Below are 113052 nucleotides of genomic sequence, written 5' to 3'. Positions count from 1 at the left end.
GACGATGGGGACGTCGGCGTTGGCGGCGAAAATCCGTTCGCCGGTGGCCGCGTCAAGCACCACCGCGCCCACATGAGAGCCGAGCGCTTCGTCACCCAGGGCACTGGTGAGCTGGCGCGTCAAAGTACCCTTAGTCGGGAGAGGTCCGCCCCCTGACTTCACCGAAAGCTGGGCCAGCACAGGCCCTGAGGTGACCACGGGGACGGAGGAAGACCCTTCCGGCGGGGACGCCGTCGGCTTGGTCGGTGGAGACTGCCTCGTCAACGCGCCCAGGCTGAAGTCGGTGGTCATCGCGTAAACGCCGATGACGATCGTCAGGGCCTGCAGCACGGCGAGAGTGGTCAACATCACCCACCGGTCGTGCCGCGCCACGTCGTCTGCCTCTCTCCTGTGTTCGCCTACGAGACATTAACGCCCAACCGGGGGTCCCCGGGGGCTTGAGTGCGGGAGACGAAGCCGAACCAGGCACTGCCCGGTGAAGCGGAATCGGCCCATGAGAAAGGACCGCGGTGGAGTTCGACGTCGTCGTTGAGATTCCGAAGGGGAATCGGAACAAGTACGAAGTGGACCACGAGACCGGGAAGATCAGGCTCGACAGGCTCCTGTTCACCTCCACGCAGTACCCCGCCGACTACGGCTTCATCGAGAACACCCTCGGCGAGGACGGCGACCCGCTGGACGCGCTGGTGCTGCTGCAGGAGCCGACCTTCCCCGGGTGCTACATCACCTGCCGGGCGGTGGGCATGTTCAGGATGACGGACGAGAAGGGCGGAGACGACAAGGTTCTCTGCGTCCCCTCGACCGACCCGCGGATGCACCACATCCAGGACATCCATCACGTGTCGGAGTTCGACCGCCTGGAGATCCAGCACTTCTTCGAGGTCTACAAGGACCTGGAGCCGGGCAAGTCCGTCGAGGGCGCCAACTGGGTCGGCCGCATCGAGGCCGAGGCCGAGATCGAGCGTTCCTTCCGCCGGGCCAAGGAGGAGGGTCACCACTGACCCCCTCAGCGGGGCCTGGTGGCGCCCACCAGGTCCCCGCGCCAGATCGAGGCGACCCGTACGACGTCGCCGGTCTGCGGCGCGTGCACCATCTGACCGTTGCCGACGTAGATCCCGACGTGGTGGATGGTGCCCGGGTCGCTGCTGACGTAGCCGAAGAACAGCAGGTCGCCCCGTCTGAGCTGGTCCAGCGGCACGTGCGGGCCCGACGTCCACTGGGTGCCCGTCCAGTGGTCCAGCTGTATGCCCACCTTCTCCCAGGCCCGCATCACGAGCCCTGAGCAGTCGTACGTGTCCGGGCCCGCGGCCGCCCACACGTACGCCTTGCCCAGCTGGGTCAGCGCCCAGTCGGCCGCCACGTCCCCCATGGCCGAGCCCCCGGTGGCCATGCTCTGCAGCGCCGCGGCCCGCTGCCTGGCCAGCAGCTCCGCGCGGGTGCGCGCCGCGTCCACCCGGCGCTGGAGGACCACCGTACGGGCCCGCAGCTCCGTCGTCTCCTGCCGCTGCCGGGCCACGGCCTGCTCGGCCACGGTCTTGGCCAGCGCGACCCGCTCCGAGAGGACCCGGTGGGCGGCGTAGGCGTTCGCGGCCTGCGTACGCAGGATGGCGGCCACCTCCTGCGCGTCGCGCATGCTGCCGAGGGTCGCCGACTGTTCGCTCCTCATCTGCGCCAGCAGGCCCGCTCTGCGCAGGACGCCCTCTCGGTCGCCCTGATCGACGATCATGCTGACGACCGGGGTCATCAGCCCCAGCCCGCCGTAGCTCTGCGCCGCAAGCAGCCCGACGGCCTGCCTGGCCCGCTCGACCTCCGCGTCCGCCGACGCCAGCCGCGCCCTGGCCTGCGCGTAGGTCTGGTCGGCCTGCTGGAGCCTGACCAGCTCGCCGTTGTACGCCTCCACCAGCCGCTCCACCGCGGCCGCCATCCCGTCCAACCGCGCCTGCGCGGTGGCCAGGTGGGCGCTGGCCGCCCCCAGCTCCCGCGAACGGTCCTGCGCGGCCTGCCGGGCCTTGCGCACCTCCCGCGAGGAGGGGACGGGGTCGGCCACGACGGGCGGGCACAGAGCGACGACCAGGCAGCACACGAGGAGCCCGGCCCGGAATGCGCGCATTGGTCCCCCCGGAAACACATGGTTACTCTATGCACACAGTTCCCGGCAATCCACTCACGTAACGTGATCGCGGCTCGCAGATTCAGGCGAGGGCGGCATCAAGCCCTCAGTGGACCGGTCAGCCGGTGGTGGTGGGTGAGGGCGCTTCGGTGGGGGTGGTCGTGGCGGGTGGGGTGGGGGTCTGGGTGGGGGTTTGAACCGGGGTGGGGGTCGGGGTGGGGCAGGGGGTGCGGGTGCCGGGGGCGGAGGGTGGCGGGTCGTCCTCATGGGGTGGGCCGCCCGCCGGTGGCCGGTGCGTCGGCTGGGACGGTGGAAGCTGGGGGACGTACGTCGGGGGTTGCCAGTCCGAGGGCTCAGGAGGGTCGGAGGGGTCGTGGGAGGCGGGCACCTCGGCCTCCGGCGAGGAGCGTACGGAGTCGCGGACCGGCGCGACGGACGGCACCAGCATCGGGACGCCGGTGACGCCGATCGGACGGGTGGTCCTGCTGTCCAGGACGGGATCGCCCGTCACCACCACGTCCGGGGAGTCGGAGCGCCAGGGCAGGCGGATGGCGGGCGGTTCGCCCGTGGCCGGGAACGCGGCCGTCGCCACCCCCGACACCCCGCCCTCCTCGGTCTCGAACTGATGGAAGATCAGCGCTATCGCCACCACGGCCGCGACCGCCGCCAGCGCGCCTGCCAGCGCCTTAGGCCACCCTCGAACGTTCCTGTCCGCGGGAACGGGAAATCCGGCGGCGCCCAGGTTGCCCGTACGCCTGGCGACGTAACGGCGGTACGGCAGGAGTTCGGGGTCGACGAAGCAGCTCATCACCCGCAGGCGGAGCGTGTCGGGCAGGGTCTGCTGGGGCAGCAGGCCGAGGACCTTGGCGGGCGACACCTCGCGAGTGCGGTGCGGCGCGCAGGTCTCGCAGCGCCGCAGGTGCCGGACCAGGCGCTCGCGCATCTCCTGGGTCAGCTCGCCGGAGAACCCGGCCAGGATCGCGGCCCGCTGCGGGCAGTCGTACGGGCCCTTCAAGGCGAGGATCTCGGCGGTGATCGCGTCGCGCAGCCGCTCGCGCGCCCCCTCCAGGACCTGCTCGACCTGCCGCGTCCCCAGCACCTGGGCCAGCTCCGGCGCGGGCAGCGAGTGCCGGTACGCGAGCTCCAGGGCCTCGCGGTCGGCGACGGGCAGGCTCTGGACGGCGTTCCAGGCCATGACCCGCAGGTCGGCGTCGGCCGCGTCGTGCGGCGGCGGCGCCTTGGCCAGGGCCTCGGCGGACCCCGGCGGCGCGGCGGCCCGGCGGCGCAGGCACTCGGCGCGGGCCAGCGCGTACAGCCAGGTGCGCAGCCTGTCCGGGTCGGCCAGCGCGCCCGCGTGCGCCTCCGCCGCGATGAGGGTGTCGCGGAGCGCCACCTGGGCGCTGTCCGCGTTCAGCAGGAGGGACCAGCAGTAGCGGTAGACGCTCTCCGCGTACGTGTCATAGAGCGCGGCGAGCGCGCCCGGGTCACGGGCGCGGAGTGCTTCGACCAGGACGCGGTCATTCATATGACCGAAGGTAATTGATTGGTAACTAGTAGTTCTACCGCTTTCGGGGTGTCGGTATAACAACGCCTTTGGATTTTACCCAATTCATTGTTTATGCTCCGACACGACCTGTGTGCTCCGGTCTACCGAGAACGGTTCGGTCACCGGCTTGACGGTATGGACCGGTGCGGCTCCGGCGAGCGCCAGCTCCTCGTAGGGACGGCCGGTCGAGCCCCAGGTCCGGGCCGTGATGTCGGTCCTCGCGACCTTTGTCCCTTGGGGCAGCCCTGACACGGTGAGGATGAATCGCGGCGGGCTTCCGGTTTTGACGTCGTCCACGAATGTGCTCCCGCCGCCGAGGAGTTTGCCCGCTTTGTCGCGCAGCAGCGCGTTCACGACGAGACTGCTGGCCGACATTTGATAGGGATTGCCGACATATCCAGTAATAAGGTATGAGCCGTCTTTCTGGGGCAATGTCTGGACTCGGCTCACAGGGAACCGCTGGAACGCGGAGGGAATCCGCGCCGCCGCCCGCCAGCGCGCGGGACGGTACTGGATCGTCACCCTCGCCGGCTTCTCGGATGCGGTGGCCTGGCCGGTGAAGGCCAGCGAACCGCCCGGCGGCACGGCGTCGAGCGGCTGGTCCATCCTGACCACCTCGGTGCCCTTGGCGTCGTGTCCGACGATCGTGGCCACCACGTGCTCGCCGAAGTGCCACGGGTTGGCGTTGCTGAGCACACCCGCCCAGGTGACGGCGTACCCGTCGGCGGATTTGACGATATTGGAGACCTGCTCCTTGAGCGCAAGGGGCTTGAGCTCTTGCACGGGTCGCTTCTCGCTCGCGCACCCGGAGAGGCAGATCGCCCCGAGTGCGCAGAGTGCGAGCAGGCTGACGGTTCGGCTGCGCGGGATCACTTTGCCGTGATAACCCGTGCATGGGCACGGCTGGCAGAGGACACGCGCCAGGCGTACCAACTCTTTAACGGGGACGTACGACCCTGGCCTCGTCCCAAACGGGCTCGGACGACTCGTAGACCGTGCCGTCGGAGCCGAAGACCAGGTAGCGGTCGAAGTCGGCGGCGAACCAGCGGTCGTGGGTGACCGCCAGGACCGTGCCGTCGAACGCGTCGAGGCCGGCCTGCAGCGCCTCCGCACTGGCCAGGTCGAGGTTGTCGGTCGGCTCGTCGAGCAGCAGCAACGTGGCCCCGGACAGTTCGAGCAGCAGGATCTGCAGCCGGGCCTGCTGCCCGCCGGAGAGCGTGTCGAACCGCTGCTCGGCGATCAGCCCCGCCAGCTCGTAGCGGGCCAACGTCTTCATGGCCTCGTTCTTGAGCTTGGCGTGCTCGGTCATGACGATCTCGACCGGGGTGCGGCCGAGCAGGTCGGGCCTGGCGTGCGTCTGGGCGAAGTGGCCGGGGACCACGCGGGCGCCGAGCTTGGCGACCCCCTCGTGGTTGACCGGCTCTCCGGCCAGCAGGCGCAGGAAGTGGGACTTGCCCGAGCCGTTGGAGCCGAGGACCGCGACGCGCTCGCCGTACCAGACCTCCAGGTCGAACGGGCTCATGAGACCGGTGAGCTCGAGCACCTCGCAGGTGATCGCGCGCTTGCCGGTGCGGCCGCCCCTGAGGCGCATCTTGATGTTCTGGTCGTTCGGGGGCGTCTCGGGCGGGCCCGCCTCCACGAACTTGCGCAGCCGGGTCTGGGCGGCGTGGTAGGGGGCGGCCATGCCGTCGTTGTATCTCGCCTTGTTCTTGAGCATGTTGACCAGGGCCTTGAGCTTGGCGTGCTCTTCGTCCCAGCGCCTGCGCAGCTCGTCGAGGCGTTCGTTGCGGGCCTTGCGGGCCTCGGCGTACGTGCCGAACCCGCCGCCGTGGATCCAGATGTTGCCGGACTCGACGGTCACGATGCGGTCGGCCGCGTTCGCCAGGAGCTGGCGGTCGTGGCTGACCAGCAGCACGGTCTTGGGCGTCTCCCTGAGCTGCTGCTCCAGCCACTCCTTGCCGGGGACGTCGAGGTAGTTGTCGGGCTCGTCGAGCAGCAGCGTCTGGTCGGGGCCGCGCAGCAGCGCCTCCAGGACGAGCCGCTTCTGCTCGCCGCCGGACAGCGTGGACACGTCCCGATATTTCACCCTTTCGTACGGGACGCCGAGCGCGGCCACCGTACACGTGTCCCACAACACCTCGATGTCGTAGCCACCCGCGTCGGTGTAGTCGCTGATGGCCTGCGCGTAACGCATCTGCGTCTTCTCGTCGTCGCGCTCCATCATGACCAGCTCGGCCGCGTCGAGCCGCTCGGCCGCCTTGCGCACCGCCGGTGGGGCGACGCCGAGCAGCAGGTCGCGCACGCTGCTCCCGTCGCGCACGCTGCCGATGAACTGCCGCATCACGCCCAGCCCGCCGGAGCTCGCCACGCTGCCGTCGACCGGCTGGAGGTCACCGGCGATCAGCCGCATGAGCGTGGTCTTGCCCGCGCCGTTGGGCCCGACGAGCGCCGCTTTCACACCTTCGCCGATCCGGAAGGACACGTCGTTGAGCAGGGGCCGCCCGTCGGGCAGCACGTACGTGAGATGTCCTACTTCGACGTGGCCCATCCCGGCAGGCTACCGGGCCCCTTCCGGCGCGGTCACCACATTTTCCGCCCTCAGCCGGCCGCGACGCCGCGCAGAATGGTCGTCTCCACCACGCCCAGCATGCGAGGGGTGAACCACGCTGCGAGATCCGCCGCCCGTTCCAGCACGTCGGCGTCCACTGCGTGGACCTTCACCCCGAATTCGTCGATCAGGCGCACGGCCGCCACGAATTCCTCGGGTGTGAGCCGACCGGAGAGCAGTCCCTTTTTCGAAGAACCCCAGCTACCTCGATTCACGCGAAATCCGCCGTCTCCAACGCGACCTGTCCGCGGAGAAATGCGTCCTGAATCTCGCGGGCATGCTCGTAGCCAGGCTGATCGACGAACCAGCGCAGGAACACGCCCGTGTCGACGAGGTAGGCGTCAGCCACGAGACCCTTCCCGGAGCTGGTCCAGTTCTTCGTCGACACCTGTCACACCGCGCATCCTGTCCCGGATCCGCTCCAAGGCCGCGGCCGCCTGAATCCGGCGGCTCGCCAGAAGATTTTCACGGACGAGCGCGATCATCGGCTGCACCCGATCATCGGGAAGCTGATCGACCAGCGAGTGAAGTTCTTCACGCATCGCGCTCATACACGCAGTGTATGAGCGCCTGCTGTCGCGCCATTCGATTTCCGTCGCCGCGGACGCGGTCTGTTCCTCAGACGAGGGTGGACTTGTAGAAGATGCTGGCCTTGCGGGCTCCCGCGGTGCCCGAGGCGAGGCCGAGGCACAGCCTGGGCCGTCCCGAGACGATCTGGATCGCCATGCCCTCCGGCTCGCGGTAGTCCAGGGACTTGCCCGCCTGGCTGAGCGAGCGCTGGACCTTGGCGCCCGTGCGCAGGTCGACGCAGGTGATGTACGTGTTGCCCGGCGCGGGGTTGGAGGAGCCGTAGGCCGTGCCGTCGAGCAGGTAGAGGTAGTTGCCGTAAGCCGTGTAGCCCTGGAAGACGCCCAGGCCGGACGGCTGCGCGACGTCGTACAGCTTCTTGGCCGTGCCCGCCTTGACCGCCGCCAGCGAGTACGCCACGAACCGCGCCTGGCCGCCGACCCGGCAGCGCATGATCAGCCGGTTGGTGGACGGGTCGATGGCGCAGGTGGTGCTGGTCGCGCCCGAGATCAGGGTGTACTTGGTGAGCGCCGAGGACGACGGCGTGAGCGTCTGGCCGTTGACGAACTTGAACCTCGCCAGCCGCCGCCCCCACGCGTTCCCCGAGCCGTCGGCGACCGCGTCGGTCTCCGTCCACAGGTAGGCGGAGCTGCCCGACGGCTCCACGCCGATCTGCACGCCGTGGCCGAAGCCCTTGAGGTACATGTGGCCGAGCACCGATCCGGACAGGCTCAGCTTGGTCACGCAGAGATCCCCGGCCGCCGCCGAGCCCGAGCCGTTCTTCAGCTGGGCCAGGTAGATGTGCCCGTGGGTGTTGTCGAAGGCGAACGACTGCAGCACGGTCTCGTCGTACAGCGCCTTCTTCCAGATCAGCTGGCCGGCGGGCGCCGCCAGGTCGAACCGGCCCGCTGCGGAGGCGGCGGCCGCCGCCGTCTCCGTGCCTGCCAGAGCCGCCGCCGCGGCTCCGGCGCCGACCTTGAGCAGATCTCGGCGAGTGACCGGCATACAACCTCCATAACGGATATTTACGGATATTTCAGGAAGTCACTCACCCTAGTGCAGCTCTCTGAGGATCACCTCCGAACTCCAACGATCTGATTCAGCCGAGTGTGAGAGGGCCCTAGACAGTAAGTGATCTAATGACTAGAACTGTAGGGAACTTCCCTCCCCCAAGGACGAGTGATGACGCGATTCCGCTCCGCCTTAGCACCCCTCGCCATCGCGTTGGCCGGCCTGACGGCCGTACCGCAGCAAGCCTGGGCCGCCCCGCCCAAACCCGTCCCCTCGGTGGCCCAGCAACAGCAGCCGCCGGCCGCACCGAAGGCCGCGTGTGGCCCGACTGTCAAGGCAACCACCACCGACGCCCGTCTGACCAGCCTTTTCACCAACTACGGCAACGACAACAGCCGGTTGGACGACTGGACGGGTGCCGACGGCACCTACTCGGTCAAGCTGCCGAACGGCAAGGAGCTGTGGATCTTCTCCGACACGTTCCTCGGCCGGGTGAACAGCGACGGCTCGCGCCCGCCCGTGGTCGGGGAGGGCGGGGACACGGTCTTCCTGAACAACTCCTTCGCCGTCGAGCGCGACGGCAGGCTGTCCACGATCCACGACGGCACCGCCGCCGCGCCGACCGCCGTCATGCCTCCGCGCGACCAGAACCACTGGTACTGGGCCGGCGACGCCACGGTGGCCGGCGGGCTCGTGGAGGTCACCTACCAGGAGTACGAGCGCTACGGCACCGGCGCGTGGGACTGGCGCTGGCACCGGAACGTGGTGGCCAGGTTCGCCCCGGGCCGGCTGAACGCGCCCGTCAGCGTCACCGACCTGCCGTCCGGGCACGGCGTGGCGTGGGCCTCCGCGATCCTGAAGGACGGCGGATACACCTACGTGTACGGCGTCGAGGACCTCGGCTCGCCCAAGTACATGCACGTCGCCAGGGTCAGCGGGCAGAGCCTGCTGGGCACGTGGGAGTTCCTGAAGGCGGACGGCACCTGGTCCCCGAACGAGGCCGACTCGGCGCGCGTCATGAGCGGCGTCGCGAACGAGTACAGCGTCACCAAGGTCGGATCCGGATATGTCCTGATCACACATGACACGACCGAAGTGCTGAGCCCCAACATCGTGGCCTACACCTCGTGCTCCCCGTTCGGCCCGTTCACCGGCAAGCAGCACGTCTACACGACCCCCGAGACCAAGGGGAACATCTTCACCTACAACGCCCACGCTCATCCCGAGGTCGCGGGCAACGGTCTCGTGATCTCCTATAACGTCAACAGCTTCGTGAACACCGACCACTACCGGGACGTGACCATCTACCGGCCGAGATTCCTGGATGTGACCTTCCAGTGAGGCGTAACTGGGCGGCCCGCCTGCGGCCCGTCACGATCGACGGGCTGCGGGCGGTCGTGCTGGAGAACGAGCGGCTGCGCGTGACCGTCCTGCCGGACAAAGGCGGCGATGTGCTGGAATTTCTGCACAAGCCCACCGACACGGACTTCGTCTGGCTCTCCCCGCAGGGCCTGCGCAACCCGCACGACCACCTCCAGGGCGCGGCCGACGACGTCGCCCAGTTCATCGACCACTACGAGGGCGGCTGGCAGGAGATCTTCCCGAACGGCGGCGCGCCCAGCGAGTATCGGGGCGCGCGGCTGGCGCAGCACGGGGAGGTCTCCGGGCTGCCGTGGCGCTGCGAGGTCGTGGCCGACTCCGAGGAGGAGGTCGCGGTACGGCTCAGCGTACGGACGCGGCGGCTGCCGTACCGGATGGAGAAGGTCTTCAGGCTCAGGTCGGGCACGGCGGCGCTGGAGATCGAGGGCCGGGCCACCAACGAGGCCGATCTCCCGCTGCATGCCATGTGGGGGCAGCACATCGTGTACGGCCTGCCGTTCCTGCGTCCCGGCGCCCGGATCAGGCTGCCGGAAGGCGTCAAGGTGATCCCCCACGAAAGCGCGATAAATCCGGCGGGCCGCCGGGTCCGGGCGGGCGGGCCGTGGGAGTGGCCCGTCGTCCCGGCCGACGGCGGCGGCGAGACCGACCTGAGCGTGGTGCAGGAGCCGGGGTCGCCGAGCGACATCGTCTACCTGACGGGCTTCGACGAGGGTTGGTACGAAATTTCGGGGGATATCGGTATGCGGGTGGAGTGGGATGCGACTCTCCTGCCGTACCTGTGGATGTGGCAGGAGCTCGGCGCGTCCACCGGCTATCCCTGGTGGGGACGGGCGTACACGCTGGGGCTCGAACCGTTCTCCAGCATGCCGACCGACGGCCTGGCCGCCGCGGTGGACAACGGCACGGCCCTCGTCCTGGGCCCGCACGAGACGAAGGTGTTGAGAATGCGCGCGGAGGTTCTGGCGTGAGTGAGCGTAGCGAACGAACAATTAGACGCAGTAGTGAATCACTCATGCGCCCGACGAAGGAGGGCGCATGAGTGAGTTCAGCGGGAAAGTGGCGCTGGTCACGGGTGGTTCGATGGGCATCGGGCGGGCCGTGGTGGACCGGCTGGCCGACGGCGGGGCGTCCGTGGTGTTCTGCGGGGTCGACAAGGACGCGGCGCTCGACACCGATCGCGTCACCGGCGTGGTTGCCGACGTGCGCCGGGCCGGCGACATGCGCGACCTGGTGGACCTGGCCGTGACCAGGTACGGCGGGCTCGACGTCGTCGTCACCTGCGCGGGCGTGCAGCGCTACGGCACGGTCGAGGACACCCCGGAGGAGGTCTGGGACGAGGTGCTCGACATCAACCTCAAGGGCGTCTACCTCACCTGCAAGGCGGCCGTCCCCAAGCTGAGGGCCCGCGGCGGCGGCTCGATCGTGATCATGTCATCGGTGCAGGCGTTCTCCTCGCAGGCGCAGGTGGCCGCCTACACCGCGAGCAAGGCCGCGCTCAACGGCCTGACCAGGGCCATGGCGCTCGACCACGCCGCCGACGGCATCCGGGTGAACGTGGTCTGCCCGGGCTCGGTGGACACCCCGATGCTGCGCTGGGCGGCGGACCTGTGGCGGGGCGACCTGTCGCAGGAGGAGCAGGTCGCGCAGTGGGGCCGCTCCCACCCGCTGGGCCGGGTGGGCCGCCCTGAGGAGGTGGCCGAGCTGGTGGCGTTCCTGGCGGGGCCGCGCTCGTCGTTCATCACCGGGGCCGAGCACCGGGTGGACGGCGGCCTGCTCGCGCAGAATCCGGCCGCCCTTCCCGAATAGGCCACAGGTTCCCCTGGGGGCGTACCAAAGCTGGCAAGTGTTGTGTCAACGCGACGAACTTGCAGGTCGTACCACTGATACCAGTGGTCCTCGGCGTGCCGGGCACGCGACCCGATCCACGGGCGCGCAGCCCTTGATCGTGCGGCGAGTCATAGCGACTCGTGATCGATCTTGCACGCTAGGTTACGAGGTCGAAACGACTCACCGAGGAGAGACCTGTGAGGCTATCGAGAAAGGCCGCCGGCATCGTCGCCGCGGCCGCGCTGTTGACCGCGGTCGTGCCGGCCACCGCAGCGGTGGCCAGCCCCCGCTCGACCTGCTACGGCGGTCGAGTCTGCCTGTACGCCAGCTTCGACTACAACCGCGGTCAGGTCGACCACTGGCGTGACTTCATCGAGGACGACTCGGACTTCGCCGACAACAACTGGCTGAACTGGGACTTCAGCAACTCCTGGGAGACCATGGACAACGAGACCAGCTCTGTCAGGAACCGCATCGGCTGCAGCGCCACCCTCTGGCAGCACCCGGGGTACACGGGAGCCCACAGCACGTTCATGCACAACTCGAACGACGGCTTCCTGGCGAACAACGCCATCGGCAACAACCGCGCCAGCGCGCTCGACATCTGGTGCCGCTGAGCAGTAACGGGAGTGCCGGTTTCCGGGCTTGGCCGCCGGAAACCGGCTGTCGCGGACTCCTCGCGGGCGCACTGCTGCTGACCACGGTCACGGCCTGCGCCGCCGACGAGCCCGCGCCGCGAGCGCCGGTGAAAGGCGTCTCCTCGGTGTCGGAGTTGGTGCTGCCGTTCGACACCTACAAGACCACTCCCGAGCAGCGGGCCGTCCTGGGCAACGCCCACAACCAACTCGTCGTGCAGTGCATGCGCAAGCAGGGCATCACGATCGACCCACCCGCGGAGGACGCCGCCGCCCTCGCCGCGGTGGACCCCGGCAACTCCCGCCGTTACGGCGTGGCCGACATCGAGGCGGCCAAGACCTACGGCTATCACCTCGCCCGGCCGCCCTCGCCCGACACCACGGGCGCCTGGGCCGGCAAGCTCCCCAAACCCGCCCGGCACCGCCTGTACGGCACCGCCGCCGACCGCGGCTGCCTGGACCGGGCCACGCTCACCCTGGACAAGGGCTCGACGAAGGCCGACTGGCCGTGGCTGGCCCTCCAGGACTCGCTCACGCTGGAGCAGGCCGCCAAGGATCCGTCCGTGACGGCGGCCGCCAAGCGCTGGGAGACGTGCATGGGCCAGGCGGGCGAGTCCTACCCGGCTCCCGAGGCCGCCATCGCCGACAGCCGCTGGGACCTGGACAAGCCTGCGGTCAGCGAGGACGAGAAGCAGACCGCGACCGCCGACACGACCTGCAAGTGGTCGTCGGGCCTGGTGGCGGCCTGGTTCACGGCCGACGCGGAGCTCCAGCGGGCGGTCGTCCGGGACAACGCCGACCGCTTCGCCGCGCTCCGCGACAACCTCAAACAGCGCCTGGCCCGGGCCTCAGCCCTGCTGACCGAGCACGAAGGCGGCCAGGTCGGCTGACTGCCGGAGCCTGCTCGGCTCGTGGACGTACATCATGTGGCCGGCCTCGTAGTACCGGAACTCGACGTTGGCGGCCAGCTCCGCGGGCACGGGCAGGTGCGCGAACGCGTGCTCGGCGGCGTAGTACGGCGTCGCGCCGTCGTGGTAGCCGCAGGCCACGTGCACGCGCAGGTGCGGGTTGGCCCGCATCGCGTCGGCCAGCTTGTCGACCACCGCGACGTGGGCGCCCTCGAACTCCTTGAACGACCACGGGTGCACCCGCGACGTGAGCACCTCGTACGGCAGGTCGTTGGCGTAGCCCAGCTCGGCGCGCAGGTAGTGGTTGAGCGCGGCGCTGTAGGGGCCCATGATCGCGTTCATGCTCGGGTCGGCGGAGAAGTGCTCGCGCCCCGAGTCGGGGTCCCAGCCGGTGAACCGGCCGTCGAGGCGGCCGACCACCTGGCGGCGCGAGCGCAGCACCTCGGTGAAGAACCTGATGTGCTCGATCCGCAGGTCCACGCGGTCGACGTAGTCCTCGCTCAGCCCGGTCAGCGCGGCGACCGTGGAGACGGCGGCCGAGCGCTCCTCGCCGGTGAGGCGGTTGCCGCGGGCCAGCGCCCACGGGTAGTCGCGCTCGGCGTACGCCTCGGCCTCGCGCAGCACGTCGGGCAGCGGCCGGTCACCGTGTAGCCCGTGATAGTGCGCAATAGCGGCATAAGTCGGCAAATAGAGGGCGTAGGACAGGTCGTTGCCCTGGTTGAAATCCCCGGTGATGAAGTCGAGCACCGAGGAGATCAGCATCACGCCGTTGAGGTACATGCCGTACCGCGACTGCAGGTGGTCCGCCAGCCCGGCCGCCCTGACCGTCCCGTACGACTCCCCCGCCAGGAACTTCGGCGACATCCACCGCCCGTTCCTGGTGGTCCACAACCGGATGATCTCCCCGACGGACTCGATGTCGCCGGTGAAGCCGTGGTACGGCTCCGGCTTCTCGCCCTCGGCCGCCCGCGAGAAGCCCGTCGAGACCGGGTCGATGAAGACCAGGTCGCTCACGCTCAGCAGGCTCTCCTCGTTGTCGGCCAGCCCGTAAGGGGGAGGCAGGAGCGCGCCCGCGTCCCCCATCACGACCCGGCGCGGCCCGAGCACGCCCAGGTGCAGCCACACGCTCGACGATCCCGGGCCGCCGTTGAACGCGAACGTGACCGGCCTGCTCAGCGGCTCGGCCCCGTCGAGCGTGTACGAGGTGACGAACATCTCGGCCTTGGGCCGCAGGCCCCCGAACTTGCCGTCGTCGATCACCTCCTCGCGCAGCACCATGGTGCCGGTGGTGGCGGTGTACGCCTGCCCGGACGGCAGCGTGTGCGAGGTGGTGACGAGATTGTCAGCCGGCGGGGCCGGCTGGGTTTCTTCCGACATATCGCCCAATTATGGAGCTATATCGAGGGACACGGTGGGGTCGGCGAACCGTTCGTTCGGCACAGTGGCGTACCAGCCGGGCCGCCCGGGGTCCCGGTCGTACGGATAGCCGCCCGTCTCCCGGTAGAACTCGGCGTACTGGGCGACCCGCTCGGGATCCAGGCGCACCCCCAGCCCGGGGCCGGACGGCACCGCGATGGAGCCCTCCGAGTACGCCAGCTTCCCACCCTCGATCACGTCGTCCCTGAGCTGGTGGTAGTGCGCGTCGGCGGCATAGGTGAGGTTCGGCAGCACGGCGCCGAGGTGCAGCATGGTCGCCAGCTGGATGCCCAGCTCGCCCGAGGAGTGCACGGCCACCCCGAGCTGGAACGTCTCGCACACCCCCGCCGCCTTCACGCACGGCCTGATGCCGCCCCAGAACGTCGTGTCCAGCAGCACCACGTCGGCAGCCCTGCGCATGACGTTGGAGGCGAGCTGCTCGAAGTTGACGACGACGGTGTTCGTCGCCAGCGGCACCCTGACCTGCTCGCGGATGGCCCTGAGCCCTTCGAGCCCCCAGACCGGGTCCTCCAGGTAGTCGTTGTTCAGCCCCTCGATGGCCCGGCCGAAGCGCAGCCCCTCGGCCACCGACAGCACGGCGTTCGGGTCGTACCTGAGCCGGTCGTCGGGGAACGCCTCGGCCAGCGCCCGGTAGCACTCCAGCTCGTGGTCCGGCGGGAACACGCCGCCCTTGAGCTTGTGCACGGTGAACCCGTGGTCGGCCTTGAGCTGCTTGGTGTGCTCGACGAGCTGGTCGGGCGTGCGGATCTCGCCGTACCCCTTGGCCGCGTACCGGAAGAACAGGTACGAGGCGAACGGCACGGCGTCGCGGATCCGCCCGCCGAGCAGGTCGTACGCGGGCACGCCCAGGTGCTGCCCGATGAGGTCGATGCAGGCGAACTCGATGGCCGCGAGAAGCTGCGTCCTGTTGTTGTAGAGCGAGGCCGTCGGGTTGGCGATCTTGAAGCGCAGCGCCTCCAGCTGGAAGGGATCATGGTCCTTCAGGTACGGCACGAGCGCCCGGAACGCCGCTTCCGCGCTCTCGCCCCCGCCGCCCATCTCGCCCAGCCCGACCAGCCCGTTGTCGGCCTCGACCTCGACGATCGTGCGCACGAACCGGCCCCAGTGGGCGCCGTTGCTGTGCCGCAGCGGCGCCTCCAGCGGGACCGCGACCGTCGTGGCCCGGATGTCAACGATCTTCACGAACACGTCCCCCAAACAACGGCCACCCCGCACGCGGGCAGCCGTACCTTGACCGTCTCGTCCACGACATCGAGCCCGCGGGCCGAGCGCAGGCCCGGCAGGCCGACCGTCACCTCGACCGGCTCGGCGGCCAGCGACTGCAGCCGCACCACGCGCTCCTCACCCGTCCGACCGAGGGACGTGACGAGCACGTCGGGGTGGTCGACGGACACGTAGGTCTCGGTGACGTCGGGGCTGTCGGTGACGAGCGCGCCGACGAACGGCTCGGTCAGCCCCGAGGCCACCGCCGCGCCGAGCCGCCTGCCCTGGGCCCCGGCCTCCGAGGTCACGGCGTAGCGGAACGTGGTCTCGCCCTGCTGCTGGGCCGGGAAGTTGGTGTCCCAGATGTTGTTGAGCGCCCACGAATAGACCGTGCCGTCCTCCTGGTCGAGGGTCGGCGGGAACGGCGCGTACGGCATGTGGATGGTGCCGAGCTGCACCAGCGGCGCCTCCAGCGTGGCCCAGGCGACGGTCAGCTCGGGGTCCTCGAACGCGATCCAGTGCCTGATCGGCAGCATGTACTCGGCCGAGCCGGGCACGCGCGGCACGCCAGGACCGCCGACGCCGCCGGTCAGCTCCCAGGCGGTGGCCGGCCCGGTGGCGAACGGGAAGGCCAGGAAGACGGCCTCCTTGGCGGGGGTGCCCTGCTTGGCGAGCTGGTAGGTCAGGTCGACCCTGGGCACGCCGGCGTGCAGCTCGATCGTCGTGCGGATCCAGTCGACGCCCTTGCCGTGCAGCTCGACGACCAGCTTCTCGCCGACGGCCGTGCGCTGGACCTTGGTGATCGTGGCGCCCTTGCCGATGGCGCGGTCGCCGAGGAGCGTGCGGTCGTGCGCTCCGACGTGTCCCGACAAATGGTTGAAATGCGGGGCGGTGGCGTACTGGTCGTAGACGTACTGGCCGAAGCCGGCCGCCGCGTCGCCGTTGACCAGCTCGCGACCGGCCCGCTTGTCGAAGATCGATCCGACGTAGCCCTCGCGGACGTCGTACGCCACGCGGTAGAACTCGTTCTCGATCACCCCGCTCAGATCCAGCTCGACCGGCTCGGGGGCCTGGTTCACGCCGGGCACGACGTCGAGGCGGGCGTAGCTGTAGCCGGGCACGCCGGGGACGACCGCGTGGACGTGCCGCCCGATGGGCCGGGTCGGCCAGTCGTCCGGGTGCACCAGCTCCTCGTGGTGCGGGAGCGTCTCCCCGGTCCGCGAGTCCACCAGCGCGATCGGCACGTCCACGCCCACCACGTCCCTCGGCAGGAACGCGCGGACCACGTCGGTCCGCGTCCACGTGCCGGGGTTGAAGACGGCGAACGAGGCCAGCGCGCCGCCCTCGGTGCCCGCCTCCGACAGCGCGGCGCCGAACCTGCGGACCGCGGCGTGCAGCAGGTCGGCCGCGTCGTCCTGGGCGTCGTAGGCGCCGGACGACTTGCGCGTCCACTGCAGGCCGCCCGAGTCGCCCGCCTCCTCGGCGTCCTCCCACGGGTTGGCCGCGCCCCAGGTGTGCTCGTTGAACAGGGCGACCTTGTCGTAGGCCGCGTCCACCTGCTCGGTCGCGTCCACCCCGGCCAGCGTGTGCAGCGTCTCGGCGACCCGCAGGGCCGACTGCGCCCGGCGCACGTAGCCGAGCGGGCGCGCGCCCGAGCCGAGCCCGTCGGCCCACCAGTCGGTCCAGTCACCCTCGTGCACCGACAGCCGGTCGTGGTAGCGCTCCTCGACGTGCTCGAAGAAGTCGCTGTTCACGGCCGAGCGCAGGCGCGGGTAGGCCCACTCCTCGTTCCACCGGCGCGCGATCGACGCGGGGACGATCGACGGCCCCGCGTTGTCGGCATGCGCTCCCTGCACCCGCAGGTGCAGCACGTCCAGCTCGTACGGCTCCTTCGGCGCGTCCGGCCCCTGCCAGCCGAACGTGCCCGGCCCGTACGGGTAGCCGCGCGTGGCCAGCGCCGACAGATAACGCGGCAGCAGGTCGTCGGCCAGCTCGTAGGAGTCGGTCAGCCCGACCGTGTTGCCCTCCATGTACGCCATGCCGTGCGGCGTGTCCGTGAACCAGACGATGATCTCGTTGCCGCTCGGCGCCCGCCAGCGGAACGGCCTGGTCAGCTTGTCGCCGCCGTGCAGGTAGGGCACGGAGCGACCGGCCCAGTTGTGCGCCGCGGCCAGGTATCGCACGCCGTGCGAGTGCAGCGCGTCCACCAGGCCGACGACCGCGCCCGGCACGTCGGTGTGCATGGCGGACTTCGTGGCGAAGCCGTACTTCTGCTCCAGCTGGGTGGTGAAGCGGAGCTGGCGGTGCAGCTCCTCGGTCGAGCACGCCTCCGTGTGGAGCTGGAACGGCAGCGCGGTCACCTCGATCACGCCCTCGCGGGCCTTCTGCGCGAAGGACTCCACCATCTCGGCGGGCCGCGCGGCCAGCCACTTCAGCGCCGGCATCGACGACTCGACCGACCAGCGGAACTTCGCGTCGTCCGGCCAGGACGCGGTCTCCTCGGCCAGCCGCAGCGCCGCGTCCAGGTAGTCGAGGTGGTGGCGGAGCACGGTGCCCTGCGGGTCGGTGTAGCCGATGTCCAGGTGCGAGTGGTGGACGACGAACACGCTCCACTTGCGCTGCGGGGTCACCGTGACCTGCGCGGTGCCGACCACCCCCGCGTCGTCGCGGCACTCCAGCGTGAACGCGCGCGGCGCGTCCACCTCGGGCACCAGCAGCGTCACGTCGCTGCCCGACGCGCTGTCCACGCCCACCAGCACGTGGGTCAGCGGCTCGGTGCTCGACACCCTGACCGCCTGCCGGCCGTCATGGGTGAACAGCGGCAGCACCGCGACCCGAACCTCCAGCCCGCGCACGCTGATCACCGGTGTCGAGGTGTCGTCGCGCAGCGCCTGCCTGATCCCGTCATAGTCGGGACTGCCCAGGCTCCGCTGGAGCAACCGGCTCGTCATCAAACACTCCCTAGAGACAGGCCCCTGGCGAAGAGGCGCTGGGTGGCGAGGAACAGCACGACGGTCGGCAGCGAGACCACGAGGCCCGCGGCCAGGCCGACGGGCACGGGCGTCCCGGCGTACACGTCGGTCATGAGGCCGGCGATGGCGGTCATCACCGGCCGCACGTCCTCGGTCTGGGACAGGGTCAGACCGAAGATGAGGTCGTTCCAGACGAAGGTGAACTCCAGGATGAACACCGCCGTCAGCGCGCTGAGCGAGATCGGCAGGTAGATGCCCCAGAAGATGCGCCAGGTGGAGGCGCCGTCCATCCTGGCCGCTTCGAAGATCGAGAACGCTACGCCAGTGTAGAAGTTGCGCAGCACGAAGGCGGCGAGCGGCACGCTGATCGCCGTGTAGATGAGGATCATGCCGAGGCAGCTGTCGTACAGGCCGGCGTCGCTGTAGCCGACGAACAGCGGCACCAGCAGCATCTGCGAGGGGAAGACCGTGCCGCCGAAGATCAGGATGAACCAGAAGAACCCGTGCCGGAGCCGCAGCACCACGATCGTGTACCCGGCCAGCGCCCCGATGAGCACGCCGAGCAGCGGTGAGACGACGGCGTAGAGCGCGGTGCTGGCCAGGCTCTGCGTCAGGTTGGCGCTGTCGAGCGCCCGCGCGAAGTTCTCGAACAGCGCGAAGTCGGACGAGGGTGCCCACGCCCGGCCCGGATCGTACGAGGCGGCCGGGCGCGAGGCGTTCACGAGCAGCAGGTACGTCGGCCCGAGCCAGACCAGCCCGAGCACGACCAGGACGGCACGCCGGATCACTGGGACACCTGCCGCTTGAGATAGAGGTAGGACGCCAGCCCCGTGACGACGGTCAGCATCACCGCCACGGCCGAGCCGTAACCGTAGTCGCTGGCCACGAACGTCTCCTTGTACATGGTCACCGCCAGCGTCTCCGAGTTGCGCCCCGGCCCGCCCTGCGTCAGCACCCACACGATGTCGAACGTCTTCAGGCTCGCCACCAGCGCGAGCCCGACCACGACCGCGGTCAGCGGCCTCATGAGCGGCCAGATGACGTACCTGAACAGCCGCCACCCGCCGGCCCCGTCGAGCCGGGCGGCCTCGATCGGCTCCTTCGGGATCGACTGCAGTCCCACCACGAACAGCAGCATGTTGACGCCGAGCTGCTGCCACGTCCAGACCAGCAGCATCGCCAGCGTGTTGACCGGCGCGTCCTGCAGGAACGCGGTGTCCACGCCGAGCAGCTTGTTGGCGATGCCGTCGTGCGACAGGATCGGGCTCCACACCATGGCCAGGCCGGCGCCGCTCAGCGCGTACGGCAGCAGGAACGGCACCCGGAACCACACGCCGCCCTTGATGTCGTACGACAGCACCGCGACCAGCAGGCCGAGCCCGACGGGCAGCACCATGGTGCCGATGACCCAGAGCAGCGTGTTGCGGATCGAGGTGAGCAGGGCCGGGTCGTCGAGCAGCTTGCCGAAGTTGTGCACGCCGATCCACTGGGCCGGCTCCAGGCCGTCATAGCGGGTGAAGCTGAGGTAGGCCGTCCACAGGAACGGCGCGTAGAGCAGCCCCGCGACCAGCAGGACCGCAGGCGCCACATATCCGAACCCGAACCGCCCGAGTATGGGTGCCCGCGTGTTCATGGCCTCCACTCCGCGGAGGCGGGCTCGGTCGCTCCGGAGCCGCCGCCTTCCCTCGTCGCTCTGGTCGCTTCGCTCCCGCCGCTCCTCAGTCCAGGCGGCGGCGCTCCCTCGCTCACTGATGGGTGCTCCAGTACTCGTCAGCAGCCTTCTGGATGGTCTCCAGGACCTCCTTGTAGCTGCCGGGCTCCGTCACGAACTTGCCGAACCCGTCCAGCGCGGCCGTCAGGACCGGCGGCGGCGTGGCCTCGAAGTACCGGTTGACCAGGCGGTACTGGCCGCTGCCCGCGTCCTTCGTGACGGTGCCGAGCGCCTTGTCCGAGATGCTCACCTTGGGGTTGGCGCTCACGTCTCCCCTGCTGCTCGCCCACTTCTCCTGCGCCTCCGACGTGGTCCACCACTTGAGGTACTTCTGGTTGGCGGCGGGGTCGGCGCCCTTGGTCAGCGAGCAGAGCGGGCCGCTCTCGAAGATCATCGAGGTCTTGGGCAGCGAGGGGTTGACGTTGGGGATGACGAAGAAGTCGTAGTCCTCGCCGGCCTTCATGTTGCGCTGGGTCATGCTGGTGTTGAACCAGGTGCCGAAGGAGACCATCGCCGCCTTGCCGTTCTTCAGCACGTCACCCGGGTCCGTTTTATCGCCAGGGTTGATGAAATATCCGGCGTCGATGAGGGACTTCCACTTCTCCATCACCTGGACCACGCCCGGGTCGGTGTACTTGGCCTTGCCGGTGGACAGGCGGTCGTACAGGTCGGGGTCGGAGCCGGCCATGAGCTGCTCGAACCAGACGAAGGAGAACAGCACGCTGGTGTGGTAGAAGGCCTTGACACCGTTCTTCTTCAGCGTGTCGGCCACCTTGACCAGGTCGTCCCACGTCTTCGGCGCGGTGAGCCCGTACTTGTCGAAGATCTTTTTGTTGTAGAACATGCCCCAGTACGCGACGTTCATCGGCACGCAGTACTGCTTGCCGTCGATCGTGTAGTACGGCGCGAGGTCCTTCGACAGGTCGCCGGCCTGGATCGCCTGCTGCCAGATGTCCGTGGTGTCGGCCACCTGCTTCTGCTTGACGATCTCTTCGAGCATCCCCCCGGTCTGCCAGGTGAACAGGTCAGGCTTGACGTTCGTGCGGAACGACGCCTTGATGAACGCCTGGTATTGGGCCGAGTCCGTGTATCCCGTCGGCTTCATGCCCAGGCCGATGCTCTGCTTGGACAGGGCGCCCATCTGGTCGAAGTACTTCGTCCAGGCGCCCTTGTCGTTGTACAGGGTCAGCTCGCTCTTCTTCTGCGTCTCGGCGCCGTTTCCGCCGCAGGCGGTCAGGACGAGCGCCGCCACGCCGAGCGTGACCACACGTGACCGGAACATGGACCGGCCTCCTTGTTTCTTCAGGGGGATTGCAACCTGTGCTCTATAACCGTCTTGACGTCCACCAGGTGGGCCCGCATCCGCTCCTCGGCCTGCGCCGCGTCGCGTGCTTCGATGGCCTCCAGGATCGCCAGGTGCTCGTCGTAGTCGCGGCGCCGGTCGTCGAAGATCTGCAGGATCTCCTGCTGCTCGGGTCCGTGGACGGTGAGCAGCGAGTCGACGACCTCGTGCAGCACGCTGTTGCCGGCCAGCCGGGCCGTCGCCCGGTGGAAGGACATGTTCGCGTCGTGCAGGAGGGCGTCGTGGCCGCGCAGGTGCCTGCCCGCCTCTTCGAGCACCCGCTTGAGCGGGGCCAGCTCCTCGGAGTCCGCGTTGTGCGCGGCCATCGCGGCGAGCGGCGGCTCGATCACGATCCGCGCGCCGAGCAACTCCAGGAGCTGGGCGGCGTGCATCTCGCGCATGTTGGGGTTGGGCAGGACGACCCGCTCGATGTCGGTTCCGACGTAGATGCCGGAGCCGTGCCGCATCTCGATGGCCCCGGTGGCCTCGAGCCTGCGCAGCGCCTCGCGCAGTGTCGGGGTGGTGACGGCGAAACGCTGGGAGAGCTCCCTGGTCGAGGGCAGCCTGTCGCCCGGCCGGTGCCCTCCCGTACGGATGAGCTCCAGCATGCGCTCGGTCAGAGCGTCGGACAGCGTCGGCCGCGATACCTCGGACATATCAAGTGATCTAATCACTTATTCGTGTGGGCGTCTATGATTTCGTCATGAGACGTGTGCTGGCGTGGATCGCGGCCGTCTTGGCGGTCCTGGCGCTGGTGGGGCTGGGTGGCGCGGGCTGGTATTACTCCGGGCTGGTGATCGACCCCTCGCACGGGGGATCGTACCCGCTGGAGGTGGTGGCCTTCGACGGCTCGAAGGTCACGCTGAAGGGCGGCTCCGACACCGCGGCGCCCGGCACGTACGGGCTGACCTGGCGCGACGGCAACGCCACGCTGGGGCCGGTGGTCTCCGTCGCCGGCTCCACGGTCGTCAGGCAGGTGACCCGCGTGCGGCGGGGCACGCTCGCGCCGGGCGTCCACGCGTACGTCGACCGCTGGATCTGGGGTCACGAGGACCCGCGCTCGGCGCTCGACCTGCCGTACGAGAGGGTGTCGATCCGCGGCGAGTTAGGCGACTTCCCCGCCTGGCGAACCCCCGGCACCTCCAAGACCTGGGTGATCGCCGTGCACGGCCGCAACGCGAACGCCTCCGAGACCCTGCGCTTCCTGCCCGTCCTCCACTCGCTGGGGATCCCGGTGCTGGCGATCAGCTACCGCAACGACGAGGGCGCGCCGGCGAGCGAGGACGGCAAGTTCCACCTCGGCGCCACCGAGTGGCGCGAGGTCGCCGCGGCCATCTCCTACGCCCGCGGCCAGGGGGCGACCGGGGTGGTGCTGTACGGGTTCTCGATGGGCGGGGGCATCGCCCCGATGGCGGCCAGGATGTTACCCGGCGAGCCGATCAAGGGCCTGATCCTGGACAGCCCGGTCATGGACTGGAACGCGCCCATCGACCTGGGGGCGCGGCAGCGGGGGGTGCCGGGCTGGCTGGCCTCGGTGGGCAAGTTCGTGGTGGAGCGGCGTACGGGGATCTCGCTCGACGACCTCGACCACGTGCGGCACGCGAAGGAGTTCAGGCAGCCGATCCTGCTCTTCGTGGACGACGACGACACCAGCGTGCCCGTCGAGCCCTCGCTGCGGTTCGCGAAGCTCAGGCCGGACCTGGTGACGCTCGTACGCACGAAGGGCGGCGGCCACGTGGGCTCCTGGAACGTCGACCGGGCTCGCTACGAGCGGGCCCTCCGGGACTTCCTCACCGCTTCAGCAGCTTCATCATGATCTCGATCTGCCCCTTGCGCGAGGTCCGCACCTGCCCCGCCCACTGCTGAACGGCCGGGTTGGCCCCGCCGGCCACCTCGGCGGCGGCCAGCTGCACGGCGTCGTCCTGATGCGCGATGAGCAGGTTGAGCAGGTCATGCTCGAAGCTCTTGGACTTCCGCAGCGCCTGGATCCGCTTGACGTCGGTCTCGGGCATGCCTCCGTGGTGATCGTGCGCGCCGCTCGGGGGCGTGAGCGGCTGGTCCCAGGAGTGCAGCCAGCGCAGCATCCGCTCGACCTCGCTCTGCTGCGTGCTGGCGATGGCCGCGACCAGCGTCCTGAGCTCCGGCGTGGTGGCGCGTTCCGCCCCCACCTTGGCGATCTCGATGCCCTGCCGGTGGTGCGGCACCATCATCTGCACGAACATCACGTCCTCGGCGTTGACCGGGGCCTCCTGGGTCGGGGCCGGGCCGCAGGCCGTGATCAGCAGCAGGGCCGCTAAGGCGGGCAGCGCGCGCATAATCGATAGGAAACCTTCCTAAGGGTTTCCTGTCAGGCTACGTGACTTCGTAGCGAAGGTAAACGATCCCCGAGGGGAACGCCCGGGTTTCCAGCAGCCGGGTCCTGATGGAGGCGTCGAGCTGGGGGAAGAACGGCTTGCCCGCGCCCAGCACGAGCGGGTGGACGAAGATGCGGAACTCGTCCACCAGCCCGAGCCGCAGCACGCTCCACGCCAGCGTGGCCCCGCCCAGGTCGAGGTCGCCGCCGTCCTGCCGCTTGAGCCTGGTCACCTCCTCCTCGAGGTCGCCTGTGACGAGCGTGCTGTTCCAGCCGACCTGGTCGAGAGTCTTGGAGAAGACGTACTTGGGCATGGCCCGCCAGATCCTGGCGAAGTCGACCTCGAGCGCGTGGGCGTCGGGGCTCTGGTCGGCGGTGGGCCAGTAGGCGGACATGTTCTCGTAGAGGCGCCGGCCGTACAGGGATCCGCCCATTTCGCGGGACATGTCGTTGATGAACGCGTGGACCTCTTCGTCGGGCGCGGACCAGCCGATGTCGCCGTTCGGGGACTCCACGTAGCCGTCGAGGGAGATCAGCATCGAGTAGATGATTTTCCGCATGCCCTTAAGACTGCTCCGGCCCCCGGAACTCATCGCCTTCCCGCGAGGAACTCCAGCGCCTCCCCGCTGTGGAACTTCGAGATCCCCAGCATGAACTCCCGGTCCGGGAAGTCGCCGTCGAGCAGCCGGAGCGGCCCCGCGGTGAGCGACAGATGCTGGGCCAGCTCGTACAGCCTCATCCGGCCCTCGTCCAGCCCGTCGACGCGCAGCCGTTCGTAGTGCTCGTGGAACCGGATCCGCAGGAAGACGTGCTCCCATTCGACATCGAAGAACATCGTGCCTTCGATGTCGATCAGCACCGGCGCGTCGTGGTCGTCCACCAGCACGTGGTCGGGCCCGAGCTCCCCGTGGATGAGCCCGTGATCCGCCCGCGGCCGCACGCCCGCGGCCATCTCCCGCAGCGCGTTCTCGAACTCCTCCCGGGCCACGCCGATCCGCCCGACCCGGACGGCCGCCTCGTCCAGGTCCCGCAGCGCGTGCTCCAGCACGACCTCGACCGCGGATCGCCGTCGGATCCCCTCGATCTTCCCCACCCACGGGGCCCGCTCCCGCCCCATGGCCTCAAGGCTCTCCGCCAGCCGATCCATCACGCGGCCCGCCCGCGCCGGGTCGTCGCGCAGCAACGCCTCCAGCGTCCCGCCGCGTACGTCCTCGACCACCACGACGTCGCCCGGCCGGTCCACCAGGTAGACCTCGGGCACCCGCACCCCGAGGCCGCTCAACCGCCCATGGGCGACCTCGAAGAACCGCAGCCCGGACGCATGGCCGAACGGGGTCTCCGCGTCGGCGTTCGCCGCGGCGGGCCAGAAGTCCTCCTCCTGGGACCAGACGTAGACGATCGCGCCGGGCCCGTCGTCGTCGAACGAGAGCCGGTAGACACCCTTCTTGCTCCCGCCCCTGAGCCGCTCGACCCCTGCCGGCCGGCGCCCCTTCCCGAAGGCCGCACGCGCGATCTCGGTGAACCGCTGACCATCCATCACATGCCCTTCATCGCTGTGCCGTGGATCCTCAAGCGCCCAGACTCCACACCCGGATGGTCTTGTCGAGGCCGCTCGAAATGGCGACAGGGGTGCCGTCGCTGCGTTTCCCGATCGCCAGCGCGAATATCGCGCGAGTGGGCCCGGTGAAAGGTCCGCCGATGCGATCTCCCGTGTCCAGGTCCCACACCGACAGGCTCCCGTCGCCATCGCCGGAAACGATGACCGGGGAGCCATCGCTTTGCTGCCCGACCGCGACCTCCATGGTGGTGTCGCTCCGGGCAGTGATGGATTCGCCGATGGGCTTGCCGGTGTCCAGGTTCCAGATCCGGATGGAGCTCTTGGGGGTGCCGCCTTCCTTGGTGGGGCCTGGCGGGATTTCACTGGTGACGGCCACTGGAGTGCCGTCGCCGCGCTTGCCTACGGCGAGCCCTTCCACCAGGCAGGTGCCACATCGGCTGAGAGATTTGCTGAGGGGCTTGCCCGTGTTCGTGTTCCAGATGCGCGCCCTGCCGTTGGTCGCGCCCGTGACGAACACAGGGGTGCCGTCGCTGCGATTACCGGTCACCAGTTGGGTGACCGTGAACGCGAAGGGGTTGACGGACGGCTTGCCGATGAGTTTTCCCGTGTCCAGGTTCCAGATTTCGACGTCCCTGGTCAGCGCGTCACCGCTGGAGATGATGACCGGGGTGCCATCGCTGCGCCTGCCGGTCGTCACTGCCCAGACAAGCCCGTTCCGAGCCTTGAGGGGCTTGCCGATCGGCTTGCCGGTGTCCAGGTTCCAGATCCGCACGGTCTTGTCGTAGCCGGCGGAGACGATGACCGGAGTGCCGTCACTGCGCTTGCCCACCGCCACCGCCTCCACCTGGGCTGTGTGCCCTTTGAGGGGCTTGCCGACGGGCGTGCCGAGGGGAGGGACATCGGCCCGCGACGAGGCCACGACAGCCGTACTGACCTGCTCGCCGGACGCGAAGTCACTTCCCACTGCCGGATCAGACAATCCGACGATCATCAACGCGCCCATTGCGATCGCTCTGGCCGACACCCTGCGGATTCCCCTCATGGTCCCAAAGTTGATCATCCAGATCGCCGCAACGTCAGCGACTGGAACCGGAGTTTGTCAGATCCCACGACGTGGAAATCCACCACCTCGAAAGTCTTTCGTGCGTACTCCTGGAGCTGCTCATCGCTGCGGAAAGAGAAGAACCGAGGAGGATGGTGATCGTCCCCTTCGAAGGGACCCTCACCAGTCACGCTGCCTCCGCCGTACACGCCGAGAAAGAAGAGGCCACCGGGCCGCATCAGCGTGTGGATCGTATCCAGTACCGCTGGAAGGTCGCTGTTGGGCACATGCAGCAAGCAGTTCAGCGCGTACACCGCGTCGAACGAACACGGTGCGAAATCGAGGCTCAGAAAGTCCATGACATGCGCTTCAATGCCCTTCTCCCGGCAGAGAGCCACCATGGCAGGCGACAGATCGACGGCCACGACCTCCAGGCCGTTTTCCTGAAAGTACGCGCTGTCCTGGCCCGTTCCAGCGCCGATTTCCAGCAGCCGTCCGCGACGGTCACCCTGCAGCCGGCTCAGGAACGCCTCCCGCTCCGCCAGCTTCCACGGGGCCTTGCCGCTGACCTCACGTCGCTCGGCGCCCCCGTCATATGCCGTTCGGAGGGGGCCGATCACGTCCTCGTAGCGCACGCTCACCGCGCCATGATGCCCTACGAGGGATCTTCGACGACAGGCGCCGTTTGGACTCATCCCTTCAGCTCAGTATTGGCGGCGAACAGAGTCCCCCGTTCCATGCCGCCCCTGCCAGCGCCCTACGAGGCGTCGTGGACGACCAGGGCCAGCTGAACGCGGTTGTCCAGGCCCGCCTTGGTGAGGATGCGGGAGATGTAGCCCTTGACCGTGCCCACGCTCATGTGCAGCTCGCCGGCGATGACGGCGTTGGTCTTGCCCTGCCCGACCGCGAGCGCCACCTCCCGTTCGCGCTCGCTGAGTGCCGACAGCACCCGCCGGGCGTCGGCCCGCCGCCGGTTGTCCTCCTCGGGCACCAGGTGGGCGATCAACCGCCGGGTGACGCTCGGCGACAGGCTGGGCTCACCGGCGGCGACGCGCCGGATCGCCTCGACGATCCCCTCGGGCGGCGTGTCCTTCAGCAGGAACCCGCTGGCTCCCGCGCGCAGCGCCCGGAACACGTGCTCGTCGGCGTCGAACGTGGTCAGGATGATGACCTCCGGCGCGTCCTGGCGGGCGCGCAGCCTGCGGGTCGCGTCGATGCCGTCGAGGCCGGCCATCCGGATGTCCATCAGCACCACGTCGGGAGAGTACTCGCCGACCGCAGCCTGGACCTGCGCACCGTCGGCCACCGCGCCCACCACCTGGAGGGCGGGCGCGCCCTTGAGCATCAATGTCAGCCCGGTACGGACGAGCGCGTCGTCGTCCACGATGAGCACCCGGATCGCGGCGGACGCACCCCCACCCCCGGCCGGACCCGCAGCCCCACCCCCGGCCGCACTCGCAGACCCACTCACGGGCGGATCCGTGGACCCGCTCACCGGCTCACTCATGGGGCCGCTCACGTGGCCATGGTAGCCGCGCCGCCAGCCGGAACCCGCCGCCTTCGGTGCGTCCCCGCTCCAGGCGCCCGCCCGCCAGCGAAACCCGTTCCTCCAGCCCGGCCAGCCCGGCCCCGCCCCCGGTCGTAGCCAGCTCCGCCGCCTCCCGCCCGGCGGCCAGCGGGTTGCGCACCTCGACCGTCAGCTCCCCACCGGCCGCGCCGGAGACCACGACGGTGACGGGCCGACCGGGCGCGTGCTTGCGCGCGTTGGTCAACCCCTCCTGCACGACGCGGTACGCCGTGCGCCGCGTCGTCTCCGGCAGGTCGGCGAAGCGTACGTCGTGCTCGTACAGCTCGATGCGCATCCCGGCCCGCCGCGACTCCTCCACCAGCGGCGCGAGCCCGGTCAGCGGGAGCTCGGCCGACGGGCTCTCGCGCAGCACGGAGATGACCGCGCGCAGCTCCTGCAGGGCCTGGTGGGCGCTGGTCCGGATCACCCCGGCCGCCTCGGCGACCTCGTCCGGCCTGGCACCGGCATTGAACTCCAGCGCCCCGGCGTGCACCGCCAGCAGCGACAGCCGGTGGGCGAGCACGTCGTGCATCTCGCGGGCGATGCCTAGGCGTTCGGCGCGGCGGGCCTCCTCCGCGCGCAGCCGCTGGTCGGCCTCGGCGCGGCGGGCCCGTTCCGCCAATGACGCCAGCAGCTCCCGCCGGGTCCTGGCCAGGATGCCCCAGCCGGTGATCGCCCCGCCGAACAGCACGCCGACCAGCGCCCACACCGGATACGACGCCAGCCCCGGCGGCCGCCAGGCGAACCTGACCAACGTCGCCGCCACCCACGCCACCCCCACCGCAACGGCCATGGGCGGTCGCCGGTACAGCGCCGCGACCAGTGTGGCGATCCCCGCGGCCACCGACGCGGCCGCGGCCGGGACGGACAGCGCGATGACGACCAGCGAGGCGGCCACCGGCCACCGCCGGCACAGCCACAACCCCACGCACGCCAGAGTCCCGCCGACCACATCGGCCCACAGATACCAGCCGGGCGTCCCCGGGACCAGATCCCCCCAGACCACCGCCCCGGCCCCGGCCACGGCGAGCACGATGCCACCGGCCCCGACCGCCCAGTCACGCCGCGACCGCCCCGCCCTCGGCCGCCCACCCGCCCCCGATCCCCAGCCGCCCCCGCCCTCGCCACCACTCCCGGCTGCGCGGTCCCGTCCCGAGCCGTCATCGCCTGCGGTTTCTCCATGCCTCCAGGGTTCGCCGTCGCGGCGGCCCCCGTCCTGGCCCTGTGCTGCGAACACAACCGCAGATCGTATCCGCCACCCTTACACCTGGTAAGCAACCAAGGTCACCATCGCCGCCCCGCCATGGCAACCAAAGTCACCACCCGGAAGCGACCGAAGAGGCCAAGGACCGGCCTGGCGGCAGCAGCGCCCCGCGCCCGCCGCGGGAGACCGTAGGCGCATGGTCACCTCACGAGCACGCGGCCGGTGGGCCGCGCTCCTGCTGGCCGGGCTCACCCCGGTCGTCGCCGAGCTCACGCTCGGCAATCCGCCCCTCCGCCAGGCGTGGCTGCTGCTGCTGTGGGTGCCGATCTACGGCGCCGGCACCGTACTGATCCGCGAGCTGGTACGCCGTACCGGCCGAGGCTGGCTCGCCATCCTGCTGCTCGGGGCGGCGTACGGGATCGTGGAGGAAGGGCTGGCGCTGCAAGCGCTCACCAGCCCGACCATCTACGGCGTGGCCGACTGGGCGCCCAGGATCCTCGGCCTCAACAGCGCCTACACCGAGCTGAACATCCCCTACCACGCGGTCTTCAGCGTGGCGCTACCGATCCTGTTGGTGGATCTCATCGTCCCGGATCTCCGCCATCGTCCCTATCTGGGGCGGACCGGGCTGGTCGTGGCGGGGGTGGTGTTCGTGCTGGGCGCCCTGCTGCTGCGGTGGACGACGACCTTCATCGACCCCGGCTACCAGGCGCCGCCGGCGGTGCTGGCGGCGTTCGTGCTGGCGATCGCGGTGCTCGCGGTGCTCGCACTGCGGTTCGTCCCCCGCCCGACAGACGTGCCGGCGGCCGCGCCCCGGACGCTTCCCGCTCCGCCGATCGTCGCGTGCCTGGCCGGGGTGATGGCGTTCGGATATCTCGCGCTGCTGTTCCCCTTCGGCGGCGCCCATCACCCAGCCTTCACCCAAGGCGGCTGGGTGGCGGTCCCGATGCTGGCTGCGGCGCTTCTGGCGGTGGTGGCAGCGGTACTGCTGCGCCGATGGACGGCACACGGCGGATGGCACGACCGGCACAGCCTGGCGCTGGCCGGCGGGGCGCTCGTGGCGCACACCGTGTTCGGGGTGATCGCCAACGGCGAGAACACCACCGACCGCCTGTCGCTGGCCGCGCTCGGACTCGTCATGACCATCCTGCTGGCCCTCCTAGGTCGGATCAATCGCCCTGCTTGACCAACCCAGACCGTGGCTGGGTGCGTGTGCGCGGTGGCGCGGTTGTGTCAGCGTGGGAGCGCCGCAGGTTGGTCACGAGAGGATCCCGGATGGGAGATCCGATCCTCTTCCAGATCTTGGGGATACATACTGGTGCACACCTCGCTCCCCCCTTCCGAAGGCCTCCAGGTGATGCAGCTCTCTCATGGGCGATTGCGCCCGGTCGGTGGCGTCGCGCTCTTCGCCATCGCGGCCGTGGTGTCCGATTCCCTCGTCGGGGTCGCCACAGCGGGGATCAACCTCTGGTATGCGTCGCTCATGGATCGTATGAGGAGTGATTTCGAATCCGTCTCCGAGGCGGCGATGCGAACGGGGGAGCTGCTCATCCAAGGGTCCGGGGTCGCGCGATTCTTCATCTTCCTCGTGGCCGTGGCCGGGTTCCTCGCCTGGTTGTTCCGCGTCAGAACCAACGCCGTGAGCCTCTCGCCGAACGGTCACCGGCACAGTTGGGCCTGGGTGATCGCCGGGTGGGTGATGCCGATCAGCTGGTTCTGGATTCCCAAGCAGATCGTGGACGACATCTGGCGCGCCTCCACGCCCCCAGGCTCTGCCAAGGGGCTGATCAACGCCTGGTGGGCGGCCTGGCTTGCCGCCTGGGTGATGACGAAGGCGACCTGGGGCCTGCTCAATGTCTCCGTCAACCTGGAGGGAATCGCCTTCGCCCTGCGCTTGGAGGTGGTCGGCCTCGGGCTGATGCTGATCGCGGCCGTGCTGGCGATCGGCGTCATCCGCAAGATCACCTCGGCCCAGGAGACGCTCCGCGCAACGCCTCCAGCCAACCCCGCGCCAAGCGAGCCGCCCCCGGCACCCGGCGGCGCACCCGAGCCGGCCGCGGCGTCATAGGGCATCGCGCCAGTACGGCGTCTCCGGGTCACATCCACGGACGCGGTACATGAACCGAGGATCTCCCGGCGGCCGTCGGCGTTGATGATGCGGCCGCCCTTGCGCACCTTCTGGGTCAGCGCGTCCCGCCAGACGAAGGTGTCCTTGCTGCTGGGGAACCCCAATGCCTGGAGCCGAGTCCGTGGACGTCCATGATCGAACGCCTTCGTTGTCACCCACTTCGTCACCCGGTCGGGTCGGTAAGACCTTCGAGCGCCAGGCACAAAGATGCAGCTCAGCGTGCCCAGCTTCCCAGAAGAGCGCGCCTACAGGGATGGCCCGCACGCCTGCACGCATGGGCCACCGCGAGCAAAGAGAAGCCCGTGGTCAGCAACAGTTGGCCGAGGCGCTGACCGGCTCGGTGGCCTGCTCGCCGGCCGGGGTGCAGCAGGCCGAATCGGTTTCCCTGGTCAGCGTGTCGGCGTCGCCCTTGACCACGTACACCTCCCATGGCTCGGCGCCAGGACCGTGTACCCAGACCTTGTCCTGGAGGGCGTAGCAGCAGGAGGTGTCGTTCTCCTCGAAGGTGGCCAGCCCGGCGTCCTTGAGCCGCTGGGTGGCGGCGTTGACCTGGGCGGTGTCCTCGACCTCTACACCGAGGTGGTCCATGCGGGTCGGCTCGCCCTCCTCCCCCTCGATGAGCACCAGCTTGAGCGGGGGTTCGGCGATGGCGAAGTTGGCGTAGCCGGGGCGGCGCTTGGCCGGTTCGGTGCCGAACAGCTTGGAATAGAACGTGATCGAGCTCTCCAGATCGGCGACACGGAGGGCGAGCTGGACGCGAGACATGACGATCTCCCATCGTTGTTTCGACGGATGTCTAAGTAGTGCCGAGTTTGCGCCACTGCTTAGGAATCTGTCAAATTAGAGATATGTCGAAACAGGAGCTGCCAGTGCTCGCCTCCGAGTGCTGCGCACCGTTGATCGCCGAGCCGATCACTGAGGACGAGGCCGCGGAGATGGCTCGCGTGTTCAAGGCGCTCGGCGACCCGATCCGGTTGCGGCTGCTGTCCCTGATCGGCGCGCAGGAGAGCGGCCGCCAGATCGGCGACGGGGTGTGCGTGTGCGAGTTGACCGTTGCCTTCGAGGTCACCGCGCCGACGATCTCGCATCATCTCAAAGTGCTGCGTGAGGCCGGTCTGATCGACAGTCAGCGGCGCGGCACCTGGGTCTACTACTGGATCATCCCGGCCACGCTGAAGCGCCTGACCGGCGTACTGGCCCTGCCCGAGACGCTTGTCGCGGACGCGCGGTGAACCTGGCGCGCCGGGCGCTTGCCGAGTTCGCCGGCACCGCCTCCCTGGTGGCCGTGGTGGTCGGCTCCGGCATCATGGCAACCGATCTTTCGCGTGACGTCGGCGTACAACTGCTGGCCAACAGCCTGGCCACGGCGGCAGGTCTGGCGGTGCTCATCTTGATCCTCGGACCGGTGTCCGGCGCGCACTTCAATCCGGTCGTCTCCGTGGCGGCCTGGGTACTCACCCGACGCGACGCTGCCCCGGCGATGCGCGGACGGGAAGTGGCGGCCTACCTGCCCGCCCAGGTCACCGGAGCCGTCGCGGGGGCAGTCCTGGCGAACGCCATGTTCGCGCTCCCGGCCGTTCAGATCTCGGCTCATGACCGGTCGGCCCCTCACCTGCTGCTGGGTGAGGTGGTGGCCACCGCGGGGCTCATCGTGGTCGTCTTCGCGTTGGCCCGGCAAGGCCGCGCCGCGCTCGCCCCGGTCACGGTCGGCGGCTACATCGGCGCCGCCTACTGGTTCACCAGCAGTACGAGCTTCGCCAACCCTGCTGTCACCCTGGGCCGGGCCTTCACCGACACCTTCGCCGGGATCGCCCCTGCTTCGGTGCCCGCTTTCATCGTCGCCCAGTTGGCCGGAGCCGCGCTCGGCGGCCTGCTGCTGGTCGCGCTCTACCCGAACAGCCCGCAGCCCGCTGCGGAGCCCGTCCCCGGCTCCGCCTACCAGCCTCGATAGGAGGAACCCGTGCCGGACCAGATCGACGCGCCGCCGCAGGTGTTGTTCGTGTGCGTGCACAACGCGGGCCGCTCCCAGATGGCCGCCGCCTTCCTGACCCACCTGGCCGGCGATCGGGTACGCGTGCGTTCGGCCGGCTCCGCGCCCGCCGATCAGGTGAACCCGGCCGTGGTGGAGGCGATGGCAGAGCGTGGCATCGACATCTCCGCCGAGATTCCCAAGGTGCTCACCGTCGATGCCGTCCAGGCCAGCGACGTCGTGATCACCATGGGTTGCGGCGACGCCTGCCCGATCTTTCCCGGCAAGCGCTACGAGGACTGGGTGCTGGACGACCCGGCCGGCCAGGGCGTCGAAGCCGTGCGCCCGATCCGGGACGCGATCGAGGCCCGCGTACGTGCCCTGATCTCTGACCTCACCTCCACAACCGCGGACACGACGATCAGGTGAGCGTGGACGGGGCGGCCCATGGGCCGCTCATCGAGTCCATGCGTGCCGCTCATGCCGATCAGGTTCTGGCCGTCTACCAACTCGGCATCGACGAAGGCCAGGCCACCTTCGAGACCACCGCCCCGACCTGGGCCCAGTTCGACACGTCCAAGCTGCCCGACCATCGCCACGTCGCCCTCGGCACCCTCGACGGCACGCCTGATCGGCTACTCGGCTGGATCGCCGCATCGGCCGTTTCGGCCCGCAGCGCCTACGCCGGGGTGGTCGAGCATTCGGTCTACGTGCATCCCGGTGCCCGCCGCCGTGGCGTCGGCCTGGCGCTGCTGCGGGCACTGATCGCCTCCACGGAGGCCGCGGGCATCTGGACGATCCAGTCCGGCATCTTCCCCGAAAACGCCGCCAGCCTGACCCTGCACGCTCGCGCCAGTTTCCGGGTGATCGGCGTCCGCGAACGCATCGGCCGCCACCACGGGATCTGGCGGGACGTCCTACTGATTGAACGTCGCAGCCCCATCGTCACCTGACCTCGCTACCGGGTCCGGCCGCAGTTCGAGGCTTCCCCGACGTCGGGGGTCTCATCTGGGAGCCGGAAAGGGGGGCCGACTTGGATGGGGTCGGCACTTCGCGTTTACTGCCTGAACCAGGCGCGGTCTACCGGAAGCAGATCCGTCCAGTCCTGAAGGAGGGCGCAGTGGCGATGGATCGAATCTTCGGCGATCAGTGAACCTGTGCCGTGGTTGGCCGACGTCCCTGCCTCAGTCTCCGATCTCTGATCACCGCAAGCACAAGGAGATGAGTCAACAGGCCAATACCCAGGATCAGTCCAGCGACCTGAAACGCAGGCGTCGTGAGCTCACCGGACAGGGACTTGAAGGTCAAGGCAAACCCCAGCCAGAGCTGAGACCCGCCCCCGAGGCGTGCTCGAACCCAGGGAATGCTCCGCAGAACAGCCGCCGCCGAGATGACAAAAGCAAAGATCAGGAAGAACGCGGCAAGGTCGTGGGGAGGGTTCATCAGCACTAGCGCCATCCCGCCCACGAGGCCCACCGCTGATACTGCGACCACGATCACGCGCCGCGGCACGGTCAGAGCGTCAAACCACGACCTCTTCTGATCAACTGGCTCCACGGGCTCACTGTCCCACAAGTGGCCATAAGCGACCACCCACGTCCCGACACCACCTTGCCAGGGAATCCTTAGACACCTAAAGCCCTCCGCGATCACGCGGGGGGCTTTTGGCCTGGAGCCGCCTTGGGGATTCGAACCCCAGACCCTTCATTACGAGCAAAATCAAGGACTTGCTCATCCTCCCCCGCCGAGGAGGTGACCTGCCTTTTGCCGTCCGTCAGAGTCCGTGGACGTCCATGATCGAACTTCCTCGTTGTCACCCACTTCGTCACCCAGTCGGGTTGGCAAGACCTTCGGGTGCCAGGGACAAAGACGCGGCTCAGCGCGGCTTTGCCGACCCGATCGCTCCCAGGCCGTATGCCTGGTGGGCGACAGGCGCACGGCTGGGTGACGGCGCCCTGCGCCACCGCCCCTTGATCCTATGAGATCCATTCGGCAGGGCACTGGACGCCGTTTGGCCTCATTCCTTCAGTTCGGTCTTGGCGGCGAACAGAGTTCCCCGTTCCGTGCCCTGCCCCCGGCGAATGTTCAGGCCCTCCTTGCGGAAGCTGATCCATCCTTCACCGTCAGTCAGTCCCCGCACGATTCTGGTTTTCACGATGTCGTGAGTCGCATAACCGACGTCCAGATGAGTCAGGTGACTGTCGTCCTTCCGGTGGACTTTGAGCCCCTCCACGGGGAAGGTGATCCATCCGTCGTCGGCGCTTCTTCCTTGCACCCATTCGGTGTTGATGCCGTTGAGATCGGCCTTGTCGGCGTGCACGGTTCCCCAGGCGTGCCCGGCTCCCTTACGCACGTCCAGCCCGTCCTTGGAGAAGCCGATCCATCCGTCGTCGGTGCTTCTTCCCTGCACCCACCCGGTGTTCACACCGTTGAGATCGGCCCTGTCTGCAGTCACGGTCCCCCGCCCGCCAGAGTTGTCCGAGATCTCCACCCCTGTACCTGTGAAGGTGACGCGCCCCTTCTTTCCGTCCGCCGCCCCCTGGACCCAGGGCGTGTCAATGCCGGTGGTGGCGGTGAGCGTTTCCAGGACGGGGAAGCGCACTTGGACGGTGGCGGTGAGGAAGTGCTGCTTCTGGGTGACGGGGTCGGTGGCGACGAGCGTGTAGGTGGTGGCCCGCTTCGGCGCGTCGGGCGGGGTCCAGGTACGCCTGTCCGAGGAAATGTCCTTCTGCCCGCCAGGGAACAGGATCTTGTAGTCGAATTCGGGGGACCCCTCCCAGCTCAGCGTGAGGTTTTCGCCGACGCCCACCATGCCCTTGTCCGGGTGGAAGTCACGCGGCGCCGGAATCTCCTTCGGAGCGGACTTGACCAGTGCCACCGACGTGTAGCGGGTGTGCTCCCCGTCATCGTCTTCGGTCTTCTCTCGCACCGTCAGCACGGCCGGCCCGGCGGTGGCGGCAATGGTGACGTTCTCCATCGTCAGCACCAGGTAGTCGCCGGGTTTGAAAGAAGCCACGCCCCCGCTCTTGGGGGTGACTTCAAAGACGTTGGTGTCCCGCTGCGGGTCGACCTTCACCTCCTGGGTTATCGCCTGGGTTCCCCACCGGTTGTCGGTGTACTTGCCCTTCATCTCCGGGAGGTTCGGGGTGAGGTCGCCAATGCCGTCGCCGACGGGCACCCTCACCTCGATCCTGGACCAATCCGTCCTCCTTGCGGTGTTGGTGATGACCAGGTACACCGTCCCTGTGGATTTGGACCTCCGTCCGGCCGCTGACGCCTCCACGGACGCCGGGTCGGTGAAGACGGTGTAGGTCAATGCGGTCATGATCACGACTCCTTTTTTGGAGGACGGCACAGGCCGATGAGCCGCCCGCCCCGAGAGCACCGGGGGCAGGACAGGCGGCGACGCTGGGACACATTCGAAACCCCCCGCTTGGAGATACGCCCCAGAAGATCGCCCTTTAGATCCAAACGTGCGCATTGGAGCGCGACAATAGAATGCGAGGCGGCATAGCAGGGCGATTCAGCAATACCTTCAGCGTCTTGACAAGCATTCGGTCCATGCGCCACTGGCGCGCCGCGAATGCCTGCCAAGCCGTGCGCCTGCGCGAGTGTCCCGGTAGCCGTCAGGATGGACGGCGTAAAGCCGGAACCCCGCCTCTCTTACGAAATACGGGCCGTCCTCGATGCTCAGGCCATGCGGCTGTGGATCCCCGAGAAGCCGCTCATGCGCAGGCCTCTGGTCTTTCCCGAGGACTGGGGCACGCTCTTCCCGCCGGCCAGGCCGCCAGCCCGTTCACCGCGGCACTCGCCGAGCTGCTCGCCCTTCAGTCAACCAGTTACACATACGATTAGCGACGGCGGCCCGGCCACCAACGCCAAGCTGCACAGCCCTGAGGGTGGCATTGATAGGCAGGGTTCGGGTCTGGCCCACCAGCCTGAGAACGCTGGATAAGCACAGGTGAGGGGCGTATCCGTTGGATCCTGCGCCATTACTACCGGGACCCTTAGAAGCTCACGTAGGTGGGCACCCCGGCGATTGCCGGTCTAGTCGTTGTCCTGGGCGATGAACTCGGCGTAACCGTCCGCGTCCCAATTGAAATCGGACTTGGGCTTGTGGTCATGGATCTCCATCTCAAACAGCCAGCCCTCGCCGTAGGGGTCCCTGATGAGTAGCTCCGGAGTGTTGGCGAGCTCGGTGTTGACGGCGACGACTTTCGCCTCGACTGGTGCGCAGAAATCGCTCCAATCCTCGTCAGGAGCAGCATCCCCGTCCTCCCACTCCTCGTCAGGATCAGCATCCCCCTCCTGACTCCAACTGACCCGACCGAAGTAGTCACCCAACTCGACGTAGCTACCTACCTCAGGCAACTTCACCCGCAGCCCTCTGTCGGGGATCTGACCTATGAAGAAGGTGGTGAAGCCGATCCTCACCCGGTCGCCAGGCGTGTCCAGCTTCCTGTTGCGCTTGAACCACTCCCCGTTGCCCCACATGTGCAGCTCACCGGCGTACAGGCGATCCTGGGGATACTCGCTCACTTCTTCCTCCCGTAGAAAGGCAAACCGAACTCTTCTGATCTTCACCGGCGGCGGCCGTAGTGTCGAGGCCTCCGGACGGAGCGGTGCTGGACGACCGCCTTGGCGACCCTGTAGCGGAAGTTAGGTCGCCCACCCGCGTAACATCCGGTTCAGACTCGTGATCGCTCGCCTGGCGGGCCGTCCCTTCCGAGTGGCCCGCCAGCGCCAAAACCTGCTGCAACACCGGGGCCCCTAGGGTGTTACAGCCTGCCTTCCGCGCGACAGCGCGCTCAGAAAGGCGTGCTAAGCACCATCGACTGGTCGGAGCATAGTTCGCTTGCCTGGTATCGCAGCTTGAGAGCGGCTGTTGAGGTCGTCACCGTCTCATAGAGACAACAGGAACAGCCATCCAAAAGGCCTGTCCCTGTCTTGGACTGCGTTAGTGCTGGTCGCAGCACGTTCAGGGACGGCAGGGACACTGACGGCCAGCGTGCGCGGGTGGTACCGGGGTGCGTCCCATGGAACGAAGACGTTGTGCGCGGTCGGGATCGGTTCACGGAAGATCCCCGGTCGATAGAGGTCAGCCAGCACACCGACGGTCTCGACTGCCCTAACGGTGTACAGGGTGAAGTCCGCCCGGAGCATGGGGCACTGCTCCAGCACGTCGGCGGGGCGTTGGTCCGGCCGCTGTCCAGGCCGGTGCGCTCGAACACCGTCTTGGTCAGTAGCCTGGGGATCAGGCGCGACTCCGGGTCCGCCGCCGGACCGCCGCATACCTGACATAGCAGCTTGTTCATGCACCGCCACTGTCGCCGCGTGTTGAGCTTCCTCATGTGCTCGGAACCGCGCAGGCGGGGCTTGTCCAGCAGGTCGCGCACCCTGGCGCGCAGGACGCCCGGCTCCCAGGACTTGGCGGCGGGAGGCTTGATCCAGTCGCCAGGGTGAGACGGCTGGTAGGCCAGGCGCAGTCGGCCCGCGTAGGGCTCGAAGGCGATCGGCGCTGTCACTAGTTCGTTGGCGAAGGCGATCGTGTACGGGATGGTCGTGTACCCGGTCATGGGTGGTGGACCTCTGCTCAGTCCCGCGCGGCAAGGAGGGCCGTCCGTCCAAGGCGCTCACGCTGGCTCAGGAAGAAGCCGTGCTCAGGGCCGCCGAAGGAACCCGCATGCATGGGTATCTGGTGCTGGCCCTGCTCACCGGCGCACGCACCGAGGAGCTTCGGGCGCTGACATGGGACCACGTGGACCTGGAGGGCGCCCCCGACGCTGATCCGGCCGTGCCGCCGTACGTGGCACGGCTGGCGGTCCGTCCGGACTGGCGGGGACACCAAGACCCGGAAGTCCCGGCGCACTCTGGCGCTCCCACAGCGCTGCGTGGAAGCGCTCAAAGCACAGAGGGCTCAGCAGGAGGCGGGCAAGGAAGCCGCGGGCAAGCGGTGGATGGAACATGGGCTCGTGTTCGCCTCGACCGTGGGCACACCTCTCGACTCCCACAACGTGCGGCGGGCCTTCCGCGCGGTCATCGCCAAGACCGACCTCGACCCCGACAAGTGGACGCCCCGAGAGCTGCGGCACAGCTTCGTGTCCCTGCTGTCAGACCAAGGCATCCCCTTGGAGGAGATCTCCCGGCTGGTCGGCCACAGCAGCACGGCGGTAACCGAGCTGGTCTACAGGAAGCAGATCCGCCCCGTGCTCCAGGAAGGCGCGGTGGCCATGGATCGGATCTTCATGACATGAGATCGGGAAGCTTAGACACCCAGAAGCCCCCCGCGATCACGCGGAGGGCTTCTGACCTGGAGCCGCCTTGGGGATTCGAACCCCAGACCCCTTCATTACGAGTGAAGTGCTCTGGCCGACTGAGCTAAGGCGGCGTGCTCTGCGACTTGCAAGAGTCTACAGGAGCCGGAGGGGTCCTCGCTCCCCTCGATCACGCCTCGGCCGGATCCCCGTACGTCGAGTCGTACGCCTTGCGCGGCGCGCACACACTGGCCTTCGAGCAGGCGCAGCGCCGCCCCCCGTCGTTGAGGCGCACCACCACGGAGTCCGACGGGACGTTGTGGCCGACCACGACACCAGGCCCCTGCGGGGTCTCCACGTTCGCCCCCGCCCGCGGGGCAGAGGCGCGGAACTCCTGGTAGAGCGGGTGTTCGTACTTCAGGCAGCACATGAGCCGGCCGCACGCCCCAGCGATCCGCAGTGGATTGACCGGAAGGTCCTGGTCCTTGGCCATGCGTACCGAGACCGGTTCGAAGTCCTTCAGGAACGTGGCACAACACAGGTCACGGCCGCAGGGCCCGATGCCGCCCTGCAGCCGCGCCTCGTCCCTCGGTCCGATCTGCCGCAGCTCGACCCTGGCCCGCAGGTTGCGGGCCAGGTCGCGGACCAGGGCGCGGAAGTCGACCCGGTGCGGCGCCGAGAAGTAGACCGTGTAGACGTTGTCCTCGTCGAGGTAGTCGATCCCGACCACCTTCATCGGCAGCGTGTGCCGCTTGATCAGCCGCTTCGACACGCTGCGGGCCTCGGCCCTGCGGCGCTTGTTGGTCTCGTCGCGAGCCAGGTGCTCCTCGCCCGCCAGGCCCGCGCACAGGGGGAGGCCGTCGACGTCTTCGCTCGTGTACTGCGGCGCCCAGACGCACTCCGCCACCTCGGGGCCCGAGTCGGTCGGCACGAGCACCTTGTCGCCCACCTTCGGGCTGTGCTCGCCGGGATCGAGGTAGTAGAGCCTTCCGTAACGGGTGAAGCTCACGGCCATGATCATTCCCATGGGCTCGAGCTCGCCTCCTGACGCCTAGGGGTCGTACGACCTTCCCTGCCACATTACGTGTGCCGCGCCCGGAGGGTGAGGGGGGAGCCGGATCACTTGTCCGTCGGGCACACCTTGCTCTCGGGCAGGGTCAACCCGTAGGAGTACTTCAGCCGACTGCCGTCATTCATGCATCGGTGCAGAACCTGGCTCACCCCTGGTTCCCGCCTCAACCTGCTGGCGGCCTTGCTCCAGTCGGCGTCAGGCAGCAGCACGATCCTGAACGATTGGGGCATGTCACTGACTTTCGTGGCGTCGATCAGCGTCTTGTTGGCTTTGTACATGCGGCGGAAGTTCTCGTAAGCCGCCGTCTGATCCTCGAAGAACACCTCTTTGGCACCGGGCATCGAGATGATCAGCTTCCGGATGGCCTCCCTCTGCGCGGGCGTGGCTCCCTTCCCCTCCCTCGTGACGATGGGGCTGACTTTGCGGTCGGACTTATGCTCGGCGCCGCAGGACGGCATGCTCGACGAGGGGGTGCAGAGGAAGACAGTCACATCCCATTTATCCGCCGGAGTGGACTCATAGGGCGTCACTTCCTGAACGGTCAAGATCCCGGGCACCCCACGCAGCGCCTCCTGCACACGGCGCGGATCGGTGCCCTTCGTGAGGGTCAACCCGAACGAAGCGGGGAGGTCATCGACGTCGACGGCGGCCAGCAGGGCCTTGTTGCGCTCGAAATCGCGCCGGAAGTTCTCGTACGCCGCGGTCTGATGCGTGTAGCTCACCTCTGTGACCCCCGGCGCCTGCCGCACCGCCGCCGCGATCTTCTGCGTCTCCTCCTCGCTGACAGCGCCCTTGCACGCCGTCTGCTCCCGGTCCGACGACTTCGCGCACAGGAAGACGTTCATCTTCCGCCCGTCGCCCGCCGGATCGGCCGCCACCGCCCGGTCCTCGTCACCCGGACCGCTCAGCAGCCCGACAGTGGTCGCCGCCCCCGCGAGCACCACGGTCGCCGCCACCGCCACCAGCCGGAAATCCACCCTGAACCGCCGCCGCTCCGACGCCCGCAACGGCCTGAGCGTGCCGGCGTCCACCGTCGCCCCAGCCTCGGCGAGGGCCTCCCGCAGCCTGTCTTCCATGGCGCTGTTCATGAATCCTCCCCAAGTGCCCGGCCGAGGGCGGCCAGCCCCCGCGCGATCGTGGACCTGACCGTGCTGGCGCCGATCCCCATGGTGTCGGCGATCTCCTGGTCGGACAGGTCGAGGTAGTAGCGGAGTGTGAGCGCCTCCCGCTGCCTGCGCGGCAGCTCACGCAGGGCGAGCAGCACCCCGCGCCGCTCCTCGCCCATGAGCGCGGCGCTCTCCGCCGACCAGACGGGCGGTTCGTACGGCACCGCCCGCCGGAACACGGTCGCCCGCCTGCGCAGCACCGACCGGCACCCGTTGAGCACCGCGGAGCGGACATAGGCCAGCGCCTTGTCGGCGTCGCGCAACCGGCCGCGCCCGGCATGGGTGCGCGCGAACGCCTCCTGTACGACGTCTTCCGCGGTCGCCTGATCGCCGACCATGATCAGGGCAAGCCGCACGAGGCCCACGTGGTGCTCGGCGAAGATCGACGCCACGTCTATTCGCTGCCGCGCCCGGGCCTCTTGTTGGGTGAGTAGTTCGACTTCCACGTATCAGAGACGCCCGTCAGCCCCATCTGCTGCTCGCGTCACCCGACGGGTTCACTGACGCGGCGCGCAGACCTTGCTGTTGGGCAGGTCACGACGCCCGTACTCCACGATCAGCTTGAGCTGGGCGCCCACACATCTGTCATTGAGCACCTGGCTCACCCCTGGCAGCCGCGCCAGCCTGCGGCCCGCGGCGTTCCAGTCGGCCTCGGGCCGCATTCTCAGCCGGTACGACTCGGACATGTCCGACACCTTGGTGGCGTTCACGAGCGCCTGGTTGCCGGCGTAGGCCTCGGCGAAGTTCCGGTAGGCCGTCGCCTGGTCCTCGAAGACGTACTCCTCGACCCCCGGTGTCCGCTCGATCTCCGCGACGATGGCCTTCTTCTCCTTGAGCGTCGCGGCCATCCCCTTCGCCTTGCCGCGACCGGACAGGCAGGGCGACATGAGGGAGTCCTTCCCGCAGAGGAAGACGGACATGTTCCAGGCCGGCGACCCGGCCTCCTGCTCATCGGCAGAGAGCTCGGCCTGGTCGATGGCGTCGCTCACGCCGGGCCGACGCACAGCCGCGTCTCGTACGCGATCCCGGTCGGCCCCCTTCTTCACCCGCAGGCGGAACGACTCCGGCAGGTCCTTCGCCCGTACGGCCTTCAGCAGCGCCTTGTTGCCGGCGAAGTCCCGCCGGAAACTCTCGTACGCGCTCGCCCGATCGACGAACCGGACCCCGCTCAGCTCCGGCCTGGACTCCAGGAACGTCCTGAGCGCCTGCTTCTGCTTCGCCGTGGCACCGCGCCTGTGGCACCCGTACGTGGTCGGAGTGCACAGGAAGACGGCGATCTCCCACTCGTCGCTCGTGCTGACCTCCGGGGCGGTCACCGGTCCGCCGCGGCCGGCGTGCCCACGAGGACCGACATCCCGGCCAGCAGCACGGCGATCAGCGACCGTAAGCCCGAGGGCGCCTCGTCAGCCACTGCCGCTCCTCATCTCCGCCCAACGCCCCATGATCACGAGTCAGGAACGCAGCGACAGCATCATCGCCTCTACGGCCATCTGCGGGTTGACGTTCGCCGCCAGCCGCTCCCTGCACTGCATGATCGCATCGATCCGGCGCAGCGTCTCCTCCGGCGTGGCCACCTTGGCCAGCTGGTCGAGGTCGAAGCGGAGATCGTCGTTGGCCAGCTCGACCCCGGCCCCGAACTGCATGGCCAGCACGTCCCGGTAGAACGACACCAGCTCCAGCAGCGCCGCGTCCAGCGAGTCGCGCTTGATCCGCGTGGCCCGCGACTTCTGCCGGTCCTCCAGCTCCTTCAGTGCTCCGGCCCCGCCGCGTACGAGCCCTCGGTTGAGCCCCTTGCCCGTGGATCCCTCGCCGTAGAGCTTGCGCAGCTCGGCGGTCTCGTTCTCGTTGAGCGCGGCCGTGGCCGCGGCGGCCTCCTCCTCCGCCGTCTTGACCAGCCGCTCGGCGGCCGACACGCACTCCCCCACCCCGGTCAGCGAGCGCGGGATGCCCAGAACGGCCTCACGACGCCGCCTGACGCCCTCGTCGAGCGCCAGCGCCCGCGCCCTGCCGATGTGCCCCTGGGCGGCCTTGGCGGCGAACCTGGCCACGTCCGGCGGCACGCTGTCGCGCGTGGCCAGCACATGGGCGACGGCCTCCGTGGCCGGGGTGGTCAGGTTGACCACCCGGCAGCGCGACCTGATGGTGATCATGAGGTCGTCGGGAGCGGGCGCGCACAGCAGCCAGACCGTACGTGGCGGGGGCTCCTCGATGGCCTTGAGCAGGGCGTTGGCGGCGGACTCCGTGGCCCGGTCGGCGTCCTCGAACAGGATGACCCGCCAGCGCCCCTGCGTCGGCGCCCCGGCCGCCCGCAGGATGAGCTCGCGGGTCTGCTTGACGCTGTAGGACAGGCCCTGGGGGCGTACGGACTCCAGGTCGGGGTGGGAGCCGATGAACACCTGGTGGCACTGGTCGCAGTGGCCGCACCCGCCGTCGGGGCAGAGCAGCGCGGCGGCGAAAGCGCGGGCGGCGTCCTCCCGGCCCGAGCCCGGCGGCCCGGTGAACAGCCACGCGTGCGTCATGCCCGCGCCGCGCCCGCCCCTGACGACCTCCCCGGCCGCCGCCGCGGCCCGCGACAGCACGGCCACCGCCTGGTCCTGCCCGACGAGGTCATCGAAAACTGCCACGACGTAAGGCTAACCGCCGACGGCAGTCCCCACGCCCGTACGCGACGTCTCGCCGACGCGCCCGCCCGAAAGAAGACCCCGAACGAACCCGGGCGACATCCGCCATCTCCCGGGGCTCCGCCCACGCGAAGAGGTCTAGTCGCGGATGGTGGGCATCGTCCAGTCGCCGCGGATGGCGGGCATCGTGCCCGTGGCGTCCTCGGACTCCTGCGGCACCGGGTCCGGCAGGATGTCGCGGATCCGGTCCTGGATCTGGCGGGTGATCACCTCGGGCTCCAGCGTGCCGTCCACCACCAGGTAACGCTCGGGCGCCGCCGCGGCCAGCGCCCGGAACTCCTTGCGTACCCGCTCGTGGAAGTCCAGCGGCTCCGACTCGATCCGGTCGGCGGCCCCGCCCAGCCGGGTCAGCCCCACCTGCGGCGGGGTGTCGATGAGCACCGTCAGGTGCGGCACCAGCCCGCCGGTGGCCCAAGCGTTGATCTTGGACACGTCCTTCGGGTCGAGGGCCCGCCCGGCCCCCTGGTAGGCCAGCGAGGAGTCCACGTAGCGGTCGGTGATCACGAGCGAGCCCCGGTAGAGCGCGGGACGGATCACCTTCTCCACGTGCTCGGCCCGGTCGGCGGCGTAGAGCAGGGCCTCGGAACGCGCCGACAGCCCGCGCTCGGCCGCGTCGAGCAGGATCGCCCGCAGCCGCATGCCGACCTTGGTCGAGCCCGGCTCGCGCGTCTGCACCACGTCGTAGCCCTGGTCACGCAGCCAGATGGCGATCAGCCGCGACTGGGTCGTCTTGCCCGACCCCTCGCCGCCCTCGAACGCCACGAACAGCCCGGGCACCGCCTCGGCCGCCTCGGCCGGGAACCGCTCGCCGCGCACCGCCGCGATGAGGTCGCCGGCCAGCGAGACGCCCTTCCTGTCGTCCATGTGCCGCAGCGCGAGGACGCCCACGACCATGGCGAGCACCCCGCCGATGACCAGCACCAGGTTGGAGCCGTCGAACCGGTAGGCGATCGTGCCGAACCGCAGCCAGTGGACGTCGAAGATCGCCGCCAGCGGGTTGGCCACGGCGACCACCAGCAGCAGGGTCACCCGCGCCGTGGACTGCAGGAACGAGAACGTACGGCCCCGCAGCCCGTCCTCGACCTCGAGCCCGATCAGCGTGTAGCCGATGATCCACGCGATGCCCGCGCACGCCCCCAGCAGCACGGTCAGCATGACCACGATCACCAGGTTGTGCACCAGCGCGGTGGCCACCAGCACGAGCCCCGCCACGGTGATGGCCAGGCCGAACAGCCGCCGCCGCGACAGCTCGCGCAGCAGCCTGAGGCCGAAGAACATGCCCAGCGCCATGCCGACGAAGACCGCGCCGAACACGACGCCGTAGGCCGCGTCGCCGCCGCCGAGCGCCTGGACGTAGATCTTGGCGACGCCGACCACGGCCCCGCCCGCGGCGAAGGCGCCCAGCATGCCGATGATCAGCCCGCGCACCAGTCGGTTGCCGCCCACGAACCGCCAGCCCTCGACGATCTGCTTGAGCACGGAGGGCGTGGAGATGGCGCCGTCGCGCTTGGGGATGTCGCGCAGCGTGAAGATCAGGACGGCCGAGACGAGGTAGGCGCAGGCGTTGACGACCAGCGCGAGCGACGTGGCGTCCTGGCCGGCCATGGACGGCACCATGCTCGTGATCACACCGCCCACCACGGACAGCGCCGCGAACAGCATGGCCGCGACCGGCGCGGTGCCGTACGTGACCAGCAGGTTGAGCCGGTTGGCCGACTCGAGCTGATCCTTGCGCACCAGGTTGGGCACCGTGGCGTCCTTGGCGGGAACCCAGAACAGGTTGACGCACTCGACCAGGACGGTCGCGACGATCACCCACTGGTAGCTGCGGACGAACGGGATCGACAGCACCACGGCGAACCTGAGCAGGTCGGCCACGACCATCATCAGCCGCCGGTCGAACCGGTCGGCGAACACCCCCGCGAGCGGCCCGAGCAGCACGGCGGGCAGCATCTTGGCGATGAACACCCCGCCGACCGCCAGCGACTGCAGACGGTAGTCGTTCTGCGTGAGATTACCGGCCAGGGCGGTCAGCGCCAGGATGTTGAGCCAGTCGCCCAGGCTGCACACCGACATGGCCATCCAAAGCCGTCGAAACGGCGCATTGGCCAGCACGTGGGCCGGGCGGCTTCGACCAGGGGCAGTCATGATTTCAGCGTATCCAGGAAGTGGGCGGACAACAGACCAGCCGGATATTCCCGGCCGACTCGGGGCTGAGGGTATTACGTTCGCGGGCCAGCGTGCAGGGTGCAGACCTCGAATAGGCCCCCAAAAGCATCATCAATTCATAACTCCGGCCTCAAGTCGGGCCTCTTCCACCAAGGGCCCCCACTCCGCGCGGATCTCCTCGGGCAGCTCCAGCTCGCCCCACAGCTCGACGAGCAGCACCCCGTCCACGTGATCGAGCAGCTCCTGAGGCTCGCCCTCGCACAGCAGCACGGTGTACGCGGCCCGGCGGGCCTGCCGGTCGGCCAGGTCGTAGACCCGCTCCCGCAGCCGCACCACGCCCAGCGCCGCCCCGACCGGCAGCCGCCGCAACCGGCTCGGCACGTGGAACGTCCGACCGTCGCCCGCGCGGGCCGCGAACTCGACCTTGGCCTCGAGCGCCAGCCGGAAGCCGGCCGCGTCGAGAATGCGCCCCGCGGTCTCCAGCGTCGGTGACTTCCTGCCGTGCTCGTAGGCCGACAGCGTGGTCCTCGACGTGCCGCTCACGCTGGCCAGGACGCGCTGGTTCATGCTCGCCGCATGGCGGGCCTGCTTGAACAGCTGCCCGCCGCGCTTGGCCCAGAAGGCGGCGTGCGCCGCCTCCATAGGCGAGGAGACCATCCCCCACCTCCGATCAGTATCCGGTTGGATACTCTACGCCATCATGACCGCAGGTGACCAGTAGATCGCGGAAGGTCAGCGCAACTCCAGCAGCGTGATCTCGGGCGGCGCCCCGACGCGCACCGGCGGGCCCCAGAACCCGGCGCCCCTGGTGACGTACACCTGCACCCCGTCGACCGTGGCCAGGCCGGAGACCACGGGCTGCTGCAGGCCCACCACCAGGTTGAACGGCGCGATCTGCCCGCCGTGCGTGTGGCCGGACAACTGCAGGTCGACGCCGTGGCGAGCGGCCTGGCCGACCTGGACCGGCTGGTGCGCCAGCAGCACCGTGGACCGGCCGGCGTCCCGGCCGCCCAGCGCCTTGTCGAAGTCGGGCCCGTCGCCCGCCGAGGCGCCGTTGAGGTCGTTGACCCCGGCGAGGTCCAGCACGGCACCCTGGTGCCTGATCTCCACGCGCTCGTTCCGCAGCGAGCGTACGCCGAGCTGATCGAGCTCCTCGATCCACTCCAGGGGCCCGCTGGGAGCGAAGTATTCGTGGTTGCCGGTCACGAAATATGCCCCGTAACGGGACTCCAGGCTCTTCAGCGGCTGCGCCAGCGGCCCCAGCTGGGCCACCGACCCGTCCACCAGGTCGCCCACGATCGCCACCACGTCGGCCTCCAGGCCGTTGATCATGCGGACGATCCGCTCGGTGTGCCCCCTGCCCGTGAGCGGCCCCAGGTGGATGTCGCTCACCACGGCGAACCGCAGGCCGCTGAGCCGTGAGTCCAGCTTCGGCAGGGCCACCTTCACGCGTTCGATCACGGGGTCGCCCAGGGCGCTCGTCATGCCGTACCCGACCGTGCCCAGCGCTCCCACGCCCGCGATGGCGGCGGTGGTCCGCCCCAGGAAGAGCCTCCTGCTGATGGGGGCCACCACGGGAGCGGGCTCGGGGGGCGCCGGGGCTCCCGCCATGGCGGGCACGGGCACCGGCGCCGCCTCGCGCGTCACGGCCTTCCGCGAGGCCCTGCGCAGGACGAGCGCGGCCACCGCCCGCGGCACCTCCAGCACCACCAGGAAGACGATCAGGTAGAACATCAGCGCCAGCCAGACGTAGCCCGGCCAGGCCAGCCAGTGCCCGAAGTCCATCCGCGTGGCCGCGAACGTGGCCACGACGAGCACCGTCAGCCCCACCACACCCCACGTCAACGCCTTGCGCAGCCGCCCGGGGGCCGTGGTGGAACGGACCATCCGCTGCCACAGATAAAGGTGTGCCAGCAGGATCAGGCCCGCGAAGAACAAGACGATCACAGCGTCGATGCTACTTGCGGGGCCGCGTCCTGCGGCCCCGCCAACCTCGCGGCTCGCCTTACGACTTGGCCGCCGGCTTCTTCGCGGGAGCCTTCTTCGCCGGCGCCTTCCTCGTGGTGGTCTTCTTGGCCGCCGGCGCCCGCTCGCGCCGCTCGGCCAGCAGCTCGGCCGCCCGCTCGGTCGTGATGTCCTCGACCGTGTCGTCCTTGCGCAGCGACGCGTTCGTCTCGCCGTCGGTCACGTAGGGCCCGAACCTCCCCTCCTTCACCACAATGGGCTTCTTGGAGTGGGGGTCGGCGCCCAGCTCGCGCAGCGGCGCCGCCGCCGCGGCCCGCCGGCCGCGCTGCTTCGGCTGCGCGAACAGCTCCTTGGCCTGCTCGATCGTGACCGTCAGCAGGTCTTCTTCCGAGGCCAGCGAGCGCGAGTCGGTGCCCTTCTTCAGGTACGGGCCGAACTTGCCGTTGGAGGCCACGACCTCCTCGCCCTCCAGCTCGCCCACGAGCCTGGGGATCGACAGCAGCTTGAGCGCGTCCTCGAACGTGATCGTGTCCAGCGACATCGTCTTGAACAGCGACGACGTGCGCGGCTTGGGCGCGTCGGCCTTCTTCGTCCGTCTCTTGGGCGCCTCGTCCTCGGGCGGCTCGGGCAGGACCTCGGTCACGTACGGGCCGTAGCGGCCGTCCTTGGCCACGATCATGTTCCCGGACACCGGGTCGCGCCCGAGCTCCCGGTCGCCCGTCGGCCTGGAGAACAGCTCCTCGGCCTTCTCCGCCGTCAGCTCGTCGGGCGTCATGTCCTCGGGCACGTTGACCCGCGCGCCGTCCCTGTCGAGGTAGGGCCCGTAGCGCCCGACCCGCAGCACGATGTCCGTGCCCTTGATCGGGAACGAGCTGATCTCCTTGGCGTCGATGTCACCGAGGTCGGTGACCATCTCCTTCAGGCCCTCGTCGCCGTCGGAGCCGTAGTAGAAGCGCTGCAGCTCCGGCACCCGCTCGGCCCGGTCGTTGGCGATGTCGTCGAGGACCTTCTCCATCTCGGCCGTGAAGTCGTAGTCGACCAGGTTGCCGAAATGCTGCTCCAGCAGGTTGACCACGGCGAACGCCAGGAACGACGGCACCAGCGCCGTGCCCTTCTTGAACACGTAGCCGCGGTCGAGGATGGTCCCGATGATCGAGGCGTACGTCGAAGGCCGCCCGATCTCGCGGTCCTCCAGCTCCTTGACCAGCGACGCCTCGGTGTAACGCGCGGGCGGCTTGGTCGAGTGGCCCGCCACGTCGAGCCTGCTGACGCTGAGCGCGTCGCCCTCCGCCAGGTTCGGCAGCCGCTTCTCGGAGTCGTCGCGGTCGGTCGAGGGGTCGTCTGCCCCCTCCACGTACGCCTTGAGGAACCCGTAGAACGTGATCGTCCGCCCGGACGCGCTGAACTCGACGTCCTCGCCCGACGACGACCTGCCGCCCACCTTGACCGTGACCGACTCGCCGACCGCGTCCTTCATCTGCGAGGACACCGTGCGCTGCCAGATCAGCTCGTACAGCCGGAACATGTCGCCCGACAGCCCGGTCTCGCCCGGCGTGCGGAACTCCTCGCCCGAGGGCCGGATCGCCTCGTGCGCCTCCTGCGCGCTCTTCACCTTGCTGCTGTAGACGCGCGGCTTGTCGGGCACGTACGCGGCCCCGTACAGCTTGATCGCCTGGGACCTGGCGGCCGCCACGGCGGTCTCCGACAGCGTGATGCTGTCGGTACGCATGTAGGTGATGAAGCCGTTCTCGTAGAGCCGCTGCGCCACCTGCATCGTGTACTTCGCGGAGAACCCCAGCTTCCGGCTGGCCTCCTGCTGCAGCGTGGTCGTCCGGAACGGCGCGTACGGCTTGCGCGTGTACGGCTTGCGCTCCACGGACTTGACCGCGAACGACGCGCCCGTCAGCCGCCCGGCCAGCTCGCCCGCGGCCTCCTCGGACAGGTGGAGCACGTCGACGTTCTTGAGCCGCCCGGTGCTGGCGAAGTCGCGGCCCTGCGCCACCCGCTTGCCGTCGACCCCCGTGAGGGTCGCGGTGAAGTCGCGCGGCCGCTCCTCGGGCTTGTTCGTGTCGAAGAGCGCCTGCAGGTCCCAGTAGTGGGCGGGCGTGAACGCCATGCGCTCCCGCTCGCGCTCCACAACGAGCCTCGTCGCCACCGACTGCACGCGGCCGGCCGACAGGCGGGGCTTGACCTTCTTCCACAGGACCGGGCTGACCTCGTAGCCGTAGAGGCGGTCGAGGATGCGCCGGGTCTCCTGGGCGTCGACCAGGCGCAGGTTGAGGTCGCGCGGGTTGGCCACGGCGTCCTGGATGGCCTGCGGGGTGATCTCGTGGAACACCATGCGGTGGACCGGGACCTTGGGCTTGAGGACCTCTCGCAGGTGCCAGGCGATGGCCTCGCCCTCGCGGTCCTCGTCAGTGGCCAGATAGAGCTCGTCGGCGTCCTTCAGCAGCTGCCGCAGCTTGTTGACCTGCGACCGCTTGTCCGGGTTGACGACGTACAGCGGCTCGAACTCGTGCTCGACATTGACCCCGAGGCGGGCCCATGGGGCTCCCTTGTACTTCTCGGGGATGTCGTCGGCCCTCTCCGGAAGGTCACGGATGTGGCCGATGCTCGATTCGACGATGTAGCCGCGCCCGAGGTACCCGGCGATCGTCTTCGCCTTCGCGGGCGACTCGACGATCACCAGGCGTGTTCCGCCGGCGCTGCCGTTCTTGGCTGGCACGCTGCTTCCTACCTCGCTGTTCGCTTTGCAAATCCCCCTGCCGGGAGTCGGTACAGACTGAAAGGTAACCCGACTCGCGGAAATTTCCTTCCCCCGGGCTACCCACTAGCTTCCGGGTCCACCCACAAGCACGCAGAATAAGCCCCATCGAGCGGCATGGCGCCCTGACTCACCCTGGAGACTAATCGTTGTGCTCGACTACTCCTACATGGATATCTTCATTCCACGCGATCTCACTCGTGAAGCAGCACGTCAGCTGCTGACCGAACACGCAGAGTACGGGCAGTGGGAGCTGGCCCGCGTACGCGTCTACCCCGACGGTAGCCGCCACGTACGGCTGCGTCGCAAGGTCATGCGGGTACGCAGCACACTGTGAACCCCGGACATGGCTTTGCCCGCCCCGGGCCGCGCCCCCGGAACGGGCAAAGCGTCTAACGCTGGCCGCTCACAGGCTGTGAGCGGTAGCCGTCCTTGTTACGTGCTGCCTGATTCCCTTACTTCCGGCCGATCCGGAACCGGCGAGCGGTCCCGAACAGCGTCGCCGAGGCGGCGAACATCGCGCCGATCATGAGGGCGAGCAGGGAGCTGGAGTTCATCCCCCCGAGGCCGGCGGGCTGCTCGGCGCTCATCAGGCCGCTGACCGGAAGGCCGCGGGTGGCCGAGGTGACGGCGCCGCCGACCGGGGTGCCGGCCACGAGACCGGTCGCCGGGTCGAGCACGGACACGGCGCCGCTCGAGGAGGCGGGGCGCCCGGCGCCGTCGACCTGGCCGGCCGCGTGCTTCTTCTTCGGCTGGGCCGGGGTCTGGGCCTGGCCGGGCAGGCCGGGCAGCTCGGGCAGGCTCGGCAGGCCGAACGTCTGGGCGGCGTCCTCGACCAGCGGCACCGAGGTCAGGCCCGTACCCGTGACCTCCTGCAGCTTGCCGGTCACGCCCAGCTGCTGGGGAACCCCGGCCAGGTCGTTGCCCTTCTGGGTGACGCCGGCGAGGTCCTGCACGCCGCCGCCCAGGACCGGGACGGCGGGCAGCATGGGCAGCAGCCCGCCCTTGGAGCCCTTGCCGGCCGTCCGCTCGACGCCGCCGCGGACGAATCCGTGCCCGTACTCGGGCCTGCCGACGTTCGCGCCACCGAGGCACCCGGCCGCGGCGTCGCCGAGGACGGCCGCAGCGTTGCCGCAGACGTTGATGGGAGCGGCGATCGGCGCGATGATCTGGTTGCCCGCGAGCACCCCGGCGCGGCCGGAGGTGTGGTTGCCGCCGCCGCCGGTGCGGTCGACCTTGGCCCCGCCCTTGCAGTGGGCCCTGGAGGCGCCGAGCACGGCGGCCGCGTTGCCGCAGATGTTGATCGGGGCGGTGATCGGCGCGATGACCTGGTTGCCGCTCAGCACGCCGGCCCGGCCGGAGGTGTGGTTGCCACCGGCGCCGGTGCCGCCGTTCTTCACGCGGGCGCCGCCCTTGCAGCCGGCGAACGCGTGCCCGACCAGGGCCACCGCGTTCCCGCAGACGTTGACGGGCGCGCTGATCGGCGCCACCACCTGGTTGCCGCTGAGGACGCCCGCCTGGCCGGAGGTGACGTTGCCGCCCGCCCCGGACCCGCGGCGGGTGTTCTCGACCTTGGAGCCGCCCTCGCACCTGGCGGCGGCGTTGCCCACGGCGTTGCCGCAGACGTTGACGGGCACGCTGATCGGGGCGATCACCTGGTTGCCGCTGCCGACCCCGAAGCGCCCGTCGGTGTCGTTGCCCGAGGAGCCCACGGGGCCGCGGGGGCCGTGGTAGCCGTTCCGGTGGCCGCCGCCGTTGGTGACGGTCGAGCCGCCCTTGCAGCCCGCGAACGCCCGGCCGACGACGGCGACGGCGTTGCCGCAGATGTTCACCGGCGCGGAGATCGGCGCGACGACCTGGTTGCCGCCCAGCACGCTGGCGTTGCCCGAGGTGCGGTTGCCGCCCGCGCCCACTCCGGTGTTGTGGACGCTGGAGCCGCCCTTGCAGCCCGCCGTCGCGCTGCCGAAGATCGCGACCGCGTTGCCGCAGACGTTGATCGGCGCGGAGATCGGCGCGGTGATCTGGTTTCCGCCGAGCACGCTGGCGTCGCCGGAGGTACGGTTACCGCCCGCGCCGCCCTTGCCCTGGTTGCGAACGGTGGCGCCGCCCTTGCAGCCCGCGTCGGACCTGCCGACCAGCGAGACGGCGTTGCCACAGGCGTTGACCGGGGCGCTGATGGGCGCGTTCACCTGGTTGCCGCCGAGCACGCTCGCGTTGCCCGAGGTGCGGTTGCCCGGGATGCCGCCCTTGTTGACGACCTCGGCGCCGCCCTGCGAGGAGGCAGAGGAGCTGCCGACCGCGCCGACGGAGTTGCCGCTGATGTCGATGGGCAGGGAGATCGGCAGGTCGACCTGGTTGCCGCCGCCGACGGACGCGTCGCCCGAGGTGTCGGCGAGGGCGGTGCCGCCGCCGAACGACATGACGGCAACGGCGAGCAGAGCCGCGGGAGTAGATGCCTTTGCCCACGTACGCATGATGAATGCTCCTAGTGGTTCTTCTTGGGGGGATAACTTCTTGGGGGATAACGGAACGGTTCGCGGGCAGCCCGAGGCCGTGCGAGGTTTCGCGCACAGCGGAGACCTCGGGTTCGCGAACAGCTGAACTGACGTGTTTGTGCACCCGCCGGCGGAGAGGCGTCTCAGACCGCGCTCAACCGCGTTACTTCGGAAAGGGGCCGGTCAACGAAAGGACCGGCAGCTGCAAGGCGGGTCAGTCAGGCGAGAAGGAGGGGTCGTCCGCCGCTGTGCGGACGACGGGGGCAGGCACCCGCGCCAGGAGGGCGCGCAGCACCTGCAGCCGCGGGTCGAACACAGACCTCGCGACGTCCCCCGCAGCGGCCCCGAACGAGCCGCTGCCACCGCCGTTGGGCACCAAGCCATTGGTGTCCAGGATCTTTCCGGCGGTGGATGGCGATGGCAGGCCAGGATCCTGCTGGCTGTTGAGCCCGTCGACCGTACGCCCGGCCATGGCCTCGGCGTTGTCATCGGGGCTGGTGAGGGAGTGAGATACCTGAGCGGACGCGGCTCCGTCCACGGTCTGCGCGGCCGTGGTCTTCGCTTGCGCGTCCGCCGTAGGAGTCGCCACTTCGGCCGCCGCCGGGGCGGCGGTGAGCATGCCGAAGATGACGGCGAACAGCCATCCGGCGGCTACCAGGGCGCCGACAGTGACTGCCCGCACGACGAGCCGCCGGGCACCGGCCGCGAACCGCGCCATCCGGTCAACCTGAACGGTGGTCACGTCATGCGCCGGGAGGGTCACGGGCAGGCGATGCACACCGAGGGCCACAGCCCTCCGCCGCACCACCATGCGCGCCACGTGACCTCCCGCACTCCAGAACCGGCCTCATTTGTCGTGAGGCCGGTCCATGGACTCACCCCTCAACGGTCCGTAACCGTAGCAGCACCCAACGTTGCCGCAAGAGCTTTTCAACGGAGACCCAGAAATTCGCCAACTCCCCATGGGCCAAACCGCCACCAACTGCCTCAACACCCTCTGGCGTACGTCAGCAAGGCCCCATCAGGAGCTCCCGCCCGCCCCATATCCGGGCCCGCGGAGACACCTCGGAGGGGCGAGCTGATTCTTGGTATGACGCACCCCTCAGAGTTTGCTAACCTTACTGAGCCGACGCGAGATGACGGTCTCACGTGCAGGCACCAAGTCCGGGTGGCGGAATAGGCAGACGCGCTAGCTTGAGGTGCTAGTGCCCAGTGATGGGCATGGGGGTTCAAGTCCCCCCTCGGACACTTCATATCGAAGCGGGAGAAGTGATGACTTCTCCCGCTTTGCATTTCAACGCCTGTGGAGCGTGTCCTCACCCCCGGCGAGATCGACGCCATGGTCGAGTGTGTACGAACTTTCTTGGCGGCAGCCGAACCGAGAACGCTCGTTCGTACTCGCCGGCCACGATCGCGTCCCAGCCCCGGTCCGAATCGGCCTGAGCCGCCGGCAGCCGCCGCGAGTCAGCCGTCCGAAGTCCCCTACCGGACTATGGCCTTGAGGGCCACCTCGATGTTCCCCCTGGTGGCGTTGGAGTACGGGCACACCTGGTGTGTGGCCTTCACCAGCTCGTCGGCGGTGGGCTGCTCCAGGCCGGGCAGGAGTGCTGTCAGCGACACGGCGAGGGCGAAACCGCCGGTCCCCGTCGGGAGCAGGCTCACCTTCGACCGCACGCTCGACCCGGGCAGTTCGACTCCCATCTCCTTCGCAATCAGGCGGAGTCCGTTGTGGAAGCACGCGGCGTATCCGGCGGCGAAGAGCTGCTCCGGGTTGGTCCTGTCGCCGCCGGGGCCGCCCAGGTCCTTCGGGATCGCGAGGGCTTCGTCCAGGACTCCGTCGAGGGACCGTACGTGGCCGTTGCGGCCGTCACCGGTCGACAGGGCCTCGGTGGCGTACAGCGCAGACATGTTGTTTCCTTTCGCGGGTGCCAGGGATGACGGTGTGGTGCGGAAGGTCGGGCCGGTGCTTCTTCGGAACCGGCCCGGGGAGAGAGGCGGGCCCGAACGGTGGTGCGGGTCAGCGCACGTTGACCGGGCGCAGCGTGAAGCCGTCGTTCGGCTTGCCGGCCAGCAGGGCTGCCAGACCGCCGCTGAGCGCGTAGGTCGTCCCTCGAGGGCCGGCCGTGACGGCGCTGCTGACCGGGTCGGCGACGGTGTCGGTGACCGAGACGGTGGCGGACTTCCAGTGGCGGCCGGGGCGAACCCGTTGCACGACGGCGGCCTTCCCGCTGAGCAGTCCACTGCTGATCGCGACGATCGACCCGTCCGGCAGGGCCCGGATGCCCGCGGTGAGGGCCTTGAGGCTCTTGGAGAGCCTGACCTTGGCGGCCTGTTCGGGGTGGGCGACCGGTACCCGCACCAGGCTGCCGTCGGCCTTCGCGACGATGAGGAGGTTGCCTGGCATCCATGCGACGGCGCTCATGCCCACGTTGTCCAGGAAGTCCGGGATCTTCAGATCACCGGCCAGGAGGTCGTCGCGCAGGAGGACGGAGGCCCGTCCGGCGCGGTCGATGCGGAAGATCGTCGGGGAGAGCTCGTCGACGGCGTACGCCGTGCCGTCCGGAGCGATCGTCACGTCGGACACGAGATGCTGCTTGCCGTCGTCCGCGACCTTGTTCAGGTCGGCGTACCAGAGTCGGCGTCCGCTGTCGGCGTCGTAGCCGGCGACACCCGCGACCTTGAACTTGGTGGCGGGCGTGGAGCGGTCGGCCGTTCCGTAGTCCACGTTGCTGCCCAGGATCCGGTTCCGCCTGGAGTCCACCCGTACGGCCTGCACGGACACCAGCTTCTTGTCGTCAACGAGGGTGCGCACGTTGCCCTTCTGGTCGACGGAGGAGATGGTGCTGTGCGCCAGCGAACCCGTCACGAACTTCCGGGAGTCCGGGTCGTAGTCCGCGGAGTGAGGGAAGACCCCCGGCCCCTTGGCGTCTACGGTGGGCGCCGCCGGACGGGATTGGTCGGAGATGGTGACGGCGTACCGGTCGGGAGTGGCGAGGGCGCCGGTGGTGCCGGCCAGCACGATGCCGGGGACCGTCATGGCGGAGAGGGCCAAGGCGATCGCGGACTGCTTCAGCTTCATGGGGTGTTCTTCCTTCCGAAGACGCGGTCCGGCCCGGCGTGCCGGGCGGCGCGTGGATACCGTTTCCAAGTGAGTCAGGCCGAGCAGCTGCCGTACCGGGCGTCGGCCCTGCGTCCTGCTCGTGGCGTCGAGTCTGCTGCCGCCGGCCGTTCACAGCCTGTCCCTGGCGGGGTCAGGCTGCCTGGCGCCCCGGTGCTCGATACTCGGCGCATGAACAAGAAGTCGGGGTTGGGGGAGTTCCTCAGGATGCGCCGGTCGCAATTGCAGCCGGCGGATGTGGGACTCCGGGACTTCGGAGAGCGCCGTCGTGTGCCGGGGCTGCGCCGTGACGAGCTGGCACAGCTCGCCGGGGTGGGCCTGTCCTACTACACGCGCCTGGAGCAGGGGCTCTCGCTCAACGCGTCACCGGAGGTGCTGGACGCGCTGGCCCGTGCCCTCGGTCTTGACGAGGTGGAGCGGGCCCACCTGCACGACCTGGCCCGCGCCTCGCGCCGCACCGGCACCCGGCGCAGGCCCGCGCCGGAGCGAGCGGGAGACACGACCCGGCAACTGCTCGCCGCGTTCGGCGACGCGCCCGCGATCGTCCTGGGGCGCCGCAGCGACGTACTGGCCTGGAACCGCACGGGACACGCACTGTTCGCCGGACATCTGGACCCGCACATCCCCGATCAGCCCGACCAGCGTCCGAACACGGCCCGGCTGGTCTTCCTGGACGCGCACACACGGGACCTGTACGTCGACTGGCCGAAGAAGGCCAGGGACGTGGTCGGGAAACTGCGGCTCGCCGCCGGGCAGCATCCGGACGATCCTCGGCTGGCCGCACTGATCGGTGAACTGACCATGAAGAGCCCGGAGTTCGCCGGCATGTGGTCCGAGCACCGGGTCAGGAAGTGGGACCTCGCGACCTACCGCATGCACCATCCGGTCGTCGGCCGCATGCAGCTCAACCTCCAGACCCTGAACGTCCCGCAGGAGGAAGGTCAGCGGATAGTCGTGGTGACCGCCGAGACCGGCACCGGGTCAGCGGCGGCGCTGAGCCTTCTCGCCCGGGCCGGTGGTCCGAGCGGTGTTCGGTCTGTGCGCCGGACGGGGCGAACCGAGGCTGCGGGATCCCCGAGGCATGGGGCGGACGGCCAGGCCGGGGAGAGCGTTGATTCCCACCATGATCGCGATGTGTCACTGGAGCGCTAGGCGAGGTCGACGACTTCGTGCATGCGCAGCCGGCGGTTGAACTCGCCGGTGATCCGCGCGACGACGGTGCGCGGCAGCAGGCGCGCGGGCCAGGTCAGGGCGCGGTTCACGGCCCGCCCCGGGTAGGACACCGCGCGTCGCCGGGCGTAGTCGTCCAGCGTACGGGCCGCGACGGTGGCCGGCGCGTCGGCGACTCGGGAGTCGATCGTGGCCGAGGTGCCGTCGAAGAAGCCGGTCGCGATCGCGCCGGGGTGCGCGGCCATGACGTGGACGCCGGTGCCGCGCAGCTCCTCGGCCAGCGCCTCGGTGAAGGAGAGCACGAAAGCCTTGGTCGCGGCATAGCTGGCCTGGTAAGGCATGGGCTGGAAGGCCGCGGTGGACGAGACGTTGATGATGCCGCCGGAGCCGCGAGCGACCAGCTCGGCCCCGATCGCGTGGGTCAGCGCGATCAGACCGACGACGTTGAGCCCGACAGAGCGCAGTTGCGGCTCGAGCGGGCGGCTGAGGAACGGGCCCGCGCTGCCCGCGCCGGCGTTGTTGAGCAGCAGATCGACGGTCAGGCCGCGGTCACGCAGCTCCCGCAGGACCCGCTCAGGACCATCCGGAGCGGCGAGGTCACCGGTGATGACCTCGGCGTCCGACCTGCCGTGCCGTTCCCGAATGTGTGCGGCGAGCTCCTGCAGGCTCCCGTCCGAACGGGCCAGCAGGATCACCCGCGCTCCCCGGCGCGTCAGCTCCAGCGCGTACGCCCGCCCCAGCCCCTTGGACGCGCCCGTGACGAGCGCGGTGACGCCGCGATAGTCGTCGGCCACAAAGACCTCCATTGTTTCAAGTCTCGAAGCATTGACGCTAGCACGATCCTTCGAGACTCGAAACACCGGTAGAATGGCGGCATGACCACGCCCGAGCTCACCGCGGTGGTCGCCGCGACCCACGACATCTGGATGCGGACCAACGACCTGATCGGGCAGGCGCTGGCCAGGCACGCCCTGACACCGGCGACGTTCCAGGCGCTGTGGGCCATCGACCCGGCCGAGCCGCCACCCTCGATGAAGGTGATGACCGAGCGCCTGTACTGCAACGCCCCCAACCTGACCTTCATCACCAACCAGCTCGTCGATCGGGGGCTGGTGGAGCGCGCCGTGGACCCGGCCGACCGCCGCTCTCGCGTCCTGGTCCTGACCGCCAAGGGCCGCGAGGTTCGCGACGAACTGGTCCGGACGGCGCTGGAGAAGACCCCGCTGGCAGTGCTGAACCGCGACGAACTGCGGCAGCTCATGGTCCTGCTGAACCGCGCCGTCCGCTCCGGCTGATCTGCCCGAGGCGGCCCCAGCGTGGGACCGTCGGCGTCCGGCGGTCCCACGCTCATGCCGTTCGGTGGAACTCAACTCACCCGAGTGCGCCCAGCCGGTGCCTACGGTGCGATCGACCAGAGCTGGCAGGTGTTGTTGAGCCACATCCACAGCCGGGCCGGCGTGCCGTTCGCCGTGCCGCAGTTCTGGTCGTCGAGCACCATGCCGCTGTTCTCGACCACCAGCTCATATCGGCCGTTGCCCGCGGGGATGACCGCCCACTGCTGGCAGGTGTTGCCGAGCGGCTCCCACAGGTTGACGGCCGTGCCGAGGGCCAGCCCGCAGTTGACCGCGTCGAGCACCTTGCCGGCGTTGACGTTGGTGATCGTCCACTTGTTCGCGCCGACGCTGTTGAAGCGCCACTGCTGGCAGGTGTTGCCGAGCGCCTGCCACTGGTCGATCTGCGTGCCGTTGGCCGTGCCGCAGTTGACCGCGTCGAGCACCTTGCCGCTCGTGAGGTTCGTGAGCCGGTAGGTGGCTCCGTTCACGGGGAAGGTGACGCTCTTGCTGTAGCCGACGGAGACGACGTTGGCCTGCACGGCGTTCTCCGTGGCGTCGCTCGGGTAGCCGCTGGTCATCACGCCTTCGAAGAAGGATCCGACGGAGCCGTTGCTGTTGTCGCCGCCGATGCCGAGGATGATCGCGCCTTGCTTGGTCATCGGGTTGTAGCCCGCCTGGGTGGGCAGCGCCCCGTTGTACCGCGTCGCCAGGCTGCCGGACTGCGCGTTGCCGTCCTTGATGGCGTATGTCGAGGTGCCGTTGTTCTTCAGCATCGCCGTCACGAACGCGGAGCTGCGGCCGGTGTTCGCGGTCCAGGAGCCGTTGCCGCCGGCGAACAACCCGTTCTCGAGGTCCGCCGCGACACGCGGTCCGCCCGCGCACGGTGAGAACCAGCAAAGCGTGCCGAAGTAGATCGCGTCCATGTCGCCGTTGCCGGTGTCCATGTTGTTGGTCTCGGCGTTGCCGTAGTCGAAGCAGCACCGGTTGTTGACGTGAGTCCCCTCGGTCACCATGTACATGCCCTCGGGCTGGCTGCCGGTGGCGACACCGTTCGTCGCGTTGTTGCGGTAGCCGTTGCCCGCGGAGATGTAGACGCCGTAGACCTTGTGGCCACCTGCCGTCACGGGCAGAGCCGCCGCGTTCGCGCCTTGGTCGGCCGTGGGATTGGCGCCGCCGCCGGGAGCGATCGTGAGGTCGTTGTGGCGCGACGTCTGGTCGTAGATGCGAACGATCGTGCAGTACGTGCCCGAGCAGAAGGAGTCCTGGGTCGCGGCGTTCGCGTAACCGCCGGCGCTGAGCACGCCGATGTTGGTCGTCGCACCGTCGGACCAGCGCCGCACCTGGTAGAGCGCCCCGTTGTAGGAGCCGAAGAGCGCACGGGTGGTGCTGTGAGCGGCGACGCACGGTGTGCCGCCGCTCGCGTAGATGTCGCAGGACAACGTGCCGGCCGCCTGTGCCGTGCCTGGCACGGCGACCAGCGCGGTGACGACGAGCGCCGCGAAGGAGGCGACGGTGAGGGCCGTTCGCCGCCAGTGGCGCAGAGACCAGAAACCCATTGTGTGCCTTTCGTGTGCGGCGAGGCATTGCAGTGCCCGGCGGTGACTATTGGAGAATTGTTAGCGCTAACATCTATGTCGACAGAATTTATTTGTTAGCGCTAACATAGTTATCCCTGCGCGGTTCCTTGGTGTGGGACCGTCGGCATGGCTCTACGCACTCTGACGTGCGCCGCAGGTCAGTCGCCGGCGAGCGCTCCGCTATAACATGCAGGTTTCCGCTGCGTTTCGACCAAAGTGTCATCAACGATGCGGCGGCTGTCAATACCCGGTGAAGATCGCCTTCTATTCCGTCACAACGTGCGACAGGAGAACTCGGCAAAAAGCGTTACGCCAAAACCGAACTGCCATGGCCCCGGCGCCATGGTGAGGCGTCGGGGCCGCGTGGATGAAGGTTGAGCAGGCGTTCGGCCGATTACTCGGCCGGTCGCTCAGCGCGCGGCGCGCGAGGTGACGTGCTCGATGGCCTTGACGGCGAGCTCGGGCTGGTCGAGGTAGATGTAGTGCCCGCTGTTCTTGGCGGTGCTCAGCTTGCTCCGGCTGGACAGGCCGAGCCACTTGCGCTGGCCCGCGGTCCACGCCCGCTCCAGGCTCGGCCCGTACGTGGGGATGGCCGCCAGGTACTGCTTGCCGTGCTGGATCACCTTGACCGGGATGTTCCCGGCGGAACGGACCTTGCCGTCGGTGATGACCAGCTTCTCCGGGTTCTTTCCCTGGAATATCGCGAGGTTCTGTGCGCGCACCTCGGCCGCCGGGCCCTTGGCGGAGGCGGGGATCGTCGTGGAGATGTCGGCGACCATGGTCGAGGGTGTGGCGTCCATCAGGACCAGGCCCTTGACCCGGTCCCGGTGCTCGGGGGCGTACCTGGCAGCGATCAGCCCACCCAGCGAGTGCCCGGCCAGGACGACCGGGTTGTCACCGGCGATGCGGTCGAGCACCCCGGTCAGGACCTTGCCGGTGCTCGCGAAGTCCTGCGGCCCATCCGGCTGGTCGCTGCCGCCCGCACCCAGCCGGTCGTAGGAACACACCCGGTTCTTCGCGCTCAGCGTCTTCTGCAGGGCAGCCATTTTGTCCAGAGCGTCACCCCCGCCGTGCAGCAGGACGACGACCGGCTTGCCCTCCGCCAGGTCGCCCGAGCAGGACACGTTCACCGACCGGCCGCCGACCTCGATCTTCTTGGTGCCGGAGAACGGATCGGCCTTCCGCGGCGTGGAGGCGAAGGGGTCCCAGTCCTCCGCCTTGGTGGAGGAGAAAGGGTCCCAGTCCGCCGCCGCGGCGCTCCCGGTACCGGCGAGTCCCACACCGACCACGGTGCAGCACAGTACGGCCACAGCGGATGCCTTGAACTTGCGGAGCATGATGTCCTCCAGTCAGAGAAATGACCGAATTGCTGCGGCCATGACGTAACGCTATGGAATCGACAGCCCCGGAATCGTCACCACCTGGTGGACATTCGCCGGTAGCTCGCACGGGGGACAAGCACGCCGCACCAGACGTAAGCCAAGGCCGGCGACCCAGGTACGGCAGGGCCGTCAGGGGCTGAGAGGCGGGCGCCGCGGGAATAGCATGGCCTGGTGGGCTCGTTGTGGCCGGTGTGCTCGCCCGGCGACGGGCGCCCTTTCCGGTGATCGCCCGTTCGGCTGCTGCGGCCGTGGCCACCACGACACGACCTTTCTTGATGGAGCGCGTATGACCGACCGCCTCACCGCCGGGCTGATCAGCCAGGCGGCCGAACGGCTGCGGCCGGTGATACGCCACACCGCACTGGAGCCGAACCAGCGGCTGTCCGACCTGCTCGGTGGTCAAGTGCTGCTCAAGCGCGAGGACGCGCAGGTCTGCCGCTCGTACAAGGTGCGCGGGGCGTTCAACCTGATCGCCTCCCTCACAGATGAGGAACGGCGGCGCGGCGTGGTCTGCGCGAGCGCGGGCAACCACGGGCAGGGCGTCGCGTTCGCCTGCGCCCGTCTGGGGATCAACGGCCGGGTGTACGTACCGTCCACCACGCCACGGCAGAAGCGCGAGCGCATCGCGGCGCTCGGCGGCGACCGGGTGGAGGTCGTGGTCGGCGGCGGCACCTACGACGAGGCGAGCAGCGCCGCGCACGCCGACAGCGAGCACACCGGCGCCATCTACGTGCACCCGTTCGACGACGTCAGGACGATGGCCGGGCAGGGCACGGTCGGCCTGGAGATCCTGGCGCAGTGCGGGGAGGCGCCGCACACCGTGGTCGTCCCGGTCGGTGGAGGCGGCCTGATCAGTGGCATCGCCGTCTGGCTGCGCGAGCACTCACCCGCCACCCGCATCGTGGGGGCCGAACCCGCCGGAGCGGCCAGCATGCGCGCCGCCCTCGACCACGGCGAGCCTCTCGCCCTGCCCGAGTTGGACACCTTCGTGGACGGCGCCGCCGTCGGGAGGGTGGGAGACGCCACGTTCCCCCTGGTCAAGGACCTGGTCGACGAGGTCGTGGCGGTCGATGAGGGTGCGGTGTGCACCGAGATGCTGGATCTCTACCAGACCGACGGCATCATCGCCGAACCCGCCGGAGCTCTCGCGGGTGCCGCGGCCCGTGAGCTGCTGCCCTACACCTCCGGAGGGCCGGTGGTGTGCGTGGTGTCGGGCGGCAACAACGACGTCAGCCGGTACAACGAGGTGCTGGAGCGCTCTCTTGTGCACATCGGGCTGAGGCACTACTTCCTGGTGACCTTCCCGCAGCGCCCTGGCGCCCTGCGCCACTTCCTGGACGAGGTTCTGGGAGAGGGCGAGGACATCATCGTCTTCGAGTACGTCAAGAAGAACAACCGTGAAACCGGCCCGGCGCTCGTCGGCATCGAACTCGAGCGGGCCGGCGACCTCGACAGCCTCCTGTCCCGGATGAAGGCCAGCCCGCTCGCGGTGGAGCGCATCCCACCGGGCTCGCCGCTGTTCACGTTCCTCCTCTGACTTCCCGTGCCCGCAGGCCACGCGTGCGGTCAGGCCGAGGCCTCGGAGGCGCCGCGTGCCGCCAGCATGCGCCGCATCAGGTCGATCTCGGCCTTCTGGGCGGCCAGGATGGCGCCAGCCATGCGGCTGACCTGGGACTGCTTGCTCTGAACGGCCGCTTGGGCCATCTGCACGCCGCCCTGATGATGCGGGATCATCAGGCGCAGGAACAGCACTTCGGCGTCCTTGCCGTCGGCCTGCTCCAGCTCCTTGATCTGCGCCGCGGTGGCCATGCCGGGCATGGCCTTGTTCGTGCTGTGGTGGCTCTGGCCCATCCAGGCCATGCGCGGCTGCAGCGAGGCCTGGGACAGGCCCCACATGTCCAGCCAGGCGTACATCTGCCCGATCTGCTGCTGTTGAGTGGTCGCGATGTCGTAGGCGAGCGTCCTGACCTCGCGATCGCTGGTGCGATCCCGAACGATGAGCGCCATCTGGACGGCCTGCGCGTGATGAGCCTGCATGTCACGGGCGAACCCCGCCTCCACCGAGGTGTCCGCGGGCGGCCGGGAGTAGAGGAGTCCGAGGCTCAGGACGGCCCACCGCGAACGCCAGCACGGCGGTCGCGGGCACCAGCACGCGGCGCCGCCGCAGAACGGCCGGCAGCCTCATGCGGACGGCTCCCCGACCCCGCCGGTGCAGGTCGCCCCCGGCTCGGGCGTGCCCGGGCCGTTGATGTGGGTACGCAGGAACACCGGCAGTCGCGGATCGTCGGCGCTGTCGAGTTTGAGCTGCCTGCCCCAGGAGTTGAGCGCGACCGGGGACGACAGGCCCGGGTAGGGGGACAGGAGGACGAAGTCGCGTCCCCTGGCCTGGTCGAGCAGCATGTCGAGCTGTTCTTTGGGCAGTCCCGGACGGTAGGCCACCCAGACCGCTCCGTGCTCCTGGCTGTGGACCGCGTTCTCGTTGCGGATCGGATCGGTGTAGACGCCGCAGTTCTGCCAGGCCGGGGAGTGATCCCCGCCGACGGGCGGCGCCTGCGGATACGTGACCGGCTTGCTGGTGTGGTTGCGTTGCGTCACGTTGACCGTCTGCACCGCGTCCAGGGACGTGCGGGCACGGTCGTCGAGCCAGAACACCGTCACCGCCGCGGCCAGCGCGCCGACGCCGGTCACGGAGACGCCGATCACGGCGATCCGGCGCCGCCTCTCCTGTCGTCGCTGGTGAGCCTGCAGCGCGGAGAGCCGCTCCTTGATCGTGCCCCGCGGCTTGTCGCCCATTCGACTGCCTCTCCCTACAAGCTTCTACGTTGCGTAGAAGTTCTACCGCATGTCGAATACAGAGGCCGTAAGAGCAGCTGGTGCACTCAGTTACAGAGTCGGCGTTCGGGGAAGCGGAACGGAGTGCTCATTCCTGTCGAACAGGACACCGGAGACCGTCACCCTTGGTGATCGTCATCATCGTCTCTCTGGGGGCGGCGTGCCTTCTGGGTATCGGCTTCGTCGCCCAGCAGCATGCCGCGTACCGTGAGCCCCTGGAGGAGATGCTGCACCCGCGCCTCCTGCTCGACCTCATGCGCATGCCGTTGTGGCTGGCCGGGATCGGGCTGATGGTGTGCGGCCAGATCCTCGGCGCCATCGCGCTCCGGTATGCGGACGTGTCGCAGGTGGAGCCGCTTCTCGCGATGAACCTGCTGTTCGCCCTGACCGCGGCCCATGTCATCTACCAGGAACCGTTCGGCCGCATGCTGCAGCTGGGCGCCTTGCTGGTGAGCGGAGGGGTGGCGTTGTTCCTGTTCGCCGGAAGGCCCCAGGGTGGCCGCCTCCCCGATCCGGTCTCCATACGGTGGCTCGCGGCGCTCCCGGTGGTCGTGGTCGCGGGGGCGCTGGTCCTCTTCGGCCTGCGGCGGACCCTGAAGGTCAAGGCGATCTTGCTGGCGGCCGCCGCCGGGGTGCTGTACGGCCTGCAGGACGTACTTACCCGCGGCTCCCTGCTCACGCTGGACAACGGGCCGAACATGCTCACGACCTGGCAACTGTACGTCTTGCCGTGCGTCGCCGTGGTGGGGTTGCTGCTCAATCAGAGCGCGTTCGACGCCGCTCCGCTCCAGATCTCGCTACCGGCCACCACGGTCGCGGAGCCGATCTGCGGGATCGTGCTGGGTGTGGCGATCTTCGCCGAACGCCTGCAGGTCACCCCGGCGGCGATCGCAGGTGAGGTGGCCGGTTTGGTCGCGATGGTGACCGGCATCGTCATCCTCGGCCGATCCCCGTTCCTGGCCAAGCCCGCGCAGCCCGTGCTCCAAGGTCAGCACCGGAAGGAGCGATGATCTCCGCTTCGGCGGGGTCCTGCGCGGGCCGCGCGTCAGGCGGCTTTCGCGTTGATGGTGACCGGGATGTTGCCGCGGGTCGCCTTGGAGTAGGGGCAGATCTGGTGGGCCGCGGCGCCGAGCTCGTCGGCCGTCTGCTGGTCCACGCCTCCTAGCTCCAGGTTGAGCACGGCGCTGAGGCCGAACTCGCCGTCATCGCCGTGGTGCAGGGTCACCTCCGCCGTGATGGCCGTGCTCGTCAGCCTGATCTTGCGCTCCGCCGCCGCCCTTCTGACCGCGCCGAGGAAGCAGGAGCCCCAGCCCGCGGCCAGCAACTGCTCGGGGTTGGTGGCCCCGCCCGCGCCGCCGAGCTGCTTCGGGATGGCGAGCGTGGTGTCGAGGAGGCCGTCGTCGGCCTGGACCCGGCCTCCGTTGCGGCCTTCTCCCGTGACGGCGACGACTCCGGTGTAGCTGACAGCCATGGCTTCCCTCCAAGGTTTCCGGGGACGCACCGTGCGTCACCGGTTCAACTGGTGACGATATTGGCAAAGCTGCTCGTCACCTGTCAAGCCGGTGACGCGTCCAGGCGGCGGAACAGGCTCGGGTCCTGTTCGGTGGTCTCGCCACTCCTCCGGCGGGTCGGCCAGCCAGTCGTGGCCGAAGATCGTGTACGGATGATCCTCGCCGGACGAGTGGGCCGCCTTCTCGCGCGCGACCGTCGCGACCTCGCCGACCGAGGCGGCACACCTGATCGTGGGGTTCCTCGACCAGGTCGGCACGCCGGAGGAGGTCGCGCTCGTCCTGTCCGGCCTGCCGGAGCCCGCGCAGCGGTTCGTGCCCGCGATGCGCGACCAGGCGCGTGCCGCCCTCGCGGTCCTGGCCGGTGCCACGGAAGGCTGAGCGCACGGGACACATCGCGGCGCCCTTCGTCAACCGTTCGTATGCAGGCGGTGCCTAGGGCCGTGCCGTACGGCCGGCGCCGCGCAGCAGTGTGTCGACCACGACGTCGGCGGCCTGTGCGGCGCTCAGCTCGGGCAGGTCCTCGGCGGCGTGCACCAGCAGCGGCGGCAGGATCGTGGCCACCCAGCCGGGCGGCAGGTCGGAGCGCAGCAGGCCCTCGTCGGTGGCACGCCGCAGGAAGGCGTCGACCTCGTCGATCAGGCCGCGGCGGCGCTCGTGGAGCGTCTCCTCGCGGAGCATGCGGCTCGTTTCCACGGGCCATTTGCGGTTGACGGCGATGATGCCCTCGACGTAGCGGTGCAGCGCGACCTCGACCGGGGCCTCGCGTAGCCTGGCCGCCTCGATGGCCTTCTCGACCGCGTCGTAGCGGGCTCCGTAGACGGCGGCCATGAGGTCTTCGCGGGAGGCGAAGCGGCGGTAGACCGTGCGGCGGTCCACCCCCGCCGCCACGGCGATGGCGGCGATGGTCGCCGAGGGGTCGTCGGCGAGCATGCGGGCGCCTGTGCTCAGGACGCGTTCGAGGTTGCGGGTCGCGTCTGCTCTCACCCGCCCAAAGATACCCGTTCCGGCGATTTAGTGTCACGCTAACGCTGAGCTTAGTTTTCTAAGTGCTACATTGATGAGGCAGTTAGGCAATATCGACCAAAGGAAGCACCCATGGCCAGGACATGGCTCATCACCGGATCGTCGCGCGGCTTCGGCCGCCACCTCGCCGAAGCGGTCCTCGAAGCGGGCGACCAGGTCATCGCCACCGCGCGCAGCCCCAAGCAGCTCGACGACCTGGTGGCCCGCCACGGCGACCGGATCCGAGCGGTCGCGCTCGACGTCACCGACGCCGCCGCGGCCGCCCGGGCGGTCAAGGAGGCCACCGACGCCTTCGGCAGCCTCGACGTGGTCGTCAACAACGCCGGCTACGGCAACAGCGCGCCGATCGAGGAGATGGCCGAGGACGACTTCCGCGCCCAGATCGAAACCAACCTCTTCGGCGTGGTGAACGTCACCCGGGCCGCCCTGCCCGTCCTGCGCGCCCAGCGATCAGGAGTCTTCGTACAGTTCTCCTCCATCGGCGGCCGCGTCGGCGGCACTCCTGGGATGGGCGCCTACCAGACCGCGAAGTTCGCCGTCGAAGGCTTCTCCGAAGTGCTCGCCAACGAGGTCGCGCCCTTCGGCGTCAAGGTCGTCATCGTCGAGCCGGGCGCGTTCCGTACCGACTGGCAAGGGCCCTCCATGGAGATCCACCCCGTCGGCCCCGACTACGAGCAGACCGTGGGCGCCATCCACCGCTACCGGCGCGACACCGACGGCACCCAGCCCGGCGACCCGGTGCGCGCCGCCAGGATCATCATCGACGTCGTCGGCCACGACGACCCGCCCAGGCGGCTCCTCCTCGGCAGCGACGCCGTCGCCTCCGCCCAGAAGGCCGCCGAGCTCCGTGCCGCCGAAACCGAGAAATGGGCCGATGTCAGCCGCTCGGCCGACTACCCCGCCGACGAACGCTAGTCACCGCCCCGGCCGCGGGGCCGGTGGGGGCGGCGGGAGTGCGAGGACCGCGCGGACCGCGGCCGTCAGCCGTTCTCGGCTGTCGCCCCCGATCACGGGCCGGCCGTCCGCGGTCGGGGCCGCCAGCGCCCGCCGGAACACAGCGGTCGGCAGGTCGACCACGCACAGCGTCACCACCTCGACGCTGGCCCCGTCAGCACGATCCCACAGCGCCCGCGACAGGCGGGTCAGCAGCGCCACCAACCGCTTGTCCAGGGCGAACATCTCCTCGGCCAGCTCCTGCGGCACCTCGGGACCGAGCAGCTGGTCACGGCGCACCGCCACGAGCATCCGGGCGGCGGCGGGCCGGCGGTCGGCGAACACCGCGGGCACGCTCGCCACCGCCGCCACCGCCTCGACTGCCGCTTCGCGGTCGCCCCCTTGCACCGCGTCGGCCAGCTCGACCTGGAGATCCAGGAATTCTCCCGCCGCCCTCAGCCACAGCCGCCCGAGCAGCACCGGCAACGACCCGAACGCGTGGTAGATCACGCCGTTCGACACCCCGGCGGCCGTCGCCAGCGCTCGCACCGTGAATCGCTCCGGGCCGCCATCGGCCACCAACTGCTCGGCGACGTCCAGCAACCGGTCGAGATCATGAACTCGAGGGCGAGGCATGCCCACTATCATAACAGAGCGCACGCTCCATAATCACGCGGTGGCGTCCACGCGGGTGCGGCGGCCTTCCCAGATCTGGCCGAGCTGAATGACGCTCATGCCGAACATCAGGACGCCCAACGGGACGTGCAGGGTCTTCACGTGCGCTATGCCCAGCGCTATCTGCGCCGACGTGACCACGAAGAAGCCGGCCGCGTACCGGATGGGCCTGGGCGAGCCGCCGCCCGGCCGCCAGACCAGGATCGAGACCACCAGGTGCAGCAGGGTCACGACGAACGTCGCGTATGCTCCAGCACTGTGCAGTGCCCCACCCCCGGGCAAGGACAGAAGCAGCCCGGCGGTGATCGCCTGGACGAAGACGGCCAAGGTTTGCAGGGTGATCGCGATCCGCAGGAACCTGAGGTTCGTGGGTGTGGACATGTCGGGGCTTCCCTTCTCGATCCCGGTGTCTCGGCAGTCCGACGACACGACCGCCGGGAATGTGAGGTGCGGTGACCTCACGTTCCGGGAAGTTGTCTCGTCTGTCCGGGTGAGGGCGGAAACGACCGAGGAGCAGGCGACACCATGACCACCCCATCCGAGCCAGGGCTCGACCCGAGCCTGAGCGTGATCATGAGCGAGCGGCGCCAGCTGATCAATCTCGCCTACCGCCTCCTCGGCTCCCTTGCCGACGCGGAGGATGTCGTCCAGGAGGCCTGCGCCCGCTGGTACGCCATGACCCCGCAGCAGCAGCAGGCCATCAACTCCCCCGGTGCCTGGCTGACGAAGGTGGCTGGCCGCATCTGCCTCGATGTGCTCGGCTCGGCACGCGCGCGGCGCGAGCGCTACGTGGGCGAATGGATCCCCGAGCCGCTGCCCGACCGTACGGAGTGGATCAGCGCGCGGCCGGGCGGCGCCATGACCGACCCGGCCGACCGGATCACCCTCGACGAGTCGATCAACATGGCCTTCCTGGTCGTGCTCGAGTCGATGACCCCGGCCGAGCGCGTGGCGTTCATCCTGCACGACGTCTTCCGCTACTCCTTCGCCGAAGTGGCGGAGATCGTCGGCCGTACGCCGGTGGCGTGCCGCCAGCTGGCCTCCTCGGCCCGCCGTCGTCTTCGCGAGGCACAGGCTCCCGCGGCTCCGGCGGCCCGGCCCGGCATCGTCGGCGACTTCAAGCGGGCGTGGGAAGCCAAGGACATCAAAGCCCTCATCGGCCTCCTCGACCCCGACGCCACGGCGGTCATCGACGGCGGCGGCCTCGTCAGCGCCGGCCTCCACCCGATCGAAGGCAGCGCGCAGATCGCCCGCTACCTCCTCGCCATCGCCGGAATGTCACCCGGCCTGACGATCCTGGAACGTACGGTCAACGGTCAGCCCGGTCTGGTGGCCCAGCTAGACGGCGTGACGGTGACGGTGGCGGCGTTCGACGTCACGGGCGACCGGATCAAGCACATCTGGGCGGTACGCAACCCCGAGAAGCTCCGGCCCTGGACGGCGCAGCCACAGCCTTAGGACCGGCTCATCCGGCGTGCTCCAGGAAGGCGCGGACCTCCCCGGCCTCCGGAACGCCGAGCTCCTCGTACAGGCCGAGGGCCGCCCGCCCGTGCTCGCAGGCCTTTTCCGCCCGCCCGAGCGCGAGGTGGGCGCGGGCCAGCCCGTCGTGAGCTCGCGCCTGCTCCGGGCGGTTGCGGCCCAGGTTGGCGAGCGCGAGCGCGGCCGTGTGCTCCCCGATCGCCCAGGCCGGGTCGTCGGCCGCCTCGGCCAGCCCGTTGAGCGCGGCCGCCTCGTCGGTGGTGTTGCCGAGCTTGCGGTAGAGGGCCGCGGCCTGCTCGTGGCGGGCGCGGGCCTGGGCGAGCTCGCCCTGGTGCCGGAGGACGACGCCGAGGTGGTTGAGGATCATCGCCTCCCCTGCCGGGTTGCCGACCTTGCGGTGCAGCGCCAGTGCCAGGTCGAGATGGCGCCGGGCCTCCTCCGGGCGGCCGGCCCGGTCGAGGGCCAGGGCGAGGATGCCGAGTACGTTGGCCTCGCCCCAGGTGTCGGCGCCGATCCGGGTGAGGTCGAGTGCCTGCTCCAGGTACTGCTCCGCCTGCTCGTCCTGGCGTCGGCGCAGGGCCACGTTGCCCAGGGTGAGCAGTGCCCGAGCGCGTTCGTAGGCCTCCTCGCACGCGTTGAGCGCCTGGTGGGCGTGCTCCTCCGCGCGCTCGTACTCGTCGAGCCGCCAGTAGGTCCACGCCAGGTCGGCGAGCGCCCGCTCCTCGAACTCGCGGTGGCCGAACTTGCGGCTGCGCTGCAACGCCAGGGTGTGCAGCGTGAGCGCGTCGTCGTGGTGCGCCTGCCGGTCGAGGAAGGGGCGCATCGTCAGAGCCAGCATGCCGACGCAGATCTCGGGTCCGTGGACGGCGGTCGCGATGATGTTGGAGCGTTCGGCGTCGAGCCAGGCGATCGCCTCCGCGGCGTCCCGGATGGGCGCGATCGGGGCGGCCGGCTGGGGGATGCCCTCCCGCTGGCTGACGCTGTACGGGTAGAGCCGGTCCATCGCCGCCCGAGCGCGGTGCAGGTAGTAGGTGAGCAGTCGCAGGACCTCGCCGTCGTCCTCGGCGATCGAGCGCGCGTGCTCGCGGAGGAGGTCGTGGAAGGTGTAGCGGCCAGGTTCGAACTGCAGGAGCATGTGGGCGTCGAGGAGGCCTTCCAGGAGCTCCTCCGCCTCGTCCTCCGGGATGCCCGCCAGCGCCGCCGCCCCGCAGGCGTCGATGTCGCGCCCCGGCGCCAGCCCGAGCAGGCGGAACATACGCTGCTCGGCCTCGTCGAGCTGCTCATATGACAGGGTGAAGGCCGCCGACACCCCGTCCAGGAGCCGGCGATGGTCCCGCAGCCGGCCCGCCAGGTAGGACACGGTCCAGCGCGGACGGTGCTGGAGGCGGGCGGCCGAGATCCGGATGGCGAGCGGGAGGTGCCCGCACAGCTGCAGCACCTCGCGTACGGCCTCCGGCTCACGGCCGGCGCGTTCGCCCACGATCCGCCCGAACAGCTCGGCGGCGTCCTGCTCGCCCAGCACGTCGACCGAGAGCGCGTGGGCGCCGTCCAGGTCGACCAGCCGCCGCCGGCTGGTGATCAGGACGAGGGTGTCGGAGTGTCCCGGCAGCAGGGGGCGTACGTGCTCGGCGTCGAGAACGTTGTCCAGCACGGCGAGCGCGCGGCGATCGGCCAGCTCGGCGCGCCACAGGGCGCTCCGCTCGACCAGCGTGACCGGGATGCGGTCGGCGGGCACCCCGAGCTGGCGCAGGAGCGCTTCCAGCGCCGCGGCGGCGTCGAGCGGCTCCCGGCCCGCGGTATGGGCCTGAAGGTCGATGAAGAGCCGGCCGTCGGGATAGCGGGCGGCCAGCCGATGGGCCACGTGTACGGCGAGCGTGGTCTTGCCGATCCCGGCCATGCCATCGATCGTCACGACCGCCGGCCCGTGCCGCTCACCCACCTCGCCTATGAGCCGCTCCAGCTCGGTGGTACGTCCGGAGAAATCGGGAATGTCGTACGGCAGGAACGTGGAGCGACGCGGCGGACCCGCGACCACCGGCGCCGCGCCGGCCAGACGCAACGCCGGATCGTCCGCCAGGACCGCCCGCTCCAGCTCGATGAAGGCGTGCCCGGGATCCAGCCCCTGCTCGTCCGCCAGAGCCGTCCGGTAGGAACGCGCCGCGGCCAGGGCGTCGGCCTGCCGCCCCGCCCGGTGCAGGGCCAGGACGAGGTGGCCGTTGAGCTTCTCACGGAGCGGGTCGGCGGTCACCTGGGCGGCGAGCTCGTCGAGCAGCTCGCCGTGCCGCCCGGCGGCGAGCTCGCCCTCCACCAGGCGTTCGTAGGCAGACAGCCGCCGGTCGTTCCAGAGCTCGCGGACGCCGGTGACGTAATGCGCGTGCACGTCCTCCAGCGCCTCGCCGCCCCACAGCTCCAGGGCCTTGCGCAGCTCACCCGCGGCTGCCAGCTCGGTGAACTCCTGCGTGTCGACCTGCCCGGACTCCGGCTGCGCGACATAGCCGCCGGCACGCGTCTCAAGGAGGTTTACGGCTCCCGCTCCGCGCAGCACCTTGCGGATCGCGGTGATCGAGGCATGGATCTGCGACCGGGCGGTGTCCGGCTGGTCGTAGCCCCACATCGCGTCGATCAGCCGCTCGATGCTGATCACCCGGCCGGCGTTGAGCAGGAGGTAGGCCAGCACAGCCCGGTGACGTGGGGCGATGCCCGCCAGCGGCGCGCCGTCGACGATCATCTGGACGGGGCCGAGAAGAGTGAATCGCAACATTCGTCCCCCATCACCTTCGCATCGTGCACGCATCGCGAATGTATCAACCTGGCCAGACACTCTGATCTCACACGAACCGAGACAGAGGAGAACACGATGGAAGCCCGGATGAAGAACCCCGCCACCCTCATCCCCGCCGCGATGCAGCCGATCATGCAGGTGATGAAGGCCGCTCAGTCGCAGGGCCTCCCCCAGGAGCTCATGGAGATGATCCACCTGCGGGTCAGCCAGATCAACCGCTGCAGCTTCTGCGTCGACGCCGGCCTGAAGAACCTGCGCAAGCTCGGCGAGAGCGACGACCGCATCGGCCTGATCGCCGCCTGGCGCGAGGCTCCGTACTACACCGACGCCGAGCGGGCCGCCCTGGAGCTGGCCGAGGCCTCGACCCGGCTGGCCGACCGCGACGACGCCGTCTCCGACGAGATCTGGGACAACGCCGCCGACCACTTCGACGAGCAGCAGCTGGCCTCGATCCTGCTGATGACCGCCGTCACCAACCTCTTCAACCGCCTGAACGCCCCGATCCGGCAGGTCGCCGGCACCTGGTAAGCCCCTGCTCACGCGTACAGAAGGAGACACCGACATGTCCGCCGTCCGCTCGCACCGCTACTCCGTCCCCGAGGCCGACCTGGAGGAGTTCCTGGCCCGCCGCAGGTCGCTGATCGCGACTGTCCGGAAGGGTCACCCCGGGCTCACCCGCACCGTGCTGATCCGGCTCGACGACGACACGTACACCGACACCTGGCACTGGGAGAGCGCCGAGCAGCTGGGCGCCGCGCTCGCCGCCCTGCCCACCTTCCCGGAGGCGCCGCTGACCATGTCCCTCACCAAGGACGCCACCGCCCTGAACGGCCGGCTCGTCGACGAGCACTGAGCCGCCACTGACGAGGAGTCCACCACGTGTCCAGCTCGGCCGGCACCCCATCCACGACGACGAACCACTCGTACCGCTCGAACCGCTCGTACCGTGACGTGCTGCGCGACAAGCGCGTGGCCGGGCTGCTGCTCGGCGACCTGCTGGCCAACATCAGCACGGGCATGATCCTCGTGGCCATGCCCGTGCAGACCCTGCGCATCCACGGGGACATACCTCCGGCGATCGCCGTCGGGATGGTGGAGGCGGCCCCGTTCCTCCTGTCCACGGTCCTGGCGCTCGGCATCGGCCTGGGCCGGCTCCGGATACCGCCCCGCACCCTGCTGCTCGCCGACTGCGTGCTGCGGGCGCTGACCTTCACCGGCCTGGGCCTGGCCGCGGTGACCGACCGGCTCACCCTGCCCGTACTGGTCGGCGGGCTGCTGCTGGGCGCGGCCTTCCGGATGGCCGGTGCGAGCGGCCGCCGTCTGCTCGTCACCTCGATGGCGGGCGAGTCGGAACGGTACGGCGTCAACGGGCTGCTGGGCCTGAACAGCAACGTCGCACTCTACGTGCTGGGCCCCGTGGCCGGCGGGCTCATGGTGGCGGCCGACGGGCCGGGCGCGGTGCTGTTCGTCGACGCGTGCGGCGCACTGCTGCTGATGGCCTGCGTACTGCGCTGGGCACCACGGGCAGGGTCGAAGCCACAGTCACGCCCGCGGTCGAAGCCGCAGTCGAAATCGGAAGGGTCAGAGCCGCCGGCGCCGCCGCTGGAGTCGGAGCGGTCGGAACCGGAGCGGTCAGAACCGCGATCGGAGCCGCAGTCGCGGTCGAAGCCACAGCCGAAGCCATGGCCGGAATCGCCGCCAGAGTCGCAGTCGGAGCCGCAGTCGCGGTTGGAGTCACCGCCGGAGTCACCGTCGGAGGAGTCCACCCACACGCGGCAGGACGAGTCGGGGTGGCGCATCCTGCGCCGCCGCCCCGTGGCGGCCCGGCTGCTGGTCGTGGTGTTCTTCTTCAACTTCCTCTACATGCCGGTCGAGGTAGCACTCCCCCTGTACGTCCAGGGCACCCTGCACAGCGGCGCGTCCGGCCTCGGCCTGCTGTGGAGCGCCCTGGGCGTCGGTGCGATCGCGGGCGCCGCCCTGGTCAACCTGATGCGCGGCCTCCCCCAGCGCCATCTGCTCATCACGATCATCGGCCTGTGGGCACTCTGCCCGATCGCCCTGGCCGCCGCGGACAACCTGACCGCCGCGATGATCGTGTTCGCCCTGGGCGGCCTGGTCTGGGCCCCGTTCACCCCTGTCGCGTACAGCTTCCTGCAGTCAGACCTGCGGCCCGGCGAACAGCAGCCGGTAGTGACCCTCTGGACGACGGGGTCAACAATCGCGGCCCCACTGGGCCTCGTGGCCGGCGGCCCGCTCATCCAACTGACCGGCACCGACACGGGCCTGGTCGTCTCGGGCCTCCTCACCCTGCTCCTGGTCCCGCTCGCCGCCGCAACCGTCCTAACCCGCGACCAGACCGCTGTCGAGACCAGCCGCAGAGCTCCCGGCACCACCACCCGCCAATAACGGCATCTGGCGCGTACGCCAACCCGGCTTGCCAAGGCCGACCACAGAGACCTCACCACCACCCATCCGCCGATAACCACTTCAGGCGGGTACGCCAACCCGGCTTGCCAAGACCAACCGCAAAGACCCCGGCACACCACCCACCCATAACCACTTCAGACGCGTACGCTAACCCGGCTTGACGATGCCGGCTTCGTAGGCGGCGATGACGAGCTGGGCGCGGTCTCGGGCCTGCAGCTTGGCCAGCAAGCGGCCGATGTGCGTCTTGACGGTCCCGGGGCTCAGCTGGAGCTGGGCGCTGAGCTCGGCGTTGGACAGACCGTGGGCGATGAGCGTGAGCACCTCACGCTCCCGGTCCGTCAGATTGCCGAGCCCGTGGAAGACCCGCTGGGCCGGCCGCCGTAAGAACTCCGCGATCAATCGGGTGGTGACGCTGGGCGCAAGCAACGTCTCACCCGACGCGACCACCCGGATCGCCCTCAGGAGATCATCGGGGGGCGCGTCCTTGAGCAGGAACCCGCTGGCACCCGCACGCAGCGCCGCGTAGACGTATTCATCGAGGTCGAACGTGGTCAGGATGAGTACTCGGGTATCCCCGGCGATCTGCCGGGTCGCGGCGATGCCGTCCATCTCCGGCATCCTGACGTCCATGAGCACCACATCGGGTGACTCCGTCCGCGCGAGTGCCACCGCCTGGTGTCCGTCGGCCGCCTCCCCGACGACGATGAGATCGTCCTCCGAGTCGATCAGCAAGCGGAAGCTGCCACGCAGCAGTGCCTGATCGTCGGCGACGAGCACTCGAATCAAGAGATCCCCCACAACACACCCACCACAGCAGGTTCAGCACCAGGCTCGCAGACGCGCTACCCAGGTCTCTGCCTCGCACATTGCGCCACTCAACACGACGGACACCGGCTCCTGGGCCAGGATCTTGACATCAGACACTCCCGCATCCATCCATCCCCATCGCGCGGAACCACCGACCTCGAACGACGTCGCTGGCGTGAGTCACGTAGGTCACGGGATCTCCCATGATGCGTGTACGCCGAACCCACCCCCCGGCAGAGGTCCGGCCTCGAAGGCACCGCCGTACATCATGGCCCGTTCCCGCATCCCCGCAAGACCGTGCCCGCCCTCCTTGCCCGGCAGCACTCGCTGCCCCGGCCCGTCGTCGACCACCGAGATCTTCAACAACCCGTCGACGACCGACACGCCGGCCCGGCAATGGGCAGGAGCGGCGTGCCTGACGACGTTGGTGATCGCCTCCTGAACGATGCGATAGACGGACAGCCCCATGCTGTCGGGCACGGTTCCGCTCACCGAGAGCTCGACCTGCACACCGGCCTCCGCCGCGCGTTGTGCCAGGGACGGCAGGTCGGCGAGGCCGGGGAGCGGCGTGCTCTCAGGCGCGCTGCCGGACGAACGCAGGGCGCCGAGCAACTGGCGCATCTCCACGAGCGAGCCGCGCCCGATCTGCTCGATGGCCCGTAACGCCTCGCGCCCTTCCTCCGGATGCTTGTCCAGGACCTTGGCCGCCACCCCCGCCTTGACGGTGATCATGCTCAGCGAATGGGCGACGACGTCGTGCAGCTCGCGGGCGATCCGCAGGCGCTCGTCGACCACCGCCTTCTCGGCCTGCATCTTGGCCTCGCGCGCGGCGGACACCCGGCGGGTGCGCGCCGCCGTACCGAGACTCCAACTCGCTCCCACGACCAGCCAGGCCGCCCCGACGATGAAGAAGGGATCCGGCCAGCCGTTCACTCGCGGTACGCCCATCACCGAGGTCAGCAGAGCGCCTCCGGTGACGAGCAGGCCCAGCACGAGGGCGATCGCCGACCGCCGCGCCGGTTGGGTGGCCGACACCGGGTAGATGGTCAAGGCCACTACCCCGACCATCATCAGCCGGTTCGCCTGTAGCGTGAGCAGAAGGAGGCCGACCAGGAGCGCACCGTAGTATGCGGGCACCGGCCAGATCCGCCGCACGGCCACGGGCACCGCGAGCAGCCAGCAGATCAGCACCGACGCGGTGCTCACCGCCAGGCCCTCCGGATCCGTCGTGGACCCCAGCGCGAGCAGCACCGCGACCACGGTGTCGGCGAGAACGAGCAGCCAGTGTGGGGGCCGCCGGACGAGCAGGTTCACAGCTCGACGCTATCGAGGAACGACCGCGAGCGAATCGGAGCACGATCCGTCAGACCAGGGTCGTACTTCGCTCTCTTACGCCCGCACCGTATGACCCTGGTCCGAGCCGCAAGACCGGATCTGGCTCCGATGTGCGCACCCACCGCCGTGCAGGATCGTTTCCCGCATGGATCGACGCACACTCATCGCCCTGAGCCTCGCTGCCTGCCTCGCCCTCTCGCTCGGCGGCATCGCACTGGCGTCGGCGCAAGCGTATCGTCTCGCCTGGAAGGAATGTGGTGACGGCCTGCGATGCGCCGAGCTGGTCGTTCCCGTGGACTGGGCCGATCCGGGCGGCCCCAAGACCTCGGTGCATGTGGCCAGAATGCCCGCGACGGGCAGGAGCATGGGCCCGCTGATCGTCAACTTCGGAGGCCCGGCCACCAGCACGGTGATGCTCAGGCAGAGAGACGATCCCGACATCCCGCCGGAGCTGCCGACCCTGCTCAAGGAGTTGCGGAGCCGGTTCGACGTCATCGCCCTGGATCCGCGCGGGATGTCCGAGCCCGGCAGCGGCAAGAGAGTGAGCTGCGAGGAGCCCTCGGCCTCCATCTTCGGACTGGTCCTGGCACGGACGAAGCAGGACTGGGACGCTCACGCCGCCAAGAACGCGGCCCATCAGGCGAGCTGCCGCAAGACGGCCAGGTCGGCGTGGTACGGAATGACGGCATGGAACGTGGCGCACGACATCGACGCGCTGCGCGCCGCACTCGGCCAGGAGAAGCTCCGCTACGCGGGCAACTCGTACGGCACCGTCTACGCCCAGGCCTACCTGGAGCTGTTCCCGCAGCGGGTGGAGCGGATGTATTTCGACGGGACCGCCGATCACACCCAGCAGGAGTTCGAGCCCTGGTTGCGCAACTACGCGCGGACCCAGGAGCGACATCTCACCCGCTTCCGTGACTGGTGCGCCCGCCGTACGGACTGCGCCCTGCACGGCAGAGATGCGGGCAAGGCATGGGACGAACTGGTCGCAAGAGTGCGCCGCGCGCCACTGCCGGCGTCGGCCGGCAGGACGGTACACGAGGGACAGCTGTACGCGGGCGCGGTCAAAGGCATGAACCCGGCGTACTGGCCGCGATTCGCGACTGCCATCCGGAAGGCCCTCGACGGCGACGCCGCCGGCTTTCTCACCGAGCTCGCGCCGGATCAGGGCGGCTCGTCCGTGAGCCAGGACTCCCTGTGCAACGACTTCATGCCGAAGCTGCCGACGTACGAGGAGTTCCAAGGCATCGAGGCCAGGCTTCGTGAGATCGCGCCGCGGTTCGGCTGGATCGAGGGACGCTTCGAGCTCGGGCGGTGCTGGGGGCGCAGCGGGGGCGCGTCCTGGGCGCCGCACCCGCTGCGGGTGAAGGACGTCCCACCGATCCTCTTCGCCATCGGGGAGCTCGACAACAACACCAACTACCTCGGGCAGCAGCACGTGGCGGAGCAGGTTCCGTCCGCGCAGGTCCTGTGGCACGGAGACGGCCACGCGGCGTGGGCCGCCAACACCTGCCTGCGGCGGCATGTCCTCGCCTACCTGACTGCGGGGACGCTGCCCGCGCGGGGCACGCGCTGCCCGGCCGAGCTGATTCAACGGGTGGGGAAATGATCGAAGTCATAGATCTGACGAAGGTGTACGGTTCCACGCGGGCGGTCTCGGGGCTGACGTTCGACGTCAAGCCCGGACAGGTCACGGGCTTTCTCGGCCACAACGGGGCCGGCAAGTCCACCACCATGCGAGTGATCCTCGGCCTTCACGCGCCCAGCTCGGGCAAGGCGTTGATCAACGGCGTCCGCAAGCGCGACCTCCACGAGCCCATGCGTGAGGTCGGTGCCATGCTCGATGCCACCGAGGTGCAGGGCGGGCGCAGCGCGTTCGATCACCTCCAGGCGCTGGCACATGCCGGCGGGATCGCGCGCCACAGAGTCGTCGCGGTTCTCGAGGAGGTCGGCCTGGCCGGCGCGGCACGCAAGCGGATCGCCGGGTTCTCCCAGGGGATGCGCCAACGCCTCGGCATCGCGGCGGCACTGCTCGGCGACCCGGGAGTGCTCATTCTTGACGAGCCGGCCAACGGCCTCGACCCCGACGGCATCCGCTGGCTCAGGACGCTGCTGAGGTCTCTGGCGGCCGAGGGGCGGACCGTCCTCCTGTCGAGCCATCTGATGACCGAGATGTCCCTCACCGCCGACCGGCTCATCATCATCGGCCGCGGTCAGCTGATCGAGGACACCACGATGGCGGAGCTGCTGGCCCGCTTCCAAGGCGACGTTTCGGTCCGCTCGCCACATGCGGCCCGCTTGTCCGGGGCACTCGAAGCGGCGGGAGCAACCGTACGCCGCACCCAGACGTCCGGCGCGAGCACGCCTTCGACTTCTCCCCTCTGGGCCGAAGGAGAACTACTGGTGACCGGCTTGCCCGCAGCCGCCATAGGCGATGTCGCCCTGGCGAACGGCTGCGCCATCCACGAGTTGTCGCCCCGCCAGGCGTCGCTGGAAGAGGCCTTCATGGAGATAACCCAATGATCAACGTCGTCGCATCGGAATGGCTCAAGCTGCGCTCGCTCCGATCCACCTACTACGTCCTGGCCTCCACGCTCTCGGCCGTGGCGCTCACCGGCTTCGCCGCCCTCTCGATCTCGCGCTACTTCGACACCAAGGGTCCCGGCGGCGAACCCGTCGGCACGGGGCTCACCTTCAGCGCCGACATTCCCCCCGTGCTCTTCGGCATGCTGGGCGTGCTCGCCATCTCCGGCGAGTACAGCACCGGCATGATCAGGCTGACGTTGACCACGCTCCGACGCCCGTGGATCCTGCTCCTGGCCAAGGCCGCCGTGGTGGCCACCGTGGCCGCGATCACGGGTCAGGTGCTGGCGTTCGCCACCTACTTCACCGCACAGGCGGTGGTGGGCGGACGCCCGATCGGCGCCTCGTTCTCCGAACCGACCGCCCTGTCCGAGGTGCTGTCGACAGGCGCAGGCTCCGCCGTCGCAGCGGTGATGGGGTTGTGCCTGGCCACGATTCTGCGTTCGACACCGGGAGCACTCATCGCACTGGTCGCCTTCCTGACGGCCCCGACCGTGATCGAGCGCTTTCTCCCCGCCCCCTGGAACGACTGGACAGGCTCCCTGACGATCCCCTCACTGACGAGGCAGTTAGCCGGCGTCCCCGACTCCGGCGCCTTCGCCCCTTCGTCGGCCAGCGCCATCCTCGCCGGTTATGTCACGATTTTCCTCGTCGCAGCAGCCCTGGCAATCACCCGTCGCGACGCCTGACCACAACTGACCCACACGGACGGCGTCCCACGACGGTATGGGGGCTGCGGCCCTCGGGCACACGGGGCCCCTTGCACCTCAGCCGCTTCCGACCGCTCGCTTCCACGCCTCCGTCGCTTGCACCTCGCAGCCTCGGGCCTTTCACGTCGGGTCGACTGCGCCGCTTGTGCCTCGCCAGCCTCGGACTATTCACCTCGGACCGACTCCGCCCCCCTGCACCTCGCCAGCCTCGGACCATTCACCTCGGACCGACTCCGCCCCTTGCGCCTCGCCAGCCTCGGACCTTTCACGTCGGCTCGACTCCGTCGCTTCCGCCTCGCCAGCCTCGAGCCTTCCACCTCGGGGCGCCTCCACCCCTTTCACATCGACCGCCTCGGGGGCTCCGTAGTATGCGCCGGAGATCCAACACATTTGGCTGACCAGACTCGTCCCCCCGCACCCAGGCCGAAATTGCGCTCAGACAGGGCAATCCGTCACTGGGAGGGACCTGCGTCAACGCTCCAGCTTGGGGCTCATGGCCGTTATCCGAGCCCCGGGCCGTGATGGCGTCCTCGACCGTGGCCTGGCGCGCCATCACACAGGTCACGACGGCACACGTGCTCACCCGGCCTCCTGGGCGGCCCACCTGCGCCACACCGTGCGCTTCTCGGACGCGGCGCACGCTGCTCACCACCGGCTAACACGCGCTGCTCGAGCTGGGCCCGGGCCGTACTTCAGCAGCCTGGCCCGGCAGCACCCGCTGCACCTCAGCTATTCGGCATTGCTAACCCGCCTACGGCTACGAGATCGCGGCGTGGCTGCGGGAGCAGCTGTAAGGGCCGTGTCAGGACGGCGACGGCCCGGTATCAGAGCGGTCGGCGATCGTAAAGGCCATGAACGGTTGAACGCCTGCCCGCCCAACCGAATCCCCAACAGTTCTGAGGAGCGCACCACCATGGCCATCACCTTCACCGACCAGGACAAGCTCACCCTTCGGACCGCCGCGTGGGGCGCCGTCTCGCTGATGTCCGCCGCCGGCGCCGCCGGCTCGGCCCACAAGGTCGCCACCGAGGGCTCCATCGCCCTGACCTCCGCCACCGGCCTCGTCGGACATGTGCTCGCCAAGGCGCCCAAGGGCGTCAAGTACGGCAAGACCGTGGCTGCCCTCGCCGACCAGGTGCTGCCGGCGCTGACCGCGTCCATGAACCTGCTCAGGCAGCAGGACCCGGCCGAGGCCGACAACTTCCGCAGCACCGTCATGGTCGCCGTCGAAGCCTCCACCGGAGATCACCAGGGCCGGCCCAGCCCCACCCTGACCGACATGGCCCGCAAGATCACCGCGGCCCTCGACGCCGCCTGACGGGCTGCTGCATCCCCATCGACTCCGGGAGGAACCATGAGAACTATCTTCGGCGTACCCCACCGCAGCAAGATCTTGCGGCGAGCGGCGGTCACGGTGCTGGCGGCCGCGCTGGTGGCCGGGGCGGCCACTCCCGCCGCGGCTACCGCACAGGACCGTCCGGAGCTGCATAAAGCCATCCAGGAGTGGATCGACGACGGTTTCGCCGGAATGCAGATGCGCGTCCACGACGAGCGGGGCGACTGGGTGGGCAGCGCCGGGGTGCGCAAGCTGGGCGAGAGCGCCAAGCCGCCGACGAACGGGCGCTACTGGATCGGCAGCACCACCAAGACCTTCATGGCGACCGTGGTGCTGCAGTTGGTGGCCGAGGGCAGGGTCGGGCTGGACGCTTCGGTGGCCGGCTACCTGCCCGACCTGGGCCTGGACCCGCGGATCACCGTGCGGATGATGTTGCAGCACACCAGCGGGTTGTTCAACTACACCGGCGATGCCTACGACGACGGCGTATGGGTGCCGGGCCTGCCCTCCGTGGGCAAGGAGTGGGTGGACAACCGGTTCAAGTCCTACCAGCCGGAGGAACTGGTACGGTTCGCGCTGTCCAAGCCCGCCAAGTTCGCGCCGGGGACGAGCTGGGGCTACGCCAACACCAACTACACCCTCGCCCTGCTGCTGATCGAGAAGGTCACCGGCCGCCCGTACGCCGAGGAGATGCAGCGCCGGATCCTGGGGCCGCTACGGCTGACGGGCACCTCGGTGCCGGGCAACCGGCCGGACCTCCCCGGACCACACGCGCACGGCTACTACCGGTACGAGGACGCCGGCCAGTGGAAGGTGGTCGACGTCACCCGCCAGAATCTCTCCCTGTTGGCCGGCGCCGGCAACATGATCTCGACGACCAAGGACGTGCAGACGTTCATGTCCGCGCTGGTGAGCGGCAAGCTCCTGCCAGCCGCGCTGATGACCGAGATGAGCACGCCGGACCCGAGGAGCGCCGGCCTCTTCGGCAGCTACGGCCTGGGGCTGTACGTGCTGGACACCGGCCCGGACTGCGCCGGCATCGTCCTCAACCACGACGGCAGCCCTCCCGGGGGCTACGGATCGCTGATGTACAGCACGCCCGACGGCAGCAAGGTCCTGACCGCCTCGCTGACCTCCGGAGCCACCGCAGTCGACACGGCGACGGTGTTCCCCAAGGCGTTGAACAGGCTCATCAACGAGGTGTTCTGCGACGGCCGTCAGGCACAGTAGGCGAACCGGGCCACGCCGCGCTCACCGGGCTCGGCGTGGCCCTCCTGCATGGCCGCCCGGAACGTGGTCATCCGATGCCTGGCCGACCACCGGTGCCGCAGCACGCGGACCCGCCCCCGTCAACCGCTGCCCCCGCGCCGCACGCCGGCCTCATCCGTCCAGGTCCGCGGCAGATTTCACGCCCGCGCCGCACGCCGGCTTCGTCCGTCCAGGGCGGCGGCGGATTTCACGCCTTATGACGCGGAACCTGCAGCCGCATGATCTGGCCAGCCGTCGGTGTGGCGCAGGCCTGGTAGTCCGGGCGGCGTTGGAGATGGCGGCAGGTGTCCTCGCCGACCTCGCCAGCGGCGTACATGCGGCCGAGTTCGACGCTCTGTACGACGAGCGCCTCCCGGCCGAGTTTGGCGCTCTGTATGGCGAGCACCTCCCGGCGAAGTTGCGCGTAGTCGCCGGTAGCCAGTTCGGACTTGGCCCGCCGAGTGATTCCGAACGAGATCTGGCGGTAAGAGCTTTCCTGCCAGGTCACGATGGGTGAAGTGCTTGCCGCCGCCCGGGGGCTGGGTTTCGGTCGGGACGGCAGGGGATGAGTCCGGCACGGCCCGACTCGATAACCAGCCACGACGCGTTTCCTCAGGTCGGGTAGCTCGCTAATTGGTTTATGTCAGGCTGCCGAATGCCCTTGGTAGCTCCCCGTCACTGCCGCTGGAGTCCGTTCGGAATCACTCTGCGGGCCAGGTCCCCCGAGGCCCCGTCCCACACTCAAGATCAGCCGCTCTACCGCTGGAGCGCCTGGCCGGAGGAGAAAGCCGCAGGGCCCTCCCGCACGGAACCGTTCACCAAGGGGAGCTCCCGCTGTCAGTGCCACGCCCTCCTGCGAGGTCTCGGGCCAGACCTCGTCGTGGGTGGTGGCGTTCGTGACTCCTGGCGCATGTGGCCGCGACAACCCCTACTGACGTCGCGGGTCGCAGGCCACTGACGTCCTCAGGTCGACTGGCGACCGCGAAACGGGTCTACCTCCGTCGTTTCTGCTGGTCAGGCAAATGATGTTCGGCGGATACGGTGGCAGCCCCACCTCGGTCCCTCGCCTCAGCCGAGTCCATCTCTTCGCCTCATCCGCTTCCGTCGTTTACACCTCAACAGCCGCAGGCTTTTCGCCTCCGCCCCTTGCACCTCAGCCTGCTGACACTGGGGCGAAGTGCTGCCGGAGAAGCCGCCGGTGCCATCCGCAGAGTAAGGGAGCGTCGTTCAGTGGGGTGCTAGCGGTACTTGTTGAGGGCTGTGGCGACGAGCTTGGCGGCGCGGTCGGCGGTGCCGAATCCGGAGCGTCGGGCTCTGACGGTGATGGTCACCTCGACGTTCGACAGTCGGAAGGAGATCTTGGTCTCGTAGACTCGCCACGGCCAGTTGGGCACCTGCCGGGTGTAGCTGAACGCCTCGTCGCCGACCTTCGGCCCCGTGCGGATCTTGGTCTTTTCGTTGCGCTTCGGCTCGTCCTCCATGTACTTGACCATCTGATCATGGGTCAAGTTGGCCGCGGAGGCGCTCGGCAAGCGGAACGCCATGATGTTCAGGCTGGAAGCGTCCTTATTGGTCCAGGAGCAGGTGGTGTCGGTCAGGAACTGGCGCTTCATCGGACCGCCGAACAGCGAGCGCGTCTGGGCGCTGGTCAGCAGATCGCATGCCTCGAAGTCGCGGGAGATGACCGGGGTGGCCTCCGGCGACGAGCCGAACGTCGGCCGCGGGGAATAGGTAAAGGTGACGGGGGGCGCGAGCATGGCGCCGAGTACGCGGATGACGTTCGGGAACAGGTACGGCACGACCACCACCCCTGCCGCCAGGACCAGCACCACCGCGAGCAGGGCGCCCACGACGACCTGGACGCGGCGACGCCGGCGTGGGCGACTGCCCGGGACGGTCCGCGTCCGTGGCGAAGTCGGGACGTCCGTCGTCTCGCCCCGCGAGAGGGCCCTCAACCAGCCGGCCACCTCGTCCGGGGAGCAGCGGCGTACCGGGTCCTTCTCCAGGATCGCGGCCAGCACGGGCGCCAGCGGGCCGGCCAGCCGGAAGGGGGCGGGCTCCTGCATCAGTACGGCGGCCAGGACCGCGGCCTCGTTCGGGCGGGGGAACGGCGGGCCGCCCTCCACCGCCGTGAAGAGCGTGGCGCCGAGTGACCACAGGTCGGCGAGCGGGCCGTCGGCCTCGCCGCGCAGGCGCTCCGGGGCGATGTAGCCGGGCGAGCCGGTCAGCATCCCCGTCTGCGTGAGCCCGGTGTCCCCGGCGATCGTCGCGATGCCGAAGTCGGTGAGCAGCACCCGCCCGTCGTCGGGGAGCAGGACGTTGGCGGGTTTGACGTCCCGGTGCAGGATGCCGGACGCGTGCGCGGCACCGAGGGCATCGAGCATCTGCATGCCGATCTCGGCTACGCGGTGCGGCGGCAGCGGGCCGTCGTCGCGTACGACCCGGTCGAGGGAGCGGCCGCGCACCAGTTCCATGATGATCCACGGCCGGCCGTCGTCCAGGACCACGTCGTGCACGGTGACGATGGACGGGTGGGAGCGCAGCGTCGCCGCGGCGCGCGCTTCCCGGAGCGTGCGTTCGGCCAGTTCGGCCCGCGACGCCTCGTCGAGATCCGACGGGAGCCGGACCTCCTTGATGGCCACTTCCTGTCGGAGGAGCTCGTCCATTGCCCGCCAGACGGTGCCCATGCCGCCCTGGCCGAGCTGCGAAAGCAGCCGATAACGGCCCGCGAGCAACGTCACCGTGCCATTACCGACGTCTCGGACTCCGCGACCATTCGTCGCCTCCTGTCGATATCCGGCTCAGCACGGGCACATCAGATAGTAAGCGAACGGATCGCGAGCGTCAGGGAATGTCGATCAAAGGTCACCCGACACCTTTGGACATTTGGCTCAGGCCGATCTCAGCCTTCCTGGCGATACCTGGCTGCAGACGGTCGCGGCCGGCGCCGACATCGCGGTGTTCGCGATGCAGGCGGCGTTCGCGGCGTTCGGTGCTCTCGATGCTCGTTCGGTGCTCGCGGTGCTCCCTACCTTCACGGCGGTCGGTGCGAGCGGTGCTCACGGCGATCGGTGCTCATGGTGCTGGCAGGGTTCGCGGTGCCCGCGGGGTTGTGGGCTGCGGGGTTGCGGGTTCACAGTGCTCGCGTTCGAGGATCTCGGCGCCGTCCTCACCCCCCTGAGCTGGCCGATGTCCGAGATCTTCTCCGATGGGCTGGGCCGTCCGTTCGCTAGGTCTGCGAGTCCGATGACGACGTTCGCCGTCTGACCTCGGCTGCCTGGCGGCCCCTTGGTGTCTGGCTCGATGAGCAAGGGGGCCGCGCCGACGTGCCCGCGCTGCGGCTCGGCCCTGGTCTGCGCACCTTTCAGCATGTTTACCAGTGGTGGGCGCCGTGGAGCTGGCCGCGGACCGCGCCGTCGGGGAACTCAGAGGTGTGCAGGTTGGCGTACCAGTTCTTCGGGTTCTTCTTGATTCCGTTGAGGACACTGGTGTCCTTGACACGGACGGAGCCGGAGCTCGTGTTGCCACGGGTGGTGCCGTTGGACAGCAGGTCGATGACGACGGGGCCGTTCGTGCCGGCCTTGCCCCGGTGAATGTGGAAGGCGGTGGGCTTGGCGACCTTCTTCCACTGGACGAAGTAGTAGAGGCGGTTGCCCTTGATGCGGAACTTCGCGGCTGCCAGGCCGTTCCGGTCGTTGACCTTCTTGCCGGCCTCCGGCACCTCGTTCTTGCCGAGAAGAACTGCGGTGAAGTAGTACGTCTTGGCCGCGCTGGCCACCTTTGCGTTGGCCACCTTGGCGCTGGTGAACGTGGCGGGGGCGGCGTTGGCCGGTGCCGAGGTGACGGCCAGGGCCGCGGTCGAGGCCAGTGCCGCGATGGCCGCGCCGGCCACTGCACGCCGCCACTGGATACGCCCGTTGCTGATCTGCTCGAAAGTGTTCATGGGTACCTGCCTCCGGTTGGTCTTACGGATCTCTTCGGACAGAGCAGGACGTTAGTGAGGTGGTCTCCGACGTTCTGTGGACAAATCCGCATAAGGCGCTTGAGTGATCAGTGTCACAAAGCCCGAGGCGGACAGACCAAAACCCGGTGCCGACTTCGTGCGGGGCTCAGACGAGCGAAGGGCGGTGAGCGGCGAGTGGAAGCTGGCGACGGGCAGATGAAGGCCCGCGACGGGCGTGCCAAGGCGGTAGACGGCGGGTAAAGCCTGGCGACGGGCGGGTGACCGGCTGGGGGCGAGCGGGTGAAGGCTGGCGGCGAGCGGGTGAAGGCTGGCGGCGAGCGGGTGAAGGCTGGGGGCGGGTGTGAAGGGGTGACGGTATTTGGCTTGGCGTGGGTGGGGTGCTGAGTGGTGTGGTTTTGGGGTGGAGCTGGCTTGGGCTGGTTGACGGTTTGTATGTGGGTTACTGGGTGACGTCGAGTTCTGCGCGCATGCCCATGGCGTAGTGCCCCGGGAAGTTGCAGATCAGCTCGTACCGTCCAGGCTGCAGGGTCAGCGTCGCCCAGCCTGCGGACCCGGGTGCGATGCCTCCGCCCTCGCCTGCGGCGCAGTTGTGGGACGCCTCGCCGACGGAGCCCGTCTCGCTTACGCGGTTGTCGGCTCCGATCGGCTGCTTCCCGATGGGCTTACCCGCCGCGAGCGGCAGTACGACCACCTCGTGGGCCAGGGTGCCGGTGTTGGAGGCACGGAGAGACACGGTGCCTGCCGTGACCTTGGCCGGCTTCACGGTCAGGCGCATGGGCGCTGCGCCGGCCGTGTCGGTCAGGTCGACGTCCACCACCTTGCCCGGCAGCGGTGGAGGGGTGCATTCTTGGGCGAGCCGCGACCTGGCCACCTGCCCCGTGGCCGTCGGTGTGCCGGTGAACAGTTGGCCTGTGGCTGTTGATGTGCCGGTGGACAACTGCCCTGTGACCGTTGGTGTGTGGGTGAACAGCTGCTCTGTGGCCGTTGGTGTGCCGGTGAACAGTGCGGCTGTTATTGCGACTGCTGCGGTGCCTGCGGACCAGACGTCGTGAGGCCTCATCGGGCTCACCCCCCGAGTGCGCGTGTGCTCACCCGTCTCCCGCGTCATGGTCGAGCTCGACCGGCGAGCGTCCCTCTTCCAGACTACGCGTGGCACACCCACCAGGACTCGCGCGAGCCCATCAAGCGCCGTATGGCCTCGCGTGAGCGGCGCATCCTCGTACCCAGGCGGGCCTGACCGCGTTCGTGGCGTCGTGCGGCAGGGTGAGGAGCAGGGTGGAGGAGATCATCGTGGGAGCCGCCGTCGGCATTGCCGTGACCCTCGTCGGTGCTCCTCTTCCGGGTGAGTGCCGGGCCGGCCGGAGCCGGCTGCCTGATGAGACAGGGATCGGAAAGGGTGGGTTGAATACGTAAGCGCCGGATGTTGAAAGTTTCAGTCACCACGTGGCCGTCGTCGCAGATGGGCGGGACGCGCGGGTCGCCGTGATTGAGGTCCCGCGGTTGCGGTGCCTACGGTGCTGGGGTCCGCACACGTGATCCCGTCAAGGAGTCCGTCATGCGCGCCCGTGTCGTACCTGCCCTGATTCTGGCCCTGATCGCCCTCATCGTCAGCGCTCCCGAGGCACGCGCTCAGGTGCTCGGGGGTTTCGACTTCGCCAGGGCGGAGGTGTCCGTCACGGGGCTGCAGGTGCCGTGGGGGCTGGCGTTCCTGCCGGACGGCAGCGCGCTGGTCTCCGAGCGGAACACCGGGCGGATCCTCCAGGTACGGCCCGGCCAGACCCCCACCCAGGTCGCCACCGTGAACGGGGTGAGCGCTTCCGGTGAGAGCGGCCTGCTCGGCATCGCGGCCAGGGACGGCTGGGTGTATGCGTACTTCACCAGCACCGCCGGGGACAACCGCCTGGTCAGGTTCCAGTTGAGCGCCCCTCAGACACAGACGGTGATCTTCTCCGGCGTCCCGAGCGCCACCATCCACGACGGCGGCCGCCTGGCGTTCGGCCCGGACGGCATGCTCTACCTGAGCACCGGCGACGCCAGCAACACCAGCAACGCCCAGAACCTCAACAGCCCCGCCGGCAAGATCCTGCGCATGACGCCCACCGGTGGGGTGCCTTCGGACAATCCGTTCGCGGGATCCCGCGTCTGGAGCTACGGCCACCGCAATGTGCAGGGCCTGGCCTGGGACTCCCAAGGCAGGATGTACGCCAGCGAATTCGGCCAGAACACCTGGGACGAGATCAACCAGATCGTCGCGGGCGGCAACTACGGCTGGCCCACCTGCGAAGGCAACTGCGGCAACTCCTCCTTCCGCAACCCCATCGTCACCTGGACGACCGCCGAGGCGTCGCCGAGCGGGCTCGCGTACGCCAACAACACGCTCTTCGCCGCGGCTTTGGGCGGCCGGCGCCTCTGGACGGTGCCGCTGACCGGCAGCGGCACTCCCGGCACGCCGGTGGCCGAATTCCAGTCCGTGTACGGACGCCTCCGCGCGGTCGCGCTCGGACCCGACGGCTGGCTCTGGGTGACGACCAGCAACCGGGACGGCCGCGGCACACCGGTTGCCCAGGACGACCGCATCATCCGCATCCCGCCCGCCACGAGCGGAACCGACACCACCCCGCCGACCGCCCCCGGCAACCTGGCCGCCTCCGCGACCACCTCCACCGGCACCACGCTGACCTGGACCGCCTCGACCGACAACGTCGGCGTGACCGGCTACGACGTCCTGCGCGCGCCGGGCTCGTCCGGCGGCACCTTCACGCAGGTGGGCACCGCTGCGACCGCCTCGTTCACCGACACCGGGCTGACCGCCGCCACCACCTACCGCTACCAGGTACGTGCCCGCGACGCGGCAAGCAATTTGTCGCCGGTGTCCAACACGGTCACGGTCACCACCGGTCCGGGCGGTAGCACCGGCGGATGCACGGCCACGCCGACCACCCAGACCCAGTGGAGCACCGGCTACGTGATCCAGCCGGTCACGGTCGCCAACACCGGGACCGCCACGACCACGGGCTGGACGGTGACGTTCACGCTGCCCAGCGGGCACGCCGTCACCGGCTCATGGAACGCCACGCTGACCGTCAGCGGCCAGACCGTCACGGTCAGGAACGCCGGTCACAACGGCACGCTCGCGCCTGGCCAGAGCACGACGTTCGGCTTCCAGGCCAGCCGTCCCAACGGCGACACCCAGACTCCTTCCGCCTATCGGTGCACGAGTCCCTGACCTGGCCGCCCGTTTCGCTGGGGAGACTGAACGACGTCGCGGGGCCGCGTCATCGGCGGTTGCTGCTGATGGCAGCTTCGGGGATTGACCAAAGATGTAAGGCCGTACATCGATCGATGTACGGCTCATTTCGCCCGACGGGACGACAGGGAGCAGCCACCGCGCCACCAGGCTTGATGGTGTGACCAGACGTATCGACGCGCTTGACGTGTTACGGGGCGTGGCCATCATGGGCACGCTCGGCACGAACATCTGGATCTTCACCGCGCCCGGCGGGTCCGCCGAGTTCCTTCAGTTCGGGGGCGGCGCCGGTGTGGTGGAGACGTTCCTGCGATTCCTGTCCAACGGCAAGTTCCTCGGGCTGTTGACCCTGCTCTTCGGCGTCGGCCTGGAGCTGCAGTACCGCAGCGCGGTCCGGCGCGGGCTGACGTGGCCGGGCAGGTATCTCTGGCGCGCGACGCTGCTGTTCGTCGAGGGGGCGCTGCACTACGTGCTGGTCTTCGAGTTCGACGTGCTGATGGGGTACGCGATCACCTCGATGATCGTGGCGTACCTGGTGGGCAGGAGCCGCCGCGCGGTCACCGCCTGGATGGTCGCCGCGGGGGCGGTGCACGTCGCCATGGTGACTCTGATCACGGCAGCCCTGATGGCGGGGCCGGCGGGTGGCGGGACCCCGATCTACCCCCAGGACGGCTGGCTCGACCAGGTCGCCTTCCGTCTGCGGCATGTCGCCGTCTTCCGTGCGGAGCTGGTGTTCATCATCCCCATGGGCATCGTGCTGTTCCTGCTCGGCGCCCGCCTGTTGCGCGCCGGCGTCTTCGAGGAGGACGGCGCGGGCCTGCGGAGGAAGCTGATCGTCATCGGCCTCGGCGTCGGTGTGCCGCTGAACCTGGCCACCTCCTTCGCGGGGCCGGCCTGGTTCGCCGTCGACCGCTATCTCATGGCGCCGCTGGTCGCCCTGGGTCTGCTGGGGCTGATCACCTCGATCGTGCTCGGCATGCGTGGTGCGCCGGGCGTGCTCAGGAGGGGGATCACGGACGTGGGGCGTACGGCGCTGTCCTGCTACGTCTTCCAGAATCTGGCGGCCAGTGTCCTCTGTTACGGCTGGGGTCTGGGGCTGGCGGGTCGGTTCGATGGGCTGCGGCCGTGGTGGGTGCCGGTGGCGTGGGCCGGGATCTGCGTGCTGTTCATGGTGCTGTCGTCGTTGTGGCTGCGCCGGTTCGGTCGCGGGCCGCTGGAGCTGGCCTGGCAATGGGCCTACCAGGCACCGGCCCTGGCGCGACGTCCCTGACAACCGGCGGCCATGCGCGGGTGACCGGGCCGAAGCGGCCGGCGGCATGAGGGCAGTGGGCGGGGCGGCTGGAGGGGGTGGGGAGACCGTACGCTGGGTCGCGAGTCCGGGACAGGGAGGCGAGCGGACGATGCGCTACCGGCGAGCGGTGGAGAGGCTGCGGCAGCTCGCCCAGGCCTGCGAGCAGACCCGGCGCGTGCCGGCGGACGAACCCTTCCTGCGCGCCGCGCACGTCTTCGGCAACCTGCTCACAGGTGCCGACCCCGTCGATCACCTCGAGATCGTCCTGGTGCTGAACCTCCCGCCGGAGGAGGTGACCTGGGGCTCCCAGCCGCCCGGCACCGCGTGGCTGGTCGATTTCCTCCGGCTGGACCAGGGCGGGGTCGCGTACTGGTGGCGCTCCCATCTGGATCCGGTGGAGAACCATCGCATCCACGACCCGGTGCGGTTCTGGTCGCTGGACGGGCCCGAGCAGGACGTGCTCGACGCGCTGGCCGAGCGGCGCTTCGACCGGGTGCGTGAGGTGACGTCCCGGCCTCAGGAGGAGCCCGCCCAGGTCGCCGGGGAGTTGCGGGCGGCGCTGGACCATCTGCGTGCCGTACGCGACTCGTACTGGGACCGGCAGTGGCGCCGGCGGCACCGCAGCCTGGGGCGATACCCCGAGCACCACCTGTGGGAGGCCGTTCAGGGCTATCTGGACCTTCTCGACACGCACGAAGACGGGCACGAGCACGAGGACGGGCATGAGGAAATTCGATTGCCGCCGGAATCCGCGGAGGGCTAGGGTCGCGATCACCATCTCGTGACGGAGGAGTTGCTTTATGCGTGTCGATGAGCTGACCGACTCGGTACATCAGCCATCACACGTAAGGACTCACGATCTTGGATCTGCCACGTAGCTTCACCATCCGGGAGAGCAGCCACCGGATCATCAACGCGTTCACCCCTGAGAAGCTGGCCACGCTCGGCGCGGCGATCGGGCTGCGGCCCGGAGCCACCGTGCTCGATCTGTGCTGCGGCAAGGGTGAGATGTTGTGCACCTGGTCCCGTGATCATGGGATCACCGGCGCCGGGGTCGACATCAGCACCGTCTTCCTCGCCGCCGCCCGCGAGCGAGCCGCCGAGCTCGGCGTCGGCGAGCGGGTGACGTTCACGCACGGGGACGCCTCCACGTACGTGGCCGGCGAGCAGGTCGACGTCGCGGCGTGTGTCGGTGCGACGTGGATCGGCGGCGGGACCGCCGGCACGGTCGCGCTGCTGGAGCGCAGCCTGCGCCCGGGCGGCACGATGCTGATCGGCGAGGTGTTCTGGCGGGCCGAACCGCCCAGCCAGGAGGCCGTCGAGGCGTGCCACGCGACCTCGCGCGACGACTTCGGGACGCTGCCCGACCTCTTCGAGCTGTTCGACGGGCTCGGGTACGACGTCGTCGAGATGGTGCTCGCCGACGAGGACAGCTGGGACCGGTACGTCGCCGCCCAGTGGCGCAACCTGCGTACCTGGCTGGACGCCAACCCCGGCGACGAGCTCGCGCCCGAACTGCGCGCCGAGCTGTCGCGCGAGCCGATGCGTTACGTCCGCTTCCAGCGGCACCTGCTCGGCTGGGGCGTGTTCGCCCTCATGAAGCGCTGAGCTCCGCGGAGGTCAGGCCCGGCCTGTTCAGGCCGGGCCTGACCACCGCCAGAGCAGAAGGCCGGAGCAGAAGGCCGGGCTGGAGCCCCTTCAACGCGGCGGTCAGGTTTGAAAGAGGACGCGCGGAGAAACTTAACGGTGGGATCACTTCGCGGGCTATTGTTGTTTATATGAATAGCTCTTCAAGTGAGCGAGTCGTCTTGTCGCCGGACGGCTGCGCGGTCCGGGTCGTCGACCCCGACCGGGTCGCCGCCGTGTGCGAGCGGATGCCGGCGGCCGACGATCTGGCCGACACCGCCGACGTCTTCGGCCTGCTGTCCGATCCGAACCGGCTGCGGCTGCTCGTGGCGCTGCTGGACGGAGAGCTGTGCGTGTGCGACCTCGCGGCCGTGACCGGCCAGAGCGAGTCCGCGGTCTCCCACGCCCTGCGGCTGCTGCGCGCCCACCGCATCGTCGTCGCCCGGCGCGCCGGGCGGATGGCGTACTACCGGCTGGACGACCCCCACGTACGCATGCTGCTCGACCTGGCGCTCGCCCACACCGAGCACACCGAGGCCATCCACCCCGAACGGGGCGGGGCCGACTGATGGGCGCCGGGCACGGACACGGGCACGCCGGCGCCCAGCACCGGTGGCGGCTGGCGGTCTCCTTCGTCCTGATCGGCGCGTTCTTCGTGGTCGAGCTGGTCTACGGCCTGATCTCCGGCTCGCTGGCGCTGATGTCGGACGCCGGGCACATGGCCGCCGACGTCGTCACCCTGGGCGCCGCTCTGGTGGCCACCCGCATCGCCACCCGGCCGGACGCCACGGGAAGGCGCAGCTACGGCTCCTACCGGGCCGAGGTGTTCGCTTCCCTGCTGGCCGTGGTCATGATGCTCGGCGTCGCGCTGTACGTGGTCTTGGAGGCCATCGGGCGGATCGGCGAACCCGCGGAGGTCTCCTCCGGCCCGATGCTCGTCGTCGGCGGCATCGGCCTGGTCGTCAACCTCATCGCCCTGTTGCTGCTGCGTGCCGGGGCCGCCGAGAGCCTCAACGTCAAGGGCGCCTACCTGGAGGTCGTGGCCGACACGGCCGGGTCCGTCGGCGTCATCGTGGCGGGCTGGCTGATCGCGGCCACCGGTCAGACGTTCTGGGACACCGTCGTCGCCCTCGCCATCGGCGTCTTCGTCGCCCTGCGCGCGGTCTCCCTCGGCCGTCAGGTCTTCGCGGTGCTGGGGCAGCACGTGCCCGAGGGCATGGACGCGGCCGCGGTGGCGGCCGACCTGGCGGCGCTCGAAGGCGTACGCGACGTGCACGACCTGCACCTGTGGACCCTCACCTCCGGCATGAACGTCGCCACCGCCCACCTCGTCACCGTCGACCCGAAGGACCACCATGCCATCCTGGACAAGGCCCGCGACCTGCTGCTCCGCCGCCACGGCGTGGCGCACGCGACCCTTCAGGTGGAGCCCGCCGACCACACCGGCTGCGACGAGCTCGGCTGGTGACCGCCCCCGCCCCTGAGGGACTCTTCAGGGACGTCTCAGGGAACTCCCCGACGCCCGGGCGGGGCCTGGTGAACCACACTTGGGCGTCATGGGCATGAAGAGAGCGGGCATGATCGCAGGGCTGCTGGGGGTCGCGGCGGTGTTGACCGGGTGCGGCCTCGCCGGCCCCCTCGATGAGGACACCAAGTCCTACGACGTCACCGACAAGGTGGCCGGCATCAGGATCGGGTCCGACTCCGGCACCGTCGAGGTGGTGGAGTCGGACCGCCAGGGCATCCGCGTGACCGAGCATCTCGTCTGGCGCAAGAACAAGCCGGAGACCAGCCACGGCGTGGAGGGCGACACGCTCGCCCTGACGTACAAGTGCCCCCGCAGCTGGGGACTGGGCAACGGGGCCGTGGCCTGCGACGTGAACTACAAGGTGGAGATCCCCAAGGGGCTCCGCGTCAAGATCGACTCCGACTCCGGGGACCTGACGCTGAAGGGCCTGTCCGGCGAGGTGGACGTCCGCAGCGACTCCGGGGTGATCGAGGCCGGCGGGCTGTCGGGCAAGCGGGTCGTCACGGAGACCGACTCGGGGGACGTCGAGCTGGTCTTCACCGCGCAGCCGGACAAGGTCGTGAGCTCCTCGGACTCGGGCTCGATCACGGTTCGCGTGCCGCAGGGGCCGTACAACGTGATCGCCAAGACCGACTCCGGCAGCAAGGACGTCACGGCGGCCACCGACGCCTCGGCGCCGCGTACGATCGAGCTTTCCAGCGACTCCGGCAACCTGGAGGTCGCCACCCCCTGAACCCCCCGAACCCTTTGAGGTCACAGGTCCGGCCGAAAGTACTGTCGCGAACCCTGCTTCCGGCCGAAGCCGCCACCGGCATGAGGCCCGCAGGATGAGGCGTCATGCCACCCGAAACTCCCGATTCCCGAAGAAGGGCGCGGATCACCGCGCTCGACGTCATACGCGGCTTCGCGCTCTGCGGGATCCTCCTGGCCAACGTCCAGCCGATCTCCCACGTCGGCGACGCCCTCGTCCCCGTCCAGCACGCGGCGGAGACCCCTGGCGCGATGTGGATGGGGCTGCTGGTCGAGCAGCGGTTCTTCCCGATCTTCTCGCTGCTGTTCGGCATCGGCTTCTCGCTGCTCCTGGAGTCCGCGGCAGGGCGCACCGCCAGTCCGCGGCTGCTCCTGCTGCGCCGGCTCCTGGTGCTGCTCGCGATGGGGCTGGTGCACATGTTCGCGCTCTGGCGGGGCGACATCCTGACGATCTACGCCGTCGTCGGCCTGGTGGTGCTCCTGCCCTCGACCTGGCTGCCGCGCTGGGCCGTGGCGGGCCTCGCCGTCGCGTTCCTCGCCGCGGCGCTGGCCTTCGGCGGCGGGACCGCGCTGGTCCCCGGGCTGTTCCTGGCCGGGTCCGCGCTGACCCGGTACGGGGTGATCGACCGGATCGAGCGCTCCGCCCCCGTGGCGCTGACCGCGCTCTTCGCGGCCGGCGCGGCGGTCGCCCTGTGGCTGCAGGCCCGCGCGCAGGACGGATCGCTCGCCATCGGCGGGCTCCTGATGGCGGGCGTGTACGTGTGTGGCCTGCTGGTCCTGCTCAGGACGCCGCTCCGGCCGGTCCTGCAGGCCGTCTTCGCCCCACTGGGCCGGATGGCGCTGACCAACTACCTGTCCGCCACGATCCTCGTCCTGGTGATCTCCAGGGCCGTGGCGAGCCCGCCGGAGACCTGGCCGGTGACGACGGTGCTGCTGATCGCCGGCGCGATCCTCGCGGCCCAGTGGCTGGTCTCCACCCTCTGGCTGCGCCGCTTCCGGTACGGCCCCATGGAGTGGCTCTGGCGCTGGGCCACCTGGCTGCGCCGCCCGGCGATGCAGCGGATCGGGGACGGTGCGCGTTCCTAAGGCATGAACGGTGAGACAGTCGCTCGCGCGCCCGCGCCGCCCGAAGCCGAGGCGGTGCTGGCGAGTCTGTACCGCGAGCACTGGCTCGCCCTGGTGCGCCTGGCCGTGCTGCTCGTCGGCGACCGGGAGAGCGCCGAGGACGTCGTGCAGGACGTCTTCTCCAGGTTGCACGGCAAACGCCCCGGGAAGCTCACCCTGGCCTACGTCCGCGTCTGCGTGCTGAACGCCTCCCGCTCGGTCCTGCGCAGGCGCGGCGTGGCCGCCCGGGCGCCGCTGGGCGGGCCGGGCGAGCCGGTGGACTCCGCGGAGACGGCGGCGCTGCTGGGAGAGTCGCGCGAGGAGATGCTCGACGCGCTGGCCCGGCTGCCCAGGCGGCAGCGCGAGGTCCTCGTCCTGCGTTACTACCTCGATCTTTCCGACGCCGAGATCGCGAAGGCGACGCGCGTCAGGCAGAGCACCGTGCGGTCCACCGCCTCCAGGGCCCTGGACCGGCTCCAGCGCGAACTGGGAGGCAAGGCATGACCGGCATCGAGGAACGCCTCAGGGACGCGCTGGCCGCCAGGGCCGAGGCCGTACGCGACGACGGGCGGCCCCGCCGCCTGCCCGCGCCGCGCGAGCGGTCGTCCGGCGCGAGGTGGTGGGCGCCGCTGGCGGTGGCGGCCGCGATCCTGATCGTGGTGGCGACCACCGTCGCGGTCACCCGTACGGTCGCCTCACCCGCTCCGGCGGTCCGGCCGACCCCCGAGACCTTGGTGGCCCCCGCCGAGCAGATGTGGCCGGGCGCCGTGCACGAGATCCCGGTCAAGGGACCGGGCGGCGGCGGGTTCCTACCGGACGTGTTCGTCACCGACCGGGTCGTGGTTGGACGGGGGTTCCCCAAGGACCGGCCCGGCGAGATCTGGTCGTACGACCTGGACAAGCGGACGTTCGCCAGGATCGCGCGGCTCAAGAAGGAGGATGTGGGGAACCACCCGCTGGTCTTCGGCGACGGTCACCTGGCGTGGTCGGCGTTCAGCGGCCGTATGAAGGAGGTCTGGACGGTGCCGGTCACGGGTGGCGTGCCCCGCCGGATCTTCTCGGACCGCGCCACGGTCACCCGCGACAACATGACCTTGGGGATCAGCCGCATGGCCATCGCGGACGGCACGGTCATGTGGTCGCCCGAGGAGGGTGGCGTCTACCGGGCCCCGCTGAAGGGCGGCAAGGCGACCTTGATCGACGGGACGAAGGGTTACAGCCTGGTCGAATGGCCCTGGGCCGGGTCGCCGCGAAATGACAACCTGGCGGACGACTTCAGCCGGCGTCCCGTGGAGCACCTGAAGAACCTGCTCACCGGCGAACGCAGGGACGTGACCGCTCCCGCCGGGCGACCGTCGTGGGCCGACTGTGGGGTGACGTGGTGCTTCAACGGCGTCGAGGCGTGGCGGCGCGACGGCACGGGCCTGCGGAGGCTGCCGGGGGCCGCCTCCGGGGAGATCTACTCGGGCCGCTTCGTCCTGCTCCGCCAGCGGCCGTCCGGCGGAAAGCAGCCGATCGGCGTGCACGACCTCGCCACGGGACGCACCGGCCTGCTGTTCCAGATCTCGACGCTCACGGGCGGCAAGCCCCCTACCCTTCATCTGCAGGACAGCATCGCCTGGTTCCAGACGGGACGCGACACTCAGGTGCTCGTCAATCTGTCCGCCATCGGCCGATGAGTTTCGCCGGCGACGCGAGTCATAGCCACGACGGTGAAACGACTGGAGGTTTCCATGACGACCACGCACACCCTCGCCATCCCGGGCGGACGCCTGAGCTACGAGGTCCGCGGCGCCGGCCCGGTGCTGGTGATCACGGGGTCGCCGATGGCCGCGGCCGACTTCGCGCCGCTGGCCGAGGCGATGGCGGGCGACTACACGGTGGTCACCCACGACCCGCGGGGCATCTCGGGCAGCGTGCTCGACGACCCCACCCAGGACTCCACCCCCGAGCTGCGGGCCGACGACCTGGCCCTGCTCCTGGACGCCCTGGGCGCCGAGACCGCCGACGTGTTCGGCAGCAGCGGCGGCGCGGTGACCGGCCTGGCGCTGGTGGCCCGGCACCCCGGCCGGGTCCGTACGCTCGTCGCGCACGAGCCGCCCTCGCTGGAGCTGCTCCCTGACGCCGCCGACCAGCGCGCCGCGACCGAGGACATCATCGCGACCTACCACCGGGACGGCGTCTGGGCGGCTTTCGCGAAGTTCATGGCCACCGCCGGGTTCGACGAGGGCGACGAGGGCGCCCCGGCCGGGCCTCCCGGGGAGCCGACGGAGCAGATGCTGGCCGACAGCGCGCGCTTCTTCGCCCATGAGCTGCGCGGCACCACCCGCTACGTGCCCGACGTCGCCGCGCTGAAAGCCGCCCCGGCCCAGGTCGTGGTGGGCATCGGTGACGAGTCGGGCGGGCTGGTCACGTACCGGACCTCCGTGGCGCTGGCCGAGCTGCTGGGCACGACTCCGACGGAGTTCCCCGGCGACCACGGCGGATTCATCGGCAGGACCGAGGAGTTCGCCGCGGTGCTGCGTAAGGTGCTCGCCGGCTGAGATCGGCGGAAGACGCCTGCGGGCCCCGGGCGTTGGGGTGGAAGAACCCCTATGAGGAGGGCCGATGAGCAAGCGGGCACTGGTACTGGGTGGCGGCGGGGTCGCCGGGATCGCGTGGACGACGGGCGTGCTGGCGGCGCTCGCCGACGGCGGTGTGGACGTGACAGGGGCCGACCGCATCGTCGGCACGTCGGCGGGCTCGGCGGTCGCCGCCCAGGTCACCAGCGGCCGGCCGCTCTCCGAGCTGCTGGAACGGCAGGTCGATCCTGCGCTCCAGACGCTCGAACTGCCCAGCGGGGTGCGGGTGGAGGAGATGTGGGCGAAGCTCATGGAGGTCTACGAGAGCACGTCCGACCCGGTCGAGCAGCGGCGGAAGATCGGCGCGCTGGCGCTGGCCGCCGACACGATCAGCGAGGCCAGGCGGCGCGAGGTGATCGAGGCCCGGCTGCCCGTGCACGAGTGGCCGCGGCGTGACCTGGTGATCGTGGCGGTCGAGGCGGTCAGCGGCGAGACCCGGCTGTTCGATCCCGGGTCGGGGGTGGAGCTGGTGGACGCGGTGGCGGCCAGTTGCGCGGTGCCCGGCGTGTGGCCGTGCGTGACGATCGACGGGGTCCGCTACATGGACGGCGGCGTGCGTACGAGCACCAACTCCGACCTCGCGGCCGGGTTCGACCGGGTGCTGGTGCTGGCCCCGATGCCCGACGTCGGCGAGCCGTCCTGGGCCGCGCTCGACGGCCGGGTCGAGGTGATCGGGCCGGACGCCGACTCGCTGGCCGCCTTCGGGATCGACCCGCTCGACCCGGCGGTACGCACGCCCAGCGCCCGAGCCGGTTACGCCCAGGGCCGCGGCGCGGTCGCCCAGGTGGCGGCGCTCTGGGAGTGAACGGCTTGAACCTCCCGCCACGGGAGGTTCTACGGTCGGGTGCGTGAGCGAAGACGCGCGTCGATGGACGATCGGGGAGCTGGCCAGAGCCTCCGGGGTGACCGTCAGGACGCTCTACCACTACGACGAGATCGGCCTGGTCAGGGCCGGCGAGCGGACGGCGTCCGGGCACCGTCGCTACACCGAGGCGGACCTGCGCAGGCTCTACCGGGTGCGCGCGCTGCGCGGCCTCGGACTGTCGCTGGACGAGATCGCCGAGGCCCTGAACAGGCCTGAGGACGACTTGGGGACGCTGCGCGACCTGCTCGGCGCGCAGCTCGCCGAGATCGAGATCCAGACCGCCCGGCTGGGGCAGCTGAAGCAGCAGATCAGCGGCCTCATGTGGCTGCTGGACAAGTCGGTCATGCCCGACGCCGAGCAGTTCATGGCCGCGCTCGAGATGATCTCGGTGTACGAGACGTACTTCGTCCAGGAGCTCCGCGACCACCTGGCCACGCGGCGGGCGGAGCTGGGCGAGGAGCGGCTGGCGGGCCTGCGGGCCGAATGGCTGGAGCTCCTCCGCGAGATCCGGGAGCTCCTCCTGGCGGGCACGCCCGTCGACGACCCCAGGGTGCAGGAGATCTCCGCGCGCTGGGAGGCCATGACCGCCGCGCTGCAGCCCGGCGACGAGCGGGTCCAGGAACGGCTCACCGCCGCGGGCATGGCGCTGTGGCGTGACAACAGCGCCGGGGTCAGCGCGGAGATCAGCCGCCAGATCGACTGGCTGGGGGCGGGCGATCTGCCCGCCGTCATCGACTACCTCCAGCGCGCCAGGCAGGCGCGCGAGAGCGGAGAGTGACGCATGCGGTATCCCGACGCACCGGTACGCCCCCAGCACAACGAGGTCGGCGGGCTGACGTTCGACGATCCCTACCAGTGGCTGGAGGAGGACGGCCAGGACGTCCTGGCCTGGCAGGCGGCCCAGGACGAGCTGGCCAGGTCCTGGATCCACGGCTGGCCGCACCACGGCGCGCTCGCGGCCAGGGTCGGCGAGCTGGTCGAGCAGATGGACGCGCGCAACCTGGTGGTCCCCGTCCGGTACGGGCCCCGGTGGTTCAGCGGCCGGATCCCCGACGGGCGCGAGCTGATGGTCCTGGAGGTGGCCGACGCGCCCACCGGGCCCTGGCGTACCGTGATCGACCTCAACGAGCTGTCCGACGGCACGCCGCTGAGGATGTCCCCCAAGCCGTCGCCGGACGGGCGGCTCCTGGCGTACTCGCTGGACGCGGCCGGCCACGAGTTGCCCGTGCTCAAGGTGGTCGAGATCGACACCGGGAAGGTGCTGCTCGACGGCGTGCCCCAGCAGCGGCCCGGCCTGGTGGCGTGGCTCCCTGACAGCAGCGGCTTCTTCTACATGGCCAACGAGACGGTCTCGGGGCCGCTGCGCTGGCGGCTGTTCTTCCACCGGCTCGGGGAGGAGCCGCCCACGGAGCCGGAGCCGCTGGACATCCCGCACATGTTCGCCATCCCCAAGATCTCCCCCGACGGGCGCTGGGCGGTGCTCCAGGTCGACCACCTCAGGCCCCGGCCGCACTTCCTGGCCCGGCTGGACGGCTCGGGCCGTGAGTGGCGGGAGTTCGTCACCGACGCCGAGCACCTCTACAAGGGCGAGATCATCGGCGATGCGTACGTGTGCGTCACCACGGCCGGCGCCCCGCGCGGCCGCCTGGTCCGCATCCCCCTCGACAGCCCCGGCGACCAGGACACCTGGACGGAGCTGGTGCCGGGCGGCGACGCGGTGCTGACCGGCGTGACCCCGGTGGGCGACCGGCTGGTGATCGGCGAGCTGGTGGACACGGTCTCCCGCGTCCGGATCCTCGACCCGGACGGCAAGGAGCTCGGCGAGGTCCCCCTGCCCGGCCCCGGCTCGGTCAGCTCGGTGGCCCAGGGGGTGGTCGCGCTCGGCGTGATGGACCAGGTCGTCGGCTGCGAGGACGCCATCACCTTCGGCTACACCTCCTACACGCAGGTGCCGACCGTCTACCACTACGAGCTGGAGTCGGGCACCCTGACCGCCCTGCAGGGCGGCGGGCACAGCCTGACCGGGCTGGTCACCACCCGCGTGTGGGCCACCTCCAAGGACGGCACGCGCATCCCCTGCACGCTGGTCCACCGGGCCGACCTGGACCGGACCGGGCCGCGGCCGACGCTGCTCCACGCGTACGGCGGCTTCAACGTCGCGGAGCTGGCCTCGTACCTCGGTCCCCTGGCCGCGTTCGTCGAGGCGGGCGGGATCTACGCGCACGCCCACGTGCGCGGCGGCGGCGAGTTCGGCCTGGAGTGGTGGGAGGCGGGCCGGCTGCACGCCAAGCAGAACTCCTTCGACGACCTGTACGCCATCGCCGACCGGCTGATCGCCGACGGGGTCACCGCCCCGGACCGGCTGGCCTTCCAGGGTGCCTCGAACGGCGGGATGCTCGCGGGTGTGGCCGCGACCCAGCGCCCCGACCTGTGGCGGGCGGTGGTCTGCGTCGCCCCGAAGCTGGACCTGATGCGCGTGGTCCACGACCCGGTGGGGGCCGCCGCCACCCTGCCCGAGTACGGCAACCCGGCCGACCCGGCCGACGCGCCCGTGCTGATGGCCTACTCGCCGTACCACAACGTGCGGCCGGCCACGGCGTACCCGGCGATCCTGCTGGACGCGGGCGCGAACGATCCCCGCTGCCCGGCCTGGCACTCCCGCAAGTTCGCCGCCAGGGCACAGGCCGCCACCACCGCCTCCCACCCGGTCCTGCTGCGAGTCTGGGCGGACGCCGGGCACGGCGGCACGAACTGGAGCACGATCGTCGCCCAGCAGACGGACTGGCTGGCCTTCGTCATGCGTGAGCTGGGCCTTCGCCCGGGCGACGACGTTCGCCAAACCGTGTCCTGACATGACCGGCATCAAGGAGTTCACTGGCGGAAGGGGGCGAATCACGAGTCGGTCGATGGGCCGCGCACCACCGATCCGCAAGGAACGCGAGGTCGTGCAGATGAAGAAGATCCACCCCAAGGTCGAAGAAGCGGTCGACACCCTCAAGCTGACCCCGATCGCCAGGCGGCGCCTGCTCACCGGCGCCGGGCTGGCCAGCGCGTCGGCCGCGGCCTCCGCACTGCTGGCGGCATGCACCGCCGGCCAGGACAAGCCCGCCGCGAGCGGCGCGGCCGGGGCGGCGCCCGGCGACTTCCCCGCCACACCCAAGTGGAAGTTCGTGCTGGTCTGTCACGTCACCACGAACCCGTTCTTCACCCCCACCCAGTACGGCGCCCAGGACGCGTGCGCGCTGCTCGGCACCGAGTTCCAGTGGACGGGCTCGAAGGACTCGATCGTGGCCGAGATGGTCAACGCGTGCAACACCGCCGTCTCGGGCAAGGCCGACGGGTTGGCCGTGGCCGTCGTGGACAAGGCGGCCTTCCGCGACCCGGTCAACCGGGCGCTGGACGCGGGCATCCCCGTGGTGTCGTACAACGCGGACGGCTCCCGCGACGACAAGGGCACGAGCCGGCTGGCCTACATCGGGCAGGGCCTGTACGAGTCCGGCTACGCGCTCGGCCAGCGGGCGCTCCAGCAGGTGGAGTCGGGCGAGGTCGCCGGCTTCATCGCCACCCCTGGGGCCCTGAACATCCAGCCCAGGATCGACGGCGCCCAGCAGGCGTTCAAGGACTCGGGCAAGCCCATCAAGTTCACCCCGGTGGGTACGAACGCCGACGTCACCAAGGGCCTGTCGATCATCGACGCCTACGCCCAGGGCCACGCGAACCTGGCCGGCATGCTGGCCGTGGACGCCGGCTCCACCCAGTCGATCGGGCAGACGGTCAAGAAGTACAACATGCGGAGCAAGGGCCTCAAGGTGGCCGGAGGCTTCGACCTGGTGCCGGAGACGCTGGCCGCGATCAAGGCGGGCGACCTCGACTACACCATCGACCAGCAGCCCTACCTGCAAGGTTTCCTGCCGGTGCTCTACCTCTACCTCTACAAGCTGTCCGGCGGGCTGCTCTTCCCCTCCGAGACGAACACGGGCCTGCTGTTCGTGACGAAGGACAACGTGGGCCCGTACCAGACGACCAAGACGCGCTTCGAGGGCTCCGACACCGCGCAGAAGCTGGTGGAACGTTCGGGCGCCATCGCCCATGCGTAGATTCCGGGAGGAGTTCCTGAAGCACCGGGAGGCCGGCGTCCTGGTGGTGGCGATCGCTCTGGGGCTGTACTTCATGTCGGTCACGGACGTCTTCCTGACCGGGGACAACCTGGTCAACATCACCCAGGCCGCCGCGCCCACGGCCATCGTCGCGTGCGGGACCGTGCTGCTGCTGGTCAGCGGGGAGATCGACCTGTCGGTCGGCGTGGTGGCGGCGCTGGCGCCGTTCATGATGCACTACGCGATCGACTTCTGGGGGTTCCCGGCGCTGCCGGCGATCCTGCTGGCGCTGCTGACCGGGACCGCGATCGGGTTCGCGAACGGGTTCGTGACCGTGGTGCTGCGGGTGCCGTCGTTCGTGACGACGCTGGGCACCTTCTACGCGGTGACCGGCATCGTGCTCACCACGTCGCACGCCTACCCCGCCGAGATCCCGGCCGCGGTGGACGGGACGATCGGGTCGTGGCTGGGCGCCTATCCGTGGGCCCACCTGGCGTGGGCCGCGGTGATCGTGGCCGTCCTGCACGTGCTGCTGACGCGTACCAGGTGGGGGTTGCACACGATCGCGGTCGGGGGCAACCCGCTGGGGGCGTCGGAGGCGGGCGTCCGCACCGCGCGCATCAAAATCGGAAATTTCATGATTGGCGGGACTCTGGGGGCGTTCGCCGGGCTGATTGAGGCGTTCCGGATCCACACCATCGACCCGAACATCGGCGGCGGCACCGGCCTGATGTTCACCGCGGTGTCGGCCGCGGTGATCGGCGGCACGGCGCTGGCCGGGGGCTCCGGGACGATCGTCGGCGGCGCGATCGGGGCCCTCGTCCTGGCCGTCCTCCAGAACGGCATGAACCTCATCGGCATCTCCGCCAACCCCTACTTCCTCATCCTGGGCGGCGCGATCCTGCTCTCCATGATCGCGAACGTCTCCCTGACCCGGCTGCGAAGGGCGGGACGGACATGACCGAGGTCCTGCGTACCGAGTCGCTGTCCAAGCGGTTCGGGGCGGTGACCGCGCTGCGGGACGTCAGCCTGACCCTGACGCGGGGCGAGGTGCTCGGCCTGATCGGCGACAACGGCGCGGGCAAGTCGACGCTGGTCAAGCTCCTGTGCGGGTTCCACCAGCCGGACTCGGGCCGGATCCTGCTCGATGGGGAGGAGGTGGCGCTCAGGTCGGTGCGCCAGGCCAGGTCGCTCGGGATCGACATCGTCTACCAGGACCTCGCGCTCATCAACGAGCTCAGCGTCTACCACAACATGTTCCTGGGCCGGGAGCACGTCGGGTTCGCGCGGCTGCTGAGCAACCGGCGCATGCGCCGACTGGCCACCGAGCACCTGGACGCCATGGGAGTGCGCATCCCGTCGGTGGACGTCGAGGTCGCCAAGCTGTCGGGCGGCCAGCGGCAGGCCATCGCGGTCGCCCGCTCGGTCTACTCGCGCTCACGGATCCTGCTGCTCGACGAGCCGCTGGCCGCGATGGGGGCCAAGGAGGGGGCGCTGATCCTCGACCTGGTCAGCGACCTGAAGGCGCGCGGCGAGGTGTCCATCGTGATCATCGCGCACAACTACGCGCAGATCCTGGAGGTGTGCGACCGGGTCAACCTGCTCCAGCACGGCACGATCACGTTCGACAAGCCCACCGCGGACACCTCGCTCCAGGAGCTCACGGACCTGGTCGTGCAGGAGTACCGCAGGGCGCGCGGCGGCGGTCACTAGCGTAGCCGCACGGTCGTGGAGGCGCCCTCCCGGCCGGCCAGGCCGTCGAAGGTGAACGTCTCCCCCGCCCACGTGACGGTCAGCTCGTCGAGGTCGCACCGGGGGTCCGACACGGTCAGCGTGTCCCCGCGCACCAGCACCGCGCACGGGCCCGAGGCGGTCAGGCCGCCCGCGGTCCCGGCGTCCCAGAAGTTCGCCGCGGTGAGGCCCAGCGAGGGCACGTGGACGGCCTGCAGGCGGTCGGTGTTGGCGAGCACGCGCACCCAGCCGGGGTCGGCCGCCCGCGCGCTGGTCTCCTCCTGGCCGGCGCCCGGCATGAGCAGGTAGACGTATCCGGCCGAGCGCGGATCGACGCCGTGGTCGAGCCAGAGCGTCACGTAGTCGCGGGTCACGTCGCCGCCGGCGCGGCGCTCGCGCAGCGCGCGCAGGGGCCCGCGCACGACGTAGCCGCCGTGCCCTTCGAGGTGGGCCCAGCCCTCCCGCACCGTCAGCGCGGCGCCGGTCCTGCGGTTGTCCACGACCGTCTCGACGGGCACGCCGTCCTCCGCGGTGATGCCCGCGCCCAGGCACACGATCGCGTCGTCGAGGAAGAACCACGACCTGAACGCCTCCATCGTGCTCTCCAGGCCGTTCAGGTGCTGGCCGATGGTGGCGTACGTGCCGTCCGTGGCCCCGCCCACCCACCGGCCCGGCGGGCAGGTGTCGCCCCAGTCTCCGCCCGCGCCGTCGGGCAGCCTCTTGGTGGAGACGGTCGTCCCGGGCAATCGGTAGGGGTCCACGGTGGGCCAGAAGTCGTCCGAATACTGGTCGCCGTGGCCCGTCGCCCACCAATAGAGCATCCCCGAGCCGGTGTGCCAGCCACGCAGGTTCTCGCCGTTGCCGTGCTCGTAGTGGCCGATCCTGGAGGAGGCCATGCTGAGCGCCGCGCACCAGCCCGGCCTGCGGTGCACGGCCCGGGCGCTCATCGGCAGCAGCCGGTGCCCGACCGGCTCCGCCGCCGCGGGCACGGAGGCGTCGTCCACGACCGCGGCCAGCCGGGCGTGGAAGGCGGGCTCGGGGTGCTCCAGCATCGGCCGGTACGTGTCGCGTACCGCCCAGCCCTTGACCATGGCGTGCCACCGCGCCCGCTCGGCGGCCGGGGCGTGCTCCCCCAGCAGCAGGACCGCGGCGGCGATCTCCCGCCCGCGCTCGTGGTCGCCGAACGGCTTCCTGGCGACTCCCCTGCCGCGGACCAGGTCCATGCAGGCGCCGTCGCGGACGAAGGGGGCGAACGACCGCTCGACCATGTCGAACACGTTCTGGTCGGAGACCTCCCACGGCGTGCCCCGCAGCACCGCGAACATCGTCGCCAGCCCCGACAGCAGCGTCACCCCGTAGGCCCCCTGGTAGGGCACGTGCGTGTGCTGGATGAACGACCCGTCCCGGTAGAACCCGTCGCCCTCGCCGACGAGGCGGAACACCGGCGCGAGCGCGGACGCCGCCAGCGCCGCCCTGCCGTGGTCGGCGTCGAGCATGGCCCGCAGCAGCATCACCAGGCACAGGTCCACGCGGTTGGCCGCGGTGCTGTTGCCCCTGTACCGGCCGAGCCGGCGTTCCGGCACGAAGTGGTCGACCGCGTCCCGCAACCGCGCGCTCTGCGGCTCGGGCAGCCCGGCGAGCACCGCCGCGTCGAGCAGCGCCTTCGGCACGCCGATCTGCCAGTGCCACCAGTTGCCGGTCGCCTCGGCGCCGTCGGCGTACACGCTGCGCCGGTAGTGGTCCACCCCTTCCGCGACTGCCGCCGCCAGCCCCGCGTCGCCGGTCAGGCCGGTGCCCTCCAGCACGTACGCCTGCGCCATGGCCCGCAGCCGCCGCGGCGTGGCCACGAAGGAGGGGAACGCCTGGTCGGGCCAGAGCGAGGCGCGGCCGGGGGCCATGGTGTCGCGGTGGCGGGCGGCCGTCCTGCCCAGCCTGTCCAGCCAGGTCCGGTACGGCTCGGCGGCCGGGTCGTACCCGCCGCCCACCGTGACCTCCCGCCAGCGGCGGCGTAAGCGGAGGAAGGAGTCGTCCGGGGTGTGCGCGGGGTCGGCGGGCACCAGCGCGCCGAGCAGCCCCGCCGCGGTCACGCCGCCGAGCCGGAGGAACGAGCGCCTGGTTGGCCGGTGCACGCCTCGATTATCGGGTCAGAGCGGGAGCACGGCCCCGAACCGCTTCACGGTCCTGATGATCGGCGCGGTCTCGATGCGCCCGATCGCGGGCAGCGCGCCCAGGCTCTCGGTCAGGTAGCGGTAGAACGCCGCGTCGTCGCGGCACACGATGTTGGCCATCAGGTTGGCGGGGCCCGTCGTCGCGCCGACGTACGCGACCTCCGGGTGCCAGGTCAGCGCCCGCCCGGTGGCGTCCAGCTCGGCCGGCGGCACCGACATCCACAGCTGCGCCTCCACCCGGTGGCCCAGCAGCACGGGCATCACGTCGAGGTGGAAGAAGAGCGCCCCCGTCCCGTAGAGCTGCTCCACCCGGCGCCGGACCGTCGACTCGGACCAGCCCGTCGCCGCGGCCAGGTCCGCGTAGGGCGCCCGGCCGTCCCGCGACAGAGCCTCCAGCAGGGCGTCGTCACCGGGGCCCAGCGTGATCTCCTCGTCCTCGGCATGGCGGGCGAACGCCCGTCCCTCCTCGATGCCCGCCGCCTGCTCGGGGGAGAGCGCGGCCAGCCCGGCCCAGCCGACCCGCCCGCCGACGAACCTGTGCAGGGTCCGGTGCGCCGTGACCGACAGCACGCGGTCCGTCTTGGCGAGCCTGCCCAGCAGCAGCGACTGGCGCTCCTTTGCCGTGCGCTGGATCGTGGTGCAGGAGATCTCAGTGCCTCCGGACAGGAGATTCACCCAGAACGTGTCGGAGCGCCGCGCGAGCGCCTCGGCGATCGAGACCGCCGCGTCGGGGGTGCACCGCAACCTGATGGACCACGACTCGAAGCCGAGCCGCCGCCCGTCCACGGCGCCGACCACCCGTACGGTGCCGCTGGCGCGCAACCGCCGGTAGCGGCGGGCCACCCGCTGGTCGGACACGCCGAGCACCTCGCCGATGCGGCTGAACGCGGCCCGCCCGTCCACCTGCAGCGCGTGCAGGAGCCCTCGGTCCAGCTCGTCCAGCGCGATGTTTTTCACCACCACAGGCTAGCTCGCGGGGAAAAGCGCCAGAAGTGCTGCTTCTGCTGGCGAATATCCCCATGCGGGCCCGATCTTATCCCCCATGACCCAGACCCCCACAGCGACGAGGACCGGCTGGTGGCCGTTGGTGGCCGCGTGCACCGGCGCTTTCATGCTCCTCGTCGACGTGACCATCGTGATGGTCGCGCTCCCCGACATCATCGACGACCTTCACATGTCCTTCACCGGCACCCAGTGGCTGCTGGACGGCTACGCGCTGGCCCTGGCCGCCCTGCTGCTCGCCGCCGGTTCCTTCGCCGATCACGCGGGACAGCGCAAGGTCTATCTGTGGGCGCTGATCGTGTTCGCGCTGGCCTCGCTGGCCTGCGGGCTGGCGCCCAGCGGCGGCGTGCTGCTGGCCGCCCGCGTGGTCCAGGGCGCGGGCGGGGCCGCCATGATGGCCACGACCCTGGCCCTGGTCAGCGCCACCTATCACGGCAGGCAGCGCGGCATCGCGTTCGGCGTGTGGGGCGGCGTCAGCGGGGCCGCCGCGGCCGTCGCCCCCGTGCTCGGCGGCCTGCTCACCGAGCACCTGCACTGGCGGGCCATCTTCCTGGTGAACCTGCCCATCAGCCTGGGTGCCGTCTGGCTGACCCTGCGCACGGTCGAGGAGTCGCGCCGGCCCGGCAAAGGGCGGCTCGACTGGCCGGGCATGGTGACGTTCACGGTGGCGGCGGGCGCGCTCACGTACGGGCTCATCGAGGTCGGGCAGTACGGCTGGACGTCGGCGCGGACGCTCGTGCCGCTGGCCGCGGCGGCGGTGGCGCTCGCGGTGTTCGGCGTCATCGAGATGCGCGGCGACCACCCCATGCTGGACCTCAGGCTCTTCGCGAACCGGTCGTTCAGCGGCATCATGACCGGCGCCATGCTGCTGGTGCCGGCGGCGTTCGCCTGTCTCGCGTTCACCTCGCTCTGGCTGCAGCAGGACCTCCGGCTCGGCCCCGTGATGGCGGGGCTGGCGCTGTCGCCGATGGCCCTCGCCTCCCTGGTGACCTCGGTCGCCGCCGCGCGGCTCCTCCCCGGGCTGTCCCCGAGGGCGGCGATCGGCGGCGGGCTGCTGCTGATCGGCGCGGGCGCCTTCCTCCAGGGCACGCTCGACGCCGACTCGTCGTGGACCGCGCTGGTGCCCGGCCTGATCGTGACGGGGGTGGGGGTGGGGCTGTCCATCCCGTCGCTGAGCTCGGCCGCCATGTCGTACGCCCCTCCGCACCGCGCGGGCATGGCCGCGGGCACCGTCAACACGCTCAGGCAGCTCGGTTACGCGCTCGGCGTCGCCGTGTTCGGCATCCTGTACCAGGACGGCCTGGCGCCGTACGCCGCGCTCGACGACGTCTACCGGGCGAGCGCCGTCACCGGCCTGGCGGCGGGGCTCCTGGTCCTGGCGACCGTCCGTCCCGCGAGAGCCGCGTGAGCGTCAGAGCAGCCGGCGGATGTCCCCGTACGCGCGGTAGAAGCCGCCCCGGCCGGCGGAGCGCACGCCGTCGACGAGGTAGCGGGCTCCGGCCTCCCGGATGTCCTTGGGGAACTGCACGTTCCACGTCTCGAAGCCGGGGCTGACCACGCGGACCCGCAGCCGCTCGCCCTCCTTGAAGCACTCCACCACCACGCCGTCGCCCGCGTCGGTGGTGGTCTCCAGCGTCACCGACGGCTCCACCACCTGCAGCGACGCGGCCGCCTTGACGTCGAGCGGCTGCGGCACGGTGCCCGTGCGGGCCGCGGCGATGGCCGCCTCACTGGCGTCGATGCAGGCCAGCGAGCCGTCGGTGGTGACGATGTAGAGGCGGTCGTCCAGGAACTGCATGGAGAACGCGGAGCCGCAGCCGGTGCCGAGCTTCCACAGCCGCTCGCCGGAGGCGTCGAAGCAGTAGACCGACGAGTGGTTGTCACCGGCGAAGACGTGGCGGCCGCCCGGCGAGGTGGCGCAGGAGTAGACGGCGCCGTCGCACTGGTAGGCCGCCTCGATCCGGCCGTCGCCCTTGGCCAGGCGGATCACGCGGCCCACGGAGCCGCGGGCGGTGCCGGCGTAGACGGAGTGCGCCTCTTGCCAGCCGAACAGCACCTGCTCGCCGAGGGCGGTCTGCCAGACGGGCGTGCCGTCCTGGACGTCGTAGCGGGCCACGCCCTTGGAGTGCCCGTGGTAGACCGAGTCCTCGTCGCACCTGACCATCCAGGCCGAGTCGCCGGCGACGCCGCGCGACCACTGGAACTCGTCCTCGTAGTCGATCGTGGTGACCCCGCCGGCGCGGTCGGAGACGCCGAGCACGCCGTCGTGGATGTCGAGCCAGTAGATGTCCACGTCGGTGGCGATCTCGTACGCGGACCTCGGCACCTTGCCGCTCAGGTCGTACACGCGGCCGTCGTCGCAGCCCGCGTAGATCCAGAAGTCGTCGGCCACGATGCACTTGACGCCGTCCGGCAGCTTGAAGCGGCCGGTCACGGTGCCGGAGTGGGTGACGGTGTAGACGTCGCCGTGCTGGTTGCCGACCCAGCAGCGCTCGTCGTCCACGAAGATGCCGAACGCCGACGCCCCGCTGTCGAAGCGCCACAGGACCGGCGCCTGCTGGGCGGTCGACCGCGTGCTGGGGATGGCCCGGTGAGTGACGGCCCGGCGCTGGCGCACCCCGCGGACCGCCGCGGTGTACCCCTTGCGGGTCTTCTCGCCGATCTTCTTGGCGGCCGCGGCCTGGGCCTTGGCCGCGGTGGGGAAGTCGGTGACCTTGGTCTGGCCGCTCTCGCCGATGCGTCCGTAGGTGATCGTGACGCGGGTGCCCGCCACGGTCACGTCGTAGAACTTGTGCGATCCGCCGCCGTCCTCTGACAGCTCCAGGTAGGTCATGTCCGTACTTCTCCTGATTTGCCGGGCTTGATCACTTGCCCCGGAGAGTAGAGGACGGTGGCGACAAATCGCAGGGACTTACTTGTCGTACTCGTACGCTCCGGCGTCGACCGCGCCGTCACTGCCGTCGATGGCCCGGCCGGTCACGTCGCTGTCGCTGAACTTGGTGATCCCGAAGTCGATGGCCGGGCTTCCGGCACGCAGGCTCAGCGGGTTGGCGGTGTTCGACAGGTTGAACCGCGGGTCGGCCGTGATGTTGTCGTGGCCGCCCATCTGGTGCTGCGAGGCGCCGAAGAACACGTTGTGGTGGCTGTCG

109 protein-coding genes and 2 tRNA genes (2 of these 111 cut by a window edge) are annotated in these 113052 nt (G+C 69.8%); 50 read left to right on the top strand and 61 right to left on the bottom strand.

The genetic code is table 11. The features are described 5' to 3' along the window. Positions 1-348 carry the beginning of a D-alanyl-D-alanine carboxypeptidase/D-alanyl-D-alanine endopeptidase gene (gene dacB / locus ACWDRB_RS25065; protein WP_449897658.1) on the bottom strand. 1050 nt of this gene lie to the left of the window's left edge, so the window shows 348 of its 1398 coding nt (coding positions 1-348); its start codon is at positions 346-348; its stop codon lies off the left edge, out of view. 161 nt (positions 349-509) lie between these two features. On the opposite strand from dacB, the gene ACWDRB_RS25060 reads away from it, so the two are divergent. Then, positions 510-1001 carry an inorganic diphosphatase gene (locus ACWDRB_RS25060; protein ID WP_185069348.1) on the top strand — a complete coding sequence of 164 codons (492 nt, stop codon included), beginning with the start codon at positions 510-512 and terminating at the stop codon, positions 999-1001. Positions 1002-1006: 5 nt separating this feature from the next. Here the strand turns inward: ACWDRB_RS25060 and ACWDRB_RS25055 are convergent, their stop codons facing one another. The 8 genes from ACWDRB_RS25055 to ACWDRB_RS25020 all read right to left on the bottom strand — a co-directional run bounded on the left by ACWDRB_RS25055 (position 1007) and on the right by ACWDRB_RS25020 (position 7836). Continuing rightward, positions 1007-2110, bottom strand: a complete 1104-nt coding sequence (locus tag ACWDRB_RS25055; protein ID WP_449897311.1) for an NlpC/P60 family protein — start codon at positions 2108-2110, stop codon at positions 1007-1009. A gap of 118 nt (positions 2111-2228) precedes the next feature. Further along, a complete protein-coding gene (locus ACWDRB_RS25050; protein ID WP_449897309.1) occupies positions 2229-3635 on the bottom strand; it encodes an RNA polymerase sigma factor in 1407 nt (468 codons plus the stop codon). A gap of 84 nt (positions 3636-3719) precedes the next feature. Beyond that, on the bottom strand, positions 3720-4439 hold the full coding sequence (locus ACWDRB_RS25045) for a hypothetical protein (protein WP_449897307.1): 720 nt from the start codon (positions 4437-4439) through the stop codon (positions 3720-3722). A gap of 154 nt (positions 4440-4593) precedes the next feature. After that, positions 4594-6204: an ABC-F family ATP-binding cassette domain-containing protein gene (locus ACWDRB_RS25040; protein ID WP_449897305.1), complete on the bottom strand. Its 1611-nt coding sequence runs from the start codon at positions 6202-6204 to the stop codon at positions 4594-4596. A 50-nt stretch (positions 6205-6254) separates the two neighbouring features. Continuing rightward, positions 6255-6401 carry a hypothetical protein gene (locus ACWDRB_RS25035; protein WP_449897303.1) on the bottom strand — a complete coding sequence of 49 codons (147 nt, stop codon included), beginning with the start codon at positions 6399-6401 and terminating at the stop codon, positions 6255-6257. Positions 6402-6475: 74 nt separating this feature from the next. Continuing rightward, the gene (locus tag ACWDRB_RS25030; RefSeq protein WP_449897301.1) at positions 6476-6613 is read right to left on the bottom strand and encodes a hypothetical protein; all 138 of its coding nucleotides are present in this window, start codon (positions 6611-6613) and stop codon (positions 6476-6478) included. Next, complete coding sequence (locus ACWDRB_RS25025; protein WP_449897299.1) at positions 6606-6815, bottom strand: hypothetical protein; 210 nt, start codon at positions 6813-6815, stop codon at positions 6606-6608. The genes ACWDRB_RS25030 and ACWDRB_RS25025 overlap by 8 nt, the downstream gene beginning before the upstream one ends. A gap of 67 nt (positions 6816-6882) precedes the next feature. Beyond that, on the bottom strand, positions 6883-7836 hold the full coding sequence (locus ACWDRB_RS25020) for a phage baseplate protein (RefSeq protein ID WP_449897297.1): 954 nt from the start codon (positions 7834-7836) through the stop codon (positions 6883-6885). Positions 7837-8013: 177 nt separating this feature from the next. Here ACWDRB_RS25020 and ACWDRB_RS25015 point away from each other — a divergent pair, with 177 nt between their 5' ends. The 5 genes from ACWDRB_RS25015 to ACWDRB_RS24995 all read left to right on the top strand — a co-directional run bounded on the left by ACWDRB_RS25015 (position 8014) and on the right by ACWDRB_RS24995 (position 12574). Continuing rightward, positions 8014-9183: a DUF4185 domain-containing protein gene (locus tag ACWDRB_RS25015; protein WP_449897295.1), complete on the top strand. Its 1170-nt coding sequence runs from the start codon at positions 8014-8016 to the stop codon at positions 9181-9183. Beyond that, the gene (locus ACWDRB_RS25010) at positions 9180-10190 is read left to right on the top strand and encodes a DUF4432 family protein (protein WP_449897293.1); all 1011 of its coding nucleotides are present in this window, start codon (positions 9180-9182) and stop codon (positions 10188-10190) included. The genes ACWDRB_RS25015 and ACWDRB_RS25010 overlap by 4 nt, the downstream gene beginning before the upstream one ends. Positions 10191-10257: 67 nt before the next feature. Beyond that, positions 10258-11028 (top strand): SDR family NAD(P)-dependent oxidoreductase, encoded by a 771-nt coding sequence (locus ACWDRB_RS25005; RefSeq protein ID WP_397371969.1) that lies wholly within the window; start codon positions 10258-10260, stop codon positions 11026-11028. Positions 11029-11246: 218 nt separating this feature from the next. Continuing rightward, positions 11247-11666, top strand: a complete 420-nt coding sequence (locus ACWDRB_RS25000) for a peptidase inhibitor family I36 protein (protein WP_363977656.1) — start codon at positions 11247-11249, stop codon at positions 11664-11666. 146 nt (positions 11667-11812) lie between these two features. Further along, positions 11813-12574 carry a hypothetical protein gene (locus tag ACWDRB_RS24995; protein ID WP_449897290.1) on the top strand — a complete coding sequence of 254 codons (762 nt, stop codon included), beginning with the start codon at positions 11813-11815 and terminating at the stop codon, positions 12572-12574. On the opposite strand, the gene ACWDRB_RS24990 is transcribed toward ACWDRB_RS24995, so the two are convergent. The 7 genes from ACWDRB_RS24990 to ACWDRB_RS24960 all read right to left on the bottom strand — a co-directional run bounded on the left by ACWDRB_RS24990 (position 12533) and on the right by ACWDRB_RS24960 (position 21913). Further along, positions 12533-13969 carry a S10 family peptidase gene (locus ACWDRB_RS24990; protein WP_397371967.1) on the bottom strand — a complete coding sequence of 479 codons (1437 nt, stop codon included), beginning with the start codon at positions 13967-13969 and terminating at the stop codon, positions 12533-12535. The genes ACWDRB_RS24995 and ACWDRB_RS24990 overlap by 42 nt on opposite strands. A gap of 9 nt (positions 13970-13978) precedes the next feature. Continuing rightward, positions 13979-15211 carry an enolase C-terminal domain-like protein gene (locus ACWDRB_RS24985; RefSeq protein WP_449897288.1) on the bottom strand — a complete coding sequence of 411 codons (1233 nt, stop codon included), beginning with the start codon at positions 15209-15211 and terminating at the stop codon, positions 13979-13981. After that, positions 15208-18183, bottom strand: a complete 2976-nt coding sequence (locus ACWDRB_RS24980) for a glycoside hydrolase family 38 N-terminal domain-containing protein (RefSeq protein WP_449897286.1) — start codon at positions 18181-18183, stop codon at positions 15208-15210. The genes ACWDRB_RS24985 and ACWDRB_RS24980 overlap by 4 nt, the downstream gene beginning before the upstream one ends. Continuing rightward, on the bottom strand, positions 18183-18992 hold the full coding sequence (locus ACWDRB_RS24975) for a carbohydrate ABC transporter permease (protein ID WP_449897284.1): 810 nt from the start codon (positions 18990-18992) through the stop codon (positions 18183-18185). Before ACWDRB_RS24975 ends, ACWDRB_RS24980 begins: the two co-directional genes overlap by 1 nt. After that, positions 18989-19837 carry a carbohydrate ABC transporter permease gene (locus ACWDRB_RS24970; RefSeq protein WP_449897282.1) on the bottom strand — a complete coding sequence of 283 codons (849 nt, stop codon included), beginning with the start codon at positions 19835-19837 and terminating at the stop codon, positions 18989-18991. Before ACWDRB_RS24970 ends, ACWDRB_RS24975 begins: the two co-directional genes overlap by 4 nt. A 112-nt stretch (positions 19838-19949) precedes the next feature. Next, complete coding sequence (locus ACWDRB_RS24965; protein WP_355193515.1) at positions 19950-21197, bottom strand: ABC transporter substrate-binding protein; 1248 nt, start codon at positions 21195-21197, stop codon at positions 19950-19952. A gap of 20 nt (positions 21198-21217) precedes the next feature. Continuing rightward, positions 21218-21913 (bottom strand): FadR/GntR family transcriptional regulator, encoded by a 696-nt coding sequence (locus tag ACWDRB_RS24960; RefSeq protein WP_449897280.1) that lies wholly within the window; start codon positions 21911-21913, stop codon positions 21218-21220. Between the two features lie 47 nt (positions 21914-21960). Here ACWDRB_RS24960 and ACWDRB_RS24955 point away from each other — a divergent pair, with 47 nt between their 5' ends. Next, positions 21961-23073 (top strand): alpha/beta hydrolase, encoded by a 1113-nt coding sequence (locus tag ACWDRB_RS24955; RefSeq protein ID WP_449897278.1) that lies wholly within the window; start codon positions 21961-21963, stop codon positions 23071-23073. On the opposite strand, the gene ACWDRB_RS24950 is transcribed toward ACWDRB_RS24955, so the two are convergent. From ACWDRB_RS24950 to ACWDRB_RS24920, 7 genes are all read right to left on the bottom strand, one after another. Continuing rightward, positions 23048-23572, bottom strand: coding sequence for a DUF305 domain-containing protein (locus ACWDRB_RS24950; protein WP_449897276.1), 525 nt, complete (start codon positions 23570-23572; stop codon positions 23048-23050). The two genes, ACWDRB_RS24955 and ACWDRB_RS24950, sit on opposite strands and share 26 nt — an antisense overlap. Positions 23573-23609: 37 nt before the next feature. Continuing rightward, positions 23610-24170, bottom strand: coding sequence for a dihydrofolate reductase family protein (locus ACWDRB_RS24945; protein WP_350723819.1), 561 nt, complete (start codon positions 24168-24170; stop codon positions 23610-23612). A 29-nt stretch (positions 24171-24199) separates the two neighbouring features. Beyond that, the gene (locus tag ACWDRB_RS24940; RefSeq protein ID WP_449897273.1) at positions 24200-25147 is read right to left on the bottom strand and encodes a phosphotransferase family protein; all 948 of its coding nucleotides are present in this window, start codon (positions 25145-25147) and stop codon (positions 24200-24202) included. 31 nt (positions 25148-25178) lie between these two features. Further along, entirely contained in the window at positions 25179-26171 is a 993-nt protein-coding gene (locus ACWDRB_RS24935; protein ID WP_449897271.1) for a WD40 repeat domain-containing protein, read from the bottom strand. A 53-nt stretch (positions 26172-26224) separates the two neighbouring features. After that, on the bottom strand, positions 26225-26851 hold the full coding sequence (locus ACWDRB_RS24930; protein ID WP_449897269.1) for a class I SAM-dependent methyltransferase: 627 nt from the start codon (positions 26849-26851) through the stop codon (positions 26225-26227). A 116-nt stretch (positions 26852-26967) separates the two neighbouring features. Further along, positions 26968-27603, bottom strand: a complete 636-nt coding sequence (locus ACWDRB_RS24925; RefSeq protein ID WP_449897656.1) for a response regulator — start codon at positions 27601-27603, stop codon at positions 26968-26970. Between the two features lie 106 nt (positions 27604-27709). Next, positions 27710-28810 carry a sensor histidine kinase gene (locus tag ACWDRB_RS24920; RefSeq protein WP_449897267.1) on the bottom strand — a complete coding sequence of 367 codons (1101 nt, stop codon included), beginning with the start codon at positions 28808-28810 and terminating at the stop codon, positions 27710-27712. A gap of 367 nt (positions 28811-29177) precedes the next feature. Between ACWDRB_RS24920 and ACWDRB_RS24915 the strand changes: the two genes are divergently transcribed. Both ACWDRB_RS24915 and ACWDRB_RS24910 read left to right on the top strand, forming a co-directional pair. Further along, positions 29178-30167: a hypothetical protein gene (locus ACWDRB_RS24915; RefSeq protein WP_449897265.1), complete on the top strand. Its 990-nt coding sequence runs from the start codon at positions 29178-29180 to the stop codon at positions 30165-30167. Positions 30168-30299: 132 nt separating this feature from the next. Further along, entirely contained in the window at positions 30300-31049 is a 750-nt protein-coding gene (locus tag ACWDRB_RS24910; RefSeq protein WP_449897263.1) for a DUF4328 domain-containing protein, read from the top strand. Between the two features lie 366 nt (positions 31050-31415). Here the strand turns inward: ACWDRB_RS24910 and ACWDRB_RS24905 are convergent, their stop codons facing one another. Then, positions 31416-31874, bottom strand: a complete 459-nt coding sequence (locus ACWDRB_RS24905; protein ID WP_397371953.1) for an ArsI/CadI family heavy metal resistance metalloenzyme — start codon at positions 31872-31874, stop codon at positions 31416-31418. 83 nt (positions 31875-31957) lie between these two features. Between ACWDRB_RS24905 and ACWDRB_RS24900 the strand changes: the two genes are divergently transcribed. From ACWDRB_RS24900 to ACWDRB_RS24885, 4 genes are read left to right on the top strand one after another with little or no spacing between them, the layout of a single operon-like run. Continuing rightward, complete coding sequence (locus ACWDRB_RS24900) at positions 31958-32341, top strand: ArsR/SmtB family transcription factor (protein ID WP_397371952.1); 384 nt, start codon at positions 31958-31960, stop codon at positions 32339-32341. Next, a complete protein-coding gene (locus tag ACWDRB_RS24895) occupies positions 32338-33060 on the top strand; it encodes an aquaporin (RefSeq protein WP_449897260.1) in 723 nt (240 codons plus the stop codon). The genes ACWDRB_RS24900 and ACWDRB_RS24895 overlap by 4 nt, the downstream gene beginning before the upstream one ends. Before the next feature lie 9 nt (positions 33061-33069). Continuing rightward, a complete protein-coding gene (locus tag ACWDRB_RS24890) occupies positions 33070-33507 on the top strand; it encodes an arsenate reductase ArsC (protein ID WP_449897258.1) in 438 nt (145 codons plus the stop codon). Next, positions 33504-34031: an N-acetyltransferase family protein gene (locus ACWDRB_RS24885; protein WP_449897256.1), complete on the top strand. Its 528-nt coding sequence runs from the start codon at positions 33504-33506 to the stop codon at positions 34029-34031. Before ACWDRB_RS24890 ends, ACWDRB_RS24885 begins: the two co-directional genes overlap by 4 nt. A gap of 193 nt (positions 34032-34224) precedes the next feature. On the opposite strand, the gene ACWDRB_RS24880 is transcribed toward ACWDRB_RS24885, so the two are convergent. The 3 genes from ACWDRB_RS24880 to ACWDRB_RS24870 form a co-directional block, all read right to left on the bottom strand. Continuing rightward, positions 34225-34635 (bottom strand): hypothetical protein, encoded by a 411-nt coding sequence (locus ACWDRB_RS24880; protein WP_449897254.1) that lies wholly within the window; start codon positions 34633-34635, stop codon positions 34225-34227. A 460-nt stretch (positions 34636-35095) separates the two neighbouring features. Next, positions 35096-36403, bottom strand: a complete 1308-nt coding sequence (locus ACWDRB_RS24875) for a hypothetical protein (protein ID WP_449897252.1) — start codon at positions 36401-36403, stop codon at positions 35096-35098. 722 nt (positions 36404-37125) lie between these two features. After that, positions 37126-37617 carry a hypothetical protein gene (locus ACWDRB_RS24870; protein ID WP_449897250.1) on the bottom strand — a complete coding sequence of 164 codons (492 nt, stop codon included), beginning with the start codon at positions 37615-37617 and terminating at the stop codon, positions 37126-37128. A gap of 1352 nt (positions 37618-38969) precedes the next feature. Between ACWDRB_RS24870 and ACWDRB_RS24865 the strand changes: the two genes are divergently transcribed. Continuing rightward, on the top strand, positions 38970-39332 hold the full coding sequence (locus tag ACWDRB_RS24865; RefSeq protein ID WP_449897248.1) for a tyrosine-type recombinase/integrase: 363 nt from the start codon (positions 38970-38972) through the stop codon (positions 39330-39332). A gap of 57 nt (positions 39333-39389) precedes the next feature. Here the strand turns inward: ACWDRB_RS24865 and ACWDRB_RS24860 are convergent. From ACWDRB_RS24860 to topA, 10 genes are all read right to left on the bottom strand, one after another. Next, positions 39390-39466: transfer RNA gene (locus ACWDRB_RS24860), tRNA-Thr, on the bottom strand. Positions 39467-39522: 56 nt separating this feature from the next. Continuing rightward, entirely contained in the window at positions 39523-40353 is an 831-nt protein-coding gene (locus ACWDRB_RS24855) for a PSP1 domain-containing protein (protein WP_350724339.1), read from the bottom strand. Between the two features lie 98 nt (positions 40354-40451). After that, complete coding sequence (locus tag ACWDRB_RS24850) at positions 40452-41492, bottom strand: permease-like cell division protein FtsX (protein ID WP_449897246.1); 1041 nt, start codon at positions 41490-41492, stop codon at positions 40452-40454. Beyond that, positions 41489-41962, bottom strand: a complete 474-nt coding sequence (locus ACWDRB_RS24845; protein WP_350723851.1) for a SigE family RNA polymerase sigma factor — start codon at positions 41960-41962, stop codon at positions 41489-41491. The genes ACWDRB_RS24850 and ACWDRB_RS24845 overlap by 4 nt, the downstream gene beginning before the upstream one ends. A gap of 105 nt (positions 41963-42067) precedes the next feature. Continuing rightward, complete coding sequence (locus tag ACWDRB_RS24840) at positions 42068-42886, bottom strand: permease-like cell division protein FtsX (RefSeq protein ID WP_449897243.1); 819 nt, start codon at positions 42884-42886, stop codon at positions 42068-42070. Positions 42887-43021: 135 nt separating this feature from the next. Next, positions 43022-44194: a DNA polymerase III subunit delta' gene (locus ACWDRB_RS24835; protein WP_355193478.1), complete on the bottom strand. Its 1173-nt coding sequence runs from the start codon at positions 44192-44194 to the stop codon at positions 43022-43024. A 135-nt stretch (positions 44195-44329) separates the two neighbouring features. Beyond that, positions 44330-46399, bottom strand: a complete 2070-nt coding sequence (tmk, locus tag ACWDRB_RS24830; RefSeq protein WP_397371920.1) for a dTMP kinase — start codon at positions 46397-46399, stop codon at positions 44330-44332. Positions 46400-46531: 132 nt separating this feature from the next. Next, complete coding sequence (locus ACWDRB_RS24825) at positions 46532-47077, bottom strand: helix-turn-helix domain-containing protein (protein WP_364245625.1); 546 nt, start codon at positions 47075-47077, stop codon at positions 46532-46534. Between the two features lie 75 nt (positions 47078-47152). Next, positions 47153-48367, bottom strand: a complete 1215-nt coding sequence (locus ACWDRB_RS24820; RefSeq protein WP_449897240.1) for a metallophosphoesterase — start codon at positions 48365-48367, stop codon at positions 47153-47155. A 58-nt stretch (positions 48368-48425) separates the two neighbouring features. Then, positions 48426-51110, bottom strand: coding sequence for a type I DNA topoisomerase (gene topA, locus ACWDRB_RS24815; protein WP_449897238.1), 2685 nt, complete (start codon positions 51108-51110; stop codon positions 48426-48428). 208 nt (positions 51111-51318) lie between these two features. Here topA and ACWDRB_RS24810 point away from each other — a divergent pair, with 208 nt between their 5' ends. Further along, on the top strand, positions 51319-51486 hold the full coding sequence (locus ACWDRB_RS24810; protein ID WP_225963818.1) for a DUF5703 family protein: 168 nt from the start codon (positions 51319-51321) through the stop codon (positions 51484-51486). Between the two features lie 118 nt (positions 51487-51604). On the opposite strand, the gene ACWDRB_RS24805 is transcribed toward ACWDRB_RS24810, so the two are convergent. Continuing rightward, positions 51605-53623 carry a chaplin family protein gene (locus ACWDRB_RS24805; RefSeq protein ID WP_449897236.1) on the bottom strand — a complete coding sequence of 673 codons (2019 nt, stop codon included), beginning with the start codon at positions 53621-53623 and terminating at the stop codon, positions 51605-51607. Positions 53624-53858: 235 nt separating this feature from the next. Further along, the gene (locus ACWDRB_RS24800) at positions 53859-54455 is read right to left on the bottom strand and encodes a hypothetical protein (RefSeq protein WP_449897652.1); all 597 of its coding nucleotides are present in this window, start codon (positions 54453-54455) and stop codon (positions 53859-53861) included. Between the two features lie 351 nt (positions 54456-54806). Between ACWDRB_RS24800 and ACWDRB_RS24795 the strand changes: the two genes are divergently transcribed. After that, positions 54807-54892 (top strand) — tRNA-Leu (locus ACWDRB_RS24795). Between the two features lie 234 nt (positions 54893-55126). Here the strand turns inward: ACWDRB_RS24795 and ACWDRB_RS24790 are convergent. Together ACWDRB_RS24790 and ACWDRB_RS24785 are read right to left on the bottom strand one after the other, a co-directional pair. After that, complete coding sequence (locus tag ACWDRB_RS24790) at positions 55127-55552, bottom strand: organic hydroperoxide resistance protein (RefSeq protein WP_449897234.1); 426 nt, start codon at positions 55550-55552, stop codon at positions 55127-55129. A gap of 109 nt (positions 55553-55661) precedes the next feature. Next, complete coding sequence (locus tag ACWDRB_RS24785) at positions 55662-56723, bottom strand: hypothetical protein (RefSeq protein ID WP_449897232.1); 1062 nt, start codon at positions 56721-56723, stop codon at positions 55662-55664. Positions 56724-56933: 210 nt separating this feature from the next. On the opposite strand from ACWDRB_RS24785, the gene ACWDRB_RS24780 reads away from it, so the two are divergent. Then, positions 56934-57914: a helix-turn-helix transcriptional regulator gene (locus ACWDRB_RS24780; protein ID WP_449897230.1), complete on the top strand. Its 981-nt coding sequence runs from the start codon at positions 56934-56936 to the stop codon at positions 57912-57914. Here ACWDRB_RS24780 and ACWDRB_RS24775 read toward each other — a convergent pair. Next, positions 57911-58738, bottom strand: coding sequence for an SDR family NAD(P)-dependent oxidoreductase (locus ACWDRB_RS24775; RefSeq protein WP_449897228.1), 828 nt, complete (start codon positions 58736-58738; stop codon positions 57911-57913). The genes ACWDRB_RS24780 and ACWDRB_RS24775 overlap by 4 nt on opposite strands. A gap of 69 nt (positions 58739-58807) precedes the next feature. On the opposite strand from ACWDRB_RS24775, the gene ACWDRB_RS24770 reads away from it, so the two are divergent. Then, on the top strand, positions 58808-59227 hold the full coding sequence (locus tag ACWDRB_RS24770; RefSeq protein ID WP_449897226.1) for a MarR family winged helix-turn-helix transcriptional regulator: 420 nt from the start codon (positions 58808-58810) through the stop codon (positions 59225-59227). Between the two features lie 101 nt (positions 59228-59328). Here the strand turns inward: ACWDRB_RS24770 and ACWDRB_RS24765 are convergent, their stop codons facing one another. Continuing rightward, on the bottom strand, positions 59329-60822 hold the full coding sequence (locus ACWDRB_RS24765) for an arabinofuranosidase catalytic domain-containing protein (RefSeq protein ID WP_397374860.1): 1494 nt from the start codon (positions 60820-60822) through the stop codon (positions 59329-59331). A gap of 431 nt (positions 60823-61253) precedes the next feature. After that, positions 61254-62180, bottom strand: a complete 927-nt coding sequence (locus ACWDRB_RS24760; RefSeq protein ID WP_449897224.1) for an alpha/beta fold hydrolase — start codon at positions 62178-62180, stop codon at positions 61254-61256. A 331-nt stretch (positions 62181-62511) separates the two neighbouring features. On the opposite strand from ACWDRB_RS24760, the gene ilvA reads away from it, so the two are divergent. After that, positions 62512-63762 carry a threonine ammonia-lyase IlvA gene (gene ilvA / locus ACWDRB_RS24755; RefSeq protein WP_449897222.1) on the top strand — a complete coding sequence of 417 codons (1251 nt, stop codon included), beginning with the start codon at positions 62512-62514 and terminating at the stop codon, positions 63760-63762. A 29-nt stretch (positions 63763-63791) separates the two neighbouring features. Here the strand turns inward: ilvA and ACWDRB_RS24750 are convergent, their stop codons facing one another. Together ACWDRB_RS24750 and ACWDRB_RS24745 are read right to left on the bottom strand one after the other, a co-directional pair. Continuing rightward, positions 63792-64286, bottom strand: coding sequence for a DUF305 domain-containing protein (locus ACWDRB_RS24750; RefSeq protein ID WP_449897220.1), 495 nt, complete (start codon positions 64284-64286; stop codon positions 63792-63794). Positions 64287-64406: 120 nt separating this feature from the next. Then, positions 64407-65018: a DUF3105 domain-containing protein gene (locus ACWDRB_RS24745; protein WP_449897218.1), complete on the bottom strand. Its 612-nt coding sequence runs from the start codon at positions 65016-65018 to the stop codon at positions 64407-64409. A gap of 167 nt (positions 65019-65185) precedes the next feature. Here ACWDRB_RS24745 and ACWDRB_RS24740 point away from each other — a divergent pair, with 167 nt between their 5' ends. Further along, complete coding sequence (locus ACWDRB_RS24740) at positions 65186-66067, top strand: DMT family transporter (RefSeq protein WP_449897216.1); 882 nt, start codon at positions 65186-65188, stop codon at positions 66065-66067. A gap of 35 nt (positions 66068-66102) precedes the next feature. Here ACWDRB_RS24740 and ACWDRB_RS24735 read toward each other — a convergent pair whose 3' ends face one another. Beyond that, complete coding sequence (locus tag ACWDRB_RS24735) at positions 66103-66528, bottom strand: organic hydroperoxide resistance protein (RefSeq protein WP_449897214.1); 426 nt, start codon at positions 66526-66528, stop codon at positions 66103-66105. Between the two features lie 271 nt (positions 66529-66799). Between ACWDRB_RS24735 and ACWDRB_RS24730 the strand changes: the two genes are divergently transcribed. Continuing rightward, positions 66800-66946: a hypothetical protein gene (locus ACWDRB_RS24730; RefSeq protein ID WP_449897212.1), complete on the top strand. Its 147-nt coding sequence runs from the start codon at positions 66800-66802 to the stop codon at positions 66944-66946. Positions 66947-67000: 54 nt separating this feature from the next. Here the strand turns inward: ACWDRB_RS24730 and ACWDRB_RS24725 are convergent, their stop codons facing one another. Beyond that, complete coding sequence (locus ACWDRB_RS24725; RefSeq protein WP_449897210.1) at positions 67001-67552, bottom strand: TetR/AcrR family transcriptional regulator; 552 nt, start codon at positions 67550-67552, stop codon at positions 67001-67003. Positions 67553-67663: 111 nt separating this feature from the next. Here ACWDRB_RS24725 and ACWDRB_RS24720 point away from each other — a divergent pair, with 111 nt between their 5' ends. After that, a complete protein-coding gene (locus tag ACWDRB_RS24720) occupies positions 67664-68506 on the top strand; it encodes an oxidoreductase (RefSeq protein WP_449897208.1) in 843 nt (280 codons plus the stop codon). Here ACWDRB_RS24720 and ACWDRB_RS24715 read toward each other — a convergent pair whose 3' ends face one another. Then, positions 68507-69160 carry a helix-turn-helix domain-containing protein gene (locus ACWDRB_RS24715; RefSeq protein ID WP_449897206.1) on the bottom strand — a complete coding sequence of 218 codons (654 nt, stop codon included), beginning with the start codon at positions 69158-69160 and terminating at the stop codon, positions 68507-68509. 33 nt (positions 69161-69193) lie between these two features. Beyond that, positions 69194-69580, bottom strand: a complete 387-nt coding sequence (locus ACWDRB_RS24710) for a hypothetical protein (protein WP_449897204.1) — start codon at positions 69578-69580, stop codon at positions 69194-69196. Positions 69581-69724: 144 nt separating this feature from the next. Between ACWDRB_RS24710 and sigJ the strand changes: the two genes are divergently transcribed. Then, positions 69725-70657, top strand: a complete 933-nt coding sequence (sigJ, locus tag ACWDRB_RS24705) for an RNA polymerase sigma factor SigJ (protein WP_449897202.1) — start codon at positions 69725-69727, stop codon at positions 70655-70657. A 7-nt stretch (positions 70658-70664) separates the two neighbouring features. On the opposite strand, the gene ACWDRB_RS24700 is transcribed toward sigJ, so the two are convergent. Continuing rightward, on the bottom strand, positions 70665-73439 hold the full coding sequence (locus ACWDRB_RS24700) for a BTAD domain-containing putative transcriptional regulator (protein WP_449897200.1): 2775 nt from the start codon (positions 73437-73439) through the stop codon (positions 70665-70667). 96 nt (positions 73440-73535) lie between these two features. Between ACWDRB_RS24700 and ACWDRB_RS24695 the strand changes: the two genes are divergently transcribed. Genes ACWDRB_RS24695 through ACWDRB_RS24685 form a run of 3 tightly spaced genes read left to right on the top strand, consistent with a single transcriptional unit; the run spans position 73536 to position 75866 of the window. Continuing rightward, a complete protein-coding gene (locus ACWDRB_RS24695; RefSeq protein ID WP_350723914.1) occupies positions 73536-73988 on the top strand; it encodes a carboxymuconolactone decarboxylase family protein in 453 nt (150 codons plus the stop codon). Positions 73989-74022: 34 nt separating this feature from the next. Further along, on the top strand, positions 74023-74313 hold the full coding sequence (locus ACWDRB_RS24690; protein ID WP_355193150.1) for a hypothetical protein: 291 nt from the start codon (positions 74023-74025) through the stop codon (positions 74311-74313). Positions 74314-74339: 26 nt separating this feature from the next. Then, entirely contained in the window at positions 74340-75866 is a 1527-nt protein-coding gene (locus tag ACWDRB_RS24685) for an MFS transporter (protein WP_449897198.1), read from the top strand. A gap of 168 nt (positions 75867-76034) precedes the next feature. Here ACWDRB_RS24685 and ACWDRB_RS24680 read toward each other — a convergent pair whose 3' ends face one another. Continuing rightward, positions 76035-76673 (bottom strand): response regulator, encoded by a 639-nt coding sequence (locus ACWDRB_RS24680; RefSeq protein ID WP_449897196.1) that lies wholly within the window; start codon positions 76671-76673, stop codon positions 76035-76037. 210 nt (positions 76674-76883) lie between these two features. Further along, the gene (locus ACWDRB_RS24675; protein WP_449897194.1) at positions 76884-78008 is read right to left on the bottom strand and encodes a sensor histidine kinase; all 1125 of its coding nucleotides are present in this window, start codon (positions 78006-78008) and stop codon (positions 76884-76886) included. Between the two features lie 166 nt (positions 78009-78174). On the opposite strand from ACWDRB_RS24675, the gene ACWDRB_RS24670 reads away from it, so the two are divergent. The 5 genes from ACWDRB_RS24670 (at position 78175) to ACWDRB_RS24650 (ending at position 83891) form a co-directional block, all read left to right on the top strand. Next, positions 78175-79641: an alpha/beta fold hydrolase gene (locus ACWDRB_RS24670; protein ID WP_449897192.1), complete on the top strand. Its 1467-nt coding sequence runs from the start codon at positions 78175-78177 to the stop codon at positions 79639-79641. Then, positions 79638-80555, top strand: coding sequence for an ABC transporter ATP-binding protein (locus ACWDRB_RS24665; protein ID WP_449897190.1), 918 nt, complete (start codon positions 79638-79640; stop codon positions 80553-80555). The genes ACWDRB_RS24670 and ACWDRB_RS24665 overlap by 4 nt, the downstream gene beginning before the upstream one ends. Beyond that, positions 80552-81304 (top strand): hypothetical protein, encoded by a 753-nt coding sequence (locus ACWDRB_RS24660; RefSeq protein WP_397374886.1) that lies wholly within the window; start codon positions 80552-80554, stop codon positions 81302-81304. The genes ACWDRB_RS24665 and ACWDRB_RS24660 overlap by 4 nt, the downstream gene beginning before the upstream one ends. Before the next feature lie 934 nt (positions 81305-82238). Further along, positions 82239-82643: a hypothetical protein gene (locus ACWDRB_RS24655; RefSeq protein WP_449897187.1), complete on the top strand. Its 405-nt coding sequence runs from the start codon at positions 82239-82241 to the stop codon at positions 82641-82643. A gap of 36 nt (positions 82644-82679) precedes the next feature. Then, positions 82680-83891 carry a serine hydrolase domain-containing protein gene (locus ACWDRB_RS24650; protein WP_449897185.1) on the top strand — a complete coding sequence of 404 codons (1212 nt, stop codon included), beginning with the start codon at positions 82680-82682 and terminating at the stop codon, positions 83889-83891. A 226-nt stretch (positions 83892-84117) separates the two neighbouring features. Here the strand turns inward: ACWDRB_RS24650 and ACWDRB_RS24645 are convergent, their stop codons facing one another. Then, positions 84118-84417, bottom strand: a complete 300-nt coding sequence (locus ACWDRB_RS24645; protein ID WP_449897183.1) for a hypothetical protein — start codon at positions 84415-84417, stop codon at positions 84118-84120. Between the two features lie 730 nt (positions 84418-85147). Continuing rightward, on the bottom strand, positions 85148-86650 hold the full coding sequence (locus ACWDRB_RS24640) for a serine/threonine-protein kinase (protein ID WP_449897181.1): 1503 nt from the start codon (positions 86648-86650) through the stop codon (positions 85148-85150). Between the two features lie 145 nt (positions 86651-86795). On the opposite strand from ACWDRB_RS24640, the gene ACWDRB_RS24635 reads away from it, so the two are divergent. After that, the gene (locus ACWDRB_RS24635) at positions 86796-87176 is read left to right on the top strand and encodes a hypothetical protein (protein ID WP_449897179.1); all 381 of its coding nucleotides are present in this window, start codon (positions 86796-86798) and stop codon (positions 87174-87176) included. Between the two features lie 106 nt (positions 87177-87282). Here ACWDRB_RS24635 and ACWDRB_RS24630 read toward each other — a convergent pair whose 3' ends face one another. Both ACWDRB_RS24630 and ACWDRB_RS24625 read right to left on the bottom strand, forming a co-directional pair. Continuing rightward, positions 87283-87852, bottom strand: coding sequence for a CHRD domain-containing protein (locus ACWDRB_RS24630; RefSeq protein WP_355193126.1), 570 nt, complete (start codon positions 87850-87852; stop codon positions 87283-87285). Between the two features lie 460 nt (positions 87853-88312). Next, the gene (locus ACWDRB_RS24625) at positions 88313-88933 is read right to left on the bottom strand and encodes a plastocyanin/azurin family copper-binding protein (RefSeq protein ID WP_449897177.1); all 621 of its coding nucleotides are present in this window, start codon (positions 88931-88933) and stop codon (positions 88313-88315) included. Between the two features lie 495 nt (positions 88934-89428). Between ACWDRB_RS24625 and ACWDRB_RS24620 the strand changes: the two genes are divergently transcribed. From ACWDRB_RS24620 to ACWDRB_RS24540, 17 genes are all read left to right on the top strand, one after another. Next, the gene (locus ACWDRB_RS24620) at positions 89429-91099 is read left to right on the top strand and encodes a PQQ-dependent sugar dehydrogenase (RefSeq protein ID WP_449897175.1); all 1671 of its coding nucleotides are present in this window, start codon (positions 89429-89431) and stop codon (positions 91097-91099) included. A gap of 181 nt (positions 91100-91280) precedes the next feature. Continuing rightward, positions 91281-92390, top strand: a complete 1110-nt coding sequence (locus tag ACWDRB_RS24615) for a DUF418 domain-containing protein (protein WP_449897173.1) — start codon at positions 91281-91283, stop codon at positions 92388-92390. Between the two features lie 130 nt (positions 92391-92520). After that, positions 92521-93174, top strand: coding sequence for a DUF7711 family protein (locus ACWDRB_RS24610; RefSeq protein WP_449897171.1), 654 nt, complete (start codon positions 92521-92523; stop codon positions 93172-93174). Positions 93175-93272: 98 nt separating this feature from the next. Next, positions 93273-94019, top strand: coding sequence for an SAM-dependent methyltransferase (locus ACWDRB_RS24605; RefSeq protein WP_449897169.1), 747 nt, complete (start codon positions 93273-93275; stop codon positions 94017-94019). A gap of 170 nt (positions 94020-94189) precedes the next feature. Further along, entirely contained in the window at positions 94190-94606 is a 417-nt protein-coding gene (locus ACWDRB_RS24600; RefSeq protein ID WP_449897168.1) for an ArsR/SmtB family transcription factor, read from the top strand. Next, complete coding sequence (locus ACWDRB_RS24595) at positions 94606-95505, top strand: cation diffusion facilitator family transporter (protein ID WP_449897166.1); 900 nt, start codon at positions 94606-94608, stop codon at positions 95503-95505. The genes ACWDRB_RS24600 and ACWDRB_RS24595 overlap by 1 nt, the downstream gene beginning before the upstream one ends. Positions 95506-95593: 88 nt before the next feature. Then, complete coding sequence (locus tag ACWDRB_RS24590; protein WP_449897164.1) at positions 95594-96298, top strand: DUF4097 family beta strand repeat-containing protein; 705 nt, start codon at positions 95594-95596, stop codon at positions 96296-96298. Between the two features lie 104 nt (positions 96299-96402). Beyond that, the gene (locus ACWDRB_RS24585; RefSeq protein ID WP_449897162.1) at positions 96403-97401 is read left to right on the top strand and encodes a DUF418 domain-containing protein; all 999 of its coding nucleotides are present in this window, start codon (positions 96403-96405) and stop codon (positions 97399-97401) included. A gap of 3 nt (positions 97402-97404) precedes the next feature. Then, entirely contained in the window at positions 97405-97923 is a 519-nt protein-coding gene (locus ACWDRB_RS24580) for a sigma-70 family RNA polymerase sigma factor (protein ID WP_364251647.1), read from the top strand. Then, positions 97920-99098: a hypothetical protein gene (locus ACWDRB_RS24575; protein WP_449897159.1), complete on the top strand. Its 1179-nt coding sequence runs from the start codon at positions 97920-97922 to the stop codon at positions 99096-99098. Before ACWDRB_RS24580 ends, ACWDRB_RS24575 begins: the two co-directional genes overlap by 4 nt. 54 nt (positions 99099-99152) lie before the next feature. Next, entirely contained in the window at positions 99153-99962 is an 810-nt protein-coding gene (locus ACWDRB_RS24570) for an alpha/beta fold hydrolase (protein ID WP_449897157.1), read from the top strand. A 64-nt stretch (positions 99963-100026) separates the two neighbouring features. After that, the gene (locus tag ACWDRB_RS24565; protein ID WP_363979100.1) at positions 100027-100845 is read left to right on the top strand and encodes a patatin-like phospholipase family protein; all 819 of its coding nucleotides are present in this window, start codon (positions 100027-100029) and stop codon (positions 100843-100845) included. A 43-nt stretch (positions 100846-100888) separates the two neighbouring features. After that, entirely contained in the window at positions 100889-101683 is a 795-nt protein-coding gene (locus ACWDRB_RS24560; protein WP_449897155.1) for a MerR family transcriptional regulator, read from the top strand. 3 nt (positions 101684-101686) lie between these two features. Continuing rightward, the gene (locus ACWDRB_RS24555; RefSeq protein WP_449897153.1) at positions 101687-103756 is read left to right on the top strand and encodes a prolyl oligopeptidase family serine peptidase; all 2070 of its coding nucleotides are present in this window, start codon (positions 101687-101689) and stop codon (positions 103754-103756) included. Positions 103757-103811: 55 nt separating this feature from the next. Continuing rightward, positions 103812-105002, top strand: coding sequence for a substrate-binding domain-containing protein (locus ACWDRB_RS24550; protein ID WP_449897151.1), 1191 nt, complete (start codon positions 103812-103814; stop codon positions 105000-105002). Further along, a complete protein-coding gene (locus tag ACWDRB_RS24545) occupies positions 104995-105963 on the top strand; it encodes an ABC transporter permease (RefSeq protein ID WP_350723969.1) in 969 nt (322 codons plus the stop codon). Before ACWDRB_RS24550 ends, ACWDRB_RS24545 begins: the two co-directional genes overlap by 8 nt. Further along, positions 105960-106715 (top strand): ATP-binding cassette domain-containing protein, encoded by a 756-nt coding sequence (locus ACWDRB_RS24540; RefSeq protein WP_350723970.1) that lies wholly within the window; start codon positions 105960-105962, stop codon positions 106713-106715. Before ACWDRB_RS24545 ends, ACWDRB_RS24540 begins: the two co-directional genes overlap by 4 nt. Here the strand turns inward: ACWDRB_RS24540 and ACWDRB_RS24535 are convergent. Both ACWDRB_RS24535 and ACWDRB_RS24530 read right to left on the bottom strand, forming a co-directional pair. Further along, entirely contained in the window at positions 106712-108862 is a 2151-nt protein-coding gene (locus ACWDRB_RS24535; protein WP_449897148.1) for a polysaccharide lyase 8 family protein, read from the bottom strand. The two genes, ACWDRB_RS24540 and ACWDRB_RS24535, sit on opposite strands and share 4 nt — an antisense overlap. A 15-nt stretch (positions 108863-108877) precedes the next feature. Further along, the gene (locus ACWDRB_RS24530; protein ID WP_449897146.1) at positions 108878-109858 is read right to left on the bottom strand and encodes an Lrp/AsnC family transcriptional regulator; all 981 of its coding nucleotides are present in this window, start codon (positions 109856-109858) and stop codon (positions 108878-108880) included. An 85-nt stretch (positions 109859-109943) separates the two neighbouring features. On the opposite strand from ACWDRB_RS24530, the gene ACWDRB_RS24525 reads away from it, so the two are divergent. Further along, positions 109944-111311 carry an MFS transporter gene (locus tag ACWDRB_RS24525; RefSeq protein WP_449897144.1) on the top strand — a complete coding sequence of 456 codons (1368 nt, stop codon included), beginning with the start codon at positions 109944-109946 and terminating at the stop codon, positions 111309-111311. Positions 111312-111314: 3 nt separating this feature from the next. Here ACWDRB_RS24525 and ACWDRB_RS24520 read toward each other — a convergent pair whose 3' ends face one another. Continuing rightward, the gene (locus tag ACWDRB_RS24520) at positions 111315-112736 is read right to left on the bottom strand and encodes a WGR domain-containing protein (RefSeq protein ID WP_449897142.1); all 1422 of its coding nucleotides are present in this window, start codon (positions 112734-112736) and stop codon (positions 111315-111317) included. Positions 112737-112814: 78 nt separating this feature from the next. Continuing rightward, on the bottom strand, positions 112815-113052 hold the end of the coding sequence (locus ACWDRB_RS24515; RefSeq protein ID WP_449897140.1) for a hypothetical protein. Its footprint extends 1112 nt past the window's final position; only the last 238 of its 1350 coding nucleotides appear in the window; the start codon falls outside the window, past its right edge; the stop codon is at positions 112815-112817.

The sequence above is a fragment of the Nonomuraea sp. NPDC003707 genome (genome assembly GCF_053587055.1).
This window is presented reverse-complemented; position numbering and strand designations above follow the sequence as displayed.

Excerpts from the sequence above, each read along its gene's own strand:
- ACWDRB_RS24855 (WP_350724339.1), bottom strand. The coding sequence starts at position 40,353 with ATGATCATGGCCGTGAGCTTCACCCGTTACGGAAGGCTCTACTACCTC.
- ACWDRB_RS24715 (WP_449897206.1), bottom strand. The coding sequence starts at position 69,160 with ATGCCTCGCCCTCGAGTTCATGATCTCGACCGGTTGCTGGACGTCGCC.
- ACWDRB_RS25050 (WP_449897309.1), bottom strand. The coding sequence starts at position 3,635 with ATGAATGACCGCGTCCTGGTCGAAGCACTCCGCGCCCGTGACCCGGGC.
- ACWDRB_RS24810 (WP_225963818.1), top strand. The coding sequence starts at position 51,319 with ATGGATATCTTCATTCCACGCGATCTCACTCGTGAAGCAGCACGTCAG.
- ACWDRB_RS24540 (WP_350723970.1), top strand. The coding sequence starts at position 105,960 with ATGACCGAGGTCCTGCGTACCGAGTCGCTGTCCAAGCGGTTCGGGGCG.
- ACWDRB_RS24720 (WP_449897208.1), top strand. The coding sequence starts at position 67,664 with ATGGCCAGGACATGGCTCATCACCGGATCGTCGCGCGGCTTCGGCCGC.
- ACWDRB_RS24695 (WP_350723914.1), top strand. The coding sequence starts at position 73,536 with ATGGAAGCCCGGATGAAGAACCCCGCCACCCTCATCCCCGCCGCGATG.
- ACWDRB_RS24625 (WP_449897177.1), bottom strand. The coding sequence starts at position 88,933 with ATGAGGCCTCACGACGTCTGGTCCGCAGGCACCGCAGCAGTCGCAATA.
- ACWDRB_RS24965 (WP_355193515.1), bottom strand. The coding sequence starts at position 21,197 with ATGTTCCGGTCACGTGTGGTCACGCTCGGCGTGGCGGCGCTCGTCCTG.
- tmk (WP_397371920.1), bottom strand. The coding sequence starts at position 46,399 with ATGACTGCCCCTGGTCGAAGCCGCCCGGCCCACGTGCTGGCCAATGCG.
- ACWDRB_RS24575 (WP_449897159.1), top strand. The coding sequence starts at position 97,920 with ATGACCGGCATCGAGGAACGCCTCAGGGACGCGCTGGCCGCCAGGGCC.
- ACWDRB_RS24655 (WP_449897187.1), top strand. The coding sequence starts at position 82,239 with ATGGCCATCACCTTCACCGACCAGGACAAGCTCACCCTTCGGACCGCC.
- ACWDRB_RS24760 (WP_449897224.1), bottom strand. The coding sequence starts at position 62,180 with ATGCTCCGCAAGTTCAAGGCATCCGCTGTGGCCGTACTGTGCTGCACC.
- ACWDRB_RS24630 (WP_355193126.1), bottom strand. The coding sequence starts at position 87,852 with ATGAACACTTTCGAGCAGATCAGCAACGGGCGTATCCAGTGGCGGCGT.
- ACWDRB_RS24620 (WP_449897175.1), top strand. The coding sequence starts at position 89,429 with ATGCGCGCCCGTGTCGTACCTGCCCTGATTCTGGCCCTGATCGCCCTC.
- ACWDRB_RS24950 (WP_449897276.1), bottom strand. The coding sequence starts at position 23,572 with ATGCGCGCGCTGCCCGCCTTAGCGGCCCTGCTGCTGATCACGGCCTGC.
- ACWDRB_RS25055 (WP_449897311.1), bottom strand. The coding sequence starts at position 2,110 with ATGCGCGCATTCCGGGCCGGGCTCCTCGTGTGCTGCCTGGTCGTCGCT.
- ilvA (WP_449897222.1), top strand. The coding sequence starts at position 62,512 with ATGACCGACCGCCTCACCGCCGGGCTGATCAGCCAGGCGGCCGAACGG.
- ACWDRB_RS24785 (WP_449897232.1), bottom strand. The coding sequence starts at position 56,723 with ATGAAGCTGAAGCAGTCCGCGATCGCCTTGGCCCTCTCCGCCATGACG.
- ACWDRB_RS24555 (WP_449897153.1), top strand. The coding sequence starts at position 101,687 with ATGCGGTATCCCGACGCACCGGTACGCCCCCAGCACAACGAGGTCGGC.
- ACWDRB_RS25025 (WP_449897299.1), bottom strand. The coding sequence starts at position 6,815 with ATGAGCGCGATGCGTGAAGAACTTCACTCGCTGGTCGATCAGCTTCCC.
- ACWDRB_RS25040 (WP_449897305.1), bottom strand. The coding sequence starts at position 6,204 with ATGGGCCACGTCGAAGTAGGACATCTCACGTACGTGCTGCCCGACGGG.
- ACWDRB_RS24520 (WP_449897142.1), bottom strand. The coding sequence starts at position 112,736 with ATGACCTACCTGGAGCTGTCAGAGGACGGCGGCGGATCGCACAAGTTC.
- ACWDRB_RS24780 (WP_449897230.1), top strand. The coding sequence starts at position 56,934 with ATGAACAAGAAGTCGGGGTTGGGGGAGTTCCTCAGGATGCGCCGGTCG.
- ACWDRB_RS24580 (WP_364251647.1), top strand. The coding sequence starts at position 97,405 with ATGAACGGTGAGACAGTCGCTCGCGCGCCCGCGCCGCCCGAAGCCGAG.
- ACWDRB_RS24960 (WP_449897280.1), bottom strand. The coding sequence starts at position 21,913 with ATGTCCGAGGTATCGCGGCCGACGCTGTCCGACGCTCTGACCGAGCGC.
- ACWDRB_RS25015 (WP_449897295.1), top strand. The coding sequence starts at position 8,014 with ATGACGCGATTCCGCTCCGCCTTAGCACCCCTCGCCATCGCGTTGGCC.
- ACWDRB_RS24570 (WP_449897157.1), top strand. The coding sequence starts at position 99,153 with ATGACGACCACGCACACCCTCGCCATCCCGGGCGGACGCCTGAGCTAC.
- ACWDRB_RS24550 (WP_449897151.1), top strand. The coding sequence starts at position 103,812 with ATGGGCCGCGCACCACCGATCCGCAAGGAACGCGAGGTCGTGCAGATG.
- sigJ (WP_449897202.1), top strand. The coding sequence starts at position 69,725 with ATGACCACCCCATCCGAGCCAGGGCTCGACCCGAGCCTGAGCGTGATC.
- ACWDRB_RS24980 (WP_449897286.1), bottom strand. The coding sequence starts at position 18,183 with ATGACGAGCCGGTTGCTCCAGCGGAGCCTGGGCAGTCCCGACTATGAC.
- ACWDRB_RS24670 (WP_449897192.1), top strand. The coding sequence starts at position 78,175 with ATGGATCGACGCACACTCATCGCCCTGAGCCTCGCTGCCTGCCTCGCC.
- ACWDRB_RS24800 (WP_449897652.1), bottom strand. The coding sequence starts at position 54,455 with ATGGTGGTGCGGCGGAGGGCTGTGGCCCTCGGTGTGCATCGCCTGCCC.
- ACWDRB_RS24790 (WP_449897234.1), bottom strand. The coding sequence starts at position 55,552 with ATGTCTGCGCTGTACGCCACCGAGGCCCTGTCGACCGGTGACGGCCGC.
- ACWDRB_RS24590 (WP_449897164.1), top strand. The coding sequence starts at position 95,594 with ATGGGCATGAAGAGAGCGGGCATGATCGCAGGGCTGCTGGGGGTCGCG.
- ACWDRB_RS24585 (WP_449897162.1), top strand. The coding sequence starts at position 96,403 with ATGCCACCCGAAACTCCCGATTCCCGAAGAAGGGCGCGGATCACCGCG.
- ACWDRB_RS24600 (WP_449897168.1), top strand. The coding sequence starts at position 94,190 with ATGAATAGCTCTTCAAGTGAGCGAGTCGTCTTGTCGCCGGACGGCTGC.
- ACWDRB_RS24610 (WP_449897171.1), top strand. The coding sequence starts at position 92,521 with ATGCGCTACCGGCGAGCGGTGGAGAGGCTGCGGCAGCTCGCCCAGGCC.
- ACWDRB_RS24765 (WP_397374860.1), bottom strand. The coding sequence starts at position 60,822 with ATGGGTTTCTGGTCTCTGCGCCACTGGCGGCGAACGGCCCTCACCGTC.
- ACWDRB_RS24850 (WP_449897246.1), bottom strand. The coding sequence starts at position 41,492 with ATGAACAGCGCCATGGAAGACAGGCTGCGGGAGGCCCTCGCCGAGGCT.
- ACWDRB_RS25020 (WP_449897297.1), bottom strand. The coding sequence starts at position 7,836 with ATGCCGGTCACTCGCCGAGATCTGCTCAAGGTCGGCGCCGGAGCCGCG.
- ACWDRB_RS24660 (WP_397374886.1), top strand. The coding sequence starts at position 80,552 with ATGATCAACGTCGTCGCATCGGAATGGCTCAAGCTGCGCTCGCTCCGA.
- ACWDRB_RS24875 (WP_449897252.1), bottom strand. The coding sequence starts at position 36,403 with ATGACCGCATTGACCTACACCGTCTTCACCGACCCGGCGTCCGTGGAG.
- ACWDRB_RS24775 (WP_449897228.1), bottom strand. The coding sequence starts at position 58,738 with ATGGAGGTCTTTGTGGCCGACGACTATCGCGGCGTCACCGCGCTCGTC.
- ACWDRB_RS24565 (WP_363979100.1), top strand. The coding sequence starts at position 100,027 with ATGAGCAAGCGGGCACTGGTACTGGGTGGCGGCGGGGTCGCCGGGATC.
- ACWDRB_RS24595 (WP_449897166.1), top strand. The coding sequence starts at position 94,606 with ATGGGCGCCGGGCACGGACACGGGCACGCCGGCGCCCAGCACCGGTGG.
- ACWDRB_RS24735 (WP_449897214.1), bottom strand. The coding sequence starts at position 66,528 with ATGGCTGTCAGCTACACCGGAGTCGTCGCCGTCACGGGAGAAGGCCGC.
- ACWDRB_RS24805 (WP_449897236.1), bottom strand. The coding sequence starts at position 53,623 with ATGCGTACGTGGGCAAAGGCATCTACTCCCGCGGCTCTGCTCGCCGTT.
- ACWDRB_RS24915 (WP_449897265.1), top strand. The coding sequence starts at position 29,178 with ATGGTCACCTCACGAGCACGCGGCCGGTGGGCCGCGCTCCTGCTGGCC.
- ACWDRB_RS24650 (WP_449897185.1), top strand. The coding sequence starts at position 82,680 with ATGAGAACTATCTTCGGCGTACCCCACCGCAGCAAGATCTTGCGGCGA.
- ACWDRB_RS24710 (WP_449897204.1), bottom strand. The coding sequence starts at position 69,580 with ATGTCCACACCCACGAACCTCAGGTTCCTGCGGATCGCGATCACCCTG.
- ACWDRB_RS24935 (WP_449897271.1), bottom strand. The coding sequence starts at position 26,171 with ATGGGCGCGTTGATGATCGTCGGATTGTCTGATCCGGCAGTGGGAAGT.
- ACWDRB_RS24825 (WP_364245625.1), bottom strand. The coding sequence starts at position 47,077 with ATGGTCTCCTCGCCTATGGAGGCGGCGCACGCCGCCTTCTGGGCCAAG.
- ACWDRB_RS24745 (WP_449897218.1), bottom strand. The coding sequence starts at position 65,018 with ATGGGCGACAAGCCGCGGGGCACGATCAAGGAGCGGCTCTCCGCGCTG.
- ACWDRB_RS24945 (WP_350723819.1), bottom strand. The coding sequence starts at position 24,170 with ATGCGGAAAATCATCTACTCGATGCTGATCTCCCTCGACGGCTACGTG.
- ACWDRB_RS24545 (WP_350723969.1), top strand. The coding sequence starts at position 104,995 with ATGCGTAGATTCCGGGAGGAGTTCCTGAAGCACCGGGAGGCCGGCGTC.
- ACWDRB_RS24665 (WP_449897190.1), top strand. The coding sequence starts at position 79,638 with ATGATCGAAGTCATAGATCTGACGAAGGTGTACGGTTCCACGCGGGCG.
- ACWDRB_RS24690 (WP_355193150.1), top strand. The coding sequence starts at position 74,023 with ATGTCCGCCGTCCGCTCGCACCGCTACTCCGTCCCCGAGGCCGACCTG.
- ACWDRB_RS24990 (WP_397371967.1), bottom strand. The coding sequence starts at position 13,969 with ATGTCGGAAGAAACCCAGCCGGCCCCGCCGGCTGACAATCTCGTCACC.
- ACWDRB_RS24955 (WP_449897278.1), top strand. The coding sequence starts at position 21,961 with ATGAGACGTGTGCTGGCGTGGATCGCGGCCGTCTTGGCGGTCCTGGCG.
- ACWDRB_RS24770 (WP_449897226.1), top strand. The coding sequence starts at position 58,808 with ATGACCACGCCCGAGCTCACCGCGGTGGTCGCCGCGACCCACGACATC.
- ACWDRB_RS24900 (WP_397371952.1), top strand. The coding sequence starts at position 31,958 with ATGTCGAAACAGGAGCTGCCAGTGCTCGCCTCCGAGTGCTGCGCACCG.
- ACWDRB_RS24970 (WP_449897282.1), bottom strand. The coding sequence starts at position 19,837 with ATGAACACGCGGGCACCCATACTCGGGCGGTTCGGGTTCGGATATGTG.
- ACWDRB_RS24525 (WP_449897144.1), top strand. The coding sequence starts at position 109,944 with ATGACCCAGACCCCCACAGCGACGAGGACCGGCTGGTGGCCGTTGGTG.
- ACWDRB_RS25005 (WP_397371969.1), top strand. The coding sequence starts at position 10,258 with ATGAGTGAGTTCAGCGGGAAAGTGGCGCTGGTCACGGGTGGTTCGATG.
- ACWDRB_RS24940 (WP_449897273.1), bottom strand. The coding sequence starts at position 25,147 with ATGGATGGTCAGCGGTTCACCGAGATCGCGCGTGCGGCCTTCGGGAAG.
- ACWDRB_RS24700 (WP_449897200.1), bottom strand. The coding sequence starts at position 73,439 with ATGTTGCGATTCACTCTTCTCGGCCCCGTCCAGATGATCGTCGACGGC.
- ACWDRB_RS24905 (WP_397371953.1), bottom strand. The coding sequence starts at position 31,874 with ATGTCTCGCGTCCAGCTCGCCCTCCGTGTCGCCGATCTGGAGAGCTCG.